Consider the following 112984-nt stretch of genomic DNA (forward strand, 5'->3'; position numbering starts at 1 on the left):
AGGTTCGTGCGGTAGTACACCGCCACCAGCAGAACCCGGTCCGCCAACGGCAGGCACCACGGCCGGCCACCACCGGGCCCGTTCCCGCCCCGCTCGCGCACCACCTTCACCAGCCTCGCGAACCGGTCCATACGCAAGCCCGTGAACGTCTCCACCCACACCGGCTCAGCCCTCAACACCCCACCCATACAGGCAAAATGCCCGCCGCAAAGCCTTCTGCAACACCCTTTAGTACTGCGACCGCAAGTGCTCCCAGAAGCCGTCCCGCAACGCCCGCCGCAGGTCCGCCTGGCCGCGCAGCGAGTACTGCAGGAGGCCCTCCGCCTCCACGAGCAGGTCCTGGTCCACCGAGCCGGGCAGGTACGGGTGCCCGGGCAGCAGCTCCACCAGCGTGTCCCGGCCGCGTGCCGCCAGCCACTTCGCGGCGATCTGCGCACCCACGAACCGCACGTCCTCGCGGCTGGGCCGGCCCGCAGCCGACTCATGGACGGGGGCCGTGCGGCGCGAGACGTACGGCTTGAAGAAGTCGAGGTCGAAGGTGCGCTGGCTGTCGACCTCCCACAGGAGGGGCTCCGCCTGGTTGCGGCCCTCCGGCGCCTCGATGCCCCAGAGGTGAACCCGGGCGCCGTACCCCTGGGCCGCCTCCACCGCCGACACCAGATCCTCGTCGCCGCCCAGCAGGGCCGCGTCGCTGATGGCGCGGTGCCGGGCGAGGGACTCCAGGTCGGAGCGGATGAGGGAGTCGACGCCCTTCTGCTGGTTGTTGGCGTTGAGGTTGCCGAGCCGCACCTTGACGTCCGGCAGTTCCGCGACGGTCTGCTGCTCTGCCGTGTGGATGCGGCGCCGGGCACCGTCGTACCAGTAGACCCGCAGCAGCCGGCTGTCCGCGAAGATCGTGCGGGCCTTGTCGATGAGCGCGTCGATCAGGCCTTCGGCGTCGAGGTCGAAGGCGCGACGGTCCTCCGTGCCGGCGACGAGGCGTCCCGCGGCCGCGTACAGATACCCGGCATCGACGAAGATCGCGTGGGTGGAGGGCGTCTTCGCCACCTCGGCGAGCATGCGCTGGAGCAGCTCGTTGGTGCGTTCGATGCGGGCGTGGAGGGCCGCGAGGTCGTCGTTCATCACCTCCATTGTCCCGGCGGTCACGCTGCGAACACAACCGGTCCCGGTCGGTCCCGTAACGACACTCTTACGCCTTGGTAATTAGCCGTTCGAAAAATTTCCTTAGCGTAGGGAATGTTTGACCCATGCATCCCTGTTGACCCATACGGAACACCGAGCACCGAGCCCGGTGGGCCGCACACCGAGTAGTTCTCCTCAGGAGGATGACCAGACGAAGGGAGAAGCCCTTGCGCTTCGAAATCATGCGACTCGACGATGTCGACGGCACACCTGTGGACACGACCGTCGTGGACGCCGCCTCCGTCAACCGCATCGTTCAGCAGGCGGCCGCCATAGGGCAGCGCCTCTGGATCCGCCCGGCCGAGACCACGGCCTCATAACGCGCGCAGCTCTCCCACACTTCGCAGCCCCCGCCCGGCATCAGCCATGCGGGGGCTCCGCTGTTGCGGACCTCCGCGGCCCGGGGCGTACTGGCTCAGGGGCACAGCGCGAACCGGAACAGGACGGTGGAGCATGTCGGTGACGGACCTGACGCACACGGAGCTGCACGAGCAGGCCACCGCCGAGGCCGCCCGGCGCTACGAGGACTCCGCCGTCGAGCGGGAGCGGGTCGAGGGCCGGCTGGCGGCCGGCGTGCGGTTCCCGGACTCCCCGGACGCGCTCGCCGTGCGCGCCGACCGGATCCTCGACCGGGGCGGTCTGTCGCCGTCGGCAGTGGTGGCGGACATCCACCGCGAGGCCATGGACCTGCCCGACGCCAACGAGCGGATCATCGACCTGTCCAACGAGCTCCAGGCCTGGAGTTTCCTGCCGCGCGGGGTCAGGGCCGGGGCCACGGTCGCCCGGATCACCCTGCGGCGCGACGGCCGCGAACTGCCGCACGGCACCGGCTTCATGGTCTCGCCGCGGCTGATGATGACCAACCACCACGTCCTGCCCGACGAGACTTTCGCCCGCCGCTGCTTCGTGGAGTTCAACGCCCAGGTCACGGCCGACAACCTGCCCGACACCGTCGTCCGGATGGAGCTCGACCCCGGAACCTTCTTCGCGGCGGACCGGCGGCTCGACTTCGCCCTCGTGGCGGTGACGCCCGCCCCGGACGGCCCACCGCCGGGTGAGGTCTTCGGCTGGAACCGGCTGAGCGTGCAGATCGGCAAGCTGGTGCTCGGCGAGAAGGTGAACATCATCGGCCACCCGCAGGGGCGGCTGAAGGAGATCGCGCTGCGCGACAACGCGGTGCTGGTCCGGCTCGACGACTTCGTGCACTACACGACCGACACGGAACCGGGGAACTCCGGCTCCCCGGTCTTCAACGACCAGTGGGAGGTCGTGGCGCTGCACCACAGCGGCGTGCCGAAGAAGGACGACCAGGGCCGCGTGCTGCGCAAGGACGGCCGGCCCTGGCAGCAGGGCGACGGCGACGACGCCATCGAATGGGTCGCCAACGAGGGCGTCCGGATCAGCTCGATCCTCAGGCACCTGGCCGGGCTGGACCTCGATCCGGGGCGGCGTGCCCTGCTGGCGGAGATGGGCCCGGACACCGGCCTGGACCAGGCCATGGCCACCGCCCCGGCCCTTCCCACGCCGGCCACCGGGACACAGCCCGAGAGGACGGCCGCGGCACCGCGCGCCACGATCCCGCCCGCCCCCGCGGCACCGGCGACGGGCCCCACGACCGGGAGCGAGGCCACCGCCCGGAAACCCCAGGTCGGGCTCCGGGCCCGCGGTACCGCCTTCGGCGGCCGTCAGCACCTGGTCTTCCTGCACGGCCGGGACCAGCAGGACAACCACCCCGACGATCTCCGCCGCACCTGGACGGCCGGCCTGAACCGCGGCCTCACCCTGGCGGCGCTTCCCCCGCTCGACCCGGAGGACGTGTGGTTCCCGTTCTACGGCACGAGACTGCACGGCCTCGTGAGCGGCAGGGAGAGCACGGCCGAGCCCATGGGTCTCGATCAGGTGAGCGCCGCCACTGCGGCCGAGGTGTTCGCCGCGGAGTCACCGACGGGCTCCTACGAGCGGATGCTCTACGAGGCGGCCGCCCGGGCGGGCATGCCGCAGAACGGGCCGGCGACCACGGAGGGCTTCGGCGCGGGCCTGGTCGGGGCGCTGCACCGGCCACTGAGCTGGCTCGCCGCCAGGTCCGACCTGGACGAGTGGACCATCGCCACGTTCCTGCGGGACGTCGACCTGTACCTCGGTGACAGCGCCGTGCGGCAGGCCGTACTGAACAGCGTCATGGAGACGATGCCCTCCAGCGGCGAGCTGGTGCTGGTCACACACAGCCTGGGCACGGTCGTCGGCATGGACCTCCTGACCCGGCTCCCCGACGGCCTCGACCCCGTCCTGCTGGTCACCGCGGGCAGCCCGCTCGGTCTGGACGGCGTCAACGAGCGGCTCCTCACCCGCGGCCCGCACCAGCCGCCCCGGGTGCGTGACTGGGTCAACGTCTGGTGCCCCACCGACGCGGTGGCCATCGGCTGCCCCCTGGAGGACGAACGGTGGGGGAAGCTCACCCAGCTGGCCGTCCCCAACGGCCGCGACCGCGCGCACAAGATCGACGAGTACCTCGGCCATCCGGGACCGGCCCGGGAGATCCGCAGCGTCCTGACCCTCCAGGCGTGAGGCGGGTCCTCAGCTCCCCTGGATCACCTGCGTGACGCCGTTGATGATCTGCTGCACGGCGATCGCGGAGAGCATCATGCCCGCGAGCCGGGTCACCAGGACCACCCCGCCGTCCTTGATGATCCGGATGATCACCAGCGAGTAGCGCATCACCATCCACAGCACGACATGGATGGCGAGGATCGCCGCCCACACCGACACCTGCGTGGCGACCGTGTGGGCCTTCTGCACCGCGAGGATCACCGACACGATCGCCCCGGGCCCGGCCAGCAACGGCATGCCCAGCGGCACGAGGGCGACGTTCACGTCCTTGGTCTGCTTGGGCTCGTCGGTCTTGCCGGTGAGCAGATCCAGCGCGATCAGCAGGAGCAGCAGACCGCCCGCGATCATCAGCGCGGGCACGGACACATGCAGGTAGTTCAGGATCTGGTGCCCGAGGAGACCGAACACGGTGATCACACCACCGGCGACACAGACGGCCTGGAAGGCCATCCGCTTCTGCACCTTGCCGGGCCGGCCGGCGGTGAGCGCGAGGAAGATCGGCGTGATCCCCGGGGGGTCCATGATGACGAAGAGGGTCAGGAACAGGGAGCCGAAGACGGCGAGGTCGAACATGAGTGAGCCTTGCGCAGGGGGCTGCCGCCGTGGGCGGGCGTTCCGCACGGCGGAACAGGTGGGCACAGCGGGCAGCGCCGGGTGAGAAAGAAACGGACCTACAGGGGGAGAGCGACCTCAGACGGCTCCGCCGGCCCCCGGCACGGGAAACGCCCCGAAGGCCCGTCGGGTGATCTCCCCGTAGACCTCGGGATCCGTCGTGTACTCCCCGAGCAGGCACGTCTTCCGGCTGCCGTGGTAGTCCGACGACCCCGTGACGAGCAGCCCGAGCTCCTTCGCCAGTCCCCGCAGCCGCGCGCGCGTGTCCGCGTCATGGTCCATGTGGTCGACCTCGACGCCGTCCAGCCCGGCCGCGGCCATCTCGGCGATGGCGGCCTCCGGCACGGTGCGCCCCCGCTTGGTCGCCCCGGGATGCGCGAACACCGCGACCCCGCCCGCGCCCTTGATCAGCCGGATCGCCTCGAAGGGGTCGGTCTCGTGCTTCTCCACGAAGACCCGGCCGCCGTCGGCGAGCCAGTCCTGCGTGAAGGCGTCGTTCACGGTGGGCACGACACCCAGCTCGACGAGCGCGCTCGCCACATGCGGACGCCCGACGGACCCGTCACCGGCGATCCGCGCCACCTGCTCCCACGTCACGGGCACGCCGAGCTCCTGGAGCTTGGCGATCATGCCGCGGGCGCGCGGGACCCGGTCGTCCCGGACCAGCTCCCGCTCGGCGAGCAGCGCCGGCTCCTCGGCGTCGAAGAGGTAGGCCAGCATGTGCATGCTGATCCCGTCGAGCCGGCAGGAGAGCTCCGCGCCGGTGACCAGCGTGACTCCCTCGGGCAGGGCTGCGATCGCCTCGGCATGCCCGCGCGTGGTGTCGTGATCGGTCAGGGCGACGACGTCCAGCCCGGCCACAGCGGCCTTGCGCACCAGCTCGGCGGGCGTGTCCGTACCGTCGGAGGCGGTGGAGTGGGTGTGCAGGTCGATACGCACGACACGGACTCCAGACACGGACGACACGAACAGGGCTGCTCAAGGATAACCGGATTTTCGACGCCCGATGTCACACCTGAACCCGGCAAGCGCCCCCTACACGCACGTGCCCCCCGACCCCTCACGCCCCCAGCAGGCGCGGCGACAGGGCGCCACAGGGAACCAGCTCGACCTCCGCCCCGGCGTCCCGCAGGTCCGTCAGCACCAGCTCGTCGTACATCAGCAGCCCCGACTGCTCGGGCCACACCACGGCCCACAGCCACATCCCCAGCGCCTCACCGGCGAAGACGGCCCGGTCGTCCGGCGCCCCGGCCACGTGCCACAACGGCGTGGGACGCCCGGCGGCCAGCACCTTGGCCTGGGGCGGCTTCTCGACGTTCATGTGCGGCCCGGGGTCGGGGCCGTCCATGCCCGCGTACCGCGCACCGAGCCCGACCCCCAGTTCCTCGGCCACCAGGATCAGCTCGCCCATTCCCCCGAGCGGCCCGGGTCCGGTGCAGGCGACGGCGGTCGCACGGCCGCCCGTTCGGTCGTCCCCCGCACAGGCCACGCCCGTGAACAGCCATCCGACCGGCAGCGGCCACGGCATCCACAACGGCACCTGGGTGCGGTGCACCACGACGTTGAGGGCGTCGACGCTGGGCGGTATCACGGGCTGCACCGGATGGACGGTGCCGTGCACATCGCACTGCCACGAGTCGGAGAAGAGGCCGGGAGCCCTGACCCGGCCACCGCACTTCGGGCAACTGGGTTCGCCCCTCATAGGGCCCCACGGTCCTACCCCCGCCCCGTCGCGTCAAGGACGATCACCCATCCGGACGGAACCCTTCACCACCCGCACTAGATGTAGCTTGCATTAATTAGCCTCCCTAACTTAGTGTGTGTATAGACCAACCATCTCCGTCCCGGGAAAGGGAGCAAGCAATGGACCCCTTCGACGCCGGAGCGGGCGGCCTCCTGAAGCAGCCCAAGTCCGTGTGGGCGACCGCCGGGGCGTCGGTCGTCGCCTTCATGGGCATCGGGCTCGTCGACCCGATCCTGCCGTCCATCGCCCAGGGCCTGGACGCCACGGCCGGCCAGGTCTCCCTGCTCTTCACCTCGTACTTCCTCATCACCGCCGTCGCGATGCTGGTGACCGGCTTCGTCTCCAGCCGGATCGGCGGCCGCAAGACCCTGCTGCTCGGCCTCGCGTTCGTCGTGGTGTTCGCCGGGCTCGCGGGCACCTCCGGATCCGTCGGCGAGCTGGTCGGCTTCCGGGCCGGCTGGGGCCTCGGCAACGCCCTGTTCGTCTCGACGGCCCTCGCGGTCATCGTCGGCGCGGCGGCCGGCGGCAGCGCCGCTGCGATCCTGCTGTACGAGTCGGCCCTCGGCCTCGGCATGGCCTGCGGCCCGCTGCTGGGCGCCCTGCTCGGCGACGCCAGCTGGCGCTACCCGTTCTTCGGCACGGCGTTCCTGATGGCCGTCGGCTTCCTGTGCATCACGGTGTTCCTCAAGGAGCAGCCCAAGCCGGCCCGCAAGACCGCGCTGCTGGACCCGATCAAGGCCCTCGGCCACGGCGGCCTCGCCTCCGCGGCGGTCTCGGCGTTCTTCTACAACTACACGTTCTTCACCGTGCTGGCCTTCACCCCGTTCGTGCTGAACATGAGCCCGTACCGGTCGGGGGCGGTGTTCTTCGCCTGGGGTGTGCTGCTCGCCGTCTTCTCGGTGATCGTCGCGCCCCGGCTCCAGAAGCGGTTCGGGTCGCTGAAGGTGCTCGGCGGTTCGCTGGTGCTGCTCGCGGCCGACGTGCTGGTGCTCGGCTACGGCTCCCACACCACCGCCGTCGTGTGCACGATCCTGTCCGGCGCCTTCATCGGCGTGAACAACACCGTCTACACCGAGCTGGCCCTCGGCGTCTCGGACGCGCCCCGGCCGGTGGCGAGCGCGGGCTACAACTTCGTGCGCTGGTTCGCGGCGGCGGCCGCTCCGTACTTCGCGCCGAAGATCGAGGAGTGGACCGACATCCACATCCCGTTCGTGGTGGCGGCGGTCACCGCGGTCGCGGGCGCGATCGTGGTCGTCGTCCGGCGTAAGGCCCTCACCCACGAAGCGGAGGAGATCGAGCCGAAGCACCAGATCGAGGACAGCGTCACGGTCTTCGCCAACTGACGCTTCGCGGCTCGGTGTTGGTGAGCTTCCTCACTCCAGCGGGACGGACTTCCGGGACGGATCCCGGAGGTCCGTCCCCTGGTTCAGCCACCGCTCCTGGAGCGCCTGCGCGCCGTGCACGCGCTTCCAGGCGGCCTCGTTCGGGGTCATCGGCAGCAGCGGCAGGAACCGCACGGGGTCGAGGGGCTCGTCGAGTTCCAGATCCTCCACCAGGCCGCCCGGCTCGGCGACCAGGACCGAGGTGAAGGGGGCGCCGGGCCACAGCGGCTCACCGACGTCGAGGGACGCTCCGGGAGCCACGACCAGGCCCTCCACCTGCGGGGACGCGGCGAGCACGGCGAGCGGGCGGAGCACCTTGTCGGTGTCGGCGAGTCCGGAACGGACCGAGAGGACCAGTTCGGCCCGCGGGCCCCTGACCGGGTCGGCGACCACCGCCGTGGGGTCCGTCATGGGGTGCGCGGACATGCCGAGCGAGGCGTAGCGGACGATGCCGCCCCCCTGGAAGCGGAGCACCTCGACGCGGTCCGTGCCCAGGAAGGTGACCGCCGCGCGCGCGTCCGGTTCGCCCAGCGCGGTGCGCAACCGGGCCTCGACCAGAGGAAGAACATCTGCCATGCGGCGAGCATAGAACTCGTCAGTAGCGGGCAAAGCAGCACCTTGACAGTTGCGTCGGCTGCTACTCTTGCCCGGTGGTTCGGGGCAGCACGCAGAAGCGTCGCGATCAAGCCCCGACGCCGAAGGAACTCCCTTACGAGGGACCGGCCGGAGGAGGTGGGGCTGCAATGGATCGAAGTCGACCGTGCAGTAGCACCACGCTCTTCGCGCCGCTGATGTAGCCGCTTCTGTCTCTGGCTGCCACCTCTCGCACTCGCTTCACCGCGGAAGAGCGCTTCGTTTCGCTTTGCCTGATCTGCCTCAGTAGCTGAATCAGTAACGAAACCGGCCACCGCGACGGTGCGGTGCTCCCCGCTTTGTGGACGTGCCAAACATCCGTAGTCCCTACGTCCTCATTCCGGGCAGTTCCACCCGTCGCCGGCGCCGTTCGTTGCCCGCCCGCGAAGGAGCCCGCCATGTCGATGATCCGCGACCTGCGCGCAGTCGTCCGTCCGTCCCGTGTGTCGCTGCGCAAGGACGGCGGGACCTACGACTCCACCCGCAGCCCCGCGGCGTCCTCCGCCGTCGTCGACTGCGCCGTCTACCGCGACGGCCGCCGCATCGAGACCGAGAACGCGCTGACCCCGCACGAGGCGGTGCGCCTGGTGCGCCGCGACGGGGGCTTCGTGTGGATCGGCCTGCACGAGCCGACGGAGGCCGAATTCTCCGGCATCGCCGGTGAGTTCGGACTGCACCCGCTGGCCGTGGAGGACGCCGTCCAGGCCCACCAGCGGCCCAAGCTGGAGCGCTACGACGACTCCCTCTTCACGGTCTTCAAGACCATCCACTACGTCGAGCACGACCAGCTCGACGCCAACAGCGAGGTCGTCGAGACCGGCGAGGTCATGTGCTTCACCGGACGGGACTTCTTCATCACCGTCCGGCACGGCGGGCAGGGCTCGCTGCGGGCCCTCAGGCACCGTCTCCAGGACGACCCCGAGCTGCTCGCCAAGGGCCCCTCTGCCGTGCTGCACGCCATCGCCGACCACGTGGTCGACGGGTACATCGCCGTCGCCGACGCGGTGCAGGACGACATCGACGAGGTGGAGACCGAGGTGTTCTCCCCGGGCCGCAAGGGCGCGCCGCGCGGTTCGGACGCCGGCCGGATCTACCAACTCAAGCGCGAGGTGCTGGAGTTCAAGCGGGCCGTGTCGCCGCTGCTGCGGCCCATGCAGCTGCTGAGCGAGCGGCCGATGCGGCTGATCGACCCGGACATCCAGAAGTACTTCCGGGACGTCGCCGACCACCTGGCCCGCGTCCAGGAGCAGGTCCTCGGCTTCGACGAACTGCTCAACTCCATCCTCCAGGCCAACCTCGCGCAGGCGTCCGTCGCACAGAACGAGGACATGCGGAAGATCACCTCGTGGGCCGCGATCATCGCCGTGCCGACGATGGTGTGCGGGGTGTACGGCATGAACTTCGACCACATGCCGGAGCTGCACTGGCGCTACGGCTACCCGGCGATCATGGGCGTCACGGTGGTCATCTGCCTCGGCATCCACCGCACCCTGAAGCGGAACGGATGGCTGTGAGCGGCCTGGATAGGCTGGGCCCCATGACAAGCGAGCTGCTCGAGCAGGCCCTCGTCGAGGAGGCCACGAAGAAGTCCGGCCTCGTCTGGGTCCAGGGCCCCGACGGCCCGGCGCGTGCGCTGTGGCACGTGTGGCACGAGGGTGCCGCTTGCCTGGTCGGTGACGGGCCCGGCGAGCAGCCGCTGCCGGGGCTGGCCGACGGCGCCGAGGCGAAGGTGACGGTCCGCAGCAAGGACAAGGGCGGCCGGCTCCTCACCTGGACGGCCCGGGTCAGCCAGCTCGCACCGGGCTCCGAGGCGTGGGACGCGGCGGTCGCCGAGCTCAAGGGCAAACGGCTGAACGCGCCCGACGGCGAGGCCGTGCCCGAGCGCTGGGCCCGCGAGTGCCGGGTGCTGCGCCTGGAGCCGACCGGGGTGACGGCGCCGCTGCCCGACGGCTCCCTGTCCGAGCCGCCCCTGCCCTCCCCGGCGATCACCCGCCGGCCGATCCCGGCGGGTCTGCCCCGCCTGCTGCTGAAAAGGCGCAAACGGGCCTGAGGGCCTACGACGCCGGCAGCTGCTTGCCGTAGTCCACCGTCTCGTTCTTCTCCGGCTCCCTGAGGGAGAAGTCCTCACCCCAGGCGGAGAACGTGAGGGTGCCGGCCCCGCCGGCCCGCGCCAGGCGCAGGGGGTACGGCTTGCCCTCCAGGGAGACCTCCAGCGTGCCGCCGGAGCCCTTGTCGCCGGTGACGCGGATGGTGCGGACGCCCGCCTCCTCGTCGTGGCCGTCCGTGGCGAGCGTCCCGTGCAGGGTCAGCAGACCGTCGAGGAGGAGAGCCTTGTCCGTGAAACCGCTGAACTTCTTGTACGAGGGGTCGCCCTGCGGCACCTTCACGTACTTGCCGCCGAGCTTGGAGGCCGCCGCCGCGTCCCCCTTGCCGCCCCCGCCCCGGCCGCTGCCGTGACTCCAGAACTCGGCGTCCGCCTTGACGTAGAGCTGCTCGCCGATGCGCAGCAGCTTGAAGGTCGTGCCCTGGGTGGTGACCGAACCGTCGCCGCCGTCGTCCTTCAGCCGCATGTCGAGCGCGTACGTCCGCTCGCCGCTGACGACGTTGCCGTGCACCCGGACCGCCCCGGCGGACCCGGCGACCGACCGGGTCTTGCTCTGGATCTTGGCGGCGGGGAGTCTGCCGACTCCGTTGGTGCCCTCGTTCGGATCCTCCGCACAGCCGGTGAGCACCGTTCCCGTCACGAGCAACGCGCACGTCGCGCTGGCGAGTGCGGCACCGCGGCTGCGGCTCTGGCGCATCGGAGTCACAGGTGGAGCTGCCTCTCTGACGGGAGACCTGAACGGCGTACCGCAGGGTACCGGGGTCGTGCGGGCGGGTCGGAGCCAGTCCGTCCGGACCGCCCGCCGACGCAGCCCCGATCGGGACGGGCTAGCCTGAAGCCCACCCGAGCGGGCAATTCGGAAGACACAGGCACAAGGACAGCCGCACAGACAGCCACCACGAACCACCCCGCACGAAAAGGAGCCGCGGCCATGGCAGCGGGCGCCCCCCGGATCTTCGTATCGCACCTCCAAGGTGTCGCCGTCTTCGACCCAGCCGGTGACCAGGTGGGGCGGGTGCGCGATCTGGTCGTCATGCTGCGGGTGGGGCAGCGACCGCCGAGGCTGCTCGGTCTCGTCGTCGAACTCGCCACCCGCCGCCGTATCTTCCTGCCGATGACCCGGGTCACCGCCATCCAGTCCGGCCAGATCATCACCACCGGCGTCCTCAACGTCCGGCGCTTCGAGCAGCGGCCCACCGAGCGGCTGGTCTTCGGGGAGCTGCTGGACCGGCGCGTGACGCTCACCGAGACCGGCGAGGAGGTGACCGTCCTCGACCTGTCGGTGCATCAGCTGCCGGCCCGTCGGGAGTGGGAGATCGACCGGGTCTTCGTCCGCAAGGGCAGGAAGGGCAGTGCCTTCCGGCGCGCCAAGGGCGAGGCGCTGACCGTCGAGTGGACCGCCGTCACCGGCTTCTCCCTGGAGGAGCAGGGGCAGGGCGCCGAGAACCTGCTCGCCACCTTCGAGCAGCTGCGCCCCGCCGACCTGGCCAACGTCCTGCACCACCTCTCCCCCAAGCGCCGGGCCGAGGTCGCCGCCGCCCTCGACGACGACCGGCTCGCCGATGTGCTGGAGGAGCTGCCGGAGGACGACCAGATCGAGATCCTCGGCAAGCTGAAGGAGGAGCGCGCCGCCGACGTCCTGGAGGCCATGGACCCCGACGACGCGGCCGACCTGCTGGGCGAGCTGCCGACGGACGAGCAGGAGCGGCTGCTGAGCCTGATGCAGCCCGGCGACGCGGCCGACATGCGGCGCCTGATGTCGTACGAGGACCGCACGGCGGGTGGTCTGATGACCACCGAGCCGATCGTGCTGCGCCCGGACGCCACCGTCGCCGACGCCCTGGCCCGGGTCCGCAACCGCGACCTCTCCCCCGCGCTCGCCGCCCAGGTCTACGTGTGCCGGCCCCCGGACGAGACGCCGACCGGCAAGTACCTGGGCACCGTCCACTTCCAGCGCCTGCTGCGCGAACCACCGCCGACCCTGGTCAGTTCCATCGTGGACAGCGACCTGCAGCCCCTCGACCCCGAGGCCGACCTTCCGGCCATCGCGGGCTTCTTCGCCACGTACGACATGGTCGCGGCGCCGGTCGTCGACGAGGCCGGGTCGCTGCTGGGCGCGGTGACCGTGGACGACGTGCTCGACCACATGCTCCCCGAGGACTGGCGGGAGACGGAGTTCCACCTGGACGAGGAGGTGGCGACCGATGGTTCCTGAGCGCGACACGGTGCGCGAGCGCACCCTGGCGGGCGCCACGGCGGCCTCCCGGCCGCGCACCCGCCTCGACCAGCCGGGAGTGCCCCGGCGCCGGATCCTGCCCGAGTACGACCCGGACGCCTTCGGACGGTTCTCGGAACGCATCGCGCGCTTCCTCGGCACCGGACGGTTCCTGGTCTGGATGACGGCGGCCATCGTCCTGTGGGTGGCCTGGAACAGCCTCGCCCCGCGCCACCTGCGCTTCGACGAGTACCCCTTCATCTTCCTGACCCTGATGCTGTCCCTCCAGGCCTCCTACGCGGCCCCGCTGATCCTGCTCGCGCAGAACCGGCAGGACGACCGCGACCGGGTCAACCTGGAGCAGGACCGCAAGCAGAACGAGCGGTCGATCGCGGACACCGAGTACCTGACGCGCGAGATCGCCGCCCTGCGCATCGGCCTGGGCGAGGTCGCCACCCGCGACTGGATCCGCTCGGAGCTGCAGGACATGGTCAAGGAAATGGAGGAACGGCAGAACGGCCACCGGCACGACCCCGTCGTATTCCCGGCGGAACGGTCACGGGGACGTGACGCAGACGACCGCTGAGACGCTTTCCTACGCCCCGGTACGGCGCCGTACCATCGTCCTTATGGCTACGGAAGACGCGGTGCGCGAGGCACTGGCGACGGTGAACGACCCCGAGATCCACAAGCCCATCACCGAACTCGGGATGGTCAAATCCGTGGAGATCGGTGCGGACGGGGCGGTCGCGGTCACCGTGTACCTCACGGTCTCGGGCTGCCCGATGCGGGACACGATCACGCAGCGCGTGACCGACGCGGTCTCCGCGGTCGAGGGCGTCACCCGCGTCGACGTCACGCTCGACGTGATGAGCGACGAGCAGCGCAAGGAGCTGGCGTCCGCCCTGCGCGGCGGCCAGACCGAGCGCGAGGTCCCCTTCGCCAAGCCGGGCAGCCTGACCCGCGTCTACGCGGTCGCCTCCGGCAAGGGCGGCGTCGGCAAGTCCTCGGTGACGGTCAACCTGGCCGCGGCGATGGCGGCCGACGGCCTCAAGGTCGGTGTCGTCGACGCCGACATCTACGGCCACTCCGTGCCGCGCATGCTGGGCGCCGACGGCCGCCCCACCCAGGTCGAGAACATGATCATGCCGCCGTCCGCGAACGGCGTGAAGGTCATCTCCATCGGCATGTTCACTCCCGGCAACGCCCCGGTCGTCTGGCGCGGCCCGATGCTCCACCGCGCCCTCCAGCAGTTCCTGGCGGACGTGTACTGGGGCGACCTGGACGTCCTGCTCCTGGACCTGCCGCCCGGCACCGGCGACATCGCGATCTCCGTCGCCCAGCTGGTCCCGAACGCGGAGATCCTGGTCGTGACCACCCCGCAGCAGGCGGCGGCCGAGGTCGCCGAGCGCGCGGGCTCCATCGCCGTGCAGACCCACCAGAAGATCGTCGGCGTGGTCGAGAACATGTCCGGCCTGCCCTGCCCGCACTGCGACGAGATGGTCGACGTCTTCGGCACGGGCGGCGGCCAGACGGTCGCCGACGGCCTGACCCGCACGACCGGCACGAACGTCCCGGTCCTCGGCAGCATCCCCATCGACGTCCGCCTCCGCGAGGGCGGCGACGACGGCAAGCCGGTCGTCCTGACGGACCCGGACTCCCCGGCGGGCTCGGCGCTGCGCGCGATCGCGGGCAAGCTGGGCGGCCGCCAGCGGGGCCTGTCGGGCCTGTCCCTGGGGATCACGCCGCGGAACAAGTTCTGATCCGAACGCGGCAGACGGCGAAGGGGCGCCGCAACCAACCGGCGCCCCACGGCTCACTCGTACGCGGCGATGTCCTTCACCGCGGCGAAGCCGAGCCCATACGCACTCATGCCCCTGCCGTACGCCCCGACGTGAACCCCGGCCGACGTGGAACCGGCGAGCACCCAGCCGAACTCGGACTCCCGGTAGTGGAACGCCGTGGGCACCCCGTCCACCGGAAGCGACAGGGTCGACCAGTCGGATCCGTCCAGGTCGTCCGCCAGCACCCACGCCGTCTCCGTCTGCTGCTCCAGCCAGTCGTCCCGCAGCGCGTGGTCCATCTGCCCGGGCCAGGTGAAGGACAGCAGCCCCACGCCCGCGAGCCACGCCGCGGAGGACACCGACGTGGCCTCCAGCAGCCCGGTTCCGTCCGCCGTGCGGCGTGAGGGATTGGCCGCCACGGTCACCACGACCGCGAACTTCTCCTTGGCGTCCGGATCGCCCCCGGCGACATGCTCGTTGCGCACCGTGGGCTCGTCGCCGTGCCCGATCGACCCGTGTTCGACGGCTCCGTCGGCCGTCGTACCGACCTGCATCAGCCAGCGCGGCCCCGTGAAGGCCTCGTCGAGGCCGTACCACGGGAAGGGCGCACGCAGGTAGCCGTCGACCGTACGCCGGGCGGAGGGGGCCTGTTGCGCACCCTCCGCGGCCGGCGTCTGCGCGACTGCCCGACTCGTCGTCTCCATGTGCCCGCACGCCTCCTCGCTCTAGTCGGACCGGAACGGCCCGCCCCCCTTCGGGCGTACTCGTCACGGTCCGCACAACAACTCGGCAGCATAGCCACACCGCTGCGAGCAGCAGGGAAACCGCCCGGCGCGTGGGCCGCACGGGCGCCCGGTTCAGGCCGTAGACAGCCCGACCGGAGTATGAAACGCGTCACGCACACGGGGGCGTACGCCCCTGGGCGTATCGCTCAGGTGGCGTCCGCGTCGAAGGGCGGCCGGTCGTCCGGGTCGGGCGTCTCCGGCTTCTTCGTCATGTCGATACGGCCGCCGGAGGAGGTGTCGGAGTCACGGCTGTGGACGGCGTCGGTGACCTCCGCCATTTCCTTCTTCAGGTCGAAGCCGTTGCGGATCTCCTTGAGCCCCAGGTCCTCGTTGTCCAGCTGCTTGCGGATGAACGTCTTGGGGTTCAGGTCCTCGAACTCGAAGTCCTTGAACTCCGGGCCCAGTTCCTCGCGGATGTCGTTCTTCGCGCTCTCCGAGAACTCACGGATCTTCCGGATCGTGCGCGTGACGTCCTGGATGACCTTGGGGAGCTTGTCCGGACCGAAGACGAGCACGGCGAGGACGATGAGCGTCACCAGCTCGAGTGGTCCTATGTCATTGAACACCTGAAGCTCCTTGCGATGTCCTCGGTCCTCGGTCCTCGGCCCTCGTGGTCGGTGCGGGTCTTGCCGTGGTCCGGGCCGGATCCACGGTACCCGGCGATCCTGTCCGACCGGTACTGTCCCGGGACCTCCGCGTGCGGGAGGTGGGAGCGCTTTCCCGATTGTTTGCCTTGTCGGTCCCTTGTGGGGCCTGATGAGACGTCTCCCCGGGTCCCGGACATCGTGTCTCAGCCACCGGACGATCCGAGGAGGAGGGAGACCGTCCGCTCCTTGCCGGCGCGCTCCACGGTCAGCTCCAGCCGGTCTCCGGGGCGGTGCGCCCGGGTCTTGACGATCAGCTCCTCGCCGCTGTGCACCCGCCCGCCGTCGACCTCCGTGATGACGTCGCCCGCCTTGATCCCGGCCTTGGCGCCCGGGCCGCCCACGGTGACCGGCGGTCCGCCCTCGCTGCCCTCGGTGGCGACGCGGGCGCCGTCGCCCGTGTAGTCCATGTCCAGGGTGATGCCGATGACCGGGTGGGTCGCCTTCCCGGTGTTGATCAGCTCCTCGGCGACGCGCTTGCCCTGGTTGATGGGGATGGCGAAGCCGAGGCCTATCGAACCGGACCGGCCGCTGTCCTGGGTGGAGCCGCCGTCGGCCGAGCGGATGGCCGAGTTGATGCCGATGACCCGGGCCCGGGCGTCGAGCAGCGGCCCGCCGGAGTTGCCGGGGTTGATGGGTGCGTCGGTCTGCAGCGCGTCGACGTACGACACGTCGCTGCCGTCGCCCTTCTCGCCGCCGGCCGTGATGGGCCGCTGCTTGGCGCTGATGATGCCGGAGGTGACCGTGCCGGCCAGGTCGAAGGGGGCGCCGATGGCCACGACCGGGTCGCCGACCTGCACGTTGTCCGAGTTGCCCAGCGGCAGAGGGGTGAGTCCGCTGACGCCCTTCACCTTCACGACGGCCAGGTCGTAGCCGCTGTCCCGGCCGACGACCTCGGCCTGCGCGGTCTCCCCGCCGTTGAACGTCACGGTGATCTCGCCGCCCGATCCGGCGGGCTGCACGACGTGGTTGTTGGTGAGGATGTGCCCGCGGGTGTCGAGCACGAAGCCGGTGCCCGTGCCCTGCTCGCCCGCGCCGCTGACATGCAGGGTGACCACGCTGGGCAGGGCCCGCCCGGCGATCCCGGCCACACTGTCCGCGTCCCGCGCGGAGGCCTCCTTCCCGGCCTGCGGCAGCTCGACGGTCCCGACGCCTCCGTTCCGCTCCAGATACGTCCCTACGACACCGCCGACGCCCCCGGACACGAGCGCGAGCAGCACGGCACCGAGCACCAGGGACTTCCTGCCCCGCTTGTGCCGCTGCTCCGTGCTGAGCACGGCGGCGCCGTTCTGCTGAAGAGGCCCGTGCCCTCCGGCGACCGCGGGAGCCGCCCAGGGGTCGTAGCGCCGCCAGGGGTCGGAGGCGGGGGCGTGCACGGCAGCGTCGGCGTGGACCGGCGCGGCCGGCAGGGACGCGGGGGCGCTGGGGGCCGGGGCGGGCGGTGTGCCGTGTGGCGGCGCGACGGCGGGGGTGCCCGGTACGGTCGGCTGCCCCGGTATCGCCATGCCCTGCGCGGGTGTCGTCGCCGGGTGCTGGACGGGCGGCGCGGGTGCCCAGGGGCCGGGTTCGCCGTAGGGCGGGGTGCTGTACGGGTCCGGGTCGTGCAGCGGCCTGGGAGCGGCGCCCTCGGCCGGCACGGCGTGCGGGGCGGAGGCGACGGGGACGTCCTGGCCGGCCTCGCGGGCTGCGGGGACGGAGGCGGCGGCCTCCGCGGGGGCCTCGCCGGAGACGGCCGGGGCGGCGACAGGGTCGTCCGTCTCCACCGCCTCGGGACGCCTCAACTCGTAGTCGCCATCGTGCCGGGACGCAGGACGTGCCAGCTCGAAGTCCCCGTCACTGCCGGTCAGGTCCTCCCCGACGGCCCCGTCCGTACTCTCCGGCTCCCCCGGAAGGTCCTGCGGCCGTGGACGGCTCCACCACTTCGCTTTCGTGGGCTTCCCCTCGTTCATGCTCTCCCCACAGCCGCGGCACGGCTCGTCGCGGTGGCCGCGGTTCGTCGAATCGGCGCCCGGCCACACCTCGGCCGCGGGCGACAACCCTCGGATTCAATCAGGTTCCCGGGCCGGCGCGCAGAGGCGGTCAGTGAGCCGTACGCGAGGATGCGGGGGAAGAGGGGGACGAGGTGGTGTCCGGCAAGGGCACGGCGAACAGGGGTGCCGTGATGTCGGGGACCGTGGACCACGAGGTCAGGCCGGCCGGCGTGGCCGCCTCGAGCGGACGTATCAGCGGGGACATGACGGCGGCACCGGCCACCACCGGGGCGGTCAGGGCATGCAGCGCGTGATGCCGGGCGGCGGACGGCACCCCGGGCAGCAGCGGACCGGACACCTCGGTCGGAGCGACCGGGGTGTGGCCGAGCATGCTCTGGCCGTGCACCTGCCCGAGCAGCGGCGCCGTCCGGCGGCGCTGGGATTCGGGCGGCGTCGCGGCACCGGTGCCCTGGGTGCGCATCGGTGTCACGTTGCTCCCCGTGCCCTGGCCGCCGCGGGCTTCCGCGTCGGTCGGGACGCCGGTGGTGACGCCGCCCAGCGCGATCGCGGCGAGGGAGACGGCACCGGCGGCCACGAACGCGAACCGCAGCCGCGAGGAGGACCGGTCGGTGTCGGGCCGGCCGACATCGTGAATGCGGAAGCCCTTCCCCGCGGGAAGGCTCCGGCCGCCCGAGGAGGGGGGCAGCACGGGAAGGTGCGGCCGGGACGGGGCATACCCGAACTCGAACCGCTCGCCTCGCTTCACTCCGAAGGCCCCGGACGATCCGAACCGTCCGGACAGCCCTCCGGGCAGCCCTCCCCCGCCCGGCGGTGTGAGATCACCGTCCGGGCCGCCGCCCGCGGGTAGTCCCTGCAGGCGGGCCAGGAAACTTTCGGAGGGGGGCGGCGGGGCCGCCTCCGCGAAGACGTTCTTCAGCCGGCGCTGGGCGTCCACCTCCGTCTTGCACTTCGGGCAGGTGGCCACGTGCGCCAGTACGCGCTCACGCGCGTCATGACCGAGCTCTCCGTCCACCAGGGCGGAGAGTCGGTCTCCCAGATGCTGCTCTGCGAGGTGACCCTCGGAAGCTTCAGGCCGTGATCCGCTCACGCGCTCGCGCCCCCTCCTCCCAGTGCGGGAACACGGGGGACGAAGGAGCGGCGCTCGGCACGCGCCTCCGGGGAGCGGTGCGCGAGGGCCTTGCGCAGCTGGGAGCGGCCACGGTGGATCCGCGAGCGGACCGTGCCGAGCTTGACGCCGAGGGTCGCGGCGATCTCCTCGTACGACAGTCCTTCGATGTCGCACAGGACGACCGCGGCGCGGAACTCGGGGGCGAGGGTGTCGAGGGCCTGCTGGACGTCCGCGTCGAAGTGCGCGTCGTTGAAGACCTGCTGCGGCGTGGGCTCCTTGCTGGGCAGCCGCTCGGCCGCGTCCTCGCCGAGCGCGTCGAAGCGGATGCGCTGCTTGCGGCGGACCATGTCCAGGAAGAGGTTGGTGGTGATGCGGTGCAGCCAGCCCTCGAAGGTGCCCGGCGTGTAGGTCGACAGGGAGCGGAAGACGCGGACGAAGACCTCCTGCGTGAGGTCCTCCGCGTCGTGCTGGTTACCGGTCAGACGGTAGGCGAGCCGGTAGACCCGGCCGCTGTGCGTGCTGACGATCTCCTCCCACGTGGGCGGAGTCCACGCCTGCCCGTCCGCGTCGGTGGTGAAGGTCGCGGTCTGGGCGAAGTCAGCGGCGTGACTGTGGTCAGCAGCGGTGTCGTTCACGGATGTCGGCCTGCCCGCTGATCCGAGGAAGCGCCGGAGCACTCCTGCGCGATCCACAGGCGCAGCCGCACCTCCCCTGTCAGCTCTGGTGGTGTCCAGTGGAGCCCCTACCATAGCCACCTCGCCCGTTAGGACCGGATAAGCGGTTTTACGAGAATTTGATCTGTGCTGATACGCCTCGTACTGCTGCGTCGGCACTTGCTCGGCGTCCTGATGCACCGCCCGCCCCCCGTCCCGGCCCGCGCCACTTGCTCGTCCCTTTAAACGACCGGTCCCATCTGCGGGTTCCCGTGCCCAACGGATACAGTCACGCCCAGGCATTCACGGGGACAGGAGAGGGTCATTACCGGCAACCGGCAGACGAGCTGGGCGTTCGCCGACGCCTATGTCGCCGAGGACGAAGCGCTGCACTGGGCCCGGGACCGGGCCCGCGAGGCAGGGCTGCGCTCGGTGACGCCCGGCACGGGCGCCGCGCTGCGGTTGCTGGCCGCGTCCGTCGACGCGAAGGCCGTCGCGGAGATCGGGACCGGCTGCGGTGTCTCCGGGATCCACCTCCTGCACGGTATGCGGCCCGACGGTGTCCTGACGACCGTGGACCCCGAGCCGGAGCACCAGCAGTTCGCCCGCCAGGCCTTCCGCGCCTCCGGTTTCGCCAGCAACCGGGCCCGCTTCATCCCGGGCCGCGCCCTGGACGTGCTGCCCCGTCTCGCCGACGCCGGTTACGACCTGGTCTTCTGCGACGGCGACCGCCTTGAGGTCATGGACTACCTCGCTGAATCGTTGCGTCTGCTGCGCACCGGCGGGCTCGTCGTCTTCGAGGGCGCCTTCGCCAACGGCCGGACGGTGGACTCCGGTCCGCAGCCCACGGAGGTGCTACGGCTGCGGGAGCTGCTGCGCGCGGTGCGCGAGAGCCAGGAGCTGCTGCCGTCGCTGCTGCCGGTGGGCGACGGTCTGCTGTGCGCGGTGAAACGGTAGCCGGGGTCGCACGTCAGCGGCACGGGAGCCGGGGCAGCCGAGTGTCAGCGGTGAAAACAGTCGCCCCGGCACCACATGTGATGCCGGGGCGACTGAAAGGGTATGGTCGCTTGCGCGTCAGCCGACGACCTTCTTGAGGGCGTCGCCGAGCGCGTCGGCCTCGTCAGGGGTCAGCTCGACGACGAGCCGACCGCCGCCTTCGAGCGGAACGCGCATGACGATGCCCCGCCCCTCCTTGGTCACCTCGAGCGGGCCATCACCCGTTCGCGGCTTCATGGCCGCCATGCTCGTTCCCCTTCCTGAAACCCAGCTCATCGTCAAAGCCGACGGCCCTGAAGAAGGGCACACGTACGGTCCTTGTGGCAGGACTCGCGACACCGGCATCGAACACATTGCTTCCAAGCCATTATCCCGCATCTCAGGACCCGATGACCAACATCGGTCGGCATCGCTTGGGCAACGCACGCGAGCAAAACCACTCAATTCGGCGATGAGACTGCGATACTCCGCCACCGCACACACATCCGCCGAACGAATCCGGGCGGAAATTCTTTGACGCAGGTCACACGTCCGGTCCGGTTCGCCGTCGGCGATCTCCGTCATGCTGTCCTGCAGACCCGGGGCGTACCGGCCGGTACGCCCTTGATCCGCGATTCGGAGGGGATACGCCATGACCGACACCGTGCTCTACGAGGTGAGCGACGGACTCGCGACGATCACGCTGAACCGCCCGGAGGCGATGAACGCGCTGAACGTGGAGACCAAGGTCGCCCTGCGGGAGGCGGTCCGGTCCGCGGCGGACGACGCCGCCGTGCGGGCGGTGCTGCTGACCGCCGCCGGTGACCGGGCGTTCTGCGTGGGGCAGGACCTCAAGGAGCACATCGGGCTGCTGGCCGCGGACCGGGAAGCCGGGTCGGGGCAGACCATGAGCACGGTGCGGGAGCACTACAACCCGATCGTGCGGGCGCTGGCCGGGGCGGCGAAGCCGGTCGTCGCCGCCGTGAACGGGGTGGCGGCCGGAGCGGGCTTCGGCTTCGCACTCGCCGCGGACTACCGGATCGTGGCGGACACGGCCGCGTTCAACACCTCGTTCGCGGGGGTGGCGCTGACCGCCGACTCGGGGATCTCCTGGACGCTGCCGAGGGTCGTCGGCCCGGGGCGGGCTGCTGATCTGCTGCTCTTCCCGCGGAGCATCAGTGCGCAGGAGGCGTACGAGCTCGGTGTCGCCAACCGGCTGGTGCCGGCCGGTGAGCTGCGGGCGGAGGCCGAGAAGGTGGCACGGGCGTTGGCCGAGGGGCCGACGGTGGCGTACGCGGCGCTGAAGGAGTCGGTGGCGTTCGGGCTGACGCACTCCTTGGAGGAGGCACTGGAGAAGGAGGACGAGCTCCAGACCCGGGCCGGTTCCTCCGAGGATCACGCGATCGCGGTGCAGGCCTTCGTCAACAAGGAGAAGCCGAAGTACCTGGGCCGGTGAGTTCGGGGTCGTAGCGCTTGTGCCGCCGGGCCACGCACGTCTGAAGGTGATCGTCGACCAGGCCGCACGCCTGCATCAGGGCGTACGCCGTCGTCGGGCCCACGAAGCGCAGGCCCCGCTTCTTCAAGGCCTTGGACAGGGCCGTCGACTCGGGGGTGACGGGCGGGACGTCGGAGAGGGTCTTCGGGGCCGGACGGGTGGCCGGGTCGGGGGCGTGGGACCAGATCAGGTCGTCCAGTTCGCCCGGGGACCACTCGGTCAGCGCACGCGCGTTGGCGAGGGTCGCGTCGATCTTGGCGCGGTTGCGGATGATGCCGGCGTCGGCCAGGAGGCGCTCGCGGTCCTCGTCGGTGAAGGCGGCCACCGAGGCGATCTTGAAGTCGGCGAAGGCGGCGCGGAAGCCGGGGCGGCGACGCAGGATCGTGATCCAGGACAGGCCGGACTGGAAGGCCTCCAGGCTGAGCCGCTCGAAGAGCGCGTCGTCGCCGTGGACCGGGCGGCCCCACTCCTCGTCGTGGTACGCCACGTACTCGGGTGCGGACAGGGCCCAGGGGCAGCGCAGCGCGCCGTCCGGACCGGCCAGGGCGGCGCCGTCGCTCACGGCCGGTCCTCCGGCCGGGGGGCGGGCTTGTCCATGGACACGTGGTTGTCCCCGGCCGTGTGCACCGGCCCGTGGGCGGAGGCCGACCGGGCACCGGCCAGCGCCGACTCCAGGTCGGCGATACGGGCGTCGCGCTCGGCGAGCTCGGCGCCCAGACGGCTCAGGGCGTCGTCCACGTCCGCCATGCGGTAGCCGCGGGCGGCGAGCGGGAAACGCAGGCCCTCCACGTCCGCGCGGTCGACCGGGCGGTCCGGGGGCAGCGGGTCGCGCAGCCGCTCGGGGGCGGCCTCGGGCAGCGGGCTGTTGTCGCCGCCGCCCACCACGGCGAGCGTCACCGCGGCGACCACGACGGCGAGTGCGACGACCAGGAACAGGAACATAACCATCGCGGGGCCCCTACGGTCGGATGGATCGGACTCTTCGGGAGTCCTCCGAGTCGGATGTTGTCAGGCTCCGATCGTGCCATGCGAGTCCGACGGTTAGGGTCGCAGGCGGCGGAAGACGGGACGTACCAGGAAAGGTCACAGGGGATGCTCAGGCTGGGCTCGCGGGAATTCGGGACGCACGAGCCGGTGATCATGGCGATCGTGAACCGGACCCCGGACTCCTTCTACGACCAGGGCGCCACCTTCCGCGACGAGCCGGCCCTCGCGCGCGTGGAGCAGGCCGTGGCCGAGGGCGCCGCGATCATCGACATCGGCGGGGTCAAGGCCGGGCCGGGCGAGGAGGTCACGGCCGAGGAGGAGGCCCGGCGGACGGTCGGGTTCGTGGCGGAGGTGCGGCGGCGGTTCCCGGACGTGATCATCAGCGTGGACACGTGGCGGGCCGAGGTCGGCCGGGCCGTGTGCGAGGCCGGGGCCGATCTGCTGAACGACGCGTGGGGCGGTGTCGACCCGGGTCTGGCCGAGGTCGCCGCGCGGTACCGGGTGGGACTGGTGTGTACGCACGCCGGTGGGGCGCAGCCCCGGACGCGGCCGCACCGGATCGAGTACGACGACGTCATGGCGGACATCCTGGACGTGACGGTCGGGCTGGCCGAGCGGGCGCTCGCGCTCGGGGTGCCGCGGGAGTCGATCATGATCGACCCCGGCCACGACTTCGGGAAGAACACGCGGCACAGCCTGGAGGCGACGCGGAGGCTGGACGAGATGGTCGCCACGGGGTGGCCCGTGCTGGTGTCCCTGTCCAACAAGGACTTCGTCGGGGAGACGCTGGACCGGCCGGTGAAGGAGCGGGTCGTGGGGACGCTGGCGACCACGGCGGTGTCCGCGTGGCTGGGGGCGCAGGTCTACCGGGTGCACGAGGTCGCCGAGACGCGGCAGGTGCTCGAGATGGTCTCGGCGATTGCGGGGCGCCGGGCTCCTGCCGTGGCGCGGCGCGGGTTGGCCTGACCGGGGTCCGGGCCCCGCCCCGGACCCCGTCCTGTGCCCGGAGGGGCCCTCTAGCGGCCCGCCTCCTTCGACACCAATGCCACCGCCTCGTCCACGTCGTCCGTCACGTGGAACAGCAGCAGGTCCTTCTCCGCCGCCTTGCCCTGGGCGATCACCGTGTCGCGGAGCCAGTCGACCAGGCCGCCCCAGTAGTCGCTGCCGAAGAGGACGATCGGGAAGCGCGTGACCTTCTGCGTCTGGACGAGGGTGAGGGCCTCGAAGAGCTCGTCGAGGGTGCCGAGACCGCCGGGCAGGACGACGAAGCCCTGCGCGTACTTGACGAACATCATCTTCCGCACGAAGAAGTAGCGGAAGTTGAGGCCGATGTCGACGTACGGGTTGAGCCCCTGCTCGAACGGCAGCTCGATGCCGAGGCCGACCGAGACGCCCTTCGCCTCCAGGGCTCCCTTGTTGGCCGCCTCCATCGCGCCCGGGCCGCCGCCCGTGATGACGGCGAAGCCCGCGTCCACCAGGCCCCGGCCCAGCCGGACGCCCGCCTCGTACTCGGGTGAGTCGACCGGGGTCCGCGCCGAGCCGAACACACTGATCGCGGGCGGCAGCTCGGCCAGCGCGCCGAAGCCCTCGATGAACTCCGACTGGATGCGCAGCACCCGCCACGGGTCGGTGTGGACCCAGTCGGAGGGGGCACGCTCGTCCAACAGCCGCTGGTCCGTGGTGCTGGCCTGCACCTGATCCCGCCTGCGGAGGACCGGGCCCAGGCGCTGTTCGTCCGGCGGCTGCTTCTTCCCCTCGGGGTTGCCGGTCGCCATGTGCGCTCCCTCCGTCGTGCCTGTCTTTCCACCTCAGCGTAGATCTACGCGGGTTACGAACGAGGGACGTGAGCATGTCCGCGATGGAGCGCCGTAAACACGAGGGCGTCCCGGCGGGGTCAGGCGGTCAGCCAGTTCCTCAGGCGTTCCTCGCCCGCGAGGATCTTGGCGATCTCCACGCGCTCGTCCCGCTTGTGCGCCAGGAGGGGGTTGCCCGGGCCGTAGTTGACCGCCGGGACGCCGAGCGCGGAGAAGCGGGAGACGTCCGTCCAGCCGTACTTCGGCATCGGGGTGCCGCCGACCGCCTCGATGAAGGCCTTGGCCGCCGGATGGGACAGGCCCGGCATCGCCGCGCCGCTGTGGTCGACGACCTCGAACTCCTCGACCCCGCAGTCCGCGAAGACCTCCCGGACGTGGGCGACGGCCTCCTCGGGCGTGCGGTCGGGCGCGTAGCGGAAGTTCACGGTGACGACGCACTCGTCGGGGATCACGTTGCCGGCCACTCCCCCGCTGATGCCCACGGCGTTGAGGCCCTCGCGGTACTCCAGGCCGTCGATGACCGGCCGGCGGGGTTCGTAGGAGGCCAGGCGGGCGAGGATCGGGGCCGCGGCGTGGATCGCGTTGGAGCCCATCCAGCCGCGCGCCGAGTGGGCCCGTTCGCCCGTGGTCTTCAGCAGCACCCGCAGCGTGCCCTGGCAGCCGCCCTCGACCTGGCCGTCCGACGGTTCCAGGAGCACCGCGAAGTCGCCCTCCAGCCACTCGGGGTGCGTCTCGGAGACGTGCTTGAGGCCGTTCAGCTCCGCGGCGACCTCCTCGTTGTCGTAGAAGACGAACGTCAGGTCGCGATTGGGGGCCGGGATCGTGGCCGCGATGCGCAGCTGGACCGCCACGCCCGACTTCATGTCGCAGGTGCCGCAGCCCCACAGGACTCCGTCCTCGTCGAGCCGGGAGGGAACGTTGTCCGCGATCGGGACGGTGTCGATGTGGCCGGCCAGGATCACCCGCTCCGTGCGGCCCAGGTTCGTGCGGGCCACGACGTTGTTGCCGTACCGGTCGACCGCCAGGTGGGGCAGCGCGCGCAGCGCGGCCTCGATCGCGTCGGCCAGGGGCTTCTCGGTGCCGCTCTCGGAGCGGAAGTCGACGAGCCGGGCGGTGAGCTCCGCGGCGTCCAGCGTGAGGTCAAGCGAGGTGTCGGCCATGTCGTCGACCCTAACGCGCCGGCCTGTGGGCCTCACTGTCCACACCCTGCTCATGCCACTCCGTACTCTCCAGTACCTTGTACGGCGTGCCAGAGTCGTCTACTCCCAAGCGTCGTGGCCGCCTCTTCCGATGCGGGGCCGCCTTCGTGGCCCTGCTCGCGGTCGCCGGTTACCTCGTCGTGCAGTACGTCACCGGGGGCTCGGGCGGACCGGGCTGCAAGGTCGTCTCCGGCGACGGCGACGGGGCGTCGTACGAGTTCACGCCCGAGCAGGCGGTGAACGCGGCGACGATCACCGCCGTGGGCACCGCGCGCGGTCTGCCCGAGCGGGCCGTGACCATCGCGCTGGCGACCGCGCTGCAGGAGTCGGCCCTGCGCAACATCAAGCACGGTGACCGGGACTCCCTCGGCCTGTTCCAGCAGCGGCCCTCGCAGGGCTGGGGAACGCCGAAGGAGATCATGGACCCCACGTACTCGGCCGGTGAGTTCTACGACCATCTGGTCAAGGTGCCCGGCTACACCCGGCTGCCGCTCACCGTCGCCGCGCAGCGGGTCCAGCGCAGCGGTTTCCCGCAGGCCTACGCCAAGCACGAGCCGGACGCGGCGCTGCTCGCCGCGGCCCTCACGGGGCAGTCCGCTGCCACGCTGAGCTGTGAGGGCCGCCCGGCCGCGACCCGGGCCTCGGGACCGGACGGGGTGCGTGCCGCGCTCGTGCGGGACTTCGGGCGGGATGTGCTGGAGCCGGCCGGTGCCGAGGTGAGCGGCTCGTCGACGGCCGCACCGACGCCGTCCCCGAGCACTACGGGCGGGACCGGCGGGCGGACCGTGACCCTGCCGGTGACCGCCGACACCAGTCCCGCGGGCGGGCGGAGCCTGGACCAGCGCGGCTGGCAGCTGGCGCACTGGGCCGTGGCCAACGCCTCCGAGCTGCACATCGCGCGCGTCACCTACGCGGGGCGGGAGTGGGTCGCCGGAAACACCGTCGGCGCATGGCGCGGCGCCGCGGAGAAGGGCACCGCGGGTGCCGAACGTGACGCGGACGCTGTCCGTATTGTCACGATGCGCTAGATCGCGCAGGGGTACGGGAACTCACCCTTCGGGATGAGCCGTGCGACTCGGCCCCGACGGCGTGCGCAGGTTTTCGTGCCCTCACCCGGAAACTCCGGAAAACCCTTGGGCGCACAGGGCTGGAAGGATTCGGCGGGCTTTCGGGCGGCGACCTTTTTGCCCGTTTGTCCGCAGCCGATTATGCGACGCATTACCAACTCTTTACGTTGCGGCGCCGCAACTTTCGGGGGTTTCAAGCGGTAGTCACTGCGTCCGAGCCGGGGCGATCACAGCCAGCCGATCAACTCCCGGTGCCGTTCGGACACTTCACGAACCTCTGTTCTCTCCCGTCGAAGGAGCACCATGTCCCTCCCCCTGACCCGCCGGATCGCCCGTGCCGCGCTGATCGTCGCTGCGGGAGCGGCTGCCGGGGTCGGTGCGGCCGGCTCCGCCAGTGCGGCCCCCGAGCTGCCGGCCAACCCGAACCTCGGCGGGCTGACCGCCCTGGACGGGGCGAACGTCGGCAAGACCGTCGACGGCGCGGCGACGGACGCCACCAAGGCCGCGGGTGACACCGGCAGCAAGACCGTCAAGAAGGCGGTGCCGGCCGCGGGCAAGCTCGGCGGCAAGACGGTCAAGAAGGCCACGCCCGTCGCCCAGAAGATGGCCGGTGAGGCGGCGGGCTCCGCCGGGCAGCTCGTCGGCGAGGCCGCTGGTTCGGCCAAGGGCGGTCTGCCGACGGACTCCGTGGCGAAGGGTGGCGTGCCGTCCACGGGCACCCTGCCGACGAAGGGCCTGCCGATCGGCTGACGCCGAGGGCGACGGCCGAAGGGGTCCAGGGAGCTTCCCTGGACCCCTTCGGTATGCGCTCACCGCGGCGGGGGTCACAGACGCCGTACCGCCGCGGCCACCCTCTCGTCCGTCGCCGTCAGCGCCACGCGGACGAACTCCGCGCCCGCCGGACCGTAGAAGTCACCCGGTGCGACGAGGATGCCGCGTTCCGCGAGGTGGGCGACCGTGTCCCAGCAGGACTCGCCCCTCGTGGCCCACAGGTAGAGGCTGGCCTCGCTGTGCTCGATGCGGAAGCCGTGGGTGACGAGGGCCTCGCGCAGGAGCTCGCGGCGGGACGCGTAACGCTCGCGCTGGACGCGCACGTGGTCGTCGTCGCCGAGGGCCGCGATCACCGCCGCCTGCGTCGGAGCCGACGTCATCATGCCGCCGTGCTTGCGGATCTCCAGGAGCGGGCCGAGGACCGCCGGGTCACCGGCCAGGAAGGCCGCGCGGTAGCCCGCGAGGTTCGAGCGCTTGGAGAGGGAGTGGACGGAGATGATGCCGTCGTACGAGCCGCCGTTGACGTCCGGGTGCAGCACCGAGACCGGGTCGGCCTCCCAGCCCAGCTCCAGGTAGCACTCGTCGGAGAAGAGCAGGATGCCGTGCGAGCGGGCCCAGCCGACGATCCGGGTCAGCTCCTCCTTGGAGAGCACCTTGCCCGTGGGGTTGGACGGGGAGTTCAGCCAGAGCAGCTTCAGGCCCTCGGGGTCCAGCTCCGTCGGGTCGTCGTAAGCCTCGTGCTCGGCGCGCGCCAGCCGGGCGCCGACCTCGTACGTCGGGTAGGCCAGGCGCGGGTAGGCGACCCGGTCGCCGGGGCCGAGGCCCAGCTGGGTCGGGAGCCAGGCGACGAGTTCCTTGGAGCCGACGATCGGCAGCACGTGGCGGTGGGTGACCTCCCGGGCGCCGAGGCGGCGCTCGACCCAGCCGGTGATCGCGTCGCGCAGCTCGGGCGTGCCCCACACGGTCGGATAGCCCGGCGAGTCGGCCGCGGCCACCAGCGCTTTCTGGATCAGCTCGGGGACCGGGTCGACCGGGGTGCCGACGGACAGGTCGACGATGCCGTCCGGGTGGGCGGCGGCCGTGGCCTTGTACGGGGTCAGCTTGTCCCAGGGGAACGTGGGGAGGCGGTCGGAGACTGCGGACACGGTTTCTGGCTCACTTTCTGGCACGTACGAGCCGGGCTACGGCAAACGCCTCGGCCCCGTACGGCGATCAGCGGGCTGATCGGGCCGTACGGGACCGAGGCGGCGCTGCTGCGGGCCGCTCTTACTGGTTCTGCGGCGGCAGCGCGGCGACGAAGGGGTGGTCGCGCTCGATCAGCCCCAGCTTGCTGGCTCCGCCGGGCGAACCGAGCTCGTCGAAGAACTCGACGTTCGCCTTGTAGTAGTCCTTCCACTCCTCGGGAGTGTCGTCCTCGTAGAAGATCGCCTCGACCGGGCAGACCGGCTCACAGGCACCACAGTCGACGCATTCGTCCGGGTGGATGTACAAGGACCGCTGGCCCTCGTAGATGCAGTCGACCGGGCACTCCTCGATGCACGCCTTGTCCTTGACGTCGACACAAGGCTGCGCGATGACGTAGGTCACGCTGTCGTTCCTCCTCGATAGGGCGCTGGCGGGCCTCCTCAGGCTCCGCCGCCTGGCGCGCGGGAGCGCGGCGTCGTCGATGCCCGCCCCTAGTATCTCCGTTCCTGGGCATGATCCGAACAGGAGGGGTGAACTGACCTGTGGAAATCTCTGCCGCCGGGCGACTCGAGGTCCGTATCACCGCTGCTGACGTGGGCAAACGGGTCTCCGTACGGAGCTTGATCGAACATGGGGCTCCGGGTGAGAAGTTCACCGACACGGTCGGTGTTCTCACATCATGGGACAACGGTGTGCTGCTGATCACACGCAAGAGTGGCGAGAGCGTCCGTATCGCGGAATCCGCGCTGGTCGCGGGCAAGGCCGTGCCCTCCGCACCGGCGCGTCGCCGCGGTCCGGCCGCCTCCTACGAGGAGCTGGCCCGGGTCGCCGCGCGGGCCTGGCGGCCCGTCGAGAGCGAGCGGCTCGGGCAGTGGGAGCTGCGGGCCGCGTCCGGGTTCACGCGGCGGGCCAACTCGGTGCTGCCGCTGGGCGCGCCGGGCCTGCCGCTCGACGAGGCGCTCGACGCCGTACGGCGGTGGTACGGGGAGCGCGGCCTGCCCGCCTACGTCCAGACCGCGACGGGCGCCGAGGGCACGCAGGAGCTGCTCTGCGCCGAGCTGGAGGAGCGGGGCTGGCAGCGGGAGGTGACCGCCGAGCTGTGGGCCGGGCCGCTGGCGCCGATCGCCGACCGGGGTGATCCGGCGGGGGTCGTGCTGTCCCGGGAGGCCGGCGAGGGGTGGCTGGCCCGGTATCAGCGCAAGGGCGTGAGCGAGGTGGCCCTGCGGGTGCTCCGGAGCGGGCCGTCGGTGTGGTTCGCGAGTGTGCCCGGGCCGGCGGGGCCGGCCGCCATCGGGCGGTGTGTCGTCGACGGGCGGTGGGCCGGGTTCGCCGCCGTCGAGGTCGATCCGGCGCTGCGGCGGCAGGGGCTGGGCACGGCCGTGATGGCCGCGCTGGCCCGGCAGGCGCTCGACGAGGGCGCGTCGGCCGCGTGGCTCCAGGTGGAGGCCGACAACGCGGGAGCGCGGGCGCTGTACGCCGGGATGGGCTTCGCCGCGCACCACGCCTACCACCACTACCGGGCGCCGGACGCCGGCCGCACCGGCCGGTGACCGATCGTCGTGAGAGGGCACGAGCCAGCCATGCGTCCCCCGTATCCCCCGCCCCCCGAACGTTCCGCCGAGCTGCGGCGGCGGTTCGCCGAAGAGGCCCGGTCCGAGCGGCCCGATCTGTCGACGCTGTGCCTGCTGATGGGCGCGGAGGCGGACGGGGAGCTGGACGATGCGGGCCTGGACGCCGCGCAGGTCGAGCTGGACCGGCTGGCCGGGCTGCTGCCGTACCGGCCCGGCGGGCCGCGGGCCTGGGCGGTCGCCCTACGGGAGCTGCTCGGTGAGCGGATGGGGTTCCACGGCACCCCGGCCGACTACCAGCGCCTGGAGTCCTCGCTGCTGCACGAGGTGCTGGTGCGACGCAGGGGGCTGCCCATCCTGTTGTCCGTGGTGTGGCTGGAGGTGGCCCGGCGGGCGGGAGCGCCCGTGTACGGGGTCGCCCTGCCGGGGCACTTCGTGGTCGGGTTCGGGCCCGAGGAGGGGCAGGTGCTCGCGGATCCGTTCGACGGGGGTCGGGTGCTGAGCGGGACCGATGCGGAGTTGCTGGTGGCCGGGGCGACGGGCGCGCGGCTGGATCCGGCGATGCTGCGGCCGGCGGATCCGCTGGAGGTGGTGCTGCGGATTCTGAACAACGTGCGGGCGTGGGCCGCGGCCCGTCCCGAGCGGTCGGATGTCGCGTTGTGGGCGGTCGAGTTGTCGTTGCTGCTGCCGTCGCGTCCGGCTCGGTTGCGGTACGAGCGGGCGCAGTTGCTCGTTCAGCGGGGGGAGTTCCTGGGCGGGGCGCTGGAGTTGGAGGCCTACGCGGAGGTGGTGGAGGCGGTGGACGAGTCCGCGGCGGAGCGGGTGCGGGGGGAGGCTCTCGCGGCCCGGGCGATGCTCAACTGAGCTTCTGCCACACAAGGTCGGCCCTACAACCAGCCCTTGTCCCGTGCCACCCGGACCGCCTCCGCTCGGTTCCTCACCGCCAGTTTCTGGATCGCCGTGGAGAGGTAGTTGCGGACCGTGCCCGGGGACAGGTGCAGGGACGCTGCCAGTTCGGCGTTGGTGGAGCCGTCGGCGGCTGCCCGGAGGACCTCTCGCTCCCGGCCGGTCAGCGGGTTGGCGCCTTCCGCCAGGGCCGCCGCCGCGAGGGTGGGGTCGATGACATGTTCACCGGTGAGGACCTTGCGGATCGCCTCGGCGAGCTGGGCGGCCGGGGCGTCCTTGACCAGGAAGGCGTCGGCGCCGGACTCCATGGCGCTGCGCAGGTGGCCGGGGCGGCCGAAGGTGGTGAGGATGACCAGCTTCACCGCCGGGAGTTCCGCGTGGAGGCGGGCCGCGGCCTCTATGCCCGTCGCGCCGGGCATCTCGATGTCCAGGAGGGCCACGTCCACGGCGTGTGCCCGGGCCGCCTGAACGACCTCGTCGCCGCGGGCCACCTGGGCGACGACCTCGATGTCCTCCTCCAGGCCGAGCAGGGCGGCCAGGGCCTCGCGGACCATCGACTGGTCCTCGGCGAGCAGGACCTTGATCGTGCGGCTCATGCCGGGGATCCTACGTCCGCCGGACCGGCCGTCGGCACGCGGGCGACCAGGCGGAAGCCGTGTCTGACCGGGCCCGCCTCCAGGGTGCCGCCGGCCTTGGTGAGGCGTTCGGTGAGGCCCGCGAGGCCGTTTCCGTGGCCGGTGCCCTTGCCGCCCGAGCCGTTGTCCTCGACGGTGAGTTCCAGCACCGGGCCGTCGAGGGTCTGGCGGCGCAGCAGCTCGACCGTGCAGCGGCGGGCGCCGCTGTGCCGTACGACGTTGGTGACCGCCTCGCGCAGCGCCCAGGCGAGGGCGGACTCGCTCTCCTCGGGCACACCGGCGAGGCCCGGTTCGGCGGGGAGTTCGGCGATGACGCCGGCCGCGGTCAGGGCGACCCGGGCACCGGCGAGTTCGGCGTTCAGGCGGGGGCGGCGGTAGCCGGTGACGGCCGCGCGTACGTCGACGAGGGCCTGGCGGCTGACCTGCTCGATGTCGGCGACCTGCCGGGCCGCCTTGTCGGGATGGCCGGGCAGCATCCGCCCGGCCAGCTCGCTCTTGAGGGTGATCAGGGAGAGCGAGTGGCCGAGCAGGTCGTGCAGGTCCCTGGCCAGGCGCAGGCGTTCCTCGTTGGCGGCGAGCTGGGCGACGGTGGCGCGGGCCTCGCGCAGGGCGATGGTCGTACGGACGAGTTCGCGTACGCCGGTCATGGCGAAGCCGCCGAGCAGGGAGGGGATGAGGAGACCGCCCAGGTAGGAGACACCGTCCTGGGCCGCGAGCGCGACGGCCGTCAGCAGCGCGCACGTGGCCGGGATCGTCCAGCGGGCCAAGCGCGGCGGCAGGGCCGCGCCGGACGCGATCGCGACGTACACGAACAGCACCAGCCACTGGCGCCCCAGGGTGAGGGCGAGGAGCGTGGACTGGGCCGCCAGGACGCCGAGGGAACCGAGCACCAGGGCGTTGCGCTCACCGCGGCCGGTGCGGAAGACCAGCACCATGTACCAGGCGACGAACGCGGCCAGGCCGAGCCAGCCGAGGATGCGCACGCCCGTGCTGTGGCCGCCGTGCAGCAGGTCGGAGACGGGTGCGCCGAGGTAGACCAGCCAGATGCCGGTCCACAGCGACTTCACCACCCGCTGCCTGCGGTTCACCGGACGCTGCCCGATCCCGAACCCGACGCCGCTCACGCCTTCAGGGTGTCCTTCCGGTACAGCCAGGCCGCGGCGCCCGCGAACAGGACGAACGACACCACGAGGACGGCGAGGTCCTGGACGTGCGGGGCGCGGCTCTGCTCGATGGCCTGCCCCAGGGCAGCGTACGCGTGTGTGGGCAGCCACTTCGCGATGTCCTGGAGCCAGTCAGGGAAGGTCGTCGTGGGCATCCACAGGCCGCCGAGCATGGACAGGCCGAAGTAGGTGATCATCGTGATCGGGCGGACCGCGTCGCCGCTGGCGAGGTAGCCGAGGGCGACGCCGAGCGCCGCGAAGACGAGGCTGCCGGCCCAGATCGCGCCGGTGAGGGCGAGCCACTGCCAGGCGTCCAGGCGTACGTCCTTCACGGCCGCCGCGACGGCGAAGACGATGACGATGGACGGCAGGCTGACGACGGCGGCGCTCGCGGTCTTGGCGAGGACGTAGCCGCGGCCCGGCAGCGTGGTCAGGCGCAGTTGCCGCACCCAGCCGCCCTCGCGCTCCTTGGCGATGCGCTCGCTGTTGCCCATGAGGACGGCCGTGAGGGCGCCGAAGGACGCCATGGAGACCATCATGTACGTCGGGAGGGTCAGGCCGGTGCCGGGGACCTTCGTGGTGGTGTCGGCGTTGCCCGCGATGATCAGGAACAGCACCGACGGGTAGATCACGGAGAAGAACAGGAACTTGCGGTTGCGCAGGGCGCGGGTGAGTTCCAGCTTGATCAGGCTGTTCACTTCGACTTCGCCTCCTCGGCGGCGGTGATGGCGACGAAGGCCTGCTCCAGGCCGAGTCCGGCGACTTCGAGGTTGCGGGGGTGGACGCCGAGGCCGTAGAGGGCGTGGACGGTGGCGTCGGCGTCGGCGGACTGGATGCGTACGGTCCGGCCGGAGATGTCGATCCCGGTCAGGAAGGGCAGGGCGCGCAGGGCCGGTTCGTCGATGGCTCCGTCCACGTCGAAGGAGACGCGGCGGGCGCCCGCCCTGGCCTTGATCTGGGCGGCCGTGCCGTCGGCCAGGAGGCGGCCGCGGTGCAGCACGAGGACCCGGTCGGCGACGGCGTCGGCCTCTTCGAGGTGGTGGGTGGCGAAGAGGACGGTCCGGCCCTGGTCGGCCTGCTCGCGCATGGTGGCCCAGAAGGCCTGCCGGGTGGTGACGTCCATGCCGGTGGTGGGCTCGTCCAGGACGATGAGGTCGCTGTCTCCGGCGGTGGCCAGGGCGAAGCGGACGCGCTGGGCCTGGCCTCCGGAGAGCTTGTTGACCTTGCGGCCGGCGATCTGCTCGATGCCCGCGCGGGACAGCACCTCGGAGGGCCGGTACGGCTTCGGGTGCAGGTCGCAGGCGAGCCGCACGAGTTCGGCGACCGTGACCTCGTCCATGAGGCCGCCGCTCTGCAGCATGGCGCCCACGCGCCCGGCGACGATGGCCTCCCGCGGGCTGGTGCCGAAGAGGCGGACCGTACCGCTGTCGGGCTTCTTGAGGCCGAGGAGCAGGTCGAGGGTGGTCGACTTGCCAGCACCGTTGGGGCCGAGCAGCGCGACCCTCTCGCCCGGGCGGAGGGTCAGGGTCAGCCCGTCCACGGCCCGGACGGCGTCGTACGCCTTGCTCACCTGGTCGAACGCGACCACCGAGGCTGTCGTTGTCATACGGCCATCGTGGCTTCGGGGGTGCGGGCGGGGGCAGTGCCGGGCGTCCGGAGTACCGCATGACAGGTGTCATGCCTGTGGGGTGACGACGAGAGCCCCTGTCCTCACCGGGCAGGGGCTCTCGTGCGGCGTAGGGCCGGAGGTCAGTTCGGCTTGGTGTCGATGACTCCGACGCGCTCCGCGGGCGTCTTGCCGCGCAGGGCCTTGCGCAGCGCCGTGACGACGTCCTGCGGGGTGACGTCCCGCTTGCCGCTCGCGCCCTCGATCTGCACGCCGTCGAAGGTCGTGCCGTACGCCTCCTGGAGCGCCTTGAGGTTGTACGTGTCCACGAGCTTGCCGTCGACGGCCTTGAAGCTCAGGATCTTCGGCAGGGACAACGCGCCGAACGGGATGCTGTGCGCCGGGTCGGTCTGCACGATGGCCTTGGCCGACATCGCGGGCTGGGCGAAGTCCTTCAGCACCCGGTCGACCTCGGCGTTCGAGACGGTCGGCTGCCGGGTGGTGGTCGGGAGGTTCACCGTGCCGGCCGTGCCGGTCTCCACCTGGGTGCGGTACGCCTCCTCCACCGTCGTCGTCGCCTTGGCGAGGTCGATGCCCTTGCCCACCTTGCCGTACACGGGGACGGCCTTGCCGCCCTTGAACTCGATCGTGCCGTCGGTAGAGGCGCCGGAGCCGCCTGCCGCGTCCTCCAGGGAGGCGTGCAGCTTCTCCTCGTCGACGGGCATGACGGGCGTGACGGTCCGGTGGTTGCCGAAGAGCGAGCCGATCACGGAGACCGGGTTGTAGTCGCTCTTCGCCGCCGCGTCGGCTGTGGCGTCCATGTCGAACTGCAGGCCCGCGTTGTCAGGGTCGAGCGCGACGGTCCTGCCGCCCACCGACAGCTTCAGCTCCTTGCCGACGCGGGCGTCGAAGGCCTCGTCGAGCTTCCTGACCGCGCCGTCGCGGGTGGTGCCGCCGATGTCGACGCCGAGCACGGTGGTGCCCTTGGGCACGTCCGTGCGGTTCATCAGCAGGCCCGCGCCGTAGACGCCACCGGCGAGCACGACCACGCCGGCGACGAGCAGCACGAGCTTGCTGCGCCCCTTCTTCTTCGGCGCCTTGGAGGAGCTCGCCGGGGGCGGGGAGACCGGCTCGGGCAGCTTCGGGGCCGTGTGGGGCACCGGGCCGTCTCCGGGCGCGCCCGGGCCGAACGGCGAGGCCGCGCCGGGCGGCACGACGGGGATGCCGCTGGTGACCGTGTGCCCGGAGACGTTGTCGTGCCGGGGGCCGTAGCCCTGGCCGTCCGTCGGTTCGGGGGCCGGCTTCTGCGGGGTGAGGATGGCGGTGTCGTCGCTCATCCCACCACCGGGGCCGGGGCCTGCGGCGCCGGGAGCGGTGGCACCGCGCTGGGAGCCCGGGCCCGCGGGGCCGCCGGGGACGCCGCCCATGGGTCCGGGGCCGGCGGGTGCGCCGGGGCCTCCGGGCCTGCCGGGGTCGTTGAAGGCACCGGGGGCTCCAGGGCCGCCAGGGCCGCCGGACCGGCCGGGCTCGTTGAAGGCCTCGGGGCCACCAGGCCTGCCAGGTCCGTCGAAGCCGCCAGGTCCGCCGGGGGCGTTGAAGGCGCCAGGGCCACCCGGGCCGCCCGGTGCGTTGAACGCGCCCGGGCCACCCGGTCCGCCGGGTGCGTTGAAGCCGCCCGGTCCGCCGGCCGGCGGCACCATCGGGCCGTCGCCGGTGACCGGTCCGCCCGTCGGGCCGGCCGGGCCCTGGGGTCCGGGGCCGCCGTGCGCGCCGGTCTCGCCGAAGCCGTCGGCAGCGTTCGGGCCGCCGTTCCGACCGTCGTAACCGCCCTGTCCGTTCTCGTTGAAGTACGGCAGGTCGTCCCGGCGCGGTTCGCCGCCGCCCGGGGCGGTACGCGAGCCGTTGCCCAGCGGGCCCGCCGCCAAAGCCTCGGTGACGTCGAAGGAGCCGGTGCCGCCGCCGTGCCCGGGTGCGACGGGGCCGCCGGTCGCGCCGCCCGGGAGCCCGGCGCCGTTCGTACCGCCGGACCGGGAGCCGCCCGGCGCGCCCATGGAGCCGACAACGCCCCCGGGCCGCCCGGCACCCGGCCGCGCACCACCGGAACCTCCACCGGACACACCGGAACCCGGCGCCCCGGCAGCAGGGCCGCCCGGCGTCGGAGCCGAACCGCCCGGCAGCCCGGCCCCGTTGGTGGAGCCGCCGCCCGGGCCGCCCTTGCCTCCGCCGGACTTGCGGGGCGCGAACCAGTCGCTGGCCGGCTTGTCGTCGCCCGGCTGCCCGGGCTCGGCGGGAGGCTCGACCGGGGACGGGGACGGAGCGGTGCCCGGCGCCGTCGACGCCTCACCGCGCGTGTCCGTGTCGGCCGGGCCCTCCGCTTCCGCGACGGGCTTGCGCACCACGACCGGCGGAATCGGCCGCGACCCGGGGATGTTGATCCGGATCCGGGTCGTCAGCGTGGTCTCGGTCTTGCGTTCCTCCGGCCGCGTGGCGGAACGGCCCGCGTCCGTACCGGCCTCAGAGACCGTCGGGGTCCCGTACGGCGGCGTACCCGACGGGTAGGCGGCTCCGCCGCGCCCGTTGGGCCCGGAGGACGGAGTGTCAGTTTCACGACTCAAGGCAGGTTCTCCCGGTTGGCTCCGCCGCCCGACACAACCTCACGCGGGCGGCTCGGCGGCGCGCACCACCATACTGGCCACTTCTCACCCGTATCCCAGGACCGTTGGGGAAACTCACACCGGACCCCCACCGGCGTGTTCCGGCGAAGTGGTACGTCACTTGGCAAGTCGGACGGGGTCGCCGTCCGGTTGCCGCCCCGGGGCGAGGGTGGCGCAGATCACAGCCACGGCGATACCCCCGAGCAGGAAGAGATAGGAGCCGCTTCCCGCGGCGAAGAGGAAGTCGCCCTCGGGGCGGCTGGCGGTGAGCAGGATGACGGCGAGCATCCAGCCGGCGGCGGCCGCGACGCCCCCGGCCCGCCCACGCGTGACGCGTGACGCTCCCAGGACGGCTCCGGCCTCACCGGCGAGAGCGAGCAGCAGGCCGCCCGGGAACCACCCGGGCTGCACCAGCGCCCCGGCCACGCCGACCATGGCGCCGAGCACGAAGAACCCCAGGCAGGCACCGACCCGCCCGGCGGAGGGCGGCCGCACCGGCTGGGCGAGCATCGACGTCCGGTCGCTCATGAGGCCTCCTCGACACCGGCGAACAGGTCGGTCTCCCGCTCGCCGGGGCCCCGCTCGCCCCGCACCAGCTCGTAGTACTCGGTCGTGAGGATCGGCTGGGCCAGTTCGTTGGACAGCACGAAGTACGGCCCGGCCACGGTGATCTGGGTGGCGTGGGCGCGCATCGCGGCGGCCTTGGCGGCGGCGTGGGCGGTGCCGTCGACGACGGTGGTGATCCGCTCCTCGGCCACCACACCCGGGACGTCGTCGACATCGGCCGCCTTGGTGAACGGCGTACGGGGCAGCTCCTCCCGGAGCCGGGCGAAGGACTCCTCCACAACCGGCCGGGGGACCCGGTTCCAGTAGATCTTGGGGATCGGCAGGCCGGCGTCGGCGGACAGTTCCGCGGCGCGCATCGCGACGCGGTGGGCCTGGATGTGGTCGGGGTGGCCGTAGCCGCCGTTGTCGTCGTAGGTGACGAGGACCTGGGGGCGGACCTCGCGGATCACCTCGACGAGGTGCGCGGCGGCCTCGTCGACGTCGGCCTGCCAGAAGCAGCCGGGGTCGTCGTTGTCGGGCAGGCCCATCATCCCGGAGTCGCTGTAGCGCCCGGCGCCGCCGAGCAGGCGGACGTCCTGGACGCCGAGCTCGGCCATGGCGGCGGCGAGCTCACGGCGGCGGTGCTGCCCCAGAGCGACACCCGTCAGATGCGCGAGCTCGGGCGGGATGACCTCGCCGCGCTCGCCCAGGGTGCAGGTGACCAGGGTGACGTGGGCACCCTCGGCCGCGTACCTGGCCATGGTCGCGCCGTTGTTGATCGACTCGTCGTCCGGGTGCGCGTGCACCAGCAGCAGACGCCTCGCGGAGCGAGGTGGGGGTCCCCCCTGCTCGGAGAGCTCGGGGGAGGGCAGTTCCGTCATGGGACCACCCTACGAGGTCCCCCGACGGTCAGAACTTGATGCTGCCGATCATGCCCGCGATGTTCGTCGTCAGCTCGTTGATCGTGGGAGCGACGGTCGAGGAGGCGAGGTAGAAGCCGAGCAGCATGCAGACGATCGCATGCCCCGCCTTCAGCCCCGACTTCTTGACGAGCAGGAAGACGATGATCGCCAGCAGCACCACCGCCGAAATCGAGAGTGCCACGGCGGCTCACCTCCAAAGATCCACAAGGGCGCGGGGGGTCGGACTATGGGGGCATCAAATCCGTACAGCAGCCAGCAGGTTCATACCCACTATGCGACATTGATCATAACTATCCGTCTGCGCGCATCGATCGGCGCACGGCCGCACAAGGGGGCGCATGGCCAATATGGTCAGGGCATGACGACCGAGCCTCACTCCTTCCCCCGACGGCACGCCCGCACCCAGCGCTTCACGCTCGGCGCGCCGCGTTCGTTCACCGTGGCGCCCGACGGTTCACGTGTCGTGTTCCTGCGCTCCGGTTCCGGTACGGACCGGGCGAATTCGCTCTGGGTCCTCGACCCGGAGGAGGGCGGGGAGCGCGTCGCGGCCGACCCGCACGCCCTGCTGGGCGGCGCCTCGGAGGACCTCTCGCCCGAGGAACGGGCCCGGCGCGAACGCAGCCGTGAGGGCGGGGCCGGCATCGTCGGATACGCCACCGACACGGCCGTCGAACTGGCCTCTTTCACCTTGTCAGGGCGGCTTTTCGCAGCCGAACTGCGGGCCGGGACGGCGCGTGAGCTGCCCGCGCCCGGGCCGGTGATCGACCCGCGTCCGTCGCCCGACGGGCGGCACGTCGCCTACGTCGCGCGGGGCGCCCTGCGCGTGGTGGGCGCCGAGGGAGAGGGTGACCGGGCGCTCGCCGAGCCGGAGTCGGAGAATGTCTCGTACGGACTGGCCGAGTTCATCGCGGCCGAGGAGATGGGGCGTTCGCGGGGCTTCTGGTGGGCTCCGGAGTCGGACCGGCTGCTCATGGCGCGCGTGGACGACACGCCGGTGCGGCGGTGGTGGATCGCCGACCCCGCGCATCCGGAAAGGGAGCCGCAGCGGGTGCCGTATCCGGCGGCGGGCACGGACAACGCGGAGGTGCGGCTGTTCGTGATCGGTCTGGACGGGCTGCGTACGGAGGTCGTCTGGGACCGGGCGCGGTACCCGTATCTGGCGCATGTCCACTGGTCAGCGGCGGGCGCGCCACTGTTGCTCGTGCAGGCGCGCGACCAGCGCAGTCAGCTGATCCTGGCCGCGGATCCGGACACGGGCGCGACGCGGATGGTGCACGCCGACGAAGATCGAACATGGCTTGATCTTTTCCCCGGGGTGCCGTGCTGGAGCCCCTCCGGGCAGCTGGTGCGGATCGCCGACGAGGGCGGTGCGCGGGTGCTGGCGGTCGGGGAACGGCCGCTCACGGGAGCGCAGATGCATGTCCGGGCCGTGCTGGACGTCTCCGAGCACGACGTGCTGATCTCGGCGTCGGCGGGGGCGGAGGCCGGTGACGCCGAGACGGGCCAGGTGCATGTGTACCGGGTGAACGAGCTGGGCGTGGAGCGGGTGTCGCAGGAGCCGGGCGTGCACGCGGCGGTGCGGGCCGGGGAGGTGACGGTCCTGGTGTCGGCGACGCTGAACCGGCCAGGTTCGCGGGTGCAGGTCCTGCGCGACGGAAAACCGACCAGGACTGTCCCCTCGTACGCCGAAGATCCTGGTATGTCCCCCCGCGTGACGCTCACCGAGGGGGGCGCACGCCGTGTCCCGTGCGCCGTGCTTATGCCTCGGGACTACGACGGTGACACCCCCCTGCCGGTGCTCATGGACCCCTACGGAGGCCCGCACGGCCAGCGGGTGGTCGCCGCGCACAACGCCCATCTCACGTCGCAGTGGTTCGCGGACCAGGGCTTCGCGGTGATCGTCGCGGACGGCCGCGGCACGCCGGGCCGCTCCCCCGCCTGGGAGAAGGCGATCCACCACGACTTCACGCTGTCGCTGGACGACCAGGTGGAGGCGCTGGAGGACCTCGCGAAGCGCTACCCCCTGGACCTGTCCCGGGTGGCGATCCGCGGCTGGTCCTACGGCGGCTGGCTGGCGGGCCTCGCCGTCCTGCGCCGCCCGGACGTCTTCCACGCGGGCGTCGCGGGCGCGCCGGTGACGGACTGGGCCCTGTACGACACCCACTACACCGAGCGTTACCTGGGCACCCCGGCGGAGCACCCGGAGTCGTACACCAAGAGCTCCCTGGTCACCGCGGACGGCCTGTCCTCCCCCGCCGAGCCGCACCGCCCCCTGATGGTCGTGCACGGCCTCGCCGACGACAACGTCGTGGTCGCCCACGCCCTGCGCCTGTCCTCGGCCCTGCTCGCCGCCGGCCGCCCCCACGAGGTGCTGCCGCTGTCCGGCGTCACCCACATCACCCCGCAGGAACAGGTCGCCGAGAACCTGCTCCTCCTCCAGGTCGACTTCCTGAAGCGCTCCCTGGGCATCACGACCGTCTGAACACGGCAACGGGCCGGGCCGCCCTGGGGCGTCCCGGCCCGTCTACGGCACCCGCACGGCCGTACGCTGACCAGCCTGACGCGTCCGTATATCGGAACCGGGTCAGCGAAGTTGCTTGCGTGTTAACGCAGTTGGCGGGGGTTCGCGGGGCCGCCGGCCTCGGATGCCACGAGTTCCGCCTCGAAGCCGTCGCTGTTCGCGAGATAGGCCGCGTAGTGCTCGGGGCCTCCGGCGTGGGGGTAGCGGTCGGGAAAGAGAGGCGACCAGCCGTGGGCGGGAGCCTCGGCGGCCAGCGCGTCGACCCGCGCGGGTGGTCCCGCGTGAAACGCGAGGTGGTTGAGCCCCGGCCGCGTGCGCTCGTGCTCCGCCGCGCTCATCGCCGACGACTGCTCGACGACGAGGTACGTCGGGCCGAGCCGCCAGCTGCGGCCGTGTCCCCAGTCCTGGTACGGGTGGTAGCCGAGGCGGCCGAGGAGCCAGCCCCACGCGACGACCGCCCGCGGCAGGTCGGGAACCCACAGTTCGACGTGATGCAGCATCCCGGATCCTCGAACGGCGGTTCCCGGCACCTCTCCAGAGGGGTGCCGGGAACCGGTGCGGACGTCCTATCGGCGGGTCAGGCCGCGTGGACCACGTCCTTCTCCTCCGCGAAGTGGCAGGCCGACTCGTGGGCCGCCGGGGTGTCCTCGCCCTGGAAGCGCTCGGGGATGGCCAGGAGCGGGATCTCCTCGGCGCACTTGTCCTGCGCCTTCCAGCAGCGGGTGCGGAAGCGGCAGCCCGAGGGCGGGTTGGCCGGGGAGGGGACGTCACCGGTGAGGATGATCCGCTCGCGGCCCTCGCGCGACTCCGGGTCGGGGACCGGGACGGCCGACAGCAGCGCCTGGGTGTAGGGATGCGTCGGGTGGTCGTAGATCTCCGTGTCCGTGCCGATCTCGGCCATCTTGCCGAGGTACATGACCCCGACCCGGTCCGAGATGTGCCGGACGATCGACAGGTCGTGCGCGATGAAGAGGTAGGAGAGGTTGAACTCGTCCTGAAGCTTCTCCATCAGGTTGATGACCTGCGCTTGGACGGACACGTCCAGAGCGGAGACCGGCTCGTCGCAGATGATGATCTCGGGGTTGAGCGCGAGGCCGCGGGCGATGCCGATGCGCTGACGCTGACCGCCCGAGAACTGGTGCGGGTAGCGGTGGATGTACTCCGGGTTGAGACCGACGACGTCCAGCAGCTCCTGGACCTTGCGGCGGCGGTCGCCCTTCGGGGCCACCTCGGGGTGGATCTCGAAGGTCTCGCCGATGATGTCGCCCACCGTCATCCGGGGGTTGAGCGAGGTGTAAGGGTCCTGGAACACCATCTGGATGTTCCGCCGGACCGCCTTCAGCGCCCGCCCGGACAGCTTGGTGATGTCCTGGCCCTTGTAGAAGATCTCGCCCGCGGTCGCCTTCTCCAGCATCATCAGCAGCTTGGCGACCGTGGACTTGCCACAGCCGGACTCGCCCACGATGCCGAGCGTCTCGCCCTGGTAGAGGTCGAAGGAGATACCGTCGACCGCCTTGACGGCCCCGATCTGCTTCTTGAAGAGGACGCCCTGGGTGAGCGGGAAGTGCTTCACCAGGTTGCGCACCTGAAGGATCGGCTCGCCCCGCTCGGCCGGCGCCTCGATCGCGGCGACCGCCTCCGACTCGGTGCGGGCGTCGACGACCTCGACCTCGGAGACGTTCGGCGTGGCGTCCTGCGGCTCGTCGGTCTTGCTGAGCTCAGCCATGGATCGTCTCCTTCCAGAAGTGGCAGGCCGATCCGCGACCGGCCAGCTCCGTGCCGTCCCGCTCGGTGATCGGGTGCAGTGCCGGAACGTCCGTACGGCAGACGTCCTGGGCCTGGGGGCAGCGCGGGTTGAAGGCGCAACCGGACGGGATGCGCAGCAGGTTGGGCGGCAGCCCCTTGATCGCGTACAGCTCCTGGCCCTTCTGGTCCAGGCGCGGGATCGAGTGCAGCAGACCCTTGGTGTACGGGTGCGCGGGGCGCTTGTACAACTCGTGCACGGGCGCGGTCTCCACGATCCGGCCGGCGTACATCACCGCGATCTTGTCAGCGACGTCGGCCACCACGCCGAGGTCGTGGGTGATCAGGATGAGGCCCATGTTGTACTCGCGCTGCAAGTCCGCGAGCAGGTCCATGACCTGGGCCTGGACGGTCACGTCGAGGGCCGTGGTGGGCTCGTCGGCGATGATCAGGTCCGGCTCCAGGGCGAGCGCCATCGCGATCATGATGCGCTGGCGCATACCGCCCGAGAACTGGTGCGGGTAGTCGCCGACGCGCTCCTTGGCGGCCGGGATCTTCACGCGGTCCATCAGCTCGATCGCCTTGGCCTTGGCGTCCTTCTTGGACATGCCCTGGTGGACGCGGAACATCTCGCCGAGCTGGTAGCCCACGGAGAGTACCGGGTTGAGCGAGGACAGCGCGTCCTGGAAGATCATCGCGATCTTGCGACCGCGGATCTTCCGGCGCTCTTCGTTGGACATCTTCAACATGTCCTGGCCACGGAAGAGGATCTCTCCCTTGGGGATGCGGCCGGGCGGCATGTCGAGGATGCCCATGATGGCCTGGGCGGTGACGGACTTGCCGGAGCCGGACTCGCCGAGCACGGCGAGCGTCTCGCCCGCGGAGACGGAGTAGTTGACGCCGTTGACGGCCTTGGCGACACCGTCGCGGGTGCGGAACTCCACGTGCAGGTCGCGGACTTCGAGCAGGGGGCGGCCTTGGCCCTCGGAGCCGCCCGGGGCGGGACTCTCGGACACTTCATCGATGATGGTCATGTACGCCTCCCTCAGCGCAGCTTGGGGTCGAGGGCGTTGCGTACCGCATCGCCGAACATCAGGAACGAGAGCACCGTGATCGAGACCATCACCGACGGGATGATCAGGGTGTGGGGCGCGATACGGAGCTGCTCACGTCCTCGCGCCACGTCGCCGCCCCAGGATACCGCCGAGTCACCGAGACCCACGCCCAGGAAGGACAGGGTGGCCTCGGCCGCGATGTAGCCGCCGAGCGCGATGGTGGCCACGACGATGATGGGCGCGAGCGCGTTGGGCAGGATGTGCCGGAACAGGATCCGGGACGTCGAGGCGCCGAGCGCCCTGGCGGCCACCACGTAGTCCGACTGCTTGATGGTGATCACGGCACCGCGTGCGACACGGGCGATCTGAGTCCAGCCGAGGAAGGCGAGGGCCATGATGACGACCCAGACGGTGCGGTCGTCGAAGGAGTTGAGCACCACCAGGGCGCCGAGCAGGAACGGGATGCCGAGGAAGATGTCGGTCAGCCGCGAGAGCAGGGTGTCGGTCCAGCCGCCGAAGTAGCCGGCGATCATGCCGATGATCGTGCCGATGACGGTGACGGCGACGGTGACACCCACACCGACGGTGATCGAGGCGCGGGCACCGTAGACGACGCGGGCGTAGATCGAACGGCCCTGGACGTCGTAGCCGAGCCAGTCCGGGGCGAAGACGTGACCCCAGTTCGGCTTGCCGAGATAGTGCTTGGCCAGGTCGGCGTCGCGCGGCGAGGCGCTGGTGAACAGTCCCGGCCAGGCCGACATCACCAGCAGGAACACGATCAGCACGGCCGATATCAGGAACAGCGGGTTGCGCCGCAGGTCGTGCCAGGCGTCGGACCACAGGCTGCGCGCCTTCTCCGGAGCCGGGCCGGAGTCGGTCACGACGACGCCCGCGGTGCTCACGGTGTCACCGGGAAGTGCTTCGACCTTCTTCTCGACGGTCTTGTCAGGCATACCGGATCCTCGGGTCCAGGACCGCGTAAAGCAGGTCGACGATCAAGCTGGCAGCGAGGTAGATGAGCACCATCAGCGAGGCGATTCCCACGACCGTGGCGCCTTCACGCCGACTGAGCGCATCGTAGATCTCGATACCGATACCCCGCACGTTGAAGATGCCCTCGGTCACGATGGCGCCGGTCATCAGGCTGCCGATCTCGATACCGAGGAAGGTGACCACGGGGATCAGCGAGTTGCGCATCAGGTGGACACCGATGATGCGGCGTCGCGGCAGCCCCTTGGCCACGGCGGTGCGCATGTAGTCGGACCGCAGGTTCTCCGCGATCGACGTGCGGGTCAGCCGGGCGACGTAGGCGAGCGAGAGCGACGCCAGCACGGTGGCGGGAAGCGCGAGCTGGGAGAAGTCTGTCGAGTCCGTCACCGTGGGCGTGGTGACCGACCACTTGAACGCGAGCAGGTACTGCAGCAGGAAGCCCAGCACGAAGGACGGCATCGAGACGAGGACCAGCGTCAGCGTCAGCAGTCCACGGTCCCGCAGCGTGTCGGGGCGCAGGCCGGCGATGACGCCGAGACCGATACCCACGAGCGTGACGAAGGTGAACGCGAAGAGCGTCAGCCGGATCGTCACCGGGAACGCGTCGGCGATGACGTCCGCGATGGGCCGCTGGCTGGCGATCTGGGTACCGAAGTCGCCCTGGAACAGCCCGGTCATGTAGTTCACGTACTGCTGAAGGAGCGGCTGATCGAGGCCGAGTTCCTTCTTGATGCTCGCGACCACCGTCGGGTCGTACGCCTGATCCCCCATCATCGCCCGGACGGGATCGCCGGGCAGGGCGTACATCATGCAGAAGATGAGCAAGGTTGACCCGATGAACACCGGGATCATCTGGAGCAGTCGTCGTGCGACATAGCGCCCCATAGGTGCCTCCGTGAGGGATTAACGCAGGTGCGGGGGCCGCCTCCCGATGACGAGACGGCCCCACGCACCTCCCACCGCCGCCTGAATCGGCGGTGGGCTTACGGCCGAGTGGGAAAAGCCCGGAGGGCTCCTCTTACTTGGTGGTGACGGCCCACACTTCGAGGTCACCGTGGAAGTCGACGTTGACGTTGTCGACGTTCTTACCGTGGCCGCCGTTGATGCGGTAGTACCAGAGCGGGATGGCCGGCATGTGCTCGACCAGCTTCTTCTCGACCTCCTGGAAGGCCTTCACCGACTCCTCGAGGGACTTGGCCTTGTCGGCCTTGTTCATCAGGCCGTCGATCTCCTTGTTGGAGAACCTGCCGTTGTTGGCCTCGGCGGTGGTGTGGTACAGCTCCTTCATGAAGTTGGCGTTGACCGGGTAGTCGGCGACCCAGCCACCGCGGTACATGCCCTTCACCTGGTCGTTGTCACGGGCCTCGAGGTCCGTGGCGAAGTCCGGCTTGGGGTCGCCGACGCAGTCGACACCGGTGGCCTTGCGGATGGACTCGCAGACCGCGGTCACCCACTCCTTGTGTCCACCGTCGGTGTTGTACTGGATGGTGAACTTGTTGCCCGGAACGCCGCCGCCCTCCTGGACGAGCTTCTTGGCCTTCGCCGGGTTGTACGTGAACACGTCGGTGTCCAGGTTCTGGTAGCCCTTGACGCCAGGCGGGGTGAAGCCCTTGGCCGGCGTACGGGTGTTGTTCAGAACCGTCTTGGTGATCGTGTCACGGTCGATCGCCATCGACAGACCCTGCAGGACCTTCGGGTCGATGTCCTTGAAGGTCTTGGAGTAGAACGCCGGGGTCAGCGTCTGGATGGCCGCGTACGGCTGCTCGATGGCGCCGTCGCCCAGGTCCTGCTTGTACTTCGGCAGGTCCGTCGGGCCGACCTGGCGGATCATGTCCAGGTTGCCGGAGACGACGTCCTTGTAGGCGGCCTCGAGCGTCGTGTAGGCCTTGAACTGGACGCCCTTGTTCTTCGCCTTGTTCGGACCCTGGTACTCATCCCAGGCCTTGACCTGGATGAGCTTCTTGTGGTCCCACTTCTCGAACTTGTAGGGACCGTTGCCGACCGGCTTCTGGCCGAAGGCCTTCGGGTCGTCGTAGAAGACCTTGGGCAGCGGGGCCCACGTGGTGTAGCCCAGCTTGTAGTTGAAGTACGGCATCGTGTACTTCAGCTCGATGGTGAAGGTGTGGTCGTCCACGGCCTTCAGACCGGACATGGTCTCGGCCTTCGGGTCACCCTTCTCCGGGTGGACATCGTCGTAGCCCTTGATGTCCTGGAACCAGAAGGAGTTCTGCTGGTTGTTCTTGATGTTGGCGTACCAGTTCCAAGCGTCGATGTACGACTTGGAGGTGACTTCTTCGCCGTTGTGGAACTTCCAGCCCTTCTTGAGCTTGACCGTCCACGTCTTGGAGTCGTCGGAGGTGACCGACTCGGCGTTCGTGTAGACGATGTCGCCCTTGGAGTCGAAGTCCAGCAGCTGGGTGAAGATGGACTGGATGACGTACGAGCCGTTGGACTCGTTCGTGTCCGCCGGGATCAGCGGCTTCTGCGGCTCGCCGACGTCGATCGACACGTACCCCGCAGGGCCGGAACCCTTGCTCTTCCCCTCACCGTCACTGTCGCCGCCACAGGCGGTGGCGGCCAGGGCGACGACTATCGCCCCCGCGACCCACTTGGCGCTCTTGGCACCACGCATGGGTTCCTCCTAAAGAAGTCATTGGTTCACCGCAAAGAGAGCACAGGACAGATCATCGCCACCGCCCGTCGTCGGTGCCGGAAGTCGTCAGGTGCCCCCGCGCTCGTGAGTCGGCGCCGCTGGCGGCGAGTGACCCGTTCATCCGAGCTCTACGCGCCTAACTATCTGCCAAACGCCAGGACCGAACCACACTCTCGAGGTCTCGGTTCGATCACAGCTCGCGTATACATCTTCCAAAATCCGGACAAAGGGTTTGGTGAAAGATCCCTGCGAAACGGACTTGTTACACATCTATCGGTGGCAGGTGTCCGCATTCCGGACGCGAGAGTGAGAAAAACCGCTTGCGGTTACCGTCGTCCCCGTGCAGGGTGCCGACCGGTGGCTGTCGCATGCTCAACGAGCTTGCGCGGCAGGGCCGTTGTGCGACACCGGGAACGCGAGACGCGCCACTTCCGGAGCAGGGTAGTGGGGGCGGGCCGCTCCCGGTGGCTGCCGTGGGCAGATCAAGGGTTTTCCCTACCCTTTTCCTCTGCGTTTCCCCGCCCTTAACAACAGCACCGGGCACCCCGCCCGTGCGGGGTGCCCGGTGTCGTTCAGGAGGGGCGTCAGCCGTGCTTGGCGCGGCTCGCGGCGCGGGCGCGCTCGCGGGCGTCCAGGTTCACCTTGCGGATGCGCACGGCCTCCGGGGTGACCTCGACGCACTCGTCGTCACGGCAGAACTCCAGGGACTGCTCCAGCGACAGCTTGCGCGGCGGGACGATCGACTCGGTCACGTCGGCCGTCGAGGACCGCATGTTGGTGAGCTTCTTCTCCTTGGTGATGTTGACGTCCATGTCGTCGGCGCGGGAGTTCTCGCCGACGATCATGCCCTCGTACACCTCGGTGCCCGGCTCCACGAACAGCACGCCGCGCTCCTGGAGGTTGGTCATCGCGAACGCGGTGACGGCGCCGGAGCGGTCGGCGACCAGGGAGCCGTTGTTACGGGTCTGGAGCGGGCCGAACCAGGGCTCGAAGCCCTCGTGGATGGAGTGGCCGATGCCCGTGCCACGGGTCTGGGTCAGGAACTCGGTCCGGAAGCCGATGAGACCGCGCGAGGGCACCACGAACTCCATGCGGACCCAGCCGGAGCCGTGGTTGGACATGTTGTCCATGCGGCCCTTGCGGACGCCCATCAGCTGCGTGACCGCGCCCATGTGCGCCTCGGGCACGTCGATCGTCATGCGCTCGACCGGCTCGTAGACCTTGCCGTCGACCTCCTTGGTGACGACCTGCGGCTTGCCGATGGTCAGCTCGAAGCCCTCCCGGCGCATCGTCTCGACCAGGATGGCCAGCGCCAGCTCACCGCGGCCCTGCACCTCCCAGGCGTCCGGCCGCTCGGTGTCCAGCACCCGGAGGCTGACGTTACCGATCAGCTCGCGGTCGAGGCGGTCCTTGACCTGGCGGGCGGTGACCTTGCGGTCCTTGACGGCCGCCTTGTTGTCGGCGCCCTTGCCGGTGGCGCCACGGCCGACCAGCGGGGAGGTGTTGGTGCCGATGACCATGGAGATCGCGGGCTCGTCGACCGTGATCAGCGGCAGCGCGACCGGGTTCTCCGGGTCGGCCAGGGTCTCGCCGATCATGATGTCCGGGATACCGGCGACCGCGCAGATGTCACCGGGGCCGGCCATCTCCGCCGGCTTGCGGGTGAGCGCCTCGGTCATCATCAGCTCGGAGATGCGGACGCTGCTGACGGACCCGTCGCGCTTCATCCACGCGACCGTCTGGCCCTTGCGCAGCTCGCCCTGCTCGACGCGGAGCAGCGCGATACGGCCGAGGAAGTTGTCGGCGTCCAGGTTGGTGACGTGGGCCTGGAGCGGGGCGGCCTCGTCGTAGGTCGGGGCCGGGATGTGCTCCAGGATCGTGGAGAAGAACGGCTCCAGGCTGGTGGAGTCGGCGGGGACCGTGCCGTTGTCCGGCTTGGTCAGCGAGGCGATGCCGTCGCGGCCGCAGGCGTAGACGATCGGGAACTCGATCTGCTCCTCGTCGGCGTCCAGGTCGAGGAAGAGGTCGTAGGTCTCGTTGACGACCTCGTCGATCCGGGAGTCCGGGCGGTCCGTCTTGTTGATGCACAGGATGACGGGCAGCCGCTGCTGGAGCGCCTTGCGCAGCACGAAGCGGGTCTGCGGGAGCGGGCCCTCGGAGGCGTCCACGAGCAGGACGACACCGTCGACCATCGACAGACCGCGCTCGACCTCGCCGCCGAAGTCGGCGTGGCCGGGGGTGTCGATGATGTTGATGGTGATGGGCTCCCCGCCGTCCTTGGGGTGGTACTTCACCGCCGTGTTCTTGGCGAGGATCGTGATGCCCTTCTCACGCTCCAGGTCGTTCGAGTCCATCATGCGGTCGTCGACCGAGTCGAGCTGGTGCGCGGCGAAGGCGCCGGCCTGCTTCAGCATGCCGTCGACGATGGTGGTCTTGCCGTGGTCGACGTGGGCGACGATGGCGACGTTGCGGATGTCGTGGCGCGTGGCCATGGTGTGGCGTACTCCCGGAGTTGAGGAATGCCCTGCGCGGACGTCTGCGGTGCGCGGGCCCTGCCGGGCTGAACGTGCCACGGCCTCACCCCATGGTACGGGTGCGCTGCCGCTGGGGCGTGCCGGGAGACGTATACGCAGGTGGCAAGGGTTCCACGGCCTTCTCCAAGGCACCCGGCGGCCGGGGAGGGCCGCCGGGGCCGCTCGGGACGGCCCGGCTCAGTCCGGTGTCCTTGCGGCCCGGGAGCCCGCCGGGCACAGTCGACCGGCCGCCGCACGGCCGGCCGTGCCTTCGGGCGGCTCGGAACAGGGCATGAAGCCGCTGCCGGTGCCCTCCCAGGTCCGCACCTGCCCCTTGACGGGCTCGCCGTTTCCACAGGTGTAGGTGAAGTCGGCCGTGACCAGCTTGATGTAGCCCCATGCGTAGTACGCGCCCTCGAGGTCGCCGGTCGCCACCTCGAAGTAGTGGTCCTCCTCCGGGGCTTCCTTCTCGGACGGGCCGGCGAGCGGTTCCTCGACCTTGAGGTGGCTGCCGAGGGCCGTGATCACGGCGGCTGCGCCGATGCCCCGGGGCGCGCCGGTCACCGAGGGCCGGTAGACCGTGTCATCCACGGGCTCGAACTCGGCCGAGTAGGAGGCGGTCCGCTTCTCGAACGTGATCGGGTCGCTCATCGCGGTCAGCTTCTGCATCCGATGCACGCCGGACCAGGCATAGGTGCCGTTCGTGCAGGCCGTGGTCTGGCCGGCGCCCCGCTGGTCCGAGTCCCCCGTACACGCCGCCGCCCCCGTCACCAGCGCCCCGATGACCAGCCCGGCCGTGCAGGCCCGCCGTACCGTGCCGCGCATGGCCGGCTCCTGTCCCCCGTGCACGGACGCCCGGCGCCCGCACCATGATCGCTGTTGATCTCATGGTGGGGACGCCGGGCGGGGACGGCAAGGCGTTTGAGCGTTTCCAGAGCCAAGGGTGGCCGAGCGCTACGGGGTGGCCGAGCCCTTCGCCGACGGGCCGGACGCCGGCTTCGCCCCCTTCTTCAGGAAGCCCATGTCCTCGTACACCGGCGTGCCGAAGCCGAAGGCGCCGGTGTTGACCAGGTTCTTGCGGGCCGCCAGGAGCTGGGGGCGCTGGAAGAGGGGGATCGAGCCGGCCGCCGCCCAGATGCGGGAGTCGGCCTTGCGGATCAGGGAGCGGGACTCGTCCTCGTCGAGGGTGGCCACGGCCTCGTCGAAGAGCTGGTCGACCTGGTCGGTGCCGACGCGGGTGTAGTTCTGCTCGACGTTCAGCGAGCCGTCGGCGGCCGGGACGGGCTTGGCGTAGACGGGGCGGGCGTCGGTGGCCGGGAACGCCGTGGCGGGCCAGGAGTACAGGGCGAGGTCGTACTGGCCGGAGGCGATGTGGTCCTTGAAGTAGGACTCGTCGGAGACCTTGGAGATCTCCGTGCCGATGCCGACGCGCTCCAGCATGCGGGAGATGCGGTCCGCGACCGTGCGCAGCGTCTGGGAGCCCGGCCCGGAGGGGAGCACGAAGCGGAGCGTGAGCGCCTTGCCGTTCTTGGCGAGCCGGGCGGCCTCCTGGTTGGCCGGGGCGGCGGTGCCCTTGGGGGCGTACGCGCCGGGGGCGCCGCCCTGGTGCGGGGGCAGGTACTGCTTGCCGTCCTGGGCGAGGCGGCCGGCGGGGTCCGGTCCGCGGCGGGCCTTGTCGTCCTCGCCGACGATGTACGTGCCGTCGTCGTCCGACTCTTCCTTGGAGTCGCCGTCGGCCTTCTCGCCCTCGGGGCCGGCCGCCTCCTCCTTCTCCTTCTTCTTCCGCTCCTCGACCGGGCCGCCGCTCACCCACCCGGCGTCCGCGAGCAGCGCCTGGGCCTCCTTGGTGTCCTGGCCGCCGAGGGCGCCGCTGTTGTCGGCGTAGGCGGCCTGGCCGGACAGGGCGAGGTGGCTGCCGACCGGGACGGCGGGCAGGCCGAGCGGCTTGAGGACGGCCTGGGCCAGTTCCTTGCGGTCCAGGGCGCGGGCGACGGCCCTGCGGACGCGTTCGTCGGCGAGCGGGCCCTCGGCGCCGTTGAGGGCGAGCTGGGTGTAGGCGGGCTCCAGGGACTTGCGCACCTCGAAGCCTCTCAGGGCCTGCTGCTGCCGGGTGTACTTGGCCACGGCCTTGCGCAGCTTCTTGCGGGCGACGGTCTCCTCGTCGGCGGCGTCCTCGTCGGAGCCGTTGGCGACGGCCCAGGACTGCAGGGCGTCCGCGGCGGACCGGTCGGCGCCCGGCCCCATCAGCGGGCTGCTGGAGCTGTGGGGGCGGGCGGCGAGGGTGATGCGGCGGGCCGCGGTGGGGTCGATCTCGGCCAGGTCGAGGGTGCCGGCGGCCAGCTCGGCGGCCCGCTTGTCGCGCGGGACCGTGCGCAGCACGATCTCGGAGAGCTTGGCCGGCTCGCCCCACCAGCGCGGATTGCGGGCGAGGGTGATCTCCTCGTCCTTGCGGTCGACCTCCTTCACCGTGAACGGACCGGCACTGACCTTGAGCTTCTTGCGGGCCCCGTCGTTGAAGGAGTCCGGGGTGCCCATGACGTCCTTCGGGTACAGCGGCGAGAACAGCGAGCGCCAGTCCGCGTAAGGGCGGCTGAAGGTGACCCGGACCTCCAGCGCGTTGTCACCGCGCTCGATCTTCTGGATGCGGTCGTAGCCGGCGTTGCGGGCCGTCCAGTACGCGGTGTCCTTGCCGGACAGGGCGCGCCACTGGGCGGCGAAGTCGGCGGCGCCGATCTCCCGGCCGTCGCTCCAGACGGCCTGCTGGTTGAGCTTGTACAGGACGACCTGCTTGGGCTCGGTGTCGACGACCTCGGCGGACTCCAGGTATTCGGGGTTGCGCTCCGGGCGGCCGGAGGCGTTCATGCGGAACATCGACGGCAGGACGGCCTGGGCGACGCGGGTGGTGGTGGCGTCGGCGTCCGACTGGAACGTGTTCAGGGTGTCCGGCACGGAGTCGACGGCCCAGCGCAGGGTGCCGCCGTCGGCGATCCGGTCGCGAGGGGCGGGCTGGATGTCCTGCCCGGCCAGCGGCTTGCCGGACGGGTCGTCCGAGCCACACCCGGCGAGCGCGGGCACCGCGAGCACTCCCGCGGTGAGGAAGGCGACCGAGCGCGTGACCGCACGCGGGCCGACACCGTGCTGGGACATCTGTGCTACCTCCGGGAAGCCGCGGGCGTTACGATCACTTTTGGCGGTATTTGGCTTTCATCTGATGTATGCGGCCACTGAAGAGGAAAGGGTTCGGCAACACAGGGCGACACGGCGGTCCCGGGCGGGAAGTCACCCGTGCGGCGCAACGCACCGCACGGTGCACCCATACGCCTCGGCCAATCGATGCACATCCCTTCACAGCACAAGGTGTGACGCGCAACACTCGCAGGCGCATGAACGTTGCCGCCTTGGGCCATGAAGGACCCGCGGAAGTGAGGGCAAGTCATGTCCGTTCACGACGAACTGACGTCAGTCCAGCGCAGTCTCGACGAAGTGTTCCGTTCGCTGGGACGCCTGGAGAAGCAGCTCGGCACCGGCGGCCTGGAGATGCGCCGCGTCCGTGCCGACGCCAATCACCTGCGCGAGAGCGTCGCCCTGCTGCGCGACGCCGCCGCGTCACCGACCGCGCCGAAGCGCCCCGAGCTCGTCACCATCTCGGACGCGCCGTACGACCCGTCGCTGTGGGTCGACTCGGACGACGAGGGGCTGGGCGCCCGGGACCGGCGCGCTCCCTGACCCGGGGAGGAGTCGCGCGCGACCGGCACCTCCCCCGAACCCGACCGGAGTCGTCACGTGGCCACTGGTACGGAACCCCCTGCCACCGAACCCAGACCTGAGAGCGGCGGTGTGCGGGGCGGTACGCGCGCCGCGATCGCCGCCCCGCACCTGCGCACCGACCGCTGGTGGCTGGCCCCGGCCGCCACCGCGGCCGGTCTGCTCGCGTTCATCGTGTACTCGACCTGGCGGGCCTTCGCCAACACGGACTACTACGCGGCGCCGTACGTCTCCCCGTTCTACTCGCCCTGTCTGGCGGAGAACTGCGAGCCGATGAAGGCCGGCCCGAACTGGGAGATCTTCGGCAGCTGGTGGGGCATCTCGCCCGCGATCATCATCCTGATCTTCCCGCTCGGCTTCCGCCTGACCTGCTACTACTACCGCAAGGCCTACTACCGGGGCTTCTGGGCGTCCCCGCCGGCCTGCGCGGTGGCCGAGCCGCACAGGAAGTACACCGGTGAGACCCGCTTCCCACTGATCCTGCAGAACATTCACCGGTACTTCTTCTACGCCGCGCTCCTCGTCGCCGGGATCCTCACGTACGACACCGTGCTCGCCTTCCGGGACGAGACCTACGCGTGGGGCCACATGGGCCTCGGCACGCTCGTGTTCCTGGTCAACATCGTGCTGATCTGGGCGTACACGATCTCCTGCCACTCCTGCCGGCACATCGTCGGCGGCAAGCTCAAGCACTTCTCCAGGCATCCCGTGCGCTACCGGATGTGGCAGTGGGCGGGGAAGCTCAACGCCCGGCACATGCAGCTCGCGTGGGCGTCGCTGGTGAGCGTGGCGCTCGCCGACTTCTACGTCTACCTGGTCGCGTCCGGTGCCTTCGACGATCCGCGGTTCTTCTAGAGGGATGGGGTCTTGCGATGTCCGTGGTCGACCGGCAGGAGTGGGACGTCGTCGTGGTGGGCGCGGGCGGTGCCGGGCTGCGCGCCGCCATCGAGGCCCGCGAGCGGGGCGCCCGTACGGCCGTGATCTGCAAGTCGCTGTTCGGCAAGGCGCACACGGTGATGGCCGAGGGCGGCATCGCCGCCGCGATGGCCAACGTCAACAGCGGTGACAATTGGCAGGTGCACTTCCGCGACACCATGCGCGGCGGCAAGTTCCTCAACCAGTGGCGGATGGCCGAACTGCACGCCCAGGAGGCGCCCCAGCGGGTCTGGGAGCTGGAGACCTGGGGGGCGCTGTTCGACCGCACCAAGGACGGCCGGATCTCCCAGCGCAACTTCGGCGGCCACGAGTACCCGCGCCTCGCGCACGTCGGTGACCGCACGGGCCTGGAGCTGATCCGCACCCTCCAGCAGAAGATCGTCTCCCTCCAGCAGGAGGACTTCAAGGAGACCGGCGACTACGAGTCCCGGCTGAAGGTCTTCCAGGAGTGCACGGTCACCCGCGTGCTGAAAGACGGCGCAAGGGTCTCCGGCGTCTTCGGCTACGAACGCGAGTCGGGCCGCTTTTTCGTGCTGGAGGCACCCGCCGTGGTGATCGCCACCGGCGGCATCGGCAAGTCCTTCAAGGTGACGTCGAACTCGTGGGAGTACACCGGCGACGGCCACGCGCTGGCCCTCCTCGCGGGCGCTCCCCTGCTGAACATGGAGTTCGTGCAGTTCCACCCGACCGGCATGGTCTGGCCGCCGTCGGTGAAGGGCATCCTCGTCACCGAGTCGGTGCGCGGCGACGGCGGTGTGCTGCGCAACTCCGACGGCAAACGGTTCATGTTCGACTACATCCCCGACGTCTTCAAGGACAAGTACGCCGAGACGGAGGAGGAGGGCGACCGCTGGTACGACGACCCGGACCACAACCGGCGTCCCCCCGAGCTGCTCCCCCGCGACGAGGTGGCCCGGGCGATCAACGCCGAGGTGAAGGAGGGACGCGGCTCGCCGCACGGGGGCGTGTTCCTCGACGTGTCGACCCGGATGCCGGCCGAGGTCATCAAGCGGCGGCTGCCGTCGATGTACCACCAGTTCAAGGAGCTGGCCGACGTCGACATCACGGCGGAGGCGATGGAGGTCGGGCCCACCTGTCACTACGTGATGGGCGGGGTCGCGGTCGAGTCGGACACGGCGGCGGCGCGCGGGGTGCCGGGTCTGTTCGCGGCCGGTGAGGTGGCCGGCGGCATGCACGGCTCCAACCGGCTCGGCGGCAACTCGCTGTCCGACCTGCTGGTGTTCGGGCGCCGGGCGGGCTGGCACGCGGCCGAGTACGCGGCGGGGCCGGCCGGGGCGCGGCCCGTGGTGGACGACGTCCAGATCGACTCGGCGGCGGCGGAGGCCCTGCGGCCCTTCTCGGCCGAGGCGGAGATCGAGGAGCCGGCGGGCGGCCCGCCGGAGAACCCCTACACCCTGCACCAGGAACTGCAGCAGACGATGAACGACCTGGTCGGCATCATCCGCCGCGAGCCGGAGATGGAGCAGGCCCTTCAGAAGCTGGCCGAGCTGCGGGTGCGGGCGCGCCGGGCCGGGGTCGAGGGGCACCGGCAGTTCAACCCGGGCTGGCACCTCGCCCTGGACCTCAGGAACATGCTGCTGGTCAGCGAGTGCGTGGCGCGGGCCGCGCTGGAGCGCACCGAGTCGCGCGGCGGGCACACGCGTGAGGACCATCCGGGGATGGACCGTGAGTGGCGCCGGATCAACCTGCTGTGCGCGCTCACCGACCCGACGGGCGGTCTGGCGGCGACGGACCCGGTCCGGGGCCAGATCACCCTCACCCGTGAGACCACCGAACCCGTCCGTTCCGACCTGCTCGCCCTGTTCGACAAGGAGGAGCTGGTCAAGTACCTCTCCGAAGAGGAGCTCTACGAATGAGCGGCTATACGGCCCACTTCAAGGTGTGGCGCGGGGACGTGAGCGGCGGCGGCCTGGAGGACTTCAAGGTCGAGGTCAACGACGGTGAGGTGGTGCTCGACATCATCCACCGCCTCCAGGCCACCCAGGCGCCCGACCTCGCCGTGCGCTGGAACTGCAAGGCCGGCAAGTGCGGTTCCTGTTCGGCGGAGATCAACGGCCGGCCGCGGCTGCTGTGCATGACGCGCATGTCGGTGTTCGACCGGGAGGAGACCATCACGGTGACGCCGCTGCGGGCGTTCCCGGTCGTCCGCGACCTGGTCACCGACGTCGGCTTCAACTACGCCAAGGCCAGGGAGGTCCCGGCCTTCGTGCCGCCGGCCGGCGTCGCTCCCGGCGAGTACCGGATGATGCAGGAGGACGTGGACCGCTCGCAGGAGTTCCGCAAGTGCATCGAGTGCTTCCTGTGCCAGGACACCTGCCATGTGGTCCGTGACCACGAGGAGAACAAGCAGGCGTTCGCGGGACCCCGTTTCCTGATGCGGGTCGCGGAGCTGGACATGCATCCGCTGGACGCGGCGGCGGAGGCGGGCCTGGACCGCAAGACCACGGCCCAGGACGAGCACGGCCTGGGCTACTGCAACATCACCAAGTGCTGCACCGAGGTCTGCCCCGAGGGCATCAAGATCACGGACAACGCGCTGATCCCGCTGAAGGAGCGGGCGGTCGACCGCAAGTACGACCCGCTGGTGTGGCTGGGCTCGAAGATCAGGAGGCGCTCTTCAGCAGGCTGAGCGCCTGGTGGAGGTTGTGTTCCGCGATCTCCCGCATCCGGCCGGGGTGCGGGAAGTCCCCCTCGATGAGGCTCAGCGGGCCCGAGACCAGGCCGATGTGCATCGCCAGGCGGTACAGGCGCAGGCGGGCCTCGTCCAGGCCGGGGGCGCGCAGGGCGTCGTAGTGGGGGCCGAAGCGGAGCCGGAGGAAGGCGTGCTCGTGCTCCACGTCGAAGTACATCAGGCCTTCGATGTCGATGAGGGCGGGCTGCCCGTCGGGGGCGAGCAGGACGTGGTCCGCCCCGAGTTCGCCGTGGATGAGGGTGTGGCGGTCGCGGGGCCGGACCTCGGCGGCCAGGGCGTGGATCTCCTGCTCCAGCTCCCGCCGTGCGGCGGCCGCGCGGGGGTCGCGTGCGGCGGCTTCGGCGATGCCGCGCAGGGCGCCCTCGGTGACGCGCTGCTCGCAGGAGACTCCGTAGGAGGAGCCGCCGTCGTCGACGACGGCGACCTTGCCGAAACGGGGCCCGGTGTGGACGTGCAGGGTGGCGAGCAGCTCCGCCATGCGTTCCATGGCCTGCGGTGCCCTCTGCGGGTCGCGGGCGAGGACCTCCTCCAGGCTGCCGCCGGTCAGGTCCTCGACGACGGCCGCGTCCGCGGGCAGGTGCGTGTGCGTGGAGTCGGCGAACCGGAGACGGGGCGTGCGGACACCGGCGGCGGCCAGGCGGTCGTGGGCCGCCGTGAACAGGCCGAGGCCGGTGCCGTGGGAGAAGACGTCCCGGGGGTCGGGGTCCGGCTGGTCCCAGTAGTCCTCGTCGGCGGACCAGACGTAGGCGACGGCGGTGGAGTCGTCGTCGAGGACCAGTCGGTAGACGCCCTTCTTGGTGCCGCCGCGCAGGCGTTCCACGCCGGTGAGGGTGCGGCCCGGGCCGAGGGCGGCGCGGGCAAGGGGGGCGAGGTCGGCGGTGGTGAGGGGGCGGCGGGTGGTGGTCACCGCACCCAGTCTTCCTTGTAGGCACGCCAGTTGGCCTCGGTCGCGGCGAAGTCGATGTACAGCGCGACGCCGAAGTCGGCCCGGTCGGCATCGGTGCGGGACAGACCGAGCCGGACGCCCCGGACCGCCGCGGGCACGGTCTCGGCGTGGCCCCAGTGGTCGAAGTTGCTCTCCCAGTAGAAGGGCAGGCCCATCAGCAGGTCGGTGGAGGGCGGGGTGACCTCCAGGGCGAGGGAGGTCTGCTGGGCGACGTAGCCGCCGTAGGTGCCCTCCAGGGGCTGGGCGGTGTCGTACGACATCACGGCGATCTGGTCGACGCGGCGGGCGACCTGTCCGAAGAACTCCTGCGACCACCACTTGGGGTGTTCGGTGAGCAGACCGAACACGGTGTGCAGATTCGGAAGCGGGTCGATCTGGTGGGCGGCGACGGAGAGTTGTGCGTCACGGGAGCGGGTCTCGCGGCGCAGGGCGTCGAGAAGGGTGAGGAAGTCGCGGTCGCCGGACGGCATGGGCTCCAGGTCGAGGTGGATGCCCTCGTAGCCGGTGTCCAGGACCTGGCGGGCGGAGCGGACGACGGCGGCACGGGTGTCCGCGTCGTCCAGGTGCATGCCGTCGGGGCCCTCGGTGGCCAGGACGTCACCGAGGAAGGCCTGGACGCGGACGCCGGGGATCTTGTCGTGGACGGCGTCGATGAACCAACGCGCCCTCGGATACACCGACTCGGGCAGTGTGCCGTCGTGCTCCAGCGGGCCCGAGTGGACGTACAGGTCCCGGATGCCGGTGCCTTGCAGGCGGCGGGCCAGGGCGGTGACGTCGGCGTCCTTCTTGCGCCCGTCGACCCAGGCGTGGCCCAGCCAGAGGGCGTCGCGGTTGCGGTTCTGGGTGCCGTCCGCGGGGTCGCCCATGTAGTTGACGCGGAGGGCCGTCAGAACGGAGAGGAGCGGGAGCACGAGGAGCAGCGGGAGGGCGATGGCCGTGCGTCTGATCCAGCGCCGGCGCCTCGTACCGCTTGCGGAGTCGGGCGTGGGATCCCCTTGTGGCTGCGGGGAGTTCTCGGTGTCGGCGACTTCCGTGCGGTCCATGCCGTGTCCCCCCCGGTGGTGCGGTTGGTGTTGCCGGGGATGACGAGTAGGACGGACGTTCGGTTGCGATCAGTCGGCGCGTCCGGCCGGGTGCCGTACGTGCAGGTGCCCTTCCTGGGGCCAGGCGGGCGGTTGCGCGGGCAGGACGGCGGAGAGTGCGTAACGGCTCTTTTCCGCCACCCGGCAGGAGGCCGTGTTGCCCGCCTGGTGGCGGAGGACGAGGCGGGTCAGGCCGTCGCGGGCGAAGGTCGTGAAGGCCCAGTCGGACAGTGCGTGCAGGGCGCGCGGCGCGATGCCCCGGCCGCGTGCGCGCGCCACCGTCCAGTAGCCGACCTCGGCGGACGCGGCGCCGGGGACGACGTCCTTGAGGACCACGTGGCCGGCCAACAGCCCGCCGGCGGCGAGGGGATGGACCTCCTCGACGGCGAACGCGAAGCGGCTGCCCCGCTCCCATCCATGCCGCTGCTCCCGCAGCCACCGCGCCGCACTCGACTCGTTGTCGACGGCGAAGGACGTCCAGCGGCGCAGGGCCTCGTCCCCGCTCAGTTCGGCCAGCCCGGCCGCGTCCGCGAGGTTCCAGGGGCGCAGGACCAGGGCAGGGGCCGTCGGTGTCGCGTCTGCCAGGAGCCGGGTCGTGGTGTCGGGCACGGGGTGATCGTACGGTGACCGTCGGCCGCTCTCAGAACAGGCTCAGCAGTGCCTCCGCCGGGTCCGTCAGGCTCGTGTCGCCTCCGGGCAGGGGCAGTTCGAACCACACCGTCTTGCCCCGGGGCGTGCGGCGGGAGCCCCACGCGGCGCTGAGGAGGCCGACGAGCTGGAGGCCGCGGCCGCCCTCGTCGGTGTCGCGGGCGCGGCGGCGGCGGGGCTGGACCAGGCCGGAGTCCCAGACCTCGCAGACGAGGGTGCGGTCGAGCAGGAGGCGCAGGCGGATCTCCCCCTCGCCGTAGCGCAGGGCGTTGGTGACCAGTTCGCTGACCAGCAGTTCCGTGGTGTCGACCAGGGGCTCCATGTCCCAGGCGAGCAGCTGGGCGCGCGCGTACTCGCGAGCCCGGCCCACGCTGCGGGGCTCACGCGGCAGGGTCCAGTCGCCGACGGATTCCGTGGGCAGCCCCTGGACACGTGCCATCAGCAGCGCGATGTCGTCCTCGCCGTGATGGGTGTCGAGGGTGTTGAGGACGTGGTCGCAGACGTCCTCCAGCGGCTGGGTGGGGTCGGCGAGCGCGCTGACGAAGGCCTGGAGGCCCTCGTCCAGGGGGTGGTCGCGGCTTTCGACCAGTCCATCCGTGTAGAGCGCGAGCAGGGCGCCTTCGGGCAGTTCGACCTCGACCTCCTCGAAGGGCTCGCCGCCGACGCCGAGCGGCATACCCGGCGGCACGTCGAGCATCAGCGCCGGCTCGCCGGGTTCGACGAGGACGGGCGGCAGGTGGCCCGCGTTGGCGAAGGTGCAGCGCCGGGTGACGGAGTCGTAGACGGCGTAGACGCAGGTGGCGAGGTACACCTCCGAGAGGTCCGCCTCGCGGGGGCGGCGGGCCGCCCGGGTCGCCTGCTGGACGCCTCCGGGGGCGCCGAGGCCGCGGGCGATCTCGTCCAGCTGGGAGAGCACCTCGGCCGGTTCGAGGTCGAGCTGGGCCAAAGTGCGCACCGCTGTGCGGAGTTCGCCCATGGCGACGGCGGCACGAAGACCGCGGCCCATGACGTCGCCGACGACCAGCGCGGTGCGGTGCCCGGGGAGTTCGATGACGTCGAACCAGTCCCCGCCGACCTCGCTGGGCCGGCCGGTGTTGGCGTTGCCGGGCAGATAGCGGCAGGCGATGTCGAGGCCGGAGGCCTCCGGGTCGCCGGGCGGGAGCAGGGACCGTTGCAGTATCAACGCGCGTTCGTGCTCGCGCCGGTAGAGGCGGGCGTTGTCGATGCACACCGCGGCACGGGCGGCGAGTTCGACGGCCAGATCGCGGTCGCGGTCGCCGAACGGCTCGCTGCCCTTCGTGCGGGCGAACTGCACGAGTCCCACGACGGTGTCGTGGGCGACCATCGGCACGGCCAGCGTGGACTGCACGAGCCCGCCGTCCTCGCCCGGCACGGTCTGGGGGCGGGCCGTGCGCAGGGCGTCCGCGCAGGGCGAGTTGAACGGGTAGTGGTGGACGGCGCCGACCGCGACGGGCACACCGGTGCCGGCGAAGGGCGCGTCGGACACGGCGCTGGCGAAGGCCACACGGCGCAGTTCGGCGCTGCCGTCGGCGAGCCCGGGCGGGGTCTCGTCGCCGACGAGCAGGCCCTGGTAGAGGTCGACGGTGGCCAGGTCGCAGAAGCCGGGGACGACGACGTCGAGGAGCTGACGGGCGGTGGTCTCCAGGTCGAGGGAGTTGCCGATGCGGGCGCCCGCCTCGTTCAGCAGGGCGAGATTGCGCCGGGCGGCGGCGGCCTCGCGGGCGGCGGCGCGCCGGGCGGTGATGTCGGTGCCGAGCCAGGCGATGCCGATGGGGCGGCCCGAACCGCTGTGCACCCGGTAGAGGTTGACGGACCAGTGGCGGCGCTCGTCGGAGCCCGGCACGAAGCCCGTGACGTGCATGTCCGTGATGGAGTTGCCGCTCTCCAGCACGCGCCGCAGGGTCGCGGCGACCCGCTCGGCCTCGCCGCGCTGGAGGTAGTCGTGGACGCCCTTGCCACGGTGGTCGTCGGGTGCGCCGCCGAAGATGGAGGCGAACCGCTGGTTGGCGCGGCGGACCCGCAGGTCGGGGTCGATCAGCAGGAAACCGAACGGGGATTGACTGAAAATGGCCTGCGAGGCGGCGAGGTCGGTCTCGATGCTGCGCAGGGTGCGCACGTCGACGACGATGCAGACGGCGGCCTTCTCGCCGTCCTCGGTGCGCGTCGGCATGACGTACACCTCGGCGAGCCCCTCGTGGCCGCACTCTCCCTCGACGCCCTTCGGCATCCGGAAGGGAACCACGCCGGTCCACTCGCGGCCGTCGAGGATCTCGGCCATCTTGCGCATGCCGCGTTCGCGGTCACGCGGGTCGATGAACGTCTCGATGGGGTCCATGCCGACGGCGCGGTCGGCGGGGATGCCGAAGAGGTGCTCGGCGCGCAGGCTCCACTGGTCGACCAGCCCGTCGGGGCCGATGGAGAAGGACGCGACCTTGATGTAGTCGTAGATGGATCCGGGGGGACTGCTCTGCCACATGGCGTCCCCGGAGCCCACTCCGTCGGCCGCGAGCGCACCTCCCACCGCGGAGGCCAGGCCGTCGGCAGCCCTCGCCCTCGCGACCTCCGACGGGTCCTCGGACTCCGTGGCCTTCGCTGGTATCTCGCTCACGCGAACCGTCCCCTCCAGCTCACCGCGCCCGGCACCGGTCACCGGGGGCGGCTGCCCGCAGTATCCAGCACTACGGTGCCGCACAACACGGTGTTCACGATCACAGCACGGTCCCGATGGTTTTCGGTCCGGACCGTGACAACACTTCCAGTCTTCTAACCAGGGGACACCTCGTCGAATCCCGTCCGCCGGCAACCGCCACTGGCCTGAACCAATCGCTCTACAGCGGTAAGACGTACGTACACCGGATTTTCACTCCGGTACCGCGAGTTCGAACCACACCGTCTTGCCCGTGGCGCCGGGCCGGGTGCCCCAGCGGCGGGAGGAGGAGGCCACCAGGTGCAGTCCGCGCCCGCTCTCGTCCTCCAGGCGGGCGGCGCGCTCGCGCGGCGGGTCCGGCAGCGGGTCGGAGACCTCGACCAGGAGGACGGCGCCCAGGCCGGAGGGGCGGACCAGGCGGACGCCGATGGGGCCCGTGGCGTGCCGCAGGGCGTTCGTGACCAGTTCGCTGACCAGCAGTGCCGCGAGATCCGCGAGACTGTCGAGGCCCCAGTGGCGGAGTTGGGCGCGGACGGCGTGGCGGGCGGTGCGCACGGCGCCCGGCTCGGCGGGAAAGGTCCACCCGGCGCAGTCACCTTCGGTGTCGATCACGCCGATCACTTCCCGGGGCAGGAGCCCCACCCATGTCTGGTTTGATGGGGTTAATGGGCACATACCCGATATCCGGGGCGGAGTACCGCGCGGGGCAGCGCACGGTGACACAAAAGGCGTAGGGGGCGCCCTCACGGCACTCCGGCCGGCGCCGCACGCCCCCGGCCGGCTTCAGGCGCCGGGCTCCTCCCGCACCCCCGGGACCGGGCGGCGAGACGGGGAGCTTCCCGCGACGTCCAGGTGCGCGAGGGCCTGCCGTACGGCCGGGACGTCCTGGTCGAGCCAGTGCACGTCCCAGATCTCGTCGGGGCCGAGCCAGCGCAGCTCGTCGTGGTCCTCGAGGGGCGCGGGAGCGGCGGAGCCGGGGCGCAGCCGGGCGGTCCACACGTGCAGGACGTACGGCGGCCTCAGGGGCCACTCCCCCGGGACGCGGCCGCCCACCTCGGCGTCGACGCCCAGTTCCTCGCGCAGCTCCCGCGCGAGCGCCGCGTCGGCCGTCTCCCCGGGCTCGACCTTGCCGCCGGGCAGCTCCCAGCGCCCGGCCAGCTCGACGGGGGCACTGCGCCGGGCGGCCAGCAGCTTCCCGTCCTCGACCAGCGCGGCACCTACGACGATCCGCTCACTCATGCCGGGAGCCTACGGGAACACCGCCGATCGCCGGGGCCCCTCCCGGAGCCCTCGCCCGCGGCAGCCCGCGGCAGTCAGTCGTGCATCACGGCCGACCCGTTCTGACCGAGCCGCTCGACCCAGTACAGCTGTTTGTGGCCGCGACCGTCGAGGCTGTCCGCGATCTTCTGGGCCTCGGCCCGGGTCGCGTACCGGCCCACGCGGTAGCGGTTGCCGTTGTCGTCCTCTCGTATCACGAGCCAGGGAAGAGTGACCGTGCTGTCGTTCATCGCGCCCCTCCACTTCCCACCCGCGGCCTGTGCCGTGCCCCACCCGCCAAGGAAACCGCAATGCGCATATGCCCGAGCCTACGCCTAACCTTCACGGAGCGAATACGGCTTTTCACAAAGAGGTACGCAACCAGCCAGAACGCGGGGGCGCACGCCGATGAACGCGCCGTCCGGGTACACCTGCGCAACCCGTCGCAGGCATACCGCACACACGGGCGTCGACCTGCGTGAACGACGGCCGGCTACGGGACACGCGCCACCCGCGCCCGGGACGGTCCGCACGGCGGTGGTGTGAGCGGGGCGCGCGAGGAGCGCGCCGCGGGGCGGATGTGAGCGTTCGCTACTTGACCGGAAGGTGGTAGGCGACCCGGTACCGATCGGCCGGGATGACCACGTCGGCCGTCTCCACCGGGCGGCCGGAGGCGTAGAACGTGCGCTGGATGACCAGGACCACATGCCCCGGGACGCCACCCAGGACGAGCAGCTCCTCGGCGAGGCCGGGCCGGGCGCCGACCTCCTCCGTGACGTTGTCCACGATCACGTCGATGGCGCGCATGCGCTCGACGACGCCCATGCCGCCGACCGGCCCCTCCTCCGGCAGCATCACGGGCGTACGCCCCGTCACGGCGAGGGGCTCCCAGGAGGTGGAGAGCATCATCGCCTCGCCGCCCTCCCGGTACAGGTACCTCGTGGACATGACCCGCTCGCCCGGCTCGATGCCCAGCCGCTCGGCGACCGCGACACTCGCCTCGGACTGCTCGCTGCTGGACTCCCAGGTGCCGCGCCCCTCGCCGTCGGCCTGCTCCTGGCGGAACGCGGTGGCCCCGCCGGTCGGGCGGAAGCCGGAGCGGGAGATGCGCCGGGGCACGGGCCGCTCGCGCACATACGTCCCCGAGCCGGAGCGGCCCTCGACCAGGCCCTCCGCCATGAGCACCTTGCGGGCCTCCAGCGCGACGGTGTCCGAGACCCCGTACTCCTGGCGGATTCTGGCCTGGGAGGGGAGGCGGGTGTGCGGTGGCAGCTGACCGTCGACGATCTTCTGGCGGAGATCACCCGCGACGCGCAGGTACGCCGGCTGCTCACCGAATGTCACTGGCCGCTCCCATCAGGTTGTACAGACAGCAACAGCGTGGCAACCGTAGGTTGTGCGATGCAAGCAAAGGCCAAAGAATCACTCGATGTGATGACATGGCGGCCCTGAGGGCTTTACGCAGGCACTTTCTCCCCGCTATAGCCGCCGTCACACCTGCGCTTCGGAGTCCGGGCTCTCGCCCTCCTCGGAGGCCGGCGGGGTCGTCGCCAGCCCGAGGGCCTTGCGCGCCGTGACGGTGGCCGGCCCGTCCACGGACCCGTACGCCTTGTCGTAGTGCGTGTAGTACGCGTCCGCGTCACCGGCGGTGCTCGCCCTCCGCCACTCCTCCCGGGCGTCCTCCAGGTCCTCGACGAGGTCGGCGACGGGTGTGCGGGCATCGGACGGCCAGGGGTGGCCGCGCAGGGCCTCGATCTGCTCGCCGAGCACGTCGTGGACCTGCGCGGCCCAGGCCCGGTGGGCGGCGAGATCGTCCTCGGGAGTCGTCTCGGGCTCTTCGTAGAGCGCCGTGTCGAGGGCGTTGGCCGTCGACAGGAAGACGACCTGGTCGGTGTCGAAGGTGGTGGGGTCGCCGCGCAGGGAGCCGGTCAGCTCGGTCCCGGCCTCGGTGCCGCCGAAGATGCAGGTGATCGCGCGGTCGCCGTAGCGCCAGCTTTCCCGGGACGGCATCAGGTAGTACACGTCGACATCGGCCGGCATCGCCCAGGTGTCCATCGCGTACTGATCCTGGAGGGCGTAGCACTTCTCGTCGGCGATGTCGGTGATCCTGGTGTCGCCCGGGAAGGCGCCGCCCGGCAGCGTGACGACCGCGAACACCTCGCCGTCGTGCCGGCCCTCGCACCGCACCCGGTCGACGTCGTAGGTGTCGCCCTCCAGGCCGCCGGGCGCGTCGAAGCAGTCGCCCTTCTCCAGCGACAGGCTCTCGTTGCCCTGCGCGCCGTCCTTGAGGCCCTCCCAGGCCTTGGACACGGCCCCCGTGGACAGCACCACCGCCCACAGCACCATCCCGACGGACGACAGGACCGCACCCGCGATCGCCATGCCCCGCCCGCTCTGCCCGGACCGCCGGATCTGCCGCAGCGCGATCAGCCCCAGGACGAGCCCGGCGGCGGGCAGGAAGCAGAGCACACCGAGCACGAGGGCGGCGACTGCGAGCGCGTTGACGGACACGGGGGTGCCGTAGGGGTGTCCGGTGGGACCGTAAGGGCCGTGTGTCCACTGCCGGTCGGCGGGAGGCGGGCCGTACGGGTCCTGGGGCCGCTGGTTCCCAGGGGGCGGGGGTATCGACACGGGTACGGTGCTCCTGGCTGAGGCGGTGGGCGGGGATCCGTCGTACGGCTGGGCGCATCGTAGGCGGCGGGGCGGCGGGGGCGGAATGCGGGCGATGGGCACGGCGGTACAGGCGGCGAACCGGCTGACGGCCCGCTGGGCGTCAGGGGCTCGCGCGGGCACGGTGTTCTCGGCGGCGGGGGTCTGGCCGCTGCTGGCGCTCCTCGCAGACGGGGCGGCGGGCGCGGCTCGCGAGGAGCTGGAGGAGGCGCTGGGCCTGCCGGCCGGTCAGGCGGGTGTGGTGGCGCGGGAGTTCCTGGGAATGCTGACCGAGATCGACGGCTTGTCGTCCGCCCTGGGGTTGTGGACCGCGCGGTTCGTGGAGCTGCGCGAGGAGTGGGCGGCGGGGTTGCCGGTGGGGGCGCACGGGGTGCTCACCGGGGATCCGGCGGCGGACGGGCGGGCACTGGACGCGTGGGCCGCTGAGCGGACCGGTGGGGTGATCGAGCGGGTGCGGGCGGAGCTGCTGCCGGATACCTCCCTGGTGGTGGCGACTGCACTGGTTCTGGGGGCGGACTGGGAGGTGCCGTTCGAAGGGCATCTCGCCAGCTGGCTCGGCCGCCATGACCGGGCGGGGCTCGTGCGGGAGGTTGCTGACCTCGACAGCGTCGCGGTGGCCCGGGCCGGATCGGGAGCCGTCACGCGGGTGGTCGTGCGCGGAGTGACGGGAGTCGACGTCCACCTGCTGCTGGGCGCGGAGCGGATGGGGCCGGGTGAGGTGCTGGGCGCCGGGACGGGCCTTCTGGCGGGAGCGCTGGACGCGGTGCCGGGCAGTCGGCTGCCGGAGGGTGAAGCCGGCCCGGGCCTGCACGTCTTCACGCGGCGCACCCACACTCCCGAGCCGCCGTCGCTGGCGCTGTTCACCGTGGAGTTCACCCTGCGGGCCGAACACGATCTGCTGGCCTCGCCCGACCTCTTCGGACTGACCACGGCCGCCCGCGACACCCCGGGCACCGCCCCCTTTCCCGGCGTGAGCGGCACGCCACTCGTCCTGGACTCCGCGCGGCAGACCATGACGGTCACTTTCAGCGCCGAGGGTTTCAAGGCGGCGGCGGTGACGACGACGGCCGCGCTCTACCGAGGCCGGTCGCCGGAGGAGCCGCCGTACGAGACGACCAGGGCGATGGCCTGCTTCGAACGCCCCTTCGCCTTCCTGACGGTCCACCGGGAGACCGGACTGGTCCTCGCGGCTGGGTGGGTCACCGATCCCACGCCGTTCCTGGAGGACGGGGGCGGCTCCGTGCCGGACGCGTCGGCGGACTGACGCCGGCCCGTCCACCCCACCGTGAAGCCGCCGTCGGTCGCGCCGTCCAGCCTGTCGGCCCGAGTTGCCTCGGCGGCGTAAAGGGACGCGCTCCGTCCCTGTCGTCCGGGCGGCCGGCCCGAGTGGCCTCCGGGGGTGCCGGGGGGGTTACGCCCTGCCGTTCGCTGACCGGCCTGGTTGCCGCCCGTGGAGTGTCTGCGGCGATTTACGGGGCGCCAGATGAAGCCTGCCGGTCCGTGCAGGGCCCTTGTGCAATTCCTGTGGAGGCCTCAATCTTTCGCTGACGCACAGGAGTAGCCGCTGACTTGACATGGTCATGACCCACTGGCCTCATCGGCGGCGACCGACGGGCGTGCACCACACCCCACAGCGCACCACCGATCGAGGAGGACCCCTCAGATGGCAGTGATGCGTACTCCCCACAGATCCACCCGGCGCAGACTGGCCGCGCTCGGCGCGACGGCCACCGCGGCGCTCGTCGCGAGCCTCGTCTCCGCCCTCCCCGCCGGCGCGGCCCCGGTCGCGGCCGAAGGGCGCATCCAGTACGAGGGCGCCGCGAACGCCGTCGCCGACAGCTACATCGTCACCCTGAAGACGGAGAAGGCCGGTTCCGCCGAGGGCCGCGCGCTCGCGCACAAGTACGGCGCCGACATCGAGCGGACGTACACCAAGGCCCTGAACGGCTACGAGGTCGAGGCCTCCGAGTCCGAGGCGAAACGTCTCGCCGCCGACCCGGCCATCGCCTCCGTCGTGCAGAACCGGACGTACACCATCACCGGAACGCAACCCAGCCCGCCGTCCTGGGGCCTGGACCGCATCGACCAGAAGAGCCTGCCGCTGAACAGCTCGTACACCTACCCGGACTCGGCCGGCGAGGGCGTCACGGCGTACGTCATCGACACCGGCGTCCGCATCACGCACGGCGACTTCGGCGGCCGCGCCTCCTACGGCTACGACGCCGTCGACAACGACAACACCGCCCAGGACGGCCACGGCCACGGCACGCACGTCGCCGGCACCGTCGCCGGGAGCGCCTACGGCGTCGCCAAGAAGGCCAAGGTCGTCGGCGTCCGGGTGCTGAACAACTCCGGCCAGGGCACCACCGCCCAGGTCGTCGCCGGCATCGACTGGGTCGCCCGGAACGCGGTCAAGCCCGCCGTCGCCAACATGTCCCTCGGCGGCCCCGGCGACACGGCCATCGACACGGCCGTCCGCAACGCCATCACCTCCGGCGTCACCTTCGTGGTCGCGGCCGGCAACGAGTCCACCAACGCCTCCACCCGGTCCCCGGCCCGCGTCACCGAGGCCGTCACGGTCGGCGCCACGACGTCGAGCGACGCCAAGGCGAGCTACTCCAACTACGGAACAGTCCTCGACCTGTTCGCACCCGGCTCGTCCATCACCTCGGCCTGGAGCACGAGCGACTCGGCGACCAACACCATCTCCGGTACGTCGATGGCGAGCCCGCACGTCGCCGGCGCCGCCGCCCTGCACCTGGCCGCCAACCCCACGGCCACGCCCGCGCAGGTCTCCGCCGCGCTGACGTCCGCCGCCACCACCGGCGTCGTCACCAGCCCCGGCACCGGATCGCCCAACCGGCTCCTGTACGTCGGCGGCGGCACGACCACCCCGCCCGGCCCGCGCTTCGAGAACACCGCCGACCAGGCCATCGCCGACAACGCCACCGCCGAGTCCCCGGTGACGGTCTCCGGCGTCTCCGGCAACGCCCCTTCGGCCCTGGCCGTCGAGGTGCACATCGTCCACACCTACATCGGTGACCTCCAGGTCCAGCTGATCGCCCCCGACGGCACGGCGTACACGCTGAAGTCGTACGGCACCGGCGGCAGTGCCGACAACATCGACACCACGTACACCGTGAACGCCTCCTCGGAGGCCGCGAACGGCACGTGGAAGCTGCGGGTGAGCGACAACGCCCGCTACGACACCGGGCGGATCGACGCCTGGGCGCTCCAGTTCTGACCCGAACCGCGGAAGGGGGCCGGGCCGGCGACGGCCCGGCCCCCGGCCGTTGCGTCGCACGGGCCTCGGGTCTCACCGCGGCAGTCGAGAGGTCAGCCGGAGCCCCGGCGCAGGAGAACGAGTTCCGCGTTCACCTCGGCGAGGAACCGGACGGTCATCGTGCCGATCGGCTCGCCGTCATCCTGCTGATCCTGATGCTGCTGCTGCGTTCCCTGCTGGTGCCGGTGCTGCTGGTCGCGACGGACCTCCCCGAGCGCCCTGGCCCGCCGGCCCCCGCAGCGGGCCGACGCCGCTACGCCCTCCGGCTGAACCGTCGCCGGCGCCCGTGCCGTGCATCCGCCAGGGGCGCCGAGCCGGAAGTGTTCGCGTCAGGGCCGGCCGTGATCCGGCAGCACGGCGAGAGTGCCGGAGGACGGAGGCGCGACCATGACGACGGACGGGCGGCAGCTGCACTGCCTGGTCACCGGGGCGTCCGGTTACATCGGCGGGCGACTGGTGCCGGAGTTGCTGCAGGAAGGCCATCGCGTCCGGTGCCTCGCCCGCTCCCCCGGCAACCTCCGCGACCACCCCTGGGCGGCGCACGCCGAGACCGTCCGGGGGGACGTCACCGACCCGGAGTCGGTCGCCTCCGCGATGCGGGGTGTCGATGTCGCCTACTACCTGGTGCACGCCCTCGGGTCCGGTTCCCGCTTCGAGGACACCGACCGCGCCGCCGCCCGGATCTTCGCCGAGCAGGCCCGGGCCGCAGGTGTGCGGCGGATCGTCTACCTCGGCGGGCTCACGCCCCGTGACGTCCCCGAAGGGTCGCTCTCCCCACATCTGCGCTCCCGGGCCGAGGTGGGAGAGATCTTCCTCGGCTCCCCCGTGCCCGCCACAGTGCTGCGGGCCGCCGTCGTCATCGGCTCGGGCTCGGCGTCGTTCGAGATGCTGCGCTACCTCACCGAACGCCTGCCCGTGATGGTCACCCCCAGCTGGGTGCACACCCGTACGCAGCCCATCGGGGTACGGGACGTGCTGCGCTACCTCGTCGGGTCGGCGACCATGCCGGACGACGTCGACCGGGCCTTCGACATCGGCGGGCCGGACGTCCTCACCTACCGGGACATGATGCTGCGCTACGCCGCCGTGGCCGGGCTGCCGCGGCGGGTCATCGTGCCCGTCCCGGTCCTCACCCCACGGCTGTCCAGCCACTGGGTCGGCCTCGTCACCCCGGTGCCCGCCTCCCTCGCCCGGCCGCTGACCGAGTCGCTGCGGCACGAGGTGGTCTGCCACGAGCACGACATCGCCCGGTACGTGCCGGACCTCCCGGGCCGTCCGCTGCCGTTCGACGAGGCGCTGGCCCTGGCGCTGCGCCGGGTGCGTCAGGCGCAGGTCTCCACACGCTGGTCCTCGGCCTCGGTGCCCGGGGCGCCCAGCGACCCGCTGCCCACGGACCCGGACTGGGCGGGCGGCAGCCTCTACCAGGACGAGCGGCAGCGGCCGGTCGAGGCGCCCAGGGAGGCGCTGTGGAGGGTGGTCGAGGGCATCGGCGGCGACAACGGCTGGTACTCCTCCCCGCTGGCCTGGGCGGCCCGGGGCCGGCTGGACCGGTTCGCGGGCGGGGTCGGGCTGCGCCGGGGACGGCGTGATACCGAGCGCCTGAGGGTCGGTGACTCGCTGGACTTCTGGCGGGTCGAGGAGATCGAACCGGGTCATCTGCTGCGGCTGCGCGCCGAGATGCGGCTGCCCGGCCTCGCCTGGCTGGAGATGTACGCCGAGACCGACGACGAGGGCCGCACCCGCTACCGGCAGCGGGCCCTGTTCCATCCGCGCGGCCTGCTGGGCCACGCCTACTGGTGGGCCGTCGCCCCGTTCCACTCCGTCGTGTTCGGCGGCATGGCGCGCAACATCGCCCGGGCCGCGTCCGACGGCACGGGCGGAGGCCGGGGCCGCTCGCGCTACCGGCGGGACCGCGAGCGGCGAAGTGTCCGCCGGCACCAGACGGAATCCGCACCACCGCACCAGGAGTGACGCCATGACCGTCGCGGTCGTCCTGTTCACCTCGGACCTGCGTCTGCACGACCATCCGCCCCTGCACGCCGCGTTGAACTCGGCGGACGAGGTGGTACCCCTGTTCGTCCGCGACCCCGCTGTCCACGCCGCCGGTTTCGACGTGCCCAACCGCGCGGCCTTCCTCGCCGACTGTCTGGCCGACCTCGACTCGGAGCTGCGCGGGCGCGGCGGACGGCTGGTCGTGCGCACCGGGCCGGTCGCCCGGGAGGTCCGCGCGGTCGCCGCCGCGTGCGGTGCCGCGGAGGTGCACATGGCCGCGGGGGTGACCGGCTTCGCCCACCGCCGTGAGGAGCGGCTGCGCAAGGGACTCGACGCCGACGGTGTCGCGCTGCGGGTGCACGACCGCGTGGTCACCGCCGTCGCGCCGGGGGCCGTGACACCGCTGGGCTCCGACCACTTCGCCGTGTTCACCCCCTACATGCGGCGCTGGTCCAAGGAGCAGCTGCGCGACCCCCTGCCCGCACCGCGCGCGGTGCGGGTGCCCGCCTCGGTGCGCGGCGAGGAGCTGCCGTCCCGCGCGGAGGTGGCGGGCCTGTCCCCGGAGCTTCCGGCCGGCGGGGAGACGGCGGGGCGTGACAGGCTCGCGCGGTGGACGGACGCCGGCCTGTCCCGGTACGAGGAACGGCACGACGACCTGGCCGGTGACGCGACCTCGCGCCTGTCGCCCTACCTCCACTTCGGGGCGCTCTCACCGGTGGAGGTCGTACGGCGGGCCCGGGAGCAGGGCGGAGCCGGGGCGGAGGCGTTCGTCCGTCAGCTGTGCTGGCGCGACTTCCACCACCAGGTCCTCGCGGCCCGGCCCGAGGCGTCCGTGCAGGACTACCGCACCCGTGGCGACCGGTGGCGCGGCGAGGACGAGGCCGCCGAGGACATCGCCGCGTGGCGGGAGGGCCGCACCGGCTACCCGGTGGTCGACGCGGGCATGCGCCAGCTGCGCCACGAGGGCTGGATGCACAACCGGGCCCGGCTGCTGGTGGCGAGCTTCCTGACCAAGACGCTGTACGTGGACTGGCGGATCGGTGCCCGGCACTTCCTCCGGTTCCTGGTGGACGGCGACCTCGTCAACAACCAGCTGAACTGGCAGTGGGTCGCCGGCACCGGCACCGACACCCGCCCCGACCGCGTCCTCAACCCCGTGCTCCAGGGCAAGCGCCACGACCCGGACGGCGCCTACGTACGCCGATGGGTGCCCGAACTGGCGGACGTCGGCGGCGCCGCGGTGCACGAACCCTGGCGGCTGCCCGACGACGTGCGGGCCCGGCTCCGCTATCCCGCGCCGCTCCTCGACCTCGGCGAGGGCCTGGCCCGCTTCCGGCAGGCCCGCAGCCGCGACTGACAGCCCGGCCCCGCGCCGCATCCGAAACACCGCCCCCGGTGGAAGCACTGTCGTGCGGATGACCGGAAGCGAGAAGGGGTTGCGCATGCTTGGACCGCGGCCGACGGTGGCCGGACCGGCGGAGGAGAACCACGCCCCGCTCACCGCTCCCGGGGCCACGCGCGCCGTGGAGTGCGTCCTCGAACGGGTGCTGGACACGCGACTGCGGCAGGCCCGCGAGACCGACGCGGTGTTCGCCCACGACATGGCCGACCGCGTCGCCGCGTACGTCCGGCGGGGTGGCAAGCGGCTGCGTACGGCGTTCGTCTGGTGCGGCTGGCGGGCCGCGGGCGGCTCGGGCGACACCGACGCCGTCCTGCGCACGGGGGCCGCCCTCGAACTGCTCCAGGCCTGCGCCCTGATCCACGACGACGTGATGGACGGATCACCGCTGCGCCGGGGCGCACCGGCGATGCACGTGGACTTCGCCCGGCACCACCGGGCCGGACGGACCGGCGGGTCCGCCGAGTCGTTCGGGACGTCGGCCGCCGTGCTCGCGGGCGACCTGGCGCTGGCGTGGGCGGACGACCTGCTGACGGAGACGGCGCTCGCCGCGCCGCACGGCTCGCGGCTGTACGACGAGTGGCGGGCCATGCGCACCGAGATGGTCGCCGGGCAGTACCGCGACCTGCGCGCGCAGGCGAGCGGCTCGTCCGGCGCCGAGGAGGCACTGACCATCGCGGTGCTCAAGAGCGCCCGGTACACGGCCGCACGGCCCCTGGCGCTGGGCGCGTCGCTGGCCGGCGCGGACGCACCCGCCCTCGGCGCGCTGCGGGCGGCGGGCCGGTGCGCGGGGCTGGCCTTCCAGCTGCGCGACGACCTCCTCGGTGCCTTCGGCGACCCGGCGCTGACCGGCAAACCTGCCGACGACGATCTGCGCTCCCGCAAGCTCACCCCGCTTCTCGCCACCGCCGTCCGGCTCGCCGACGCCACCGGCGACCGGGACGCCGCCGCCGCGCTCGCCCCGGGTGCGGGCGCCCGTCCGGAGCACACCGTCGAGCGGATGCGGGCGGCGCTGGAGCGGACGGGTGCCCGGGCCGAGGTGGAGGCGAGGATCGCGGAGCTTTCGGCCGCCGCTCTGCGGCACTTCGATGCCACCGGCGCCGCGCCCGGAGTGCGGCGGGAGTTCGCCGCCCTGGTCGAGCGTGCCGCGGGCGTCGCCCCGCGGCACGCGGAGGAGCTCGTATGAGGACGGTGACGGGGCCGACCGACCATGTCGTCGTGGTGGGCGCGGGCTTGTCCGGCCTGGCGTGCGCCCTGCATCTGCTGGGCGCGGGGCGCCGGGTCACGCTCGTCGAGCGGGACGCCGGGCCGGGCGGGCGGGCCGGGCGCGTGCGGCTCGGCGGCTTCCTGGCGGACACCGGGCCCACCGTGCTGACGATGCCGCATCTGGCCGACGAGGCGTTCGCGGCCGTCGGCGAGAGCCTCGGCCGGCACGTCGAGCTGATGCCCCTGCACCCCGCCTACCGGGCCGGTTTCGCGGACGGGACCTGGCTCGACGTGCACACCGACGGCGACGCCATGGAGGCGGAGGTGCGGCGCTTCGCCGGACCGGCGGAGGCGGCCGGCTACCGCAGGCTGCGGGAGTGGCTGGAGCGGCTGTACCGGGCGCAGATGCGCCGTTTCATCGACACCAACTTCGACTCGCCGCTCCAGCTCGCGCACCCGGATCTGGCCCGTCTGGCGGCGCTCGGCGGCTTCGGGCGGCTGGACGGCCGGATCGGCCGCTTCCTCTCCGACGCCCGGCTGCGCCGGGTCTTCTCCTTCCAGGCCCTGTACGCCGGGGTGGCACCGGCCCGGGCTCTCGCGGCCTACGCGGTGATCGCCTACATGGACACCGTGGCCGGTGTCTGGTTCCCCAAGGGCGGCATGCACGCGCTGCCCCGCGCGATGGCCGACGTGGCGGCCGGTGCCGGTGCCGAGCTGCGCTGGTCGGCCGAGGTGAGCGCGCTGGAACGCTCGGGAGGCCGGGTACGGGCCGTCCGGCTCGCCTCGGGTGAGCGCATCCCGTGCGACGCGGTGGTGCTGACCTGCGAACTGCCCGCCGCGCACCGGCTGCTGGGCCGGACGCCCCGGCGACCGGTACGGCTGCGGCACTCGCCGTCCGCGGTGGTCCTGCACGCGGGGACCGACCGCACCTGGCCCCACCTCGCCCACCACACGCTGTCCTTCGGCGCCGCGTGGGAGCGCACCTTCGACGAACTGACCCGCTCGGGAACGCTGATGAGCGACCCGTCGCTGCTGATCACCCGGCCGACCACGCACGACGCCTCCCTGGCGCCGCCGGGCCGCCACCTCCACTACGTCCTGGCGCCCTGCCCCAACACCCACGTCGGCCCCTCCGCCGCCGCCTGGCGGGAGCTGGGCCCGCGCTACCGCGACCGCCTGGTCGCCGAGCTGGAACGCCGCGGCCTCGACGGCTTCGCGGACAGCGTCGAGGAGGAACTTCTGGTGACCCCGCTCGACTGGACGGGCCAGGGCCACGCGGCGGGCAGTCCCTTCTCCGTCTCCCACACCTTCGCCCAGACCGGCCCCTTCCGGCCGCGCAACCTCGTACGCGGACTGGACAACGTCGTGCTCGCGGGCTGCGGGACCACGCCCGGGGTCGGCGTACCGACCGTGCTCATCAGCGGGAAGCTCGCCGCCGCCCGCGTCACCGGGGGCCGCACCCGGGTGGCCCGGGCGGGCCGGCCCGCGGACCGCCTCCCGCCCACCCCGACCGGAGCAGGTGCCCATGACCCGTCGTGAACTGGACGCCGCCGGGATCACCGACCCCGGCCTGCGCGCCGCCTACGGCCGGTGCCGGCAGCTCAACGCCCGGCACGGCCGGACCTACTTCCTGGCCACGCGCCTGCTGCCGCTGGAACGCCGCTCGGCCGTGCACGCGCTGTACGGCTTCGCCCGCTGGGCCGACGACATCGTCGACGACCTGGACCGGCGCATGACGTCAGACGAGCGCGACCTGCTGCTGAAGCGGCTGGAGGGCGATCTCGTCCACGCGCTGCGCACCGGTGGCGGGACCGAGCCGGTGGTGCGGGCCGTGGCCGACACCGCCGACCGCTACGGCATCGAGGTGACCCTGTTCGCCGACTTCCTCGCCTCGATGCGCGCCGACCTGACCGTCACGGACTACCCGACCTACGCCGACCTGCGGGCCTACATGCACGGCTCGGCCGCGGTGATCGGCCTGCAGATGCTGCCCGTGCTCGGCACGGTCGTCCCGCGCGAGGAGGCGGCACCGCACGCGGCGGCCCTCGGGGTGGCGTTCCAGCTCACCAACTTCCTGCGGGACGTGGGCGAGGACCTGGACCGCGGTCGCGTCTACCTGCCCGCGGACCTGCTCGCCGCCCACGGCGTGGACCGGCCGCTGCTGCACTGGAGCCGGCGGACCGGTCGCCGCGACCCGCGCATCCGGGCGGCCCTCGTCGCGGCCGAGGCCCTGACCCGGGAGGTGTACCGGACGGCACAGCCGGGCATCGCGATGCTCGACCCGAGGGTGCGCCCCTGCATCAGCACCGCGTTCACGCTGTACGGCGGCATCCTCGACGCGATCGCGCGGCACGACTACGCCGTGCTGCACCGCCGCGCGGTGGTACCCCGGCGGCGGCGGGCGGCCACCGCCGCGGCCGGTGTCCTGACGATGGCCGGCGCGCGGTGGCACGCGGCGCCCGCGGCGGACCGCGCCGCACTGGAACGGAGAGGACCGGGTCGTGGCTGACCGGGCGGACAAGGCACGCTGGACCTCACCGCTGCGGCGGCGCCGCGGCCCCGGCTGGGCGGAGCAGACGCCGACCTGGCGGGCGGCCCGTCCGGCGCTGATCGCCGACACGCTCAAACGGGCGTCCGCCCGGCCCTCCGGCAACTGGTTCGTGGTGGGCGCCTCCCGGGACGTGCGCCCCGGCACCCCCTACGGCAGGACCGTCGGCGACGTCGAGGTGGTGCTGTGGCGCTCGCGGTCGGGTGACCTCCGGGCGGGCCCCGGCGTCTGCCCGCACCTCGGTGCTCCGCTGCGGGACAGCCGGGTGGTGTGCGGCACGCTGGTGTGCCACTGGCACGGACTGGCGCTGGACGGCTCCGCGTTCGCCGGCTGGCAGCCGTACCCCGCCCACGACGACGGGGTGCTGGTGTGGGTCCGGCTGGACGCGGTCGGCGGTGAGGAACCGTCGGAGCTGCCCGTCGTTCCGGCGCGTCCCGCGGAGGGCACCGGGGTGGACGCCGTCTTCACGGCGGTCGGGCGGTGCGAACCGCAGGACGTGGTGGCCAACCGCCTCGACCCGTGGCACGGGTCCTGGTTCCACCCCTACTCCTTCGTCGATCTGACGGTCGTGAGGGAACCCCGCGGCGATGAGGGGGGCGACGAGGACGACGCCTTCGTCGTCGACGTCTCCTTCCGGGTGGCGGGCCGTCTGGTGGTGCCCGTCCGGGCCGAGTTCACCGCGCCGGAGCCGCGCACCGTCGTCATGCGCATCACCGACGGCGAGGGTGCCACGTCCGTGGTGGAGACCCACGCCACGCCGCTGACCGGCGCGGACGCGGACCGGCCGCGGACGGCCGTGATCGAGGCGGTCGTCGCCGCTTCGGACCGGCGCGGCTTCGCCCTGGCCCGGGCCGCCGCCCCCGTGCTGCGCCCCCTGATGCGGCACACCGCCGGGCGTCTGTGGCGCGACGACCTCGCCTACGCCGAGAGGCGCTGGGCGCTGCGCAGCACCGGGCGCTTCCCCGGGTGAGGTGACCCCGCCGGAAGGGGACTCGCGCGCGTCGTCCCGGGCCCGTCCGGCGGCCGGGCGTCACCGGCGCGCCGGTCGTCCCGCGAGCGCGCCGAGTGCCCGCAGCACCGGGGAGCGGCCCGCCCGCGGCACGGTCCACAGCACCTGGCCGCGGACGCCCCACCCGGCGAGCAGGGCGTTGGCCGCCAGGAAGCCGGTGGTGGCGGCGCGTTCCATCAGCGCCACGGGCAGGTCGCAGCGGAGTCCGTCACCGGCCAGTGTCAGCCACGGGTGGGGGGTCCGTACGGTGGGGCGCCGGTGGTGGGTGCCGACCGGGAAGAGCGGGCAGTCCGAGCGCCACTCGTGCCGGGCGTCGACGACCCGCGCCTCACGGGTCTCCGGGTAGACCCGCCGCAACTGCCCCAGCAGCGCGTCCTGCACGCTCTCGGGGTCCGCACCGGGGCTGACGGCGTAGGCGTGCAGTTCCACGACCGAACCGGTGTTCTTCGCGGCCCAGCGGGCGGCCTCGCCCTCGTAGCGTTCCAGGACGCTGATGTTGTCCAGGCCGTCGTAGCCGCTGGTGCCGAGGAACCCGGGGCGGTCGGCGCGGACCGGCCGGTCGAGCCAGAGCCGTGAGACGAGGAACGGCGGGGCGGTGCGCAGGGTGGCGATGCCGTCGCGCCAGGGGGCGGTGCCCAGGCCGGGCGAGCCGGCGACGACCTGGCGCAGGCCCCCGGTGTCGAGGGCGAGCACCACCGCGTCGTGCCGGTCGGTTCCGGTGCCGGTGCGCACCTCGGCTCCTCCGGCACCGGCGGGGTCCACGCCGTGCACGGGTGTGCCGGTGCGGACGGTCGTGCCGAGTCGCTGGAGGTAGTCGCCGAGCGGCTCCCACAGGGCCTGCGGGAAGGGCTCGTCGGGCACGTCGAAGAGCAGCCCCTCCGAGGAGCCGAGGAAGTAGATGTGGAACATCAGCATCAGTTCGGCGGCGGACAGTTCGCGCGGGTCGGCGAAGAAGCTCCGCGAGAACACCTCGAACGCCAGGTGGTGCGCGGCCTCGGGGAAACGGACGCGTTCCAGGAAGGCGGTCGCGCTGACCTGGTCGAAGCGGGCGTACACCTCCGGCACGCGTACGTCCAGGAGCGGCAGCGCCGCCCGGGCGTCCAGGGCGGTCAGGTCGCGCCAGCCGAAGGTGGGGCTGAGGGCGACGAACCCGAGGGCGCTGAGGGGCGGGGTGCGCGGGACGCGGGCGAAGCTCTCGGTCAGTCCGCCGCTGTGCCGCAGGGGGTAGTCGGGCAGCGGGGTGAGGCGGGCCAGGGCGGGGTCGGTTCGGCGCAGCAGGCCGCGCAGGTTGTAGTACTGCCGGAAGAAGGCGTGGAAGCCGCGGCTCATGGTCACCTCGGAACCGTCCGACAGGCGGGTGCGGTGGCCGGCGAGGCGTCCGCCCAGGGACTCCTCCCGTTCGTAGAGACTCACCCGGGCGCCGTGTTCGGCCAGTGCGGTGGCCGCGGCGAGTCCGGCGATGCCGCCGCCCACGACGGCGACGGACGGCGCGTCCGAGCGTGCGAACCGGTCCCGGCCGGGCGCGGGCACCAGAACCTCGGCCTTGCGGTCCCGGCCGCGCCGGGCGACGCTGCGGGCGCTCACCGGGCGGCGTGACTCACCTCCAGGGTCGGCGGTGCGGGCGCTCACCGGGCGGCCTCCCCTGCCTCGGCGGAGCCGTTGCGGGCGACGAACGTGTGCGTGATGCCGGTCTGCCATCCGGCGAGGGGGAGGGCGCGCACATCCGTGAACCCGGCCCGTGTCAGCCGCCCGGTGAAGGCGGAGGCGGTGTCGAAGGCGAGGACGCTGCGCCACAGGTGCCGGTACAGGGCCCGGTCACCGGTGAGCGTGCCCGCCGGGATGATCACCCCCAGGCACACGGCCGTCCACAGGGCGCGGTGCGCGGGCGAGCCTTGAAGGCTGTACTCGTGCACGGCGAGGCGCCCGCCCGGCCGTAGCAGAGTCCGCACCGTGCCGAGGACGCCGTCGGGGTCGGAGACGTTGCGGAACAGGTAGGCGGCGAAGACCGCGTCGAAGGGCCCTTCGTCGGTCGTCGTGAGTTCCTCGGCGCTCAGGTGCAGGAAGCGCACGCCGTCGGGCCACGGCTTGGCCAGCGCCTGGCGCAGCATGCCCGCGGAGGCGTCCACCGCGGTGATCCGTGCACGGGGCGCGGCCCGCAACAGCGCGCGGGTGGAGGCGCCGGTGCCGCACCCGAGGTCGAGGAGATGCAGTCCGGCCCCGTCCCCGGGGAGCCTCAGTCGGCGGGCCGAGCGCAGCAGGTCGGTGCGGTAGCCGGGGTTGAGGCCGGTGAGACGGTCGTAGGTGCCGGACGCGTGGTCGAAGGCGCGTGCCAGGTCGCGGTCGTGCAGCAGGGTCATCGGGCGTTCTCTCCGGTTCCTGGGGCGGGATGGGTGCGGCGGGGCAGGAAGGGCACTTCGAGCGCGGTGCGGAGCATCGGGCCCACCGGGGTGCGCAGTCCGATGCCCCACTCCTCCCGGACCGTGGTGGCGCCGTCGAGGAAGCGCAGCAGGCGTTGCGCCGGTGTCCGGCGGAACAGGCCGGTGAAGAAGGCGGGGCCGTCGATCCGCCCGGTGTCCAGGGCCCGCAGCAGCACCGCGTCCATGGCGAGCGCCCGCCGCCCGTGCGGTCTGGGCACGGTGCCGCGGCCGTCCCGCAGGGCATCGGCGATGGCCCGGCTGTGCCGCTGTACGGCCGCGAAGGTGTAGCCGGTCGCGGGCCGGGTGGCGCCGCCCGCCGTCCCGATGCGGAAGACGGCTGCCCCGGTGCGCCGGGGGAAGCGGGCGTCGGTCATGGGGATGACGCCCTGCTCGGCCTTCTCCACGGTGAACTCGCCCAGGCGCAGCACCGCGCGGGCGTAGTGACCGAGCGCCGCCTCGTAGCTCTCGGTGGTCAGCGGGGTCCGGGAGAACTCCGTGTACTCGACGAGCGCCCGGTCCGGGGCCAGCGGCAGGACGTAGCCGAAGGCGAGCCCGTGCCGCGGCTGGGGCACCCGGAAGTCCATCAGGTCGGCGACCGCCGGATCGAACCGGTCGGTGCGGGTGCGGAGGAACCAGCCGCGGAAGTGCTGCAACAGCCGTGTCCGGGCCGGTGGCAGGGCGGGCAGGGGCCGCGAGTCGAACACGTACCGGCAGCGCAGGGTCAGCGTCCGGCCGCCGGGTGCCGTGCAGCGGACCTCCGCGCCTCCCGGTGTGTCGCGCACCGTGTCCGCCGTGGCGCGCAGCACTCGCCCGCCGGGCGAACGCGCCAGCCGCGCGTGCACCAGCCGTTCGAACGCCGTGGAGCGCACCATGCGGTAGCGCGAGGGGGCCGGATCGACGGTGAGCGGGGTGCCGTCGGGGCCGTGCACCCGCAGCAGGGGCCAGGTGGCGGTGACCGCTTCGTCGAGATCGCCGTCGCCCTGGTCCCAATAGCACCAGGTCCGCTCCGGCGGACGTGCGGGACCGTCCGGCGGCTCCACCACGGTCACGGTCGCGACGCCGGTCTCGACCAGCCGGTACGCGAGACTGAGACCGGCGGCACCGCCCCCGACGACCACCACGTCCGAGGTGCCGGCAGGCTCCCGGCTCACCGGGCCCAACCACGCGCCGCCCATCTCCACACCCACGCTCCCGGCCACCCGGTCGACTGCGTTCTGTCCGTTCACCGCTTCGGGCGGACGGCCGTGTTCGGATGCAGCGCGGCCGGAGCCGGGCGGCCACCCCCCCTAGGGGGTGTCCGCAAAGTCGCGTCGTTCGCCCGGAGGGCGGGCCCCGCGGCGTTCGGTGCGTGCTCTCGGCGTGCCGGGCGGGCACCCGCGTACTGGTTGTACTTGGGTGTTCGCCCGGTGCGGCGAGAGTGCGTGCCGGGCGTCGCGGGGCAGGCGGGACTTTGCGGACACCCCCTAGCGCGACACGACCGACTCCAGAACCGCGACGGCCTCGGCCAGCCCCGTCGGACGTGGCAGGCCGGTGACGGACCGGCCGGCCCAGCCGGGCCCGATCGTCAGGACGACCGGCTTGCGGCGGGCACCCCGCACTCCCCACTCCATCGCGGCCACGTGCTGGGCGAGCGGCCGGCTGGCGGTCGTCCTGGACTGCGCCCACAGCCCCACCGCCGCCGGTCCGGTTCTGCGTACGGCCGTGACGAGCGACTCCACGGGCAGGGCGCCGCCGAACATCCGCACCGGCAGACCGCGTTCGGCGAGCGCGGCGGCCAGCACCTCCAGGGGCAGGGTGTGGTTCTCCCCCGGCACGCAGGCGAGCACCGTGGTGGCGCCCGGGCGGTCGGCGGCCGCGGGCGGGGCGCCGCGCCGCAGCGCGCCGGAGACGTGCCAGGACAGGAAGTGCTCGACCTCGACGTACTTCTCCCCCGAGCTCTCCCATTTGCGGCCGACCGCCTGGAGGGTCGGCATGATGACCTCGGTCCAGGCGGCGACCAGTCCGTGCTCGTCGATCGCGGCCTCGAGCAGCTCGTCCAGGGCGGCCGCGTCCAGGCGCAGAGCGGCACGGGCGATGCCCTTGCATTCCTGACGCACATCACCGAGGCGCAGCCCGCTGCCCGCCCGGCTGCGGGCGCGTGCGCGGGCGGCCGGTCGCGGTGCCGCGTCGGCGGCCCGCCGGCCCGGGGCCGTCGCCGATGGCGTCTCCGGGGGCGCTTGGGCAGTCCGCCCCGCCCGGGCCGACTCCGGGAGCGCCTGGGCGGCCGGCCCGGCCGGGGCCGCCTCCGGTGTCGCTTCGCCGAGCACCGTGCGCGCCGCCTCGGCGGGCGGTATCCCGGTCGCCGTCAGGGCGCACATCCGCTCCAGCCGTGCCACGTCGGCAGGGGTCCACCGCCGGTGCCGGCCACCGGTGTGCGCGTCGGGGCCGAGGCCGTAGCGCCGGTCCCACGTACGGACCGTGGTGGGTGCCACCCCCAGCCGCCTGGCCACCTCCCCGGTGGTCAGCCCGCCACCGAGCGGCGCGCCCTCGCGTCCGCGGCCCTCGCCGTCCCGTTCGTGTACACCCATACCTCCGACTGTACGACGCACAAACGACGCATGTTGAGATGCGTCGTTTGTGCACCGAACACTGGCTTCGAGCGCATGGTCGCGGCCGTCACGGCGCGACCGGTGCGGTTCGGCAGACGGCCCTCCGTCCCCGCACGACGCACTGCAGGAGGAACCAGGCCATGATCACGAACACACGACTCACCGCCCCCACCGCGCCCACGGAGGAAACGCGGTACGAGGAGGAGCTGGCCCGTGGCCTCGTCGCCGCCGACGAGGAGGCGTTCGCCGCGATCTACCGGCGATGGGGCTCACTCGTCCACACCATGGCCACCCGACTGCTCGGCGACACCTACGAGGCGGAGGACGTGACCCAGCAGGTCTTCCTCGGCGCCTGGCACGGCCGGGCCGGATTCCGCCCCGAACGGGGTCCGCTCGGCGCCTGGCTGGTCGGCATCACCCGCCGGAAGATCGTCGACGCGCTGGCGGCCAGGACGAGGCGTCTGACCCTCATCGACTCGGCCGGCCGCGACGCGGACACCACCGGGCCCGACGAGACGGCCCCGGACCGTGTCCTGGACCGGGTCCTGCTCATCGACGCCCTGGCCCAGCTGCCACGCCATCAGCGGGAAGTGCTGTGCATGGCCTTCTACGAAGACCTGACCCAGGCGCAGATCGCGGACCGGACCGGCATGCCCCTGGGCACCGTCAAGAGCCACGCCCGCCGCGGCCTGCACCGGCTGCGCATGGTGCTCGAGCAGCCCCCGGTCCCCGGCACGGACCTCCGGCGGTGCCGCCGTGACCGCATCCACGACGGCCCCCGCCCCTGAAACAGGACCGAGACTCCGCACCGTACGGAGACCCGTTCGAAGGGATGATCCCCATGACCTCCCACACCCGCATCGCCCTCGCCGCCTCGGCCGGTGCCTGCGCTCTGGCCCTCGGCGTTTCCGCGCCCGCCCTGGCCGGCCAGCAGGACAAGGCCATGGTGTCCGTCTTCCACGGCATTCCCGGCATGACCGTGGACGTGTACGCCAACGGCGACGAACTGATCGGCGACTTCAAGCCCGGCACGGTGACGGACTCCCAGTCCCTCGACGCCGGAACCTACGACATACAGATCTTCGAAGCGGGCAAGGACCCCGGCGGCACTCCGGCCCTCGAGAAGAAGATCGAGGTGCCCGAGGGCGCGAACGCCACGGTCGCCGCCCACCTCTCGGCCGACGGCACACCGCAGTTGACGGCCTTCACCAACGACGTCTCCCAGGTCGACGCCGGCCAGGCCCGCCTGACGGTCCGCCATGTCGCGGCGGCACCCGCCGTCGACGTCCGGGCCGGAGGACAGCCGGTCTTCAGCAACCTGACCAACCCGAAGGAGGACACCGCCGAGGTCGACGCCGGCACCCTCAACACCGATGTGGTGCTGGCCGGCACGGACACCGTGGCCTTCGGCCCGGCCGACCTGAAGCTCGCCGAAGGCACCGGCAACGTCGTCTACGCCTGGGGCAGCGCCGAGGACAAGAACCTGGCCCTGGCGACCCAGACGTTCAGCGGCATGGCGTCCTCGCCCCGCGGCGTCCCCGCGGGCGGCACCGGCGCCGCCGTCGCCCCGAACTCCTCCGACCTGGGGCCGGCCTGGGTCGCGGCGGCCGGAGCGGTCGCGGTGACGGGCGGCGTGCTGGTGGCCCGCCGGGCCGCCGGCCGGCGTGGCTGAGGGCACGCGACGGCTGACGGGACCGATCGTGGCGGCTGCCGCTCTGGCAGCCGTCCTCGGTTTTCCGGACCGGCCGTCGCAACCGGCCGCGCCTCCCCCCGACCTCGCGGCCGGGCCCTCCGGCCCTACGGCCGCCGCGGCGGCGCAGGCGACGCCGCGCACGGCGCAGGGCCCGCCGCCCCGGCGCGTCCTGCTGCCGGACGTGGGCCTCGACGCCCGGGTCGGTCCGGTCGGCGTGACGGACCGGGGGGACATGGCGGTCCCCGACGAGCCGTCCAAGGCCGGGTGGTACCGCCACGGCCCGGCGCCGGGCAGCGCCCGGGGTTCGGCGGTGCTCGTCGGACATGTCGACAGCGACACCGGCGCCATCGGTGAATTCGCCGCGCTTTACGACGTGCGGCGCGGAGACCGCGTCGAGGTGCGACGGGCAGGGGCGGAACCGGTGCGTTACCGCGTCGTCTCACGCGTCACCGTGCCGAAGGAAGACCTGCCCCCCTCGGTGTTCCGCCGCTCCGGCGCCCCCGTCCTCACGCTCATCACCTGCGCGCCCCCGTTCGTCCCCGAGCGGGGCGGCTACCTGTCCAACCTCGTCGTCACGGCGGAGCCCGTGGAGTCCGGGAGGGCGCAGTGGCCCACGTAGAGCCCGCGCACCTGGTGGAACTGGCGCTGCGCAACGCCGCCCCGACCGACGCCGACGCCGAGGCCCTGCGTCACGTCGAACTGTGCGACCGCTGCCGCGACGACCTCCGCATGATGACCCGCGTGGTCACGGCGGCCCGCACGGCACAGCTGGTGGACCTGCCGACGGCACCCCCGGAACGCGTCTGGCAGCGGATCACGCGGGACCTCTCCCGCGAGACGGACCACCCCCGACCGCCCCCACGCATCCCGGACCGAGAAAGGCGAGCACTGCTCCTCGCCCTGCTCGCTCTCGCCGCGGCCACCGGCATCGCCGCCACCCGCCGCCTCCGGCATGAGCACTCGAAGCTCGCGAAGGCGCGTACGTCCACGGGGCGCCGCGGACGGCCTCCCCCGGAGTCGCCCGCGAACGCGAACCATCCGTAGCGCGGTTCCGTCGCGCTCAGCTTGGCGAGGCCGATCCGCAGCACGGCCGCCCTCACCCGCTACACGTTGAAGCGGAACTCCACCACATCCCCGTCCTGCATGACGTACTCCTTGCCCTCCATGCGGGCCTTCCCCTTCGCGCGGGCCTCCGCGACCGAGCCCGTCTCCACCAGGTCGTCGAAGGAGATGACCTCCGCCTTGATGAAGCCCTTCTGGAAGTCCGTGTGGATGACACCGGCGGCCTCGGGAGCGGTGGCGCCCTTCTTGATGGTCCAGGCGCGGGATTCCTTGGGGCCGGCGGTCAGGTACGTCTGGAGCCCGAGCGTGCGGAAGCCGACGTGGGCCAGGGTCGCCAGGCCCGGCTCCTCCTGGCCGACGGACTGGAGGAGCTCCAGCGCCTCGTCCTCGTCGAGCTCGGCGAGGTCCGCCTCCAGCTTGGCGTTGAGGAAGATCGCCTCGGCGGGGGCGACCAGGGCCCGCTGCTCGTTCTTGAAGTCCTCGTCGGTCAGCTCGTCCTCGTCGACGTTGAAGACGTAGAGGAACGGCTTGGTGGTGAGCAGGTGCAGGTCGTGCAGGAGCTCCGCGCGCTCGCTGCCCTGGACGAGGCCGTGCGCGAAGAGCGTGTCGCCCTTCTCCAGGATCTCCTTGGCCTCCTCGACGGCCTTGACCTTCGGCGCGATGTCCTTCTTGATGCGCGACTCCTTCTGGAGGCGCGGCAGGACCTTCTCGATGGTCTGGAGGTCCGCGAGGATCAGCTCGGTGTTGATCGTCTCGATGTCGTCCTTCGGCGAGACCTTGCCGTCGACGTGCACGACGTTCTCGTCCTTGAAGGCGCGGATGACCTGGCAGATCGCGTCCGACTCGCGGATGTTCGCGAGGAACTTGTTGCCCAGGCCCTCGCCCTCGGAGGCGCCGCGGACGATGCCCGCGATGTCGACGAAGTCGACGGTGGCCGGAAGGACCCGCTGGGAGGAGAAGATCTCCGCCAGTTTCGTCAGCCGGGGGTCGGGCACGCCGACCACGCCGACGTTCGGCTCGATCGTGGCGAACGGGTAGTTGGCCGCCAGCACGTCGTTCTTGGTCAGGGCGTTGAACAGGGTCGACTTGCCGACATTCGGCAGACCGACGATTCCGATCGTGAGCGACACGTTGCGACTTCCCGTGAGTGGAGGGCCAGAGGGCCAGGGGACCGGCCGATCCACCAGTCTACGGCGTGTCCGGAACCGTCCCGGCGACGTATCGAACGCTTGGCCAAGCCGCGGCCGACGGCGTGTCTGACGGGCCATTCGGCATATAGAACGACCTAAGTTGGTGCGGTGGAGCAACACAGGACGCGATCTCCCCGGTACGGGCCGCGACGGGACCGGCCCGGGCCGCCCCGGCAACCCCTACCGTCCCAGGCGGGACGGGGAGCGGGGGGCGAGCCCGTGCGCGCGGCCGCGCCGCCCGGACCGCGGCGCCGCCCGGCTCCGGTACGACGGCCCGCGCCCGCACCGGCACCCGCCGCCGGACGGCTGCCGAACCCCCGGCTGACCGGCCTGGGCAGCGGGCTGTTCTGCGCGGTGGTGATGTTCCTGCTCGGCGCGCTCTGCGCCGCGCTGTTCGGGGCGTCCTTGACGGCGTACGGCGTGTTGTTCCTGCCGGTGTGCGTGCTGACCGCCCTCTGGGTGCGCCGGGGGGACCTGATGACCGCGCCCGTCGTGGTGCCGATCGCGTTCGCCGTGGGGCTGCTGCCGGTGGCCGACGGCGAGGGAGGGGCCGGCGGCAGGCTGATGGGCCTGGTCACGGCGCTCGCCACGCAGGCCGGCTGGCTCTACGGAGGGACGCTGGCCGCCGGGCTGATCGTGATCGTCCGGCGGATCCGGCTGGTACACCGGCGGCGGACGGCCGGGGCCCGGCCGCCGGTGTGACAGGTCTCCCTGCGGAGCGGCCCTAGGGGGTGTCCGCAAAGTCGCGTCGTTCGCCCGGAGGGCGGGCCCCGCGGCGTTCGGTGCGTGCTCTCGGCGTGCCGGGCGGGCACCCGCGTACTGGTTGTACTTGGGTGTTCGCCCGGTGCGGCGAAAGTGCGTGCCGGGCGTCGCGGGGCAGGCGGGACTTTGCGGACACCCCCTAGCGTCCGGCCGCCCGCATGGCCGCGCCCACGATCCCCGCGTTGTTCTGCAACTGCGCCGGGACGATCTCCGCCTTGATGCCCTCGATGTGGGGCAGGAACTTGTGGGACTTGCGGCTGACGCCGCCGCCGATGATGAACAGCTCCGGCGAGAACAGCATCTCGACATGGGCGAGGTACTTGCGCACGCGGTGCGCCGCCCAGTGCTCCCACGTCATGTCGTGGTCCTCGCGGGCCTTGCTGGAGGCCCGCTTCTCCGCGTCGTGCCCGTCGAGCTCCAGGTGGCCCAGCTCGGTGTTGGGGACGAGGACGCCGTCGACGAAGAGCGCGCTGCCGATGCCGGTGCCGAGAGTCAGCAGGATCACCGTGCCCCGGCGGCCCTGGCCCGCGCCGAAGTGCATCTCGGCGACGCCCGCCGCGTCCGCGTCGTTGACCACCGTCACCGGCAGTCCGCCCAGGCGCTCGCCGAGCATCGCCCGGGCGTCGGTGTCGATCCAGCTGTCGTCGACGTTCGCCGCCGTGCGGATCGTGGCTCCGTCGGTGACCACGCCCGGGAACGTGACCCCGACCGGGCCCGTCCAGCCGAAGTGGTCGACGACCTGCTTGACGCCGTCGGCCACCGCGTCGGGCGTGGCCGGGTGGGGGGTGAGGACCTTGTGGCGCTCCTGCGCCAGGTCGCCCTTGTCCAGGTCCACCGGGGCACCCTTGATCCCGGATCCGCCGATGTCCACTCCGAAGATCTGCATGGCCCTACGTTACGACGAACGACTGATAGTCACAGGCCGGACAGCGGTGCTGCCCGGCCTGTCCCCGATCACTCCCCGGAATGTTCACCGGACCCGGCGCCGCCGCGCTCGGCGGCCAGGGCCGCGGCCTCCTCGCGCAGGTCGCGGCGCAGCTCCTTCGGCAGGGAGAAGGTGATGGACTCCTCGGCCGCCTTGACGATCTCGACGTCCTCGAAGCCGCGCTGGGACAGCCACTCCAGGACCTGCTCGACCAGGACCTCCGGGACGGAGGCGCCCGAGGTGACGCCGACCGTGGTCACGCCCTCCAGCCAGGCCTCGTCGATCTCGTCGGCGAAGTCCACGAGGTAGGCCTCGCGGGCGCCCGCGATCTTGGCGACCTCGACGAGCCGCTTGGAGTTGGAGGAGTTGCGCGAGCCGACCACGATGACCAGGTCCGACTCGGCGCCCATCTGCTTCACGGCCAGCTGGCGGTTCTGCGTGGCGTAGCAGATGTCGTCGCTGGGCGGGGAGATGAGCTGCGGGAACTTGTCCTTCAGGGCGTCGACGGTCTCCATGGTCTCGTCGACGGACAGCGTGGTCTGGGAGAGCCAGACGACCTTGGACGGGTCGCGGACCTCGACCTTCGCCACATCGCCCGGGCCGTCGACGAGCTGGATGTGGTCGGGGGCCTCGCCGGAGGTGCCGATGACCTCCTCGTGGCCCTCGTGGCCGATCAGGAGGATGTCGTAGTCCTCGTTCGCGAAGCGGACGGCTTCCTTGTGGACCTTGGTGACCAGCGGGCACGTGGCGTCGATGGTGGCGAGGCGGCCGCGCTCGGCCTCCTGGTGGACGACGGGGGCGACCCCGTGCGCCGAGAACATCACGATGTTGCCCGGGGGGACCTCCTCCGTCCGCTCGACGAAGATCGCGCCCTTCTTCTCCAGGGTCTGTACGACGTACTTGTTGTGGACGATCTCGTGGCGGACGTACACCGGAGCGCCGTACTGCTCCAGGGCTTTCTCGACGGCGATCACGGCGCGGTCCACACCCGCGCAGTAGCCACGGGGGGCGGCGAGCAGGACACGGCGGCCAGGCGAAGCAGACATGCGTCCCATCGTAAGGCCGCGTTCGGGGGGTCGAAGATCGCGTGCGTGTGGAGTACCCGGGAAGACTGACATGCCCGACGCCAGTGGGGTCGCCGGACAGCGGGCCCGTGTCGTCCCTGCCGTGATCCGGCCTGTGGGATGTCGCGTCGGCCACCGGGTGGGCCGTGTTGTCGGCGGTGGCCACTACTCTCGCGGGCATGGCTGTGAACACGACTCCGGAAGCCCCGTTGCCCGTCGGTGAGGTGTCGCGGCTCATCGGGGGCTGGATCGACCGGCTCGGGGCGGTGTGGGTCGAGGGGCAGATCACGCAGTTGTCGCGGCGGCCGGGCGCGGGTGTGGTGTTCCTGACGCTGCGGGACCCGTCGTACGACATCTCCGTCAGCGTCACCTGCTACCGGCAGGTGTTCGACGCCGTCGCGGACGTGGTGAGCGAGGGCGCCCGGGTCGTCGTCCTCGCGAAGCCCGAGTGGTACGCCCCGCGGGGGCAGCTGTCGCTGCGGGCCGCCGAGATACGGCCCGTCGGCGTCGGTGAACTGCTCGCGCGCCTGGAGCAGCTGAAGAAGGCCCTCGCGCGGGAGGGGCTGTTCGCGCCGGAGCGCAAGAAGCCGCTGCCCTTCCTGCCGCAGCTGGTCGGGCTGGTCTGCGGACGGGCCTCGGCCGCCGAGCGGGACGTCCTGGAGAACGCCCGGCACCGCTGGCCCGCCGTCCGCTTCGAGGTGCGCAACGTCGCCGTGCAGGGCGTGCACGCCGTGCCCCAGGTCGTGCAGGCCGTGAAGGAGCTCGACGCGATCGACGACGTGGACGTGATCATCGTCGCCCGGGGCGGCGGCAGCGTGGAGGATTTGCTGCCGTTCTCCGACGAGCAGCTGATCCGGACGGTCGCGCAGTGCCGTACTCCCGTGGTGTCCGCCATCGGGCACGAGCCGGACAACCCGCTGCTGGACCACGTCGCCGACCTGCGCGCCTCCACCCCGACCGACGCCGCGAAGAAGGTCGTACCGGACGTCGGCGAGGAGTACGAGCGGGTGCGGCAGCTGCGGGACCGGGCGCGGCGGTGCGTGGCGGCGCTGGTGGAGCGGGAGGAGCGCGGGCTGGCCCACGCGCTCGCGCGGCCGTCGATAGAGGACCCGCACCGGATGATCGACGAGCGCGCCGACCAGGTGGCGGACCTGCTCGACCGGGGCCGGCGCTGTCTGCGGCACCAGCTCGACCGGGCCGACTCGGAGCTGACGCACACGCACGCGCGCGTGGTGGCCCTCTCCCCCGCCGCGACCCTGAAGCGCGGGTACGCCGTGCTGCAGAGGGCGGACGGGCACGCCGTCCGTGACCCGGGCGAGGTGACGGCCGGAGAGGCCCTGCGCGCGCGGGTCTCCGAGGGTGAGTTCTCCGTACGAGTGGACACATAGGGTGGGTGGATGACCAGCGAGGTTGATGAGACACCGGGCATGAGCGAGGCGCTCGGGTACGAGCAGGCGCGGGACGAGCTGATCGAGGTCGTCCGGCGCCTGGAGGCGGGCGGTACGACGCTGGAGGAGTCCCTGGCGCTCTGGGAGCGCGGCGAGGAGCTGGCCAAGGTGTGCCGGCGCTGGCTGGACGGGGCCCGGGCGCGGCTGGACGCGGCGCTGGCGGAAGAGGCCGCGGAGGACGAGGACGCGGAGTGACCGGGACCGTTCGGTTCGGGGTGACATACGACACTCTCACATTAGTTGAACGTTGAACTTCATTCGCGTACGGTCGAAGACGTCAGCCGATCTTCCGGACCAGACGCGAGAAAGTGCATCCATGTCCCTCGTTCTTGACCCCGCCGCCCAGGACCTCCTGTTCCGTGAAGCCCGTACCGCCAACGCCTTCACCGACGAGCCGGTGACCGACGAGCAGGTGCAGGCGATCTACGACCTGGTCAAGTACGGTCCGACCGCGTTCAACCAGACCCCGCTGCGCATCACCCTGGTCCGCTCCCCGGAGGCCCGCGAGCGCCTGGTCGCGCAGATGGCCGAGGGCAACCGGGCCAAGACGGCGAGCGCCCCGCTGGTGGCGATCCTCTCCGCGGACAACGAGTTCCACGAGGAGCTGCCGCACCTGTTCCCGGCTTTCCCGCAGGCCAAGGACGCCTTCTTCGCCGAGCGCCCCGTGCGGGAGAGCGCCGCCGCGATGAACGCCGCCCTTCAGGCCGCGTACTTCATCGTCGGCGTCCGCGCCGCCGGTCTCGCCGCCGGCCCGATGACCGGCTTCGACTTCGAGGGTGTCCGCAAGGAGTTCCTGGACGACGACCACACCCCGCTGATGGTCGTCAACATCGGCCGCCCCGGCCCGGACGCCTGGCACCCGCGCTCCCCGCGCCTGGAGTTCGACCAGGTCGTCACGACCGTCTGACCGACGGACCGACGGACATGAGCAAGGCCCCCGGCGTCCGCCGGGGGCCTTGCTCATGCGCGCTCACTTCGTTTCCAGCGCCTGCGCCATCTTCGTCAGCTGCGCGAACGACGCGGTGCCCGTGACGACCGTCGTCGAGCCCTTGGTGCCCTCGAGGACCAGCGCGTCGTACCGGCCGCCCTCGTAGCGGGTCCAGGTCTCGCCGTCGATCTTCTCGGTCCTGCCGGTGTCCTGAGCGCCCTGCGTCGCCTCGTCGAGGAAGACCGGGCGCCGCTGAGTGGACTGCTCGACCGCCACGTACTCCCCCTCGGGATCGTGGAAGCCGAGGTGCCAGGCGTCGAACTCGTCCCCCTGGAAGCGGACGGAGGTGGCCTTCCACGAGTCGGGCAGGCCCTGGGGCGCGGCCACGGGGTACGAGGCGGCGCGGCGTGCCGTGAGCAGCTCGACCCGGTAGTCGACGGCCTTGACGTCGGGCGCGCTGTCGTCGTGCGGGATGAAGAGGTAGATGAAGCCCGCCACCAGGACGATGACTCCCATGGAGAGGATCATGTCCCGAGCCGTCTTCTGCTTGCCGTTCGTGCCTGCCACGCCCCTATCGTCGCAGGTCCCTGCCGCGCTCATCCGTGGGGGCCCCTGCTCATTTTGCGGGCGCGGCGATAGAGTCGGGCGACAAAGCCCTCATCCGGCCGTCGTCGTACAGAAAGGTGCGCTCCGATGACCGAGCATCATCATTTGCCGTCCGAACTCGATGTGCCCTCCGAGGCCCCCGACCGCAACCTCGCCCTGGAACTGGTCCGGGTCACCGAGGCCGCGGCGATGGCCGCAGGCCGTTGGGTCGGGCGGGGCGACAAGAACGGCGCCGACGGTGCCGCGGTGCGCGCGATGCGCACCCTCGTCTCCACCGTCTCGATGAACGGCGTCGTCGTCATCGGCGAGGGCGAGAAGGACGAAGCCCCGATGCTGTTCAACGGGGAGCGCGTGGGCGACGGCACCGGGCCCGAGTGCGACATCGCCGTGGACCCGATCGACGGCACCACGCTGACCGCGAAAGGCATGACCAACGCGATCGCTGTGCTGGCCGCCGCCGAGCGCGGGTCCATGTTCGACCCGTCCGCCGTGTTCTACATGGACAAGCTCGTCACCGGGCCCGAGGCGGCCGACTTCGTCGACATCAACGCCCCGGTGTCGGTGAACATCCGCCGGGTCGCCAAGGCGAAGCGGTCCGCGCCGGAGGACGTCACGGTGGTGATCCTGGACCGGCCGCGGCACGAGGGCATCATCAAGGAGATCCGGGAGACCGGGGCGCGCATCAGGCTGATCTCCGACGGCGATGTGGCCGGCTCGATCCTGGCGCTGCGCGAGGGCACGGGCGTCGACCTGCTGCTCGGCATCGGCGGTACGCCGGAGGGGATCATCTCGGCCTGCGCGGTGAAGTGCCTCGGCGGCACGATCCAGGGCAAGTTGTGGCCCAAGGACGACGAGGAGCGGCAGCGGGCGATCGACGCGGGGCATGACCTCGACCGGGTGCTGACGACCGAGGACCTCGTCACCGGCGAGAACGTGTTCTTCGTGGCCACCGGCATCACCGACGGGGAGCTGCTGCGGGGGGTTCGCTACCGGGCGGAGACCGCCACGACCGACTCGATCGTGATGCGGTCGCGGTCGGGCACGGTTCGCCGGATCGACTCCGAGCACCGGCTGAGCAAGCTGCGTGCCTACAGCGCGATCGACTTCGACAAGGGCAAGTAGCCCGAAGCGAAGCAGGCCGGCACGAGGAGAATCGGGCCGGCACGACGAAAGGGCGTCCCCGGTGCGGTGGGGACGCCCTTGTCGTGTCGCTCGGCCGTCAGCCGGCTGCCGCTATCTGGTTCGCCGGTCGGACCGCCTTCTTCAGTTCCATGTCGCGGCGGCGGCGCCGGGCCAGGACCACGCGGCGTTCCGCGGCGGTGAGGCCGCCCCAGACGCCGTAGGGCTCGGGCTGGAGCAGGGCGTGTTCGCGGCATTCGACCATCACCGGGCAGCGGGCGCAGACCCGCTTCGCCGCTTCCTCCCGGGAGAGCCTTGCGGCGGTGGGCTCCTTGGAGGGGGCGAAGAACAGGCCGGCCTCGTCACGCCGGCACACCGCCTCGGTGTGCCACGGGGCGTCTTGGTCCCGGTCTCGCGCTGGCACCCGCGGGGCCGGAACGGCAGCTACCTGCGCGGACGAATGCGGCGGTTGCAGCACGGTCTACTCCTGACGACGGCTTCGCGAGCGAGAGACGATGCAGCAAGGCCTACCCGCTGTGCGCGCGCCTATGCACTGAGTTCCGAACCGCCGGTTACGGGGGATTCGCGACTGTCAATGACCCAGGTGCTTGCGCAAACTCTTGTCGACCTTGCGCTGCACCCGGTCCAGGATGTCCGCGACGATCTTGCCGCGCCGGGGCCGCGCCTCGACGCTGCCCAGGACGGCCCAGCCGTCGACGTAGACGATGGGGGCCTCCGGGTCGCCCGAGTCGAGGGTGGCCACCTCGAAGCTGCCGAGGACGCCGCCGCCCATGCCGCGCAACGACACGTTCTCCGGGACCCGGATGTCGACGCTGCCGAAGATCGCGTACGACTTGACGACGACCTGCTGGTGGTCGAAGAGGGCCTCGCTGAGGTCTATCTCGACACTGCCGAAGATCGCGTACGCATGGATACGGCGGCCCGCGCGCCAGCGGCCCTTGCGCACGGCGCCGCTGAAGACCGCGACCACGTTGTCGTCCGGGTCGATCGGGATGGCTCCGGCCGTGGGGCGCCGGGGGGCCGGGGCGTGGGCGGGGCCCTGGCGGTGGGCCGCGGGCAGGTCCCGGATGAAGACCTCCAGCTCGCCGACCGTCTTGGCACGCAGCACCCCCTCGACGCGCTCGGCGTGCTCGTCCGCGGTGAGGCGGCCCTCGGCCAGGGCGTCGTGCAGGATGTCGACGATGCGGTCGCGCTCGGCGTCGGAGGCGCGGAGCTCGGAGGCGGCGGGCGCGGTCTGCTTCTGAAGGTCCACGGCAGCAGCGTACCGAAACACGATAGATCGCGACAGCCCCCGGCGGGATGAGCCGTGCGCGACGAACTGAGCCTTACCTCACAAGCTCGCTGTCAGCGGCAGGTTCTACGCTGGTTGGCGCCCGCCGATGGAGGCGGGCCGCCGTCTGCCGAGTGAGGAATGGGCTGAGATGCCTGAGTTCGCGTACACCGATCTGCTCCCCCAGGGAGAGGACACCACCCCCTACCGGCTGGTGACGACCGAGGGTGTCTCCACGGTCGAGGGGCCGGACGGGCGGACCTTCCTCCAGGTGGAGCCGGAGGCGCTGCGCAAGCTCGCCGAGGAGGCCATCCACGACATCCAGCACTACCTGCGCCCGGCCCACCTCGCGCAGCTGCGCCGCATCATCGACGACCCCGAGGCGTCGGGCAACGACAAGTTCGTGGCGCTGGACCTGCTGAAGAACGCGAACATCGCGGCGGCCGGTGTGCTGCCGATGTGCCAGGACACGGGCACGGCGATCGTGATGGGCAAGCGCGGCCAGAACGTGCTGACGGCCGGCCGCGACGAGGAGGCGCTGAGCCGCGGCATCTACGACGCGTACCAGAACCTGAACCTGCGCTACTCGCAGATGGCTCCGCTCACCATGTGGGAGGAGAAGAACACCGGCTCCAACCTCCCCGCGCAGATCGAGCTGTACGCGGCCGACGGCGGCGCCTACAAGTTCCTGTTCATGGCGAAGGGCGGCGGGTCGGCCAACAAGTCGTTCCTGTACCAGGAGACGAAGGCCGTCCTGAACGAGTCCTCCATGATGAAGTTCCTGGAGGAGAAGATCCGTTCGCTGGGCACGGCGGCCTGCCCGCCGTACCACCTGGCGATCGTGGTCGGCGGTACGTCCGCCGAGTACGCGCTGAAGACCGCCAAGTACGCCTCGGCGCACTACCTGGACGAGATCCCGGCCGAGGGCTCCGGGCTCGGGCACGGCTTCCGGGACAAGGAGCTGGAGCAGAAGGTCTTCGAGCTGACGCAGAAGATCGGCATCGGCGCGCAGTTCGGCGGCAAGTACTTCTGCCACGACGTACGTGTGGTGCGCCTGCCGCGGCACGGCGCGTCCTGCCCGGTCGCCATCGCCGTGTCCTGCTCCGCCGACCGCCAGGCCGTCGCGAAGATCACGGCCGAGGGCGTCTTCCTGGAGCAGCTGGAGACGGACCCGGCGCGGTTCCTGCCGGACACGACGGACGAGCACCTCGCCGAGTCGTCCGACGTCGTCAGGATCGACCTGAACCAGCCGATGGACGAGATCCTCGCCGAGCTCACCAAGTACCCGGTGAAGACCCGCCTGTCCCTGACCGGCCCGCTGGTCGTGGCCCGCGACATCGCGCACGCCAAGATCAAGGAGCGGCTGGACGCGGGCGAGGAGATGCCGCAGTACCTCAAGGACCACCCGGTGTACTACGCCGGTCCGGCCAAGACGCCCGAGGGCTACGCTTCGGGCTCCTTCGGCCCGACCACGGCCGGCCGGATGGACTCCTACGTCGAGCAGTTCCAGGCGGCGGGCGGCTCCAAGGTGATGCTGGCCAAGGGCAACCGCAGCAAGCAGGTCACCGACGCGTGCAACGCGCACGGCGGCTTCTACCTCGGCTCGATCGGCGGCCCGGCCGCCCGTCTCGCCCAGGACTGCATCAAGAAGGTCGAGGTCGTCGAGTACGAGGAGCTCGGCATGGAGGCCGTCTGGAAGATCGAGGTCGAGGACTTCCCGGCGTTCATCGTGGTCGACGACAAGGGCAACGACTTCTTCCAGGACCCCGCTCCGCAGCCGACGTTCACGTCGATCCCGGTCCGGGGACCGGGCCTGGCGTAGCCCCTCGCGGCGGCGGGGCCGGATCCCGCCCCCGCCGCCCCTGCCCGTCCCCTCCCCAGGGGCTGCCGCCCCTTCGCCCCCGCGCAGGGGGCTCGGCCCCTGGGTCCCCGTCGGTGGGCCAGGGGGCTCGACCGCTGAACCCCCGTCGGCCCTGAACGGGCCTCGTCCTCGGGCGGCGGACGGGCTGGTGGTGCCGCCGGTCGGATGCGTCGAACCGGCCTGGTGCAGGAGCCCTTGGCGGCGCCGACGTTCACGTCCATTTCGGTACTCGGTCCGGGACTCGGCTGACATAGGCGGTGACGTTTCGCCTCCACGGGGAACAGTGGTCGCGGCGCTGACGCTGTGACACGTGGAGGTGATCGTCGATGACCGACGAGCAGGACAGGACCGAGTACCGCACCGAGCACGACTCCATGGGCGAGGTGCGGGTGCCCGCCCACGCCAAGTGGCGTGCCCAGACACAGCGCGCCGTGGAGAACTTCCCCGTCTCCGGGCAGCGCATCGAGCGGGCGCACATCGAGGCGCTGGCCCGGATCAAGGGCGCGGCGGCCAAGGTCAACGCCGAGCTGGGGGTCCTGGACAAGGACATCGCCGGGGCGATCCAGGAGGCGGCCGGAGAGGTCGCCGAGGGGACGTGGGACGAGCACTTCCCGGTCGACGTGTTCCAGACCGGGTCCGGGACCTCGTCCAACATGAACACCAACGAGGTGATCGCCACCCTGGCCACTGAGCGGCTCGGACGCCCGGTGCACCCGAACGACCATGTCAACGCCTCCCAGTCGTCCAACGACGTCTTCCCCTCCTCGATCCACATCGCCGCCACCGCCGCCGTGACCCGCGACCTCGTCCCGGCCCTGGAGCACCTCGCCGCCTCCCTGGAGCGCAAGGCGGAGGAGTTCGCCGACGTCGTGAAGTCGGGTCGGACCCACCTGATGGACGCCACGCCCGTGACGCTGGGGCAGGAGTTCGGCGGGTACGCGGCCCAGGTGCGGTACGGCATCGAGCGGCTGGAGGCGTCCCTGCCCCGGCTCGCCGAACTGCCCCTCGGCGGTACGGCCGTCGGCACCGGCATCAACACCCCGCCCGGCTTCTCCGCCGCCGTGATCGAGGAGGTCACCCGCACCACCGGGCTGCCCCTCACCGAGGCCCGGAACCACTTCGAGGCGCAGGGCGCCCGGGACGGCATCGTCGAGACCAGCGGGCAGCTGCGGACCATCGCGGTCGGGCTGACGAAGATCGCCAACGATCTGCGGTGGATGTCCTCCGGGCCGCGCACCGGCCTCGCCGAGATCGCCCTGCCCGACCTCCAGCCCGGCTCCTCGATCATGCCGGGCAAGGTGAACCCGGTCATCCCGGAGGCCGTGCTGATGGTCGCCGCGCAGGTCGTGGGCAACGACGCCACCGTCGCCACCGCCGGCGCCGCCGGGAACTTCGAGCTCAACGTGATGCTGCCCGTCATCGCGAAGAACGTGCTGGAGTCGATCCGGCTGCTCGCCAACGCGACGCGGCTGCTCGCCGACCGGACCGTCGACGGCGTCACCGCGAACCGCGAGCGGGCGCGGGAGTACGCCGAGTCCTCCCCGTCCGTCGTCACCCCGCTCAACAAGTACATCGGCTACGAGGAGGCCGCGAAGGTCGCCAAGAAGGCGCTGGCCGAACGGAAGACGATCCGTCAGGTCGTCCTGGACGGCGGGTACGTGGAGCGCGGGGACCTGACCGCGGAGCAGCTCGACGAGGCGCTCGATGTCCTGCGGATGACGCACCCGTGACGGGAGGACACAGACGTGTGCCCGGCGCGTGAACCATGACACGCGCCGCAGCGTCGTATGCCTACGGCACCTAATATCTGTTCATGGCAGACGGTGGAGCGATGAGACGCGTGGAAACGGGTGGTGCGGCAGGCTTCTGGTCCCCCGGGAGCCGGATCCTGTGGCGGTACCGGGAGAACGGCGGCACGCACGTGCACATCGCGCGTCCCGTCACCGTCGTCCGGGACGACGCCGACCTGCTCGCCGTGTGGCTGGCGCCCGGCACCGAGTGCGTGAAGCCCGTGCTCGCCGACGGCACTCCCGTGCACCTGGAACCGCTGGAGTCGCGCTACACCAAGCCGCGCACCGTGCAGCGCGACCGGTGGTTCGGCACGGGTGTGCTGAAGCTGGCCCGGCCCGGCGAGCCCTGGTCGGTCTGGCTGTTCTGGGAGCCGGGCTGGCAGTTCAAGAACTGGTACGTGAACCTGGAGGAGCCGCTGGCCCGTTGGGCGGGCGGTGTGGACTCCGTCGACCACTTCCTGGACATCTCCGTCCATCCCGACCGCAGTTGGCACTGGCGCGACGAGGACGAGTTCGCCCAGGCCGTGCGGGACGGGCTGATGGACGACCAACAGGCCGAAAAGGTACGGGCGGCGGGGCGGGACGCGGTGGAGGTGATCCGCGCCTGGGGGCCGCCGTTCTCGGAAGGCTGGCAGCACTGGCGCCCGGATCCGTCCTGGGCGGTACCGTCACTGCCGGAGGACTGGGATCGTACGCCCGCGCATGTGTCCTCATGAGACCCTTGATGCGCCCCCGGGCAAGAAACGTAGGATCGTCCTCCGCAAGGGCGCGCGGCGGCAACCACCGGAGCACGCGCTGGGCTTGACCGATCGTCACCGAGGGGCGGCAGGACGTGAGCGAGGGGTACGAGGGCAACACCGGCAGGGCCTGCGCCGCAGGCCCCCTGAGCGGCAGACGGTCCGCCGGTGGCACAGGAACAACCTCTGACCACGCGGGAATTCCGTTCCTGGGGCACGTATTCCGGGTATCGGAGTTTCGGCGGGACCAACTGCGCGCGCGGCGCGCAGCCCCGGACGGATGGATTCGACACGCGTGACGGAGCAGCCGACCTCGTTCGAACGCCCCCAGGCGGGCGTCGACCCCGCGGATCCCCGCGGGGCGTTCGTGCATACCCCGACACCGGCGCGTGCGCCCGGAGCGGGCGCCTTACCGGTACAGGGCCGCCCCGGCGGCGACATCCCCGTTCCGGTCACGACGGCACACAGCACGCCGGGCACGTCGGAGCCGGGCACCTCCACGCCGTTCGGCAAGGGCAAGGACACCGTGAGCGACCCCGCCTCCGAGCACTCCCAGCCGGGTGCCGAGCAGACCGCCGAGCGCGAGACCCCTCGGCTGCGCCCCGCCCCCGAGAGCATTCCGGTCCAGCCGGCCGACGAACTGGACCGGCCGGCGGTGAACGCCGACGGGCAGGAGCGCCGCAGCGGCCAGAGCCTGCCGCCCGGCCGGCCCACGCCGATGCGGCGGGACGGCGACCGGCTCAGGTTCGTGGGGGCCGCCACCCGGCGGATCGCCCGCGGCATCGATCTCGACGAGATCGTGATGGGGCTGTGCCGGGCCACCGTGCCCACCTTCTCGGACGCGATCCTGGTCTATCTGCGCGATCCGCTGCCGGTCGGCGACGAGCGGCCCACCGGGCCGCTGGTGCTGCGGCTGCGCCGCACCGACCGGATACCGGCGGAGCGCGACACGGAGAACGGCTTCCTGCCGGCCGCGCAGCCCGAGCCGAACGAGCTGGACACGGTCGGCGCCGAGCTGTGCGAGGTGCGGCCCGGCAGCGCGCTCGCCGAGGTCCTGCGGGGTGTGCGCCCGGTGTTCACCGACGCCCCCGCGGCCCGCGCCGCACTGCCCGAGCTGCTCGGTGAAGGCGGCGAGTTCGGTGTGCCGGACGGTCAGCGCGCGATCCTCGCCCCGCTGCGCGGCCGGCGCCGGGTGATCGGTGCCGCGCTGTTCCTGCGCCGCCCCGAGCGCATCGCGTTCGAGCCGGACGACCTTTTGGTGGCCGCCCAGCTCGCCACGCACAGCGCCCTCGGCATCGACAAGGCCGTCCTCTACGGCCGCGAGGCCTACATCGCGGACGAGCTGCAGCGCACCATGCTGCCCGAGACGCTTCCCCGCCCGACGGGGGTGCGGCTGGCCTCCCGCTACCTGCCGGCCGCGGAGACGGCCCGGGTCGGCGGCGACTGGTACGACGCGATCCCGCTGCCGGGCAGCCGGGTCGCCCTGGTCGTCGGTGACGTCATGGGCCACTCCATGACCTCGGCCGCCATCATGGGCCAGCTGCGCACCACGGCCCAGACCCTCGCCGGTCTCGACCTGCCGCCGCAGGAGGTCCTGCACCACCTCGACGAACAGGCCCAGCGCCTCGGCGTGGACCGCATGGCGACCTGCCTCTACGCCGTCTACGACCCGGTATCGCACCGCATCACCATCGCCAACGCCGGTCACCCGCCGCCCGTCCTGCTGCACCTGGGTGGTCGCGCCGAGGTGCTGCGGGTGCCCGCCGGTGCCCCGATCGGCGTCGGCGGCGTGGACTTCGAGGCCGTGGAGCTGGACGCGCCCGCCGGTGCGACCCTGCTGCTGTACACCGACGGCCTGGTCGAGTCCCGCCTGCGCGATGTGTGGACCGGCATCGAGCAGCTGCGGGAGAAGCTCGCCGCGGTCGCGCAGCTCACCGGGCCGGACCATCCGCCGCCCCTGGAAGCGCTGTGCGACGAGGTGCTCGACATGCTCGGCCCGGGCGACCGGGACGACGACATCGCGCTGCTCGCCGCCCGCTTCGACGGGATCGCGCCCAGTGACGTGGCGTACTGGTTCCTGGAGCCGGAGGACGCCGCCCCCGGCCGGGCCCGCCGACTGGCCCGGCGCGCGCTCCAGCGCTGGGGCCTGGAAGAGCTCAGCGACTCCGTCGAGCTGCTGGTCAGCGAGGTCGTGACGAACGCCGTGCGGTACGCGTCCCGGCCGGTGACCCTGCGGCTGCTGCGCACGGACGTGCTGCGCTGCGAGGTCGGCGACGACGTGCCGCAACTGCCGCGGCTGCGCCAGGCCCGCGCCACCGACGAGGGCGGACGGGGGCTGTACCTGGTGAACCGGCTGGCCCGGCGCTGGGGCGCGACCCGGCTCAGCACGGGCAAGGTGGTCTGGTTCGAGCTCAACCGCAGCTGATCCGCTCGTACGAACAAGGCGAAGGGCGCCCGGTGTGCACCGGGCGCCCTTCCGCGTCTCCTGGTCTCCTACTGGCCGTCGCCCGGCTTGATCGGGTCGAACGGACCGCCGCCGCCGTCGTCCGGCGGTGTGGTCTCCGGGGCCGTCGGCGGGGTGAAGGTGGGCGGTGTCGTCGACGGGCTCGGCGGCGGGGACGAGGACGGCTTCTCCGTCGTCGGCGGCGGGGACGACGACGACGGCGGCGCGGTCGTCGGCTCCCGCGTCGGCGCCTTGGTCGGTTCCTTGGAGGGCGTCGGCGTCCAGGTCGGCTGGACTGCCGCGCCCTGCTGGGTGTCCAGGTCGAACTTGGTGACGTCGCCCATCACACCGAAGGTGTACGCCGCCCAGATCTGTGCCGGGAAGCCGCCGCCGTTGACGCGGGGCTCGCCGCCCGCCTTGTACATCGGGACCTGGGCGTGGGTCTTGGCGTCCTCGCCGAACAGGCCCACCGAGGTGACGAGGTTCGGTGTGTAGCCGGTGAACCAGGCCGACTTGTTGTTGTCGGACGTACCCGTCTTGCCCGCGACCTGCTGGCCGTCGCGCCCGGGGTTGTTGCGCACGGACGCCTGGGCGGTGCCGTCGTCGACCACGCCGGTCAGCACCGAGGTCACCGAGTCGGCGGCCTCTCGGCTGATGACCTGGTCGCCGACCGGGTCGGGCATCTTGACGGTCTGGTTCAGGTGCTCCGCCGACTTCAGGACGGCCGGGGTGACCTTCCTGCCGTGGTTGTCGAGGGTCGCGTAGACACCGGCCATCTCCAGGGGGCTCGCGCCCATGCTGCCCAGGGTCTGCGCGGGGACGGCCTCCATGTTCTCGGTGTCCATGCCGAGCTTGCCGGCGACCTTCACCACCTCGGACATCCCGACGTCGACGCCCATCTGCGCGAACACCGAGTTGACGGACTTGTTCATGGCCGTCTGGACGGTGATCTTCCCGTAGTTCTCGTCGTCCTCGTTCTCGGGGGCGAAGCCGACCTCGGTGCCGTTCTCCACGACCTGGCGCTTGCTCGTGCCGTCGTAGATCGTGTTCGCGGTGATCGGCTTGCCGTCCTGCGTCTTCGCCTGTTCCTCCAGGGCAGCGGCCAGGATGACCGGCTTGAAGGTGGACGCGGGCTGGTAGTCGGCGCGGGTGGCGTTGTTGGTGTAGTGCTTGAAGTAGTCCACGCCGCCGTACATCGCGACGACCGCGCCCGTCTTCGGGTTCACGGACGCGGCACCGGCTTGGACGTCTCCGTCGACCTTGCGCTTGCCGGGGTCGAGCTTGCTGTTGAGCTGCTGCTGGACGGACTTCTCGAGCGCCGCCTGCTTCTTCTTGTCGATGTTGAGCGTGAGGGTCCAGCCGCCGGCGTTGACCATCGCCTCGGCTTCCTTGGTGCTGTCGGCGGTGCCGTCGGCGACGAGCTGCTTCTCCAGTGCCGCGTTGGCCGCGTTGACCAGGTAGCCCTTCTGGCCCTCCATGCCCGGGGCGGGCTTGGGCTCCTTCGGCACCGGGAACTTCATGCCGGCCCGCTCGGACCGGCTCAGCCAGCCCTCACCGACCATGTTGTTCAGGACGTAGTTCCAGCGGGCCTTCACCAGCTTCTTACCGTCCTCCGAGGCGACGGCCCAGTCGTACTGGCTCGGGGCCTGGAGCAGCGCGGCGAGGTAGGCGCCCTGCGCGACCGTGAGCTTCTCGGCGTCGGTGCGGTAGTAGGCCTGGGCGGCGGCCTGGATGCCGTAGGCGTTGCGGCCGTAGTAGCTGGTGTTGATGTAGCCGGCGAGGATGTAGTCCTTGGACTTCTCGCGGTCCAGCTTCAGCGAGATGACCAGTTCCTTCAGCTTGCGCGAGACGGTCTGTTCCTGCGTCAGGTAGTAGTTCTTGACGTACTGCTGGGTGATCGTCGAACCGCCCTGCGCGCCCCGGCCCGACAGCGTGTTGAACAGGCCGCGGGCGGTGCCCCTGAGGTCGACGCCGGCGTCCTTGTAGAAGGTCTTGTTCTCGGCCGCGACGAAGGTGAGCCGCACCTCCTTGGGAACCCGGGCCAGGTCGACGACCTCGCGGTTGACCTTGCCGTCGCGGGCCATGATCGAGCCGTCGCTGTACTTGTAGATGTTGCTCTGGCGCTTGGCGTCGGCGTTCCCCTCGGGGATGTCGATGACCATGTACAGCACGATGAAGGCGCCCATGCCCAGCAGGCAGAGCCCGAAGAAGGTGCCGAGGATCTTCTTCCAGGTGAAGAGCCTGCGTATGCCGCTCTTCCCGGCCGCGGCCGACGAACGGCGGCGCTTGGGTGCCGCCCGGCGCCCACCGCGCTGTCTGGCGCGTCTCTCTTCCGCTCGTCCCATGGGTCCGATCCGCTCCGCTTCGTTCATGTGTGCTCACGCGTCACACAGGTTCGCCGCTCAGGTCAGCTCAGAAAGCTAACACCGGGAGATAAGAGATAGGGCTGCCGATCCGGCCCTTTGCGGACGTGACAATCAGCACTCATCCCAACGGAACCGACGTACGAGACACGCGCAGGGTTGCCAGAACGCGGAAAAGTGATATCACTTAGCTAGACAGAAGCTATGCAGGAGTGGCTTCTCAGGAGGACGGGGGATCACCCATGCCCACACATGACACGCAGGTCACCGCCGACGTACCCGAGATGCCGGCGCCACGCGTACGGGAGTTCACCGCGCACAGCATCGGCGGGGGGCTCGCCCTGCTGCTCGGCCTGGTCGGGCTGCTGGCCGGCGCCGGGCTGATCGCGGTCGCCACGTCGGTGGACCCGACCGGCGCGCAGGCCGGGCTGATCATCGGCGGCATCCTGGTCGCGCTCGCGGCGTTCCTCGCCATGTGCGGGCTGAACATGGTGGCGCCGGGCGAGGCCCGGGTCGTCCAGCTGTTCGGCCGGTACCGGGGGACGATCCGGCAGGACGGCCTGCGCTGGGTGAACCCCTTCACCTCGCGCACGAAGATCTCGACGCGCGTACGCAACCACGAGACCGCCGTCCTGAAGGTCAACGACGCCTACGGCAACCCCATCGAACTCGCCGCGGTCGTGGTGTGGCGCGTCGAGGACACCGCCCAGGCCACCTTCGAGGTCGACGACTACATCGAGTTCGTCTCCACCCAGACCGAGGCGGCCGTGCGGCACATCGCCATCGAGTACCCCTACGACGCCCACGAGGAGGACGGCCTCTCGCTGCGCGGCAACGCCGAGGAGATCACCGAGAAGCTCGCGGTCGAACTGCACGCGCGCGTGGAGGCGGCCGGAGTGCAGATCATCGAGTCGCGCTTCACGCACCTCGCCTACGCCCCCGAGATCGCCTCGGCGATGCTCCAGCGGCAGCAGGCCGGAGCGGTGGTCGCGGCGCGGCGGCAGATCGTGGACGGCGCGGTGGGCATGGTGGAGGCGGCGATCGCCCGGATCACCGAGCGCGACATCGTGGAGCTGGACTCCGAACGGAAGGCGGCGATGGTCTCCAACCTCATGGTCGTGCTGTGCGGTGACCGGGCCGCGCAGCCGGTCCTCAACACCGGGTCCCTCTACCAGTGACGGTCCCTGGCGAAGGTCCGGGCCCTCAGCGCCGGCCGCAGCAGCGCAAGCAGGTGCTGCTGCGGCTGGACCCGGCGGTGTACGAGGCGCTCGCGCGGTGGGCCGGGGACGAGCTGCGGTCGGCCAACGCGCAGATCGAGTTCCTGCTGCGGAGGGCGCTGGCGGAGGCGGGGCGGCTGCCGCGGGAGACCGGGCCGCTGCCCCGGCGGGGGCGTCCGCCAGGGGGCTCCGCCTCCGGACCCCCGTCGGCCTGAGCAGGGGGCTCCACGGCTGTTGCGGAACCGTGACAACCCGCTCCGACCTGGGCTCCGGCACACCCCGCCAAGACCTGGACACCCGGTGTATACATGCCGCGTATACACCCCGTGTACAGTCCTGCTCATGTCCATCGGTCACACTCTCCTGGGGCTCCTGGAGTCCGGCCCGCGCCACGGTTACGACCTGAAGCGGGCCTTCGACGAGAAGTTCGGTCACGACCGGCCGCTCCACTACGGCCAGGTCTACTCGACGATGTCCCGCCTGCTGAAGCACGGGCTCGTCGAGGTCGACGGCATCGAGGCGGGCGGCGGGCCCGAGCGCAAGCGGTACGCGATCACCGAGGCCGGCATCACCGACGTCGAGCGCTGGCTCGCCACGCCCGAGAAGCCGGAGCCGTACCTCCAGTCGACCCTCTACACCAAGGTCGTCCTCGCGCTGCTCACCCACCGCGACGCCGGCGACATCCTCGACACCCAGCGTTCGGAGCATCTGCGCAGCATGCGGATCCTCACCGACCGCAAGCGCAAGGGCGACCTGGCCGACCAGCTCATCTGCGACCACGCGCTGTTCCACCTGGAGGCGGACCTGCGCTGGCTGGAGCTGACCGCGGCGCGTCTGGACAAGCTCCGTGAGGCGGTGGCCCGGTGACGATTCCCGCTGGTTCGCTCCTCACCGCCCAGGACCTGCGCAAGGCGTACGGGCCGACGACCGCGCTCGACGGCGCCGAGTTCTCCATCCACCCGGGCGAGGTCGTCGCCGTGATGGGTCCGTCCGGGTCGGGCAAGTCGACGCTGCTGCACTGCCTCGCCGGGATCGTCATGCCCGACTCGGGCTCGATCACGTACGACGGGCGCGAGGTGACCGCGATGAGCGACGCCGAGCGCAGTGCGCTGCGGCGCTCGGACTTCGGGTTCGTGTTCCAGTTCGGGCAGCTCGTGCCGGAACTCACCTGCGTGGAGAACGTCGCGCTCCCGTTGCGGCTGAGCGGGTCGTCCCGCAAGGAGGCCGAGCGGACCGCGCTGGCCTGGATGGAGCGGCTGGAGGTCGACGACCTGCGCAAGAAGCGGCCCGGCGAGGTGTCCGGCGGTCAGGGGCAGCGGGTGGCCGTCGCCCGCTCGCTGGTGACGAATCCGCGGGTGGTGTTCGCAGACGAGCCGACCGGTGCGCTCGACTCGTTCAACGGCGAGCGCGTGATGGAACTGCTCACCGACGCCGCCCGGTCGGCCAACGCGGCCGTGGTGCTCGTCACGCACGAGGCGCGGGTGGCCGCGTACTCCGACCGCGAGATCGTCGTACGGGACGGCAAGTCCCGTGACATGGAGCGCGTCATATGAGCGCCGGGCAGTGGCCCCGGGATCTGGCCATGGGGGTGCGGTTCGCCTTCGCCGGCGGGCGTGAGGGGTGGACCCGGGCACTGCTGACGGCCGTCGGCGTCGGACTCGGCGTGGCACTGCTGCTGCTCACCACCGCCATCCCGAACGCGCTGGCGGAACGCGACCGGCGTGAGGAGGCCCGCAGCGACCACACCTTCAGCCAGCAGAAGATACCCAAGGCCGACAACACCCTGATCGTCGTGGACTCGGACACCACGTTCCGGGACCAGGACGTGCGCGGCCGGATGCTGGAGCCGGAGGGCCCGCGGGCTCCGCTGCCCCCGGGGGTCGCGCAGTTCCCGGCGGCGGGCGAGATGGTCGTCTCCCCCGCGCTGAAGGAGCTGCTCGCCTCCGACGACGGCAAGCTGCTGCGGGAACGGCTGAACTACCGGATCACGGGCACCATCGGCGAGCCGGGACTGGTCGGCTCGCAGGAACTCGCCTATTTCGCGGGCGGCACGGGGCTCGCGGAACGACTCGAGGGCCTGGCAAGCGGGGCCCGGATCGACAGCTTCGGCAACGACGATCTGGCGCCGTCCGACCCCTGGGACCCGGTGCTGCTCCTGCTGGTCCTGGTCGTCTTCGTGGTGCTCCTGATGCCGGTCGCCGTGTTCATCGCCGCGGCCGTGCGCTTCGGCGGCGAGCGGCGCGACCGCAGGCTGGCGGCACTGCGGCTGGTCGGCGCCGACAGCCGGATGACCCGGCGGATCGCCGCCGGCGAGGCGCTCGCCGGCTCCGTGCTGGGGCTCGTCCTCGGCACCGGGTTCTTCCTGCTCGGGCGGCAACTGGCGGCGTCCGCCGAGGTGTTCCGCGTCAGCGTGTTCCCGAGCTATCTGAACCCCTCGCCCCTGCTGGCCGTCCTCGTCGCGCTGGCGGTGCCGGCGGCCGCGGTCCTGGTGACGATCCTCGCCCTGCGCGGGGTGGTCATCGAGCCGCTCGGCGTGGTGCGCACGGCCAAGCCGGCGCGGCGCCGGCTGTGGTGGCGGCTGCTGCTGCCGCTCGGCGGACTCGCGCTGCTCTACCCGATGATCGGGCAGGGAGACGACGGCGGGGAGTTCAACCAGTACCTCGTCGTCGGCGGCGTGATGCTCCTGCTGGTCGGCGTCACGGCCCTGCTGCCCTGGGTGGTGGAGACGGTCGTGGCCCGGCTCGGCTCGGGCGGGATCGCCTGGCAGCTGGCCGTGCGCAGGCTCCAGTTGAGCAGTGGCGCGGCGGCCCGGATGGTCAACGGCATCGCGGTGGCGGTGGCCGGGGCGATCGCCCTGCAGATGCTGTTCGCGGGAGTGGAGGGCAACTACACCAGGGCGTCGCAGTACGACGTCTCCCGGGCCCAGATGAGCGTGGACGTGCGGGACGGCACCGATACCGCGGCCACCGTCGCGAAGTACCGCGACACCGAGGGTATGCGCAAGGTCACCGCCCTGTCCGATGTCCATCTCGGCGACCGTCGCGGCGAGGCGGAGGCCATCGTCCAGGTGACCGTGGCCGACTGCGCGTCGCTGCGCGAGGTGGCCACGCTCCCCTCCTGCCACGACGGTGACGTCTTCGCGGTCAAGGGCTCGGAGTACGACGGCGACAGTGAACGTCTGGCCAGGCCCGGCACGACCCTGTGGGCCGAATCGGACGACTCCACCCGCCCCGGCGACCGATCGGTCTCCTGGACCGTACCGCAGGACATCCGGCAGGCCGAGTCCCGCGAGGACCCCACCGGGTACGAGCGCGGCGGCATCCTGGTCACCCCCGGCGCGCTGCCCGAGAAGCTCGGAGCGTTCATCTCCACGCAGCTCTTCCTGAGCGTGGACCCCTCGGTGCCGGACGCGTACGACCACGTGCGCAACACGGCCGCGCGGCTCGACCCGACGGCCCAGCCGATGACCTGGCACAGCATCGAGAGCAACGACCGCTACGCAACCATCCGCACCGGCCTGTCCGTCGGCGCCGCCTGCGTGCTCGCGCTGATCGGGGCGAGCCTGCTGGTCTCGCAGCTGGAGCAGCTGCGCGAACGCCGCAAGCTGCTGTCGGCCCTGGTCGCCTTCGGCACCCGGCGCCGCACCCTCAGCCTGTCGGTGCTGTGGCAGACGGCGATCCCGATCGGTCTGGGCCTGCTGCTCGCCGCGACGGTGGGCATGGCTCTGGGCGCGGTCCTGCTGCGGATGACCAACACGTCGGTCCGGGTGGACTGGCCGAGCGTGCTGTCGATGACCGGCATCGGCGCGGGCGTCGTCCTGGTGGTGACGCTGCTGAGCCTGCCGCCGCTGCTGAAACTGATGCGGCCGGACGGGCTGCGCACCGAGTAGCGGGCCCCCGGCTCGTACGGGTCGTCAGGCGTCCTGCTCCAGCACCCGTACGGGCAGCGGCCGCAGCGCCTGCCGCAGGGCGGCCGCCAGTTCCTCGTACTCCGCGCCGCGCGCCGCCCCCGCCCGCATCGCCAGCGCGATCCGGCGGGTGGGGGCCGGGTCGGCGAAGTAGCCGGTGAGGAGCTGGTTGCTGCGGGAGGTCTCGACCTTGAGGGCGGTGCGCGGCAGCAGGGTGACTCCGAGCCCGCCCGCCACGAGCTGCACCAGTGTGGACAGCCCGGCGGCGGTCGTGGTGACGGGCACGTCGTCGCGGCCGGCCTCCCGGCAGATGTCGAGGGCCTGGTCGCGCAGGCAGTGCCCCTCGTCGAGGAGCAGCAGGTTCAGCTCGCGCAGCGCCTGACGCGGAATGCCCTCGCGCCCGCCGAGCCGGTGGTCGAGCGGGGTGACGAGCACGAAGTCCTCGTCGAACAACGGCAGTTCGGCGACGCCCGGTACTCCCAGGGGCACGGCGAGCAGCAGCAGGTCGAGCCGGCCGCTGGTCAGACCGTCGAGCAGGTTGGCGGTCTGCTCCTCGTGCACCTGGAGGTCGAGGTGCGGATACCGTTCGTGGACGAGCCGCAGCACCGTCGGCAGCAGATAGGGCGCGACCGTCGGGATCACCCCGAGCCGCAGCACCCCGGTGAAGGGCGCCCGGACCGCCTCGGCCTCCTCCATGAGGGCGCCCACCTCCCCCAGCACCGCCTTGGCCCGTACGGCGATCCGCTCGCCCTCGGGTGAGAGCAGCACCCTGCGCGTCGTACGCTCGAGGAGCGTCACTCCGAGTGTCTCCTCCAGGGCCGATACGGCACCCGAGAGGGCGGGCTGGCTCATGCCGATCGCCGCGGCCGCGTCCCGGAAGTGAAGGTGTTCGGCCACCGCCGCGAAGGCGCGGAGCTGGGCCAGGCTGGGCTGCCTGCGCTTATTACCGACAGTCACTGATAGCTACCTCCGATCAACTCGACCGAGTGTAGCTATTTCCGTAATCAATCGAGCGTGTGCCAACATCAACACAGTCCAACCCATGGGAAACGCCCGCAATCCGGGTGTTTCTTCGCTGCAAGGAGAATGTGTGCTCACCGTCGGTGACAAGTTCCCCGAGTTCGACCTGACCGCCTGCGTCTCGCTGGAGAAGGGCAAGGAGTTCCAGCAGATCAACCACAAGACCTACGAGGGTCAGTGGAAGGTCATCTTCGCGTGGCCCAAGGACTTCACCTTCGTGTGCCCGACCGAGATCGCCGCCTTCGGCAAGCTGAACGACGAGTTCGCGGACCGCGACGCGCAGGTCCTCGGCTTCTCCGGTGACTCCGAGTTCGTCCACCACGCCTGGCGCAAGGACCACGACGACCTGCGTGACCTGCCGTTCCCGATGATGGCCGACTCCAAGCACGAGCTGATGCGCGACCTCGGCATCGAGGGCGAGGACGGCTTCGCCAAGCGCGCCGTGTTCATCGTGGACCAGAACAACGAGATCCAGTTCTCGATGGTGACCGCGGGCTCCGTCGGCCGTAACCCGAAGGAGGTCCTCCGGGTCCTGGACGCGCTCCAGACGGACGAGCTGTGCCCCTGCAACTGGTCGAAGGGCGACGAGACCCTCGACCCCGTCGCGCTGCTCTCCGGGGAGTGATCTGACATGTCGCTGGACGCCCTGAAGTCCGCCATACCGGACTACGCCAAGGACCTGAAGCTCAACCTGGGCTCGGTCATCGGCAACTCCGACCTGCCGGCCCAGCAGTTGTGGGGCACGGTGCTGTCGACGGCGATCGCCTCGCGCTCCCCGATCGTGCTGCGCGAGCTGGAGCCGGAGGCGAAGGCGAACCTGTCGCCGGAGGCCTACACGGCGGCCAAGGCCGCTGCCGCGGTGATGGCGATGAACAACGTCTTCTACCGCACCCGTCACCTCCTGACGGACCACGAGTACGGCAACCTCCGCGCGGGCCTGCGGATGAACGTCATCGGCAACCCGGGCGTCGACAAGGTCGACTTCGAGCTGTGGTCCTTCGCGGTCTCCGCCATCAACGGCTGCGGCATGTGCCTGGACTCCCACGAGCAGGTGCTGCGCAAGGCCGGCCTCGACCGCGAGGTCATCCAGGAGGCGTTCAAGATCGCCTCCGTGATCCAGGCGGTCGGCGTCACGCTGGACGCCGAGGCGGTTCTGGCCGAGTAACCCCCGGCCGCACGCCTCACATCGCAGGGCCCCGCCCACCTGACCGGTGGACGGGGCCCTGCTGCTGTTCCAGGTCCTGACTACTCCGACGGCGTCTCGGGGGCGGGCTCCGTGCTCACCGCCGTGGCCCCGCGCGGCCGCACCGAATGCCGGAGCGCCGACTTCTGCGAGTACGACCGCAGATACCCGGCGACCGTGTTCGTCACCGCCACCAGCGGCACGGCGACCACCGCACCGCCGATCCCGGCCACCATCCCGCCCGCCGCGACCGACAGCACCACCGCCAGCGGATGCACCCGCACGGCCCGCCCGAGGATGAACGGCTGCAGGATGTGCCCCTCGATCTGCTGCACGGCCAGCACCACCACCAGTGTCATGACAGCCGTGAACACCCCCTGGGTGACCAGCGCGACGACCACCGCCAGCGCCCCGGAGACCACCGCGCCCACCAGCGGGATGAACGCGCCCAGGAAGATGAACACCGCCAGCGGCACGGCCATCGGCACATCGAGGAAGTAGATCCCGAGCCCGATGAAGATCGCGTCGATCAGCGCGACGATCACCGTGCCCCGCACGTACGCCGTCAGTGTGCGCCACGCCGCCGGACCGGCCCCGGCCACTCCCGGCCGCGCCGCCGCCGGCACCAGCTTCAGCGTCCACTGCCAGATCCGCTTGCCGTCGTAGAGCAGGAACAGCGTGCAGAAGACGGCCAGCAGAATCCCGGTCAGGGCCTCGACGACGACGGTCACGCCCTCCAGACCCGCCGAGGTGATCTGGTCGGTGTTCGCCCCGACCGCCTCACGCAGGTTCTTGGCGATCTCGTTGATCTGCTTGTCCGTGACGTGGAAGGGGC

General features: G+C 71.7%; 105 protein-coding genes and 1 pseudogene (1 of these 106 cut by a window edge). 48 read left to right on the plus strand and 58 right to left on the minus strand.

The features are described from left to right. Both ACIRDU_RS15175 and ACIRDU_RS15180 read right to left on the minus strand, forming a co-directional pair. A pseudogene (locus ACIRDU_RS15175) lies at positions 1 to 188 on the minus strand (IS5/IS1182 family transposase); the annotation flags it as partial. Between the two features lie 40 nt (positions 189 to 228). Beyond that, positions 229 to 1131 (minus strand): NYN domain-containing protein, encoded by a 903-nt coding sequence (locus tag ACIRDU_RS15180; RefSeq protein ID WP_403580594.1) that lies wholly within the window; start codon positions 1129 to 1131, stop codon positions 229 to 231. Between the two features lie 218 nt (positions 1132 to 1349). Here ACIRDU_RS15180 and ACIRDU_RS15185 point away from each other — a divergent pair, with 218 nt between their 5' ends. Together ACIRDU_RS15185 and ACIRDU_RS15190 are read left to right on the plus strand one after the other, a co-directional pair. Beyond that, the gene (locus ACIRDU_RS15185) at positions 1350 to 1502 is read left to right on the plus strand and encodes a hypothetical protein (RefSeq protein ID WP_094057445.1); all 153 of its coding nucleotides are present in this window, start codon (positions 1350 to 1352) and stop codon (positions 1500 to 1502) included. A gap of 133 nt (positions 1503 to 1635) precedes the next feature. Continuing rightward, positions 1636 to 3747, plus strand: coding sequence for a trypsin-like serine peptidase (locus ACIRDU_RS15190; RefSeq protein ID WP_403579038.1), 2112 nt, complete (start codon positions 1636 to 1638; stop codon positions 3745 to 3747). Between the two features lie 9 nt (positions 3748 to 3756). Here the strand turns inward: ACIRDU_RS15190 and ACIRDU_RS15195 are convergent, their stop codons facing one another. The 3 genes from ACIRDU_RS15195 to ACIRDU_RS15205 all read right to left on the minus strand — a co-directional run bounded on the left by ACIRDU_RS15195 (position 3757) and on the right by ACIRDU_RS15205 (position 6103). Then, the gene (locus ACIRDU_RS15195; RefSeq protein ID WP_403579040.1) at positions 3757 to 4362 is read right to left on the minus strand and encodes a MarC family protein; all 606 of its coding nucleotides are present in this window, start codon (positions 4360 to 4362) and stop codon (positions 3757 to 3759) included. Positions 4363 to 4479: 117 nt separating this feature from the next. Continuing rightward, positions 4480 to 5340: a PHP domain-containing protein gene (locus tag ACIRDU_RS15200; protein ID WP_403579043.1), complete on the minus strand. Its 861-nt coding sequence runs from the start codon at positions 5338 to 5340 to the stop codon at positions 4480 to 4482. A 121-nt stretch (positions 5341 to 5461) separates the two neighbouring features. Continuing rightward, positions 5462 to 6103: a DUF6758 family protein gene (locus ACIRDU_RS15205; RefSeq protein ID WP_361301601.1), complete on the minus strand. Its 642-nt coding sequence runs from the start codon at positions 6101 to 6103 to the stop codon at positions 5462 to 5464. Positions 6104 to 6264: 161 nt separating this feature from the next. Between ACIRDU_RS15205 and ACIRDU_RS15210 the strand changes: the two genes are divergently transcribed. Beyond that, the gene (locus ACIRDU_RS15210) at positions 6265 to 7488 is read left to right on the plus strand and encodes an MFS transporter (RefSeq protein ID WP_403579045.1); all 1224 of its coding nucleotides are present in this window, start codon (positions 6265 to 6267) and stop codon (positions 7486 to 7488) included. A 30-nt stretch (positions 7489 to 7518) separates the two neighbouring features. Here the strand turns inward: ACIRDU_RS15210 and ACIRDU_RS15215 are convergent, their stop codons facing one another. Then, positions 7519 to 8103, minus strand: coding sequence for a suppressor of fused domain protein (locus tag ACIRDU_RS15215; RefSeq protein ID WP_403579047.1), 585 nt, complete (start codon positions 8101 to 8103; stop codon positions 7519 to 7521). Positions 8104 to 8558: 455 nt separating this feature from the next. On the opposite strand from ACIRDU_RS15215, the gene ACIRDU_RS15220 reads away from it, so the two are divergent. Together ACIRDU_RS15220 and ACIRDU_RS15225 are read left to right on the plus strand one after the other, a co-directional pair. After that, on the plus strand, positions 8559 to 9674 hold the full coding sequence (locus ACIRDU_RS15220; RefSeq protein WP_403579050.1) for a magnesium and cobalt transport protein CorA: 1116 nt from the start codon (positions 8559 to 8561) through the stop codon (positions 9672 to 9674). A 23-nt stretch (positions 9675 to 9697) separates the two neighbouring features. Next, entirely contained in the window at positions 9698 to 10210 is a 513-nt protein-coding gene (locus tag ACIRDU_RS15225; RefSeq protein WP_403579053.1) for a hypothetical protein, read from the plus strand. A 4-nt stretch (positions 10211 to 10214) separates the two neighbouring features. Here ACIRDU_RS15225 and ACIRDU_RS15230 read toward each other — a convergent pair whose 3' ends face one another. Further along, on the minus strand, positions 10215 to 10961 hold the full coding sequence (locus ACIRDU_RS15230) for a hypothetical protein (protein ID WP_403579056.1): 747 nt from the start codon (positions 10959 to 10961) through the stop codon (positions 10215 to 10217). Between the two features lie 234 nt (positions 10962 to 11195). On the opposite strand from ACIRDU_RS15230, the gene ACIRDU_RS15235 reads away from it, so the two are divergent. From ACIRDU_RS15235 to ACIRDU_RS15245, 3 genes are read left to right on the plus strand one after another with little or no spacing between them, the layout of a single operon-like run. After that, positions 11196 to 12479, plus strand: coding sequence for a magnesium transporter MgtE N-terminal domain-containing protein (locus ACIRDU_RS15235; RefSeq protein WP_403579059.1), 1284 nt, complete (start codon positions 11196 to 11198; stop codon positions 12477 to 12479). After that, positions 12469 to 13065 (plus strand): DUF1003 domain-containing protein, encoded by a 597-nt coding sequence (locus tag ACIRDU_RS15240; protein ID WP_403579062.1) that lies wholly within the window; start codon positions 12469 to 12471, stop codon positions 13063 to 13065. The genes ACIRDU_RS15235 and ACIRDU_RS15240 overlap by 11 nt, the downstream gene beginning before the upstream one ends. 43 nt (positions 13066 to 13108) lie before the next feature. Continuing rightward, entirely contained in the window at positions 13109 to 14242 is a 1134-nt protein-coding gene (locus ACIRDU_RS15245) for an Mrp/NBP35 family ATP-binding protein (protein WP_361301577.1), read from the plus strand. Positions 14243 to 14295: 53 nt separating this feature from the next. Here ACIRDU_RS15245 and ACIRDU_RS15250 read toward each other — a convergent pair whose 3' ends face one another. From ACIRDU_RS15250 to sigE, 5 genes are all read right to left on the minus strand, one after another. Continuing rightward, positions 14296 to 14967: a hypothetical protein gene (locus ACIRDU_RS15250; RefSeq protein ID WP_403579065.1), complete on the minus strand. Its 672-nt coding sequence runs from the start codon at positions 14965 to 14967 to the stop codon at positions 14296 to 14298. Between the two features lie 227 nt (positions 14968 to 15194). After that, on the minus strand, positions 15195 to 15614 hold the full coding sequence (locus tag ACIRDU_RS15255) for a sec-independent translocase (protein WP_403579068.1): 420 nt from the start codon (positions 15612 to 15614) through the stop codon (positions 15195 to 15197). A 224-nt stretch (positions 15615 to 15838) separates the two neighbouring features. Then, entirely contained in the window at positions 15839 to 17641 is a 1803-nt protein-coding gene (locus ACIRDU_RS15260) for a trypsin-like peptidase domain-containing protein (protein ID WP_403579071.1), read from the minus strand. A gap of 130 nt (positions 17642 to 17771) precedes the next feature. Further along, the gene (locus tag ACIRDU_RS15265; protein ID WP_403579074.1) at positions 17772 to 18770 is read right to left on the minus strand and encodes an anti-sigma factor family protein; all 999 of its coding nucleotides are present in this window, start codon (positions 18768 to 18770) and stop codon (positions 17772 to 17774) included. Continuing rightward, entirely contained in the window at positions 18767 to 19468 is a 702-nt protein-coding gene (gene sigE, locus ACIRDU_RS15270) for an RNA polymerase sigma factor SigE (RefSeq protein WP_033311073.1), read from the minus strand. Before sigE ends, ACIRDU_RS15265 begins: the two co-directional genes overlap by 4 nt. A 234-nt stretch (positions 19469 to 19702) precedes the next feature. On the opposite strand from sigE, the gene ACIRDU_RS15275 reads away from it, so the two are divergent. Continuing rightward, the gene (locus ACIRDU_RS15275; RefSeq protein ID WP_311774664.1) at positions 19703 to 20401 is read left to right on the plus strand and encodes an O-methyltransferase; all 699 of its coding nucleotides are present in this window, start codon (positions 19703 to 19705) and stop codon (positions 20399 to 20401) included. Between the two features lie 117 nt (positions 20402 to 20518). On the opposite strand, the gene ACIRDU_RS15280 is transcribed toward ACIRDU_RS15275, so the two are convergent. Beyond that, positions 20519 to 20686: a DUF3117 domain-containing protein gene (locus ACIRDU_RS15280; RefSeq protein WP_003966491.1), complete on the minus strand. Its 168-nt coding sequence runs from the start codon at positions 20684 to 20686 to the stop codon at positions 20519 to 20521. Between the two features lie 385 nt (positions 20687 to 21071). Here ACIRDU_RS15280 and ACIRDU_RS15285 point away from each other — a divergent pair, with 385 nt between their 5' ends. Continuing rightward, the gene (locus tag ACIRDU_RS15285) at positions 21072 to 21875 is read left to right on the plus strand and encodes an enoyl-CoA hydratase/isomerase family protein (RefSeq protein WP_403579077.1); all 804 of its coding nucleotides are present in this window, start codon (positions 21072 to 21074) and stop codon (positions 21873 to 21875) included. Here the strand turns inward: ACIRDU_RS15285 and ACIRDU_RS15290 are convergent. Together ACIRDU_RS15290 and ACIRDU_RS15295 are read right to left on the minus strand one after the other, a co-directional pair. Next, positions 21841 to 22476, minus strand: a complete 636-nt coding sequence (locus ACIRDU_RS15290; protein WP_403579080.1) for a DNA-3-methyladenine glycosylase I — start codon at positions 22474 to 22476, stop codon at positions 21841 to 21843. The genes ACIRDU_RS15285 and ACIRDU_RS15290 overlap by 35 nt on opposite strands. Further along, complete coding sequence (locus tag ACIRDU_RS15295) at positions 22473 to 22862, minus strand: DivIVA domain-containing protein (RefSeq protein WP_403579083.1); 390 nt, start codon at positions 22860 to 22862, stop codon at positions 22473 to 22475. The genes ACIRDU_RS15290 and ACIRDU_RS15295 overlap by 4 nt, the downstream gene beginning before the upstream one ends. 144 nt (positions 22863 to 23006) lie before the next feature. Here ACIRDU_RS15295 and folP point away from each other — a divergent pair, with 144 nt between their 5' ends. Beyond that, entirely contained in the window at positions 23007 to 23867 is an 861-nt protein-coding gene (gene folP, locus ACIRDU_RS15300) for a dihydropteroate synthase (RefSeq protein WP_403579086.1), read from the plus strand. A 50-nt stretch (positions 23868 to 23917) separates the two neighbouring features. Here the strand turns inward: folP and ACIRDU_RS15305 are convergent, their stop codons facing one another. After that, the gene (locus ACIRDU_RS15305; RefSeq protein WP_403579088.1) at positions 23918 to 24676 is read right to left on the minus strand and encodes a TIGR00730 family Rossman fold protein; all 759 of its coding nucleotides are present in this window, start codon (positions 24674 to 24676) and stop codon (positions 23918 to 23920) included. Between the two features lie 119 nt (positions 24677 to 24795). Beyond that, complete coding sequence (gene dapE / locus ACIRDU_RS15310; RefSeq protein WP_403579091.1) at positions 24796 to 25875, minus strand: succinyl-diaminopimelate desuccinylase; 1080 nt, start codon at positions 25873 to 25875, stop codon at positions 24796 to 24798. 86 nt (positions 25876 to 25961) lie between these two features. Between dapE and ACIRDU_RS15315 the strand changes: the two genes are divergently transcribed. Both ACIRDU_RS15315 and ACIRDU_RS15320 read left to right on the plus strand, forming a co-directional pair. Then, positions 25962 to 26942, plus strand: a complete 981-nt coding sequence (locus tag ACIRDU_RS15315; RefSeq protein WP_403579093.1) for a heavy metal transporter — start codon at positions 25962 to 25964, stop codon at positions 26940 to 26942. A 342-nt stretch (positions 26943 to 27284) separates the two neighbouring features. Beyond that, on the plus strand, positions 27285 to 27731 hold the full coding sequence (locus ACIRDU_RS15320) for an ATP-binding protein (RefSeq protein ID WP_403579096.1): 447 nt from the start codon (positions 27285 to 27287) through the stop codon (positions 27729 to 27731). A gap of 74 nt (positions 27732 to 27805) precedes the next feature. Here the strand turns inward: ACIRDU_RS15320 and ACIRDU_RS15325 are convergent, their stop codons facing one another. Both ACIRDU_RS15325 and fdxA read right to left on the minus strand, forming a co-directional pair. Beyond that, the gene (locus tag ACIRDU_RS15325; RefSeq protein ID WP_403579098.1) at positions 27806 to 28897 is read right to left on the minus strand and encodes a bifunctional succinyldiaminopimelate transaminase/glutamate-prephenate aminotransferase; all 1092 of its coding nucleotides are present in this window, start codon (positions 28895 to 28897) and stop codon (positions 27806 to 27808) included. Between the two features lie 121 nt (positions 28898 to 29018). Further along, entirely contained in the window at positions 29019 to 29339 is a 321-nt protein-coding gene (gene fdxA / locus ACIRDU_RS15330; RefSeq protein WP_003973842.1) for a ferredoxin, read from the minus strand. A gap of 140 nt (positions 29340 to 29479) precedes the next feature. On the opposite strand from fdxA, the gene ACIRDU_RS15335 reads away from it, so the two are divergent. Both ACIRDU_RS15335 and ACIRDU_RS15340 read left to right on the plus strand, forming a co-directional pair. Then, a complete protein-coding gene (locus ACIRDU_RS15335) occupies positions 29480 to 30487 on the plus strand; it encodes a GNAT family N-acetyltransferase (RefSeq protein WP_403579101.1) in 1008 nt (335 codons plus the stop codon). A 30-nt stretch (positions 30488 to 30517) separates the two neighbouring features. Continuing rightward, entirely contained in the window at positions 30518 to 31369 is an 852-nt protein-coding gene (locus ACIRDU_RS15340) for a tetratricopeptide repeat protein (protein ID WP_403579104.1), read from the plus strand. 23 nt (positions 31370 to 31392) lie between these two features. Here the strand turns inward: ACIRDU_RS15340 and ACIRDU_RS15345 are convergent, their stop codons facing one another. From ACIRDU_RS15345 to ACIRDU_RS15380, 8 genes are all read right to left on the minus strand, one after another. Further along, on the minus strand, positions 31393 to 32007 hold the full coding sequence (locus tag ACIRDU_RS15345; RefSeq protein ID WP_403579106.1) for a response regulator transcription factor: 615 nt from the start codon (positions 32005 to 32007) through the stop codon (positions 31393 to 31395). Then, the gene (locus tag ACIRDU_RS15350; RefSeq protein ID WP_403579109.1) at positions 32004 to 33170 is read right to left on the minus strand and encodes a sensor histidine kinase; all 1167 of its coding nucleotides are present in this window, start codon (positions 33168 to 33170) and stop codon (positions 32004 to 32006) included. Before ACIRDU_RS15350 ends, ACIRDU_RS15345 begins: the two co-directional genes overlap by 4 nt. Continuing rightward, positions 33167 to 33907 carry an ABC transporter permease gene (locus ACIRDU_RS15355; RefSeq protein WP_403579112.1) on the minus strand — a complete coding sequence of 247 codons (741 nt, stop codon included), beginning with the start codon at positions 33905 to 33907 and terminating at the stop codon, positions 33167 to 33169. Before ACIRDU_RS15355 ends, ACIRDU_RS15350 begins: the two co-directional genes overlap by 4 nt. After that, complete coding sequence (locus ACIRDU_RS15360; RefSeq protein WP_403579114.1) at positions 33904 to 34815, minus strand: ABC transporter ATP-binding protein; 912 nt, start codon at positions 34813 to 34815, stop codon at positions 33904 to 33906. The genes ACIRDU_RS15355 and ACIRDU_RS15360 overlap by 4 nt, the downstream gene beginning before the upstream one ends. Positions 34816 to 34958: 143 nt before the next feature. Next, positions 34959 to 37430 carry a hypothetical protein gene (locus tag ACIRDU_RS15365; RefSeq protein WP_403579117.1) on the minus strand — a complete coding sequence of 824 codons (2472 nt, stop codon included), beginning with the start codon at positions 37428 to 37430 and terminating at the stop codon, positions 34959 to 34961. A gap of 156 nt (positions 37431 to 37586) precedes the next feature. After that, the gene (locus tag ACIRDU_RS15370; protein ID WP_403579120.1) at positions 37587 to 37997 is read right to left on the minus strand and encodes a DUF6113 family protein; all 411 of its coding nucleotides are present in this window, start codon (positions 37995 to 37997) and stop codon (positions 37587 to 37589) included. After that, a complete protein-coding gene (gene mshB, locus ACIRDU_RS15375; protein ID WP_403579122.1) occupies positions 37994 to 38896 on the minus strand; it encodes an N-acetyl-1-D-myo-inositol-2-amino-2-deoxy-alpha-D-glucopyranoside deacetylase in 903 nt (300 codons plus the stop codon). Before mshB ends, ACIRDU_RS15370 begins: the two co-directional genes overlap by 4 nt. Before the next feature lie 28 nt (positions 38897 to 38924). Further along, on the minus strand, positions 38925 to 39119 hold the full coding sequence (locus tag ACIRDU_RS15380) for a hypothetical protein (RefSeq protein WP_031103282.1): 195 nt from the start codon (positions 39117 to 39119) through the stop codon (positions 38925 to 38927). Between the two features lie 177 nt (positions 39120 to 39296). Between ACIRDU_RS15380 and ACIRDU_RS15385 the strand changes: the two genes are divergently transcribed. Further along, positions 39297 to 41420, plus strand: coding sequence for a prolyl oligopeptidase family serine peptidase (locus ACIRDU_RS15385; RefSeq protein WP_403579125.1), 2124 nt, complete (start codon positions 39297 to 39299; stop codon positions 41418 to 41420). Positions 41421 to 41542: 122 nt separating this feature from the next. On the opposite strand, the gene ACIRDU_RS15390 is transcribed toward ACIRDU_RS15385, so the two are convergent. From ACIRDU_RS15390 to ACIRDU_RS15430, 9 genes are all read right to left on the minus strand, one after another. Continuing rightward, positions 41543 to 41959: a VOC family protein gene (locus tag ACIRDU_RS15390; protein ID WP_403579128.1), complete on the minus strand. Its 417-nt coding sequence runs from the start codon at positions 41957 to 41959 to the stop codon at positions 41543 to 41545. A 77-nt stretch (positions 41960 to 42036) separates the two neighbouring features. Continuing rightward, a complete protein-coding gene (locus ACIRDU_RS15395) occupies positions 42037 to 43185 on the minus strand; it encodes an ABC transporter ATP-binding protein (protein ID WP_403579130.1) in 1149 nt (382 codons plus the stop codon). After that, the gene (locus tag ACIRDU_RS15400; RefSeq protein WP_403579133.1) at positions 43178 to 44236 is read right to left on the minus strand and encodes an ABC transporter ATP-binding protein; all 1059 of its coding nucleotides are present in this window, start codon (positions 44234 to 44236) and stop codon (positions 43178 to 43180) included. The genes ACIRDU_RS15395 and ACIRDU_RS15400 overlap by 8 nt, the downstream gene beginning before the upstream one ends. Before the next feature lie 11 nt (positions 44237 to 44247). Then, on the minus strand, positions 44248 to 45210 hold the full coding sequence (locus ACIRDU_RS15405) for an ABC transporter permease (protein ID WP_403579136.1): 963 nt from the start codon (positions 45208 to 45210) through the stop codon (positions 44248 to 44250). Further along, positions 45203 to 46132, minus strand: a complete 930-nt coding sequence (locus tag ACIRDU_RS15410; protein WP_403579139.1) for an ABC transporter permease — start codon at positions 46130 to 46132, stop codon at positions 45203 to 45205. The genes ACIRDU_RS15405 and ACIRDU_RS15410 overlap by 8 nt, the downstream gene beginning before the upstream one ends. 133 nt (positions 46133 to 46265) lie before the next feature. Then, positions 46266 to 47879 carry an ABC transporter substrate-binding protein gene (locus ACIRDU_RS15415; RefSeq protein ID WP_403579142.1) on the minus strand — a complete coding sequence of 538 codons (1614 nt, stop codon included), beginning with the start codon at positions 47877 to 47879 and terminating at the stop codon, positions 46266 to 46268. Positions 47880 to 48484: 605 nt separating this feature from the next. Beyond that, positions 48485 to 50392 carry a translational GTPase TypA gene (gene typA / locus ACIRDU_RS15420; protein WP_403579144.1) on the minus strand — a complete coding sequence of 636 codons (1908 nt, stop codon included), beginning with the start codon at positions 50390 to 50392 and terminating at the stop codon, positions 48485 to 48487. 219 nt (positions 50393 to 50611) lie between these two features. Next, the gene (locus ACIRDU_RS15425; RefSeq protein WP_403579147.1) at positions 50612 to 51238 is read right to left on the minus strand and encodes a hypothetical protein; all 627 of its coding nucleotides are present in this window, start codon (positions 51236 to 51238) and stop codon (positions 50612 to 50614) included. Between the two features lie 129 nt (positions 51239 to 51367). Beyond that, entirely contained in the window at positions 51368 to 53560 is a 2193-nt protein-coding gene (locus tag ACIRDU_RS15430) for an ABC transporter family substrate-binding protein (RefSeq protein WP_403579149.1), read from the minus strand. A gap of 288 nt (positions 53561 to 53848) precedes the next feature. Here ACIRDU_RS15430 and ACIRDU_RS15435 point away from each other — a divergent pair, with 288 nt between their 5' ends. The 4 genes from ACIRDU_RS15435 to ACIRDU_RS15450 are packed head-to-tail and all read left to right on the plus strand — an operon-like array spanning position 53849 to position 57764. Next, on the plus strand, positions 53849 to 54139 hold the full coding sequence (locus ACIRDU_RS15435) for a hypothetical protein (RefSeq protein WP_403579152.1): 291 nt from the start codon (positions 53849 to 53851) through the stop codon (positions 54137 to 54139). A 57-nt stretch (positions 54140 to 54196) separates the two neighbouring features. Then, positions 54197 to 55033 carry a hypothetical protein gene (locus ACIRDU_RS15440; protein WP_403579155.1) on the plus strand — a complete coding sequence of 279 codons (837 nt, stop codon included), beginning with the start codon at positions 54197 to 54199 and terminating at the stop codon, positions 55031 to 55033. A gap of 17 nt (positions 55034 to 55050) precedes the next feature. Continuing rightward, complete coding sequence (locus tag ACIRDU_RS15445) at positions 55051 to 56991, plus strand: fumarate reductase/succinate dehydrogenase flavoprotein subunit (protein ID WP_403579158.1); 1941 nt, start codon at positions 55051 to 55053, stop codon at positions 56989 to 56991. Continuing rightward, a complete protein-coding gene (locus ACIRDU_RS15450) occupies positions 56988 to 57764 on the plus strand; it encodes a succinate dehydrogenase/fumarate reductase iron-sulfur subunit (protein ID WP_403579161.1) in 777 nt (258 codons plus the stop codon). Before ACIRDU_RS15445 ends, ACIRDU_RS15450 begins: the two co-directional genes overlap by 4 nt. On the opposite strand, the gene ACIRDU_RS15455 is transcribed toward ACIRDU_RS15450, so the two are convergent. The 9 genes from ACIRDU_RS15455 to ACIRDU_RS15495 all read right to left on the minus strand — a co-directional run bounded on the left by ACIRDU_RS15455 (position 57739) and on the right by ACIRDU_RS15495 (position 67059). Continuing rightward, the gene (locus tag ACIRDU_RS15455; protein WP_403579163.1) at positions 57739 to 58734 is read right to left on the minus strand and encodes a phosphotransferase family protein; all 996 of its coding nucleotides are present in this window, start codon (positions 58732 to 58734) and stop codon (positions 57739 to 57741) included. The two genes, ACIRDU_RS15450 and ACIRDU_RS15455, sit on opposite strands and share 26 nt — an antisense overlap. Continuing rightward, positions 58731 to 59816, minus strand: coding sequence for a hypothetical protein (locus ACIRDU_RS15460; protein WP_403579166.1), 1086 nt, complete (start codon positions 59814 to 59816; stop codon positions 58731 to 58733). The genes ACIRDU_RS15455 and ACIRDU_RS15460 overlap by 4 nt, the downstream gene beginning before the upstream one ends. Before the next feature lie 69 nt (positions 59817 to 59885). After that, complete coding sequence (locus tag ACIRDU_RS15465; RefSeq protein ID WP_403579168.1) at positions 59886 to 60464, minus strand: GNAT family N-acetyltransferase; 579 nt, start codon at positions 60462 to 60464, stop codon at positions 59886 to 59888. Between the two features lie 31 nt (positions 60465 to 60495). Further along, on the minus strand, positions 60496 to 63132 hold the full coding sequence (locus ACIRDU_RS15470) for a SpoIIE family protein phosphatase (RefSeq protein ID WP_403579171.1): 2637 nt from the start codon (positions 63130 to 63132) through the stop codon (positions 60496 to 60498). Positions 63133 to 63384: 252 nt separating this feature from the next. Further along, positions 63385 to 63846 (minus strand): ATP-binding protein, encoded by a 462-nt coding sequence (locus ACIRDU_RS15475; protein WP_403579173.1) that lies wholly within the window; start codon positions 63844 to 63846, stop codon positions 63385 to 63387. Positions 63847 to 63954: 108 nt separating this feature from the next. Next, complete coding sequence (locus ACIRDU_RS15480; protein ID WP_403579176.1) at positions 63955 to 64410, minus strand: (deoxy)nucleoside triphosphate pyrophosphohydrolase; 456 nt, start codon at positions 64408 to 64410, stop codon at positions 63955 to 63957. A gap of 74 nt (positions 64411 to 64484) precedes the next feature. After that, entirely contained in the window at positions 64485 to 64679 is a 195-nt protein-coding gene (locus ACIRDU_RS15485) for an SPOR domain-containing protein (RefSeq protein ID WP_403579179.1), read from the minus strand. A gap of 340 nt (positions 64680 to 65019) precedes the next feature. Next, a complete protein-coding gene (locus ACIRDU_RS15490; protein ID WP_403579182.1) occupies positions 65020 to 65772 on the minus strand; it encodes a GntR family transcriptional regulator in 753 nt (250 codons plus the stop codon). A gap of 147 nt (positions 65773 to 65919) precedes the next feature. Beyond that, positions 65920 to 67059, minus strand: coding sequence for a DUF4190 domain-containing protein (locus ACIRDU_RS15495; RefSeq protein ID WP_403579185.1), 1140 nt, complete (start codon positions 67057 to 67059; stop codon positions 65920 to 65922). A 94-nt stretch (positions 67060 to 67153) separates the two neighbouring features. On the opposite strand from ACIRDU_RS15495, the gene ACIRDU_RS15500 reads away from it, so the two are divergent. The 8 genes from ACIRDU_RS15500 (at position 67154) to ACIRDU_RS15535 (ending at position 78496) form a co-directional block, all read left to right on the plus strand. Beyond that, positions 67154 to 68362 (plus strand): serpin family protein, encoded by a 1209-nt coding sequence (locus tag ACIRDU_RS15500; RefSeq protein ID WP_403579188.1) that lies wholly within the window; start codon positions 67154 to 67156, stop codon positions 68360 to 68362. 399 nt (positions 68363 to 68761) lie between these two features. Continuing rightward, on the plus strand, positions 68762 to 70342 hold the full coding sequence (locus ACIRDU_RS15505) for a S8 family peptidase (protein WP_403579191.1): 1581 nt from the start codon (positions 68762 to 68764) through the stop codon (positions 70340 to 70342). 426 nt (positions 70343 to 70768) lie between these two features. Beyond that, on the plus strand, positions 70769 to 72352 hold the full coding sequence (locus ACIRDU_RS15510; protein WP_403579193.1) for an SDR family oxidoreductase: 1584 nt from the start codon (positions 70769 to 70771) through the stop codon (positions 72350 to 72352). A 4-nt stretch (positions 72353 to 72356) separates the two neighbouring features. Beyond that, positions 72357 to 73730, plus strand: coding sequence for a cryptochrome/photolyase family protein (locus tag ACIRDU_RS15515; protein WP_403579196.1), 1374 nt, complete (start codon positions 72357 to 72359; stop codon positions 73728 to 73730). An 85-nt stretch (positions 73731 to 73815) separates the two neighbouring features. After that, positions 73816 to 74958, plus strand: a complete 1143-nt coding sequence (locus ACIRDU_RS15520; RefSeq protein ID WP_403579198.1) for a polyprenyl synthetase family protein — start codon at positions 73816 to 73818, stop codon at positions 74956 to 74958. Then, positions 74955 to 76517 (plus strand): phytoene desaturase, encoded by a 1563-nt coding sequence (locus ACIRDU_RS15525; protein WP_403579201.1) that lies wholly within the window; start codon positions 74955 to 74957, stop codon positions 76515 to 76517. The genes ACIRDU_RS15520 and ACIRDU_RS15525 overlap by 4 nt, the downstream gene beginning before the upstream one ends. After that, the gene (locus ACIRDU_RS15530; RefSeq protein WP_403579203.1) at positions 76504 to 77487 is read left to right on the plus strand and encodes a phytoene/squalene synthase family protein; all 984 of its coding nucleotides are present in this window, start codon (positions 76504 to 76506) and stop codon (positions 77485 to 77487) included. The genes ACIRDU_RS15525 and ACIRDU_RS15530 overlap by 14 nt, the downstream gene beginning before the upstream one ends. Then, a complete protein-coding gene (locus tag ACIRDU_RS15535) occupies positions 77480 to 78496 on the plus strand; it encodes a DUF5914 domain-containing protein (RefSeq protein ID WP_403579205.1) in 1017 nt (338 codons plus the stop codon). The genes ACIRDU_RS15530 and ACIRDU_RS15535 overlap by 8 nt, the downstream gene beginning before the upstream one ends. 60 nt (positions 78497 to 78556) lie before the next feature. On the opposite strand, the gene ACIRDU_RS15540 is transcribed toward ACIRDU_RS15535, so the two are convergent. The 4 genes from ACIRDU_RS15540 to ACIRDU_RS15555 form a co-directional block, all read right to left on the minus strand. Then, positions 78557 to 80233 carry an FAD-dependent oxidoreductase gene (locus ACIRDU_RS15540; protein WP_403579207.1) on the minus strand — a complete coding sequence of 559 codons (1677 nt, stop codon included), beginning with the start codon at positions 80231 to 80233 and terminating at the stop codon, positions 78557 to 78559. Next, positions 80161 to 80892, minus strand: coding sequence for a class I SAM-dependent methyltransferase (locus ACIRDU_RS15545; RefSeq protein WP_403579209.1), 732 nt, complete (start codon positions 80890 to 80892; stop codon positions 80161 to 80163). Before ACIRDU_RS15545 ends, ACIRDU_RS15540 begins: the two co-directional genes overlap by 73 nt. Further along, positions 80889 to 82103, minus strand: coding sequence for an FAD-dependent oxidoreductase (locus tag ACIRDU_RS15550; RefSeq protein WP_403579212.1), 1215 nt, complete (start codon positions 82101 to 82103; stop codon positions 80889 to 80891). The genes ACIRDU_RS15545 and ACIRDU_RS15550 overlap by 4 nt, the downstream gene beginning before the upstream one ends. A gap of 312 nt (positions 82104 to 82415) precedes the next feature. Continuing rightward, positions 82416 to 83519, minus strand: a complete 1104-nt coding sequence (locus ACIRDU_RS15555) for a MerR family transcriptional regulator (RefSeq protein WP_403579215.1) — start codon at positions 83517 to 83519, stop codon at positions 82416 to 82418. A 161-nt stretch (positions 83520 to 83680) separates the two neighbouring features. Here ACIRDU_RS15555 and ACIRDU_RS15560 point away from each other — a divergent pair, with 161 nt between their 5' ends. From ACIRDU_RS15560 to ACIRDU_RS15575, 4 genes are read left to right on the plus strand one after another with little or no spacing between them, the layout of a single operon-like run. Further along, entirely contained in the window at positions 83681 to 84328 is a 648-nt protein-coding gene (locus tag ACIRDU_RS15560) for a sigma-70 family RNA polymerase sigma factor (protein ID WP_403579218.1), read from the plus strand. A gap of 53 nt (positions 84329 to 84381) precedes the next feature. After that, positions 84382 to 85212 carry a DUF4397 domain-containing protein gene (locus ACIRDU_RS15565; protein ID WP_403579221.1) on the plus strand — a complete coding sequence of 277 codons (831 nt, stop codon included), beginning with the start codon at positions 84382 to 84384 and terminating at the stop codon, positions 85210 to 85212. A 28-nt stretch (positions 85213 to 85240) separates the two neighbouring features. Then, positions 85241 to 85852, plus strand: coding sequence for a class F sortase (locus ACIRDU_RS15570; RefSeq protein ID WP_403579224.1), 612 nt, complete (start codon positions 85241 to 85243; stop codon positions 85850 to 85852). Continuing rightward, positions 85840 to 86277: a hypothetical protein gene (locus tag ACIRDU_RS15575; RefSeq protein ID WP_403579227.1), complete on the plus strand. Its 438-nt coding sequence runs from the start codon at positions 85840 to 85842 to the stop codon at positions 86275 to 86277. Before ACIRDU_RS15570 ends, ACIRDU_RS15575 begins: the two co-directional genes overlap by 13 nt. A 59-nt stretch (positions 86278 to 86336) precedes the next feature. Here ACIRDU_RS15575 and ychF read toward each other — a convergent pair whose 3' ends face one another. Further along, positions 86337 to 87425, minus strand: a complete 1089-nt coding sequence (gene ychF / locus ACIRDU_RS15580) for a redox-regulated ATPase YchF (RefSeq protein WP_403579230.1) — start codon at positions 87423 to 87425, stop codon at positions 86337 to 86339. A 168-nt stretch (positions 87426 to 87593) separates the two neighbouring features. On the opposite strand from ychF, the gene ACIRDU_RS15585 reads away from it, so the two are divergent. Beyond that, positions 87594 to 88187 (plus strand): DUF6542 domain-containing protein, encoded by a 594-nt coding sequence (locus tag ACIRDU_RS15585; RefSeq protein ID WP_403579233.1) that lies wholly within the window; start codon positions 87594 to 87596, stop codon positions 88185 to 88187. Between the two features lie 199 nt (positions 88188 to 88386). Here the strand turns inward: ACIRDU_RS15585 and ppgK are convergent, their stop codons facing one another. Together ppgK and ACIRDU_RS15595 are read right to left on the minus strand one after the other, a co-directional pair. Then, the gene (ppgK, locus tag ACIRDU_RS15590; RefSeq protein ID WP_403579236.1) at positions 88387 to 89133 is read right to left on the minus strand and encodes a polyphosphate--glucose phosphotransferase; all 747 of its coding nucleotides are present in this window, start codon (positions 89131 to 89133) and stop codon (positions 88387 to 88389) included. 68 nt (positions 89134 to 89201) lie between these two features. Then, positions 89202 to 90227: a 4-hydroxy-3-methylbut-2-enyl diphosphate reductase gene (locus tag ACIRDU_RS15595; protein WP_403579239.1), complete on the minus strand. Its 1026-nt coding sequence runs from the start codon at positions 90225 to 90227 to the stop codon at positions 89202 to 89204. A 188-nt stretch (positions 90228 to 90415) separates the two neighbouring features. Between ACIRDU_RS15595 and xseA the strand changes: the two genes are divergently transcribed. The 3 genes from xseA (at position 90416) to ACIRDU_RS15610 (ending at position 92591) form a co-directional block, all read left to right on the plus strand. Then, positions 90416 to 91624 (plus strand): exodeoxyribonuclease VII large subunit, encoded by a 1209-nt coding sequence (xseA, locus tag ACIRDU_RS15600; protein WP_403579241.1) that lies wholly within the window; start codon positions 90416 to 90418, stop codon positions 91622 to 91624. 9 nt (positions 91625 to 91633) lie between these two features. After that, positions 91634 to 91879: an exodeoxyribonuclease VII small subunit gene (locus ACIRDU_RS15605; protein ID WP_403579244.1), complete on the plus strand. Its 246-nt coding sequence runs from the start codon at positions 91634 to 91636 to the stop codon at positions 91877 to 91879. 121 nt (positions 91880 to 92000) lie between these two features. After that, entirely contained in the window at positions 92001 to 92591 is a 591-nt protein-coding gene (locus tag ACIRDU_RS15610; protein ID WP_403579247.1) for a malonic semialdehyde reductase, read from the plus strand. Positions 92592 to 92654: 63 nt separating this feature from the next. On the opposite strand, the gene ACIRDU_RS15615 is transcribed toward ACIRDU_RS15610, so the two are convergent. Continuing rightward, complete coding sequence (locus ACIRDU_RS15615; protein WP_403579250.1) at positions 92655 to 93179, minus strand: DUF4245 domain-containing protein; 525 nt, start codon at positions 93177 to 93179, stop codon at positions 92655 to 92657. Positions 93180 to 93305: 126 nt separating this feature from the next. Here ACIRDU_RS15615 and glpX point away from each other — a divergent pair, with 126 nt between their 5' ends. Further along, entirely contained in the window at positions 93306 to 94340 is a 1035-nt protein-coding gene (glpX, locus tag ACIRDU_RS15620; protein ID WP_365094512.1) for a class II fructose-bisphosphatase, read from the plus strand. A 97-nt stretch (positions 94341 to 94437) separates the two neighbouring features. Here glpX and ACIRDU_RS15625 read toward each other — a convergent pair whose 3' ends face one another. Both ACIRDU_RS15625 and ACIRDU_RS15630 read right to left on the minus strand, forming a co-directional pair. Beyond that, on the minus strand, positions 94438 to 94815 hold the full coding sequence (locus ACIRDU_RS15625) for a WhiB family transcriptional regulator (RefSeq protein ID WP_403579253.1): 378 nt from the start codon (positions 94813 to 94815) through the stop codon (positions 94438 to 94440). A gap of 114 nt (positions 94816 to 94929) precedes the next feature. Beyond that, positions 94930 to 95610 carry a DUF1707 domain-containing protein gene (locus tag ACIRDU_RS15630; protein WP_403579255.1) on the minus strand — a complete coding sequence of 227 codons (681 nt, stop codon included), beginning with the start codon at positions 95608 to 95610 and terminating at the stop codon, positions 94930 to 94932. Between the two features lie 169 nt (positions 95611 to 95779). Here ACIRDU_RS15630 and ACIRDU_RS15635 point away from each other — a divergent pair, with 169 nt between their 5' ends. The 4 genes from ACIRDU_RS15635 (at position 95780) to ACIRDU_RS15650 (ending at position 102441) form a co-directional block, all read left to right on the plus strand. Next, the gene (locus ACIRDU_RS15635; RefSeq protein ID WP_403579258.1) at positions 95780 to 97450 is read left to right on the plus strand and encodes a fumarate hydratase; all 1671 of its coding nucleotides are present in this window, start codon (positions 95780 to 95782) and stop codon (positions 97448 to 97450) included. A 365-nt stretch (positions 97451 to 97815) separates the two neighbouring features. After that, positions 97816 to 99219: a class II fumarate hydratase gene (locus ACIRDU_RS15640; RefSeq protein WP_403579260.1), complete on the plus strand. Its 1404-nt coding sequence runs from the start codon at positions 97816 to 97818 to the stop codon at positions 99217 to 99219. A gap of 83 nt (positions 99220 to 99302) precedes the next feature. Beyond that, positions 99303 to 99995 (plus strand): DUF402 domain-containing protein, encoded by a 693-nt coding sequence (locus ACIRDU_RS15645; protein WP_403579263.1) that lies wholly within the window; start codon positions 99303 to 99305, stop codon positions 99993 to 99995. 301 nt (positions 99996 to 100296) lie between these two features. Next, the gene (locus ACIRDU_RS15650; RefSeq protein WP_403579265.1) at positions 100297 to 102441 is read left to right on the plus strand and encodes a SpoIIE family protein phosphatase; all 2145 of its coding nucleotides are present in this window, start codon (positions 100297 to 100299) and stop codon (positions 102439 to 102441) included. 68 nt (positions 102442 to 102509) lie between these two features. On the opposite strand, the gene ACIRDU_RS15655 is transcribed toward ACIRDU_RS15650, so the two are convergent. Then, entirely contained in the window at positions 102510 to 104804 is a 2295-nt protein-coding gene (locus ACIRDU_RS15655; RefSeq protein WP_403579267.1) for a transglycosylase domain-containing protein, read from the minus strand. Between the two features lie 260 nt (positions 104805 to 105064). Here ACIRDU_RS15655 and ACIRDU_RS15660 point away from each other — a divergent pair, with 260 nt between their 5' ends. From ACIRDU_RS15660 to ACIRDU_RS15680, 5 genes are all read left to right on the plus strand, one after another. After that, positions 105065 to 106000 (plus strand): SPFH domain-containing protein, encoded by a 936-nt coding sequence (locus tag ACIRDU_RS15660; protein WP_403579270.1) that lies wholly within the window; start codon positions 105065 to 105067, stop codon positions 105998 to 106000. Further along, the gene (locus ACIRDU_RS15665; RefSeq protein ID WP_403579272.1) at positions 105997 to 106254 is read left to right on the plus strand and encodes a hypothetical protein; all 258 of its coding nucleotides are present in this window, start codon (positions 105997 to 105999) and stop codon (positions 106252 to 106254) included. The genes ACIRDU_RS15660 and ACIRDU_RS15665 overlap by 4 nt, the downstream gene beginning before the upstream one ends. Before the next feature lie 127 nt (positions 106255 to 106381). Further along, on the plus strand, positions 106382 to 106906 hold the full coding sequence (locus ACIRDU_RS15670) for a PadR family transcriptional regulator (protein ID WP_086603703.1): 525 nt from the start codon (positions 106382 to 106384) through the stop codon (positions 106904 to 106906). Continuing rightward, positions 106903 to 107592, plus strand: coding sequence for an ABC transporter ATP-binding protein (locus tag ACIRDU_RS15675; RefSeq protein ID WP_403579275.1), 690 nt, complete (start codon positions 106903 to 106905; stop codon positions 107590 to 107592). Before ACIRDU_RS15670 ends, ACIRDU_RS15675 begins: the two co-directional genes overlap by 4 nt. Further along, positions 107589 to 109928 (plus strand): ABC transporter permease, encoded by a 2340-nt coding sequence (locus tag ACIRDU_RS15680; protein ID WP_403579277.1) that lies wholly within the window; start codon positions 107589 to 107591, stop codon positions 109926 to 109928. Before ACIRDU_RS15675 ends, ACIRDU_RS15680 begins: the two co-directional genes overlap by 4 nt. Before the next feature lie 24 nt (positions 109929 to 109952). Here the strand turns inward: ACIRDU_RS15680 and ACIRDU_RS15685 are convergent, their stop codons facing one another. After that, positions 109953 to 110903, minus strand: coding sequence for a LysR substrate-binding domain-containing protein (locus ACIRDU_RS15685; protein WP_403579279.1), 951 nt, complete (start codon positions 110901 to 110903; stop codon positions 109953 to 109955). A 133-nt stretch (positions 110904 to 111036) separates the two neighbouring features. Between ACIRDU_RS15685 and ACIRDU_RS15690 the strand changes: the two genes are divergently transcribed. Further along, a complete protein-coding gene (locus ACIRDU_RS15690; protein ID WP_190195680.1) occupies positions 111037 to 111591 on the plus strand; it encodes a peroxiredoxin in 555 nt (184 codons plus the stop codon). A 6-nt stretch (positions 111592 to 111597) separates the two neighbouring features. After that, positions 111598 to 112131 (plus strand): alkyl hydroperoxide reductase, encoded by a 534-nt coding sequence (locus ACIRDU_RS15695; protein ID WP_403579282.1) that lies wholly within the window; start codon positions 111598 to 111600, stop codon positions 112129 to 112131. Between the two features lie 80 nt (positions 112132 to 112211). Here ACIRDU_RS15695 and ACIRDU_RS15700 read toward each other — a convergent pair whose 3' ends face one another. Then, positions 112212 to 112984: the 3' portion of an AI-2E family transporter gene (locus ACIRDU_RS15700; RefSeq protein ID WP_403579285.1), read on the minus strand. 535 nt of this gene lie beyond the right edge of the window; 773 of the gene's 1308 nt are visible here — the last part of the coding sequence; the start codon falls outside the window, past its right edge — the gene reads right to left on this strand; it ends in the stop codon at positions 112212 to 112214.

Source organism: Streptomyces sp. NPDC093598 (assembly GCF_044764825.1).
In the GTDB taxonomy this organism is placed as follows: Bacteria; Actinomycetota; Actinomycetes; order Streptomycetales; family Streptomycetaceae; genus Streptomyces.

Bases quoted from the DNA above. Each gene is read 5' to 3' on its own strand.
- ACIRDU_RS15695 (WP_403579282.1), top strand. From the start codon at position 111,598: ATGTCGCTGGACGCCCTGAAGTCCGCCATACCGGACTACGCCAAGGAC.
- ACIRDU_RS15475 (WP_403579173.1), bottom strand. From the start codon at position 63,846: ATGTGCCCATTAACCCCATCAAACCAGACATGGGTGGGGCTCCTGCCC.
- ACIRDU_RS15295 (WP_403579083.1), bottom strand. From the start codon at position 22,862: ATGGTTATGTTCCTGTTCCTGGTCGTCGCACTCGCCGTCGTGGTCGCC.
- ACIRDU_RS15395 (WP_403579130.1), bottom strand. From the start codon at position 43,185: ATGGCTGAGCTCAGCAAGACCGACGAGCCGCAGGACGCCACGCCGAAC.
- ACIRDU_RS15480 (WP_403579176.1), bottom strand. From the start codon at position 64,410: ATGAGTGAGCGGATCGTCGTAGGTGCCGCGCTGGTCGAGGACGGGAAG.
- ACIRDU_RS15235 (WP_403579059.1), top strand. From the start codon at position 11,196: ATGGCAGCGGGCGCCCCCCGGATCTTCGTATCGCACCTCCAAGGTGTC.
- ACIRDU_RS15565 (WP_403579221.1), top strand. From the start codon at position 84,382: ATGACCTCCCACACCCGCATCGCCCTCGCCGCCTCGGCCGGTGCCTGC.
- typA (WP_403579144.1), bottom strand. From the start codon at position 50,392: ATGGCCACGCGCCACGACATCCGCAACGTCGCCATCGTCGCCCACGTC.
- ACIRDU_RS15450 (WP_403579161.1), top strand. From the start codon at position 56,988: ATGAGCGGCTATACGGCCCACTTCAAGGTGTGGCGCGGGGACGTGAGC.
- ACIRDU_RS15555 (WP_403579215.1), bottom strand. From the start codon at position 83,519: ATGGGTGTACACGAACGGGACGGCGAGGGCCGCGGACGCGAGGGCGCG.
- folP (WP_403579086.1), top strand. From the start codon at position 23,007: ATGCTCAGGCTGGGCTCGCGGGAATTCGGGACGCACGAGCCGGTGATC.
- ACIRDU_RS15285 (WP_403579077.1), top strand. From the start codon at position 21,072: ATGACCGACACCGTGCTCTACGAGGTGAGCGACGGACTCGCGACGATC.
- ACIRDU_RS15660 (WP_403579270.1), top strand. From the start codon at position 105,065: ATGCCCACACATGACACGCAGGTCACCGCCGACGTACCCGAGATGCCG.
- ACIRDU_RS15215 (WP_403579047.1), bottom strand. From the start codon at position 8,103: ATGGCAGATGTTCTTCCTCTGGTCGAGGCCCGGTTGCGCACCGCGCTG.
- ACIRDU_RS15240 (WP_403579062.1), top strand. From the start codon at position 12,469: ATGGTTCCTGAGCGCGACACGGTGCGCGAGCGCACCCTGGCGGGCGCC.
- ACIRDU_RS15210 (WP_403579045.1), top strand. From the start codon at position 6,265: ATGGACCCCTTCGACGCCGGAGCGGGCGGCCTCCTGAAGCAGCCCAAG.
- ACIRDU_RS15605 (WP_403579244.1), top strand. From the start codon at position 91,634: ATGACCAGCGAGGTTGATGAGACACCGGGCATGAGCGAGGCGCTCGGG.
- ACIRDU_RS15530 (WP_403579203.1), top strand. From the start codon at position 76,504: ATGACCCGTCGTGAACTGGACGCCGCCGGGATCACCGACCCCGGCCTG.
- ACIRDU_RS15225 (WP_403579053.1), top strand. From the start codon at position 9,698: ATGACAAGCGAGCTGCTCGAGCAGGCCCTCGTCGAGGAGGCCACGAAG.
- ACIRDU_RS15180 (WP_403580594.1), bottom strand. From the start codon at position 1,131: ATGGAGGTGATGAACGACGACCTCGCGGCCCTCCACGCCCGCATCGAA.
- xseA (WP_403579241.1), top strand. From the start codon at position 90,416: ATGGCTGTGAACACGACTCCGGAAGCCCCGTTGCCCGTCGGTGAGGTG.
- glpX (WP_365094512.1), top strand. From the start codon at position 93,306: ATGACCGAGCATCATCATTTGCCGTCCGAACTCGATGTGCCCTCCGAG.
- ACIRDU_RS15610 (WP_403579247.1), top strand. From the start codon at position 92,001: ATGTCCCTCGTTCTTGACCCCGCCGCCCAGGACCTCCTGTTCCGTGAA.
- ACIRDU_RS15515 (WP_403579196.1), top strand. From the start codon at position 72,357: ATGACCGTCGCGGTCGTCCTGTTCACCTCGGACCTGCGTCTGCACGAC.
- ACIRDU_RS15190 (WP_403579038.1), top strand. From the start codon at position 1,636: ATGTCGGTGACGGACCTGACGCACACGGAGCTGCACGAGCAGGCCACC.
- ACIRDU_RS15425 (WP_403579147.1), bottom strand. From the start codon at position 51,238: ATGCGCGGCACGGTACGGCGGGCCTGCACGGCCGGGCTGGTCATCGGG.
- ACIRDU_RS15670 (WP_086603703.1), top strand. From the start codon at position 106,382: ATGTCCATCGGTCACACTCTCCTGGGGCTCCTGGAGTCCGGCCCGCGC.
- mshB (WP_403579122.1), bottom strand. From the start codon at position 38,896: ATGACGGAACTGCCCTCCCCCGAGCTCTCCGAGCAGGGGGGACCCCCA.
- ACIRDU_RS15345 (WP_403579106.1), bottom strand. From the start codon at position 32,007: ATGAGCCGCACGATCAAGGTCCTGCTCGCCGAGGACCAGTCGATGGTC.
- ACIRDU_RS15680 (WP_403579277.1), top strand. From the start codon at position 107,589: ATGAGCGCCGGGCAGTGGCCCCGGGATCTGGCCATGGGGGTGCGGTTC.
- ACIRDU_RS15245 (WP_361301577.1), top strand. From the start codon at position 13,109: ATGGCTACGGAAGACGCGGTGCGCGAGGCACTGGCGACGGTGAACGAC.
- ACIRDU_RS15195 (WP_403579040.1), bottom strand. From the start codon at position 4,362: ATGTTCGACCTCGCCGTCTTCGGCTCCCTGTTCCTGACCCTCTTCGTC.
- ACIRDU_RS15410 (WP_403579139.1), bottom strand. From the start codon at position 46,132: ATGGGGCGCTATGTCGCACGACGACTGCTCCAGATGATCCCGGTGTTC.
- ACIRDU_RS15505 (WP_403579191.1), top strand. From the start codon at position 68,762: ATGGCAGTGATGCGTACTCCCCACAGATCCACCCGGCGCAGACTGGCC.
- ACIRDU_RS15485 (WP_403579179.1), bottom strand. From the start codon at position 64,679: ATGAACGACAGCACGGTCACTCTTCCCTGGCTCGTGATACGAGAGGAC.
- ACIRDU_RS15340 (WP_403579104.1), top strand. From the start codon at position 30,518: ATGCGTCCCCCGTATCCCCCGCCCCCCGAACGTTCCGCCGAGCTGCGG.
- ACIRDU_RS15510 (WP_403579193.1), top strand. From the start codon at position 70,769: ATGACGACGGACGGGCGGCAGCTGCACTGCCTGGTCACCGGGGCGTCC.
- dapE (WP_403579091.1), bottom strand. From the start codon at position 25,875: ATGGCCGACACCTCGCTTGACCTCACGCTGGACGCCGCGGAGCTCACC.
- ACIRDU_RS15445 (WP_403579158.1), top strand. From the start codon at position 55,051: ATGTCCGTGGTCGACCGGCAGGAGTGGGACGTCGTCGTGGTGGGCGCG.
- ACIRDU_RS15205 (WP_361301601.1), bottom strand. From the start codon at position 6,103: ATGAGGGGCGAACCCAGTTGCCCGAAGTGCGGTGGCCGGGTCAGGGCT.
- ACIRDU_RS15370 (WP_403579120.1), bottom strand. From the start codon at position 37,997: ATGAGCGACCGGACGTCGATGCTCGCCCAGCCGGTGCGGCCGCCCTCC.
- ACIRDU_RS15360 (WP_403579114.1), bottom strand. From the start codon at position 34,815: ATGACAACGACAGCCTCGGTGGTCGCGTTCGACCAGGTGAGCAAGGCG.
- ACIRDU_RS15595 (WP_403579239.1), bottom strand. From the start codon at position 90,227: ATGGGACGCATGTCTGCTTCGCCTGGCCGCCGTGTCCTGCTCGCCGCC.
- ACIRDU_RS15405 (WP_403579136.1), bottom strand. From the start codon at position 45,210: ATGCCTGACAAGACCGTCGAGAAGAAGGTCGAAGCACTTCCCGGTGAC.
- ACIRDU_RS15280 (WP_003966491.1), bottom strand. From the start codon at position 20,686: ATGGCGGCCATGAAGCCGCGAACGGGTGATGGCCCGCTCGAGGTGACC.
- ACIRDU_RS15430 (WP_403579149.1), bottom strand. From the start codon at position 53,560: ATGTCCCAGCACGGTGTCGGCCCGCGTGCGGTCACGCGCTCGGTCGCC.
- ACIRDU_RS15385 (WP_403579125.1), top strand. From the start codon at position 39,297: ATGACGACCGAGCCTCACTCCTTCCCCCGACGGCACGCCCGCACCCAG.
- ACIRDU_RS15400 (WP_403579133.1), bottom strand. From the start codon at position 44,236: ATGACCATCATCGATGAAGTGTCCGAGAGTCCCGCCCCGGGCGGCTCC.
- ACIRDU_RS15460 (WP_403579166.1), bottom strand. From the start codon at position 59,816: ATGGACCGCACGGAAGTCGCCGACACCGAGAACTCCCCGCAGCCACAA.
- ppgK (WP_403579236.1), bottom strand. From the start codon at position 89,133: ATGCAGATCTTCGGAGTGGACATCGGCGGATCCGGGATCAAGGGTGCC.
- ACIRDU_RS15220 (WP_403579050.1), top strand. From the start codon at position 8,559: ATGTCGATGATCCGCGACCTGCGCGCAGTCGTCCGTCCGTCCCGTGTG.
- ACIRDU_RS15435 (WP_403579152.1), top strand. From the start codon at position 53,849: ATGTCCGTTCACGACGAACTGACGTCAGTCCAGCGCAGTCTCGACGAA.
- ACIRDU_RS15655 (WP_403579267.1), bottom strand. From the start codon at position 104,804: ATGGGACGAGCGGAAGAGAGACGCGCCAGACAGCGCGGTGGGCGCCGG.
- ACIRDU_RS15230 (WP_403579056.1), bottom strand. From the start codon at position 10,961: ATGCGCCAGAGCCGCAGCCGCGGTGCCGCACTCGCCAGCGCGACGTGC.
- ACIRDU_RS15560 (WP_403579218.1), top strand. From the start codon at position 83,681: ATGATCACGAACACACGACTCACCGCCCCCACCGCGCCCACGGAGGAA.
- ACIRDU_RS15305 (WP_403579088.1), bottom strand. From the start codon at position 24,676: ATGGCGACCGGCAACCCCGAGGGGAAGAAGCAGCCGCCGGACGAACAG.
- ACIRDU_RS15640 (WP_403579260.1), top strand. From the start codon at position 97,816: ATGACCGACGAGCAGGACAGGACCGAGTACCGCACCGAGCACGACTCC.
- ACIRDU_RS15260 (WP_403579071.1), bottom strand. From the start codon at position 17,641: ATGAACGAGGGGAAGCCCACGAAAGCGAAGTGGTGGAGCCGTCCACGG.
- ACIRDU_RS15520 (WP_403579198.1), top strand. From the start codon at position 73,816: ATGCTTGGACCGCGGCCGACGGTGGCCGGACCGGCGGAGGAGAACCAC.
- ACIRDU_RS15635 (WP_403579258.1), top strand. From the start codon at position 95,780: ATGCCTGAGTTCGCGTACACCGATCTGCTCCCCCAGGGAGAGGACACC.
- ACIRDU_RS15320 (WP_403579096.1), top strand. From the start codon at position 27,285: ATGTCCCTCCCCCTGACCCGCCGGATCGCCCGTGCCGCGCTGATCGTC.
- ACIRDU_RS15390 (WP_403579128.1), bottom strand. From the start codon at position 41,959: ATGCTGCATCACGTCGAACTGTGGGTTCCCGACCTGCCGCGGGCGGTC.
- ACIRDU_RS15500 (WP_403579188.1), top strand. From the start codon at position 67,154: ATGGGCACGGCGGTACAGGCGGCGAACCGGCTGACGGCCCGCTGGGCG.
- ACIRDU_RS15415 (WP_403579142.1), bottom strand. From the start codon at position 47,879: ATGCGTGGTGCCAAGAGCGCCAAGTGGGTCGCGGGGGCGATAGTCGTC.
- ACIRDU_RS15540 (WP_403579207.1), bottom strand. From the start codon at position 80,233: ATGGCAGACCGGCATCACGCACACGTTCGTCGCCCGCAACGGCTCCGC.
- ACIRDU_RS15650 (WP_403579265.1), top strand. From the start codon at position 100,297: ATGGATTCGACACGCGTGACGGAGCAGCCGACCTCGTTCGAACGCCCC.
- ACIRDU_RS15525 (WP_403579201.1), top strand. From the start codon at position 74,955: ATGAGGACGGTGACGGGGCCGACCGACCATGTCGTCGTGGTGGGCGCG.
- ACIRDU_RS15250 (WP_403579065.1), bottom strand. From the start codon at position 14,967: ATGGAGACGACGAGTCGGGCAGTCGCGCAGACGCCGGCCGCGGAGGGT.
- ACIRDU_RS15545 (WP_403579209.1), bottom strand. From the start codon at position 80,892: ATGACCCTGCTGCACGACCGCGACCTGGCACGCGCCTTCGACCACGCG.
- ACIRDU_RS15645 (WP_403579263.1), top strand. From the start codon at position 99,303: ATGGCAGACGGTGGAGCGATGAGACGCGTGGAAACGGGTGGTGCGGCA.